Genomic DNA, 115,343 nt, shown 5'->3' with positions numbered 1-115,343 from the left:
GTGGATGAACTGACGGTGATCGCCGACTGGATGGACCGGGTCAACAGCACCCTGGAGGGCCTCATCGTCCGGCGGACGGCGCGCCGCAGCGGCTGAGCCTCCCGCCGCACCTGTTCGGAGAACGGCGCCTTCCGGCACGGCCCCGTCCCGACATCACCGCCTTCATCGGAACACTCCGTGTTTCCTCGGTTACTTTACTGTCGGGGACCAAAGCCCCTACCATCCCACGGGACCCATCCGTGGCCGGTGGACAGGCACCGGCCCGATCCCCGCCAGATCCTTCCGACGGGGCTGGGAAGGAGCCACCATCTCAACCCTGCGTACCTACATCCGAGAGCACACCAACCCGGTCGTCTTCGCGATCTCGGGAATCGTGATCATCGCGTTCATCGTCCTGGGGGTGGTCTTCACCGATCCACTGCTCGGCGCGACCGAGGCCACCCGAGTCTGGATCGGTGAGCAAGTGGGCTGGATCTACGTCCTCTCCACCCTCTTCTTCCTGGGCACCGCCATCTTCTTGGTGCTGAGTCGCCACGGCCGCGTCCGCCTGGGCCCGGACGATTCCCGGCCCGCCTACAACACCCTGGCCTGGTTCGCCATGCTCTTCACCACGGGCATGGGCATCGGTCTCGTCTTCTGGGGCGTCGCCGAACCCATCGAACACCTGCACTGGCCCAGGACTGAGGCGTTCCTACCCGGCCCCGACGGGCGAACGGATCCGGAGGCCGCCAACGAAGCCCTCGCGCTGAGTTTCTTCCACTGGGGTCTACACCCCTGGGCCATCTACATCGCTCTGGGGCTCTCACTGGGCTACTTCGCCTACCGTAAGGGGCTTCCCCTACGGCCGGCCTCCGCCCTCCACCCGCTGCTGGGTGACCGCGCCTTCGGTTGGCCGGGCAACCTCGTGGACATCCTGGCGGTGTTCGGCACGATCTTCGGCTTGGCCACCTCGCTGGGGTTGGGGACCCTCCAGATCAACGGCGGACTCAGTCAGATCTTCGGAGTGCCCAACAACGATTTCGTCCAGACCGTCATCATCACCGTTATCACCGGGGTCGCTCTGTTCAGCGTGCTCTCGGGAATCGACAAAGGACTCCGTCGCCTGTCGGTCATCAACCTGTGGCTGGCCTTCATCCTGATGGTGTTCGTCTTCTTGGTCGGCCCCAAGCTCTGGATCATCGCCGGCACCACCACCGCGGCCGGTGAGTATCTCAGCCACCTGATCTCGTGGAGCATGAGCTTTCCCAGCCCGTTGGTCGACGCTCAGGCCGCCGAGTGGACCCAGGCGTGGACCATCTTCTACTGGGGCTGGTGGATTTCTTGGGCGCCCTTCGTCGGTGTCTTCCTGGCGCGCATCTCCTACGGTCGCACCATTCGGGAATTCGTGTTGGGCGCCCTGCTCGCCCCCACCACGGTCTGCATCTTGTGGTTCGGTGTCTTCGGTGGTTCGGGAATCTTCTACGACCTCTCCGGTGCGGCGGACTTCACCACGGGAGACGAGTCCGATGCGGCCTTCACCCTCCTGGACGCGTTGCCGATCGCCGGGGCGGCCGCCATCGCCGCGGCCATCCTGCTCCTCGTGGTCGTCGCGATCTTCTTCGTCACCTCGGCGGACTCCGGTTCATTGGTCGTCGACATGCTCACCAACGGTGGTTCCCGTGCCCCGAGCAAGATCCAGCGCGGCTTCTGGGCGGTCAGCCTTGGAGCGGTGACCCTGATCCTGCTGACACTGGGCGGCAGCGACGCCCTGTCGGCGCTTCAGGCGGCCTCGGTGATCACCGGTCTTCCTTTCGCGATCATCCTGCTCTTCATGGTGGCGGGGCTGTTCAAGGGACTCAACGACGAACCTCGCCCCGGAACGCCCAAGAAGGTGCGGGCGGAGGATCGGTTCAGCAGCGGGCGTGGCGAGGGATGACCTGCTGGGACCCCGCGCTCCGAGGGAAGAACTCCAGCGAGCCTGCTCAGAACGGAGGCAACAGTGGCACCGAGGAAGTTCAACAACCCCTTTCACGGGGTGGTGGACATGATCACCGAGATGAACCGAATGTCCGACTCGCTCTCGTCGTTCGAAACCTCCCAGGCCGGTGAACGAGAGCGCGGTTTCTCTGACGCGTGGAGCCCACCCACCGACATCCTGGCCCGCGGCAACGATCTGGTGATCCGCTGCGAGATTTCCGGGGTCTTCGAGGAGGACGTGGCGGTCAACCTCAACCACGGGGTCCTCACCATCAGCGGGGAACGACGACGCGACGAGGAGGACGTGGTCTACTACTCGGCGGAACGATTCATGGGCACGTTCCGTCGGGAGATCAGCCTGCCCGACAAAGTACAGGAAGAGGACATCGAGGCCGGTTACGGCGAAGGACTGTTGGAGATCGTCGTGCACGGAGCCGCCTACCAGCGCGGCCCCGCCCAGATCTCCATCACCCGCCGCCAACGCCGCTGAACGTCCCTGAACAGTGCGACGGGCCCGCACCTCGCGTTCGGCGAGTGCGGGCCCGTCGCACAGAACCTAGAACACCCGATCGGTGTCGTAGGGACCGATCACGGCCAGGGTACGCGGCCGGGACAGCAACTCCTCGGCGACCGCGGCGACGTCCTCTTCGGTCACCGCGTCGAAGCGGGCCAGGTCCTCGTCGATGGAGAAGTGACGCGGCTGAACCAACTCGTGGGCGAGCAGGCGGCCCATACGGGCGCTGGTGCCTTCGCTACCCAGCACCATCGCGCCCTGGATCTGGCCCTTGGCCCGGGCCAGCTCCTCGGTGGTGATACCGGAGGCCGCGACCTTGGCGAGCTCCTCGCGGCACACCCCGATGACCTCGTCGGCCTTCTCCGGCAGGCAGCCCGCGTAGATCTGGAAGGTACCGGTGTCGGCGTAGGCGATGTGGTAGGCGTGCACCGCGTAGGCCAGGCCGCGCTTCTCCCGGACCTCCTGGAACAGACGGGACGACATCCCACCGCCCAGGGCGGCACTGAGCAGGCGCAGGGCGTGCCAACGCGGATCGGTGCGGGTGATCCCCTCCGAGCCCAGGAGGATGTGGGCCTGCTCGGTCTCCCTCGACTGGATGACGGTGCCCTCGTGGGTACGGACGGCCGACCCTGATCCCCGAGGACGAGAGGGGCGCGCGTCCCCGGCCACCCTCGAATGCTCGGCGAAGATGGAACGAACCTGCTCCACGACCTGCTCGTGGTCGAGACTGCCCGCGGCCGTCACGATGAGTTCGGAGGGCAGGTAAGCGTCACGGTACTGCTCGGCGATGCGTTCGCGGGGCAGGGCCTTGATGGTGTCGGTGGTACCGAGGATGGGTCGGCCCAGCGGGCTGTCACCGAAGAAGTGTTCGGCGAAGACGTCGTCCACCAGGTCGGCGGGCTCGTCCTCGTACATGGCGATCTCCTCGAGGATCACGCCACGTTCGGTTTCCACCTCGCCCTCGTCCAGCACCGAGTTCGCGACCATGTCGCCGACCACGTCCACCGCCAAGGGCAGGTCGCGGTCGAGCACCTTCGCGTAGTAGCAGGTGTGCTCTTTGGTGGTGTAGGCGTTGTGGTCGGCGCCCACACCGTCCAGCAGAGCCGAGATCTCCAGCGCCGACCGGGTCCGGGTTCCCTTGAACAGCAGGTGCTCCAGGAAGTGCGCGGAACCGGCGTGCGCCGAGTCCTCGTCACGGGAGCCGGTGGTGGCCGAGATGCCGAAGGCGGCGGAGCGTCCACCCGGGATGTTCTCGGTGACCACGCGCAGGCCACCGGGCAGCACGGTCCGACGCACCAGACCGGAACCACCATCGGGCTCCAGCAGGGTCACGGTCGTGCCGGGGTCCTGGTCGGCGGCGGTGGGGACAGAACTCATGAATCCTTCTTCTTCGCGTCGGATCGTTCAGGAGAGCATACGGGCTCCCACGACGGCGGGGCGGCCGCGTCACCGAAGACGCGACCGCCCCGTGGGCATCGAACGGGATCAGGTGTTCTCGGAACGCCCACCCGAGTTACGGCGACGACGGCGGCGCGGGGCGCCCTCGTCCTTGGCTTCATCGGAGCCGTCGTCACTCTTGGCGGCGGAGCTCTCGGACTCCCCACCCTCGTTCTTGGCGGCTTCGGCCTCCACGACCTCGACCGGGGCCAGGGACAGCTTGCCCCGGTCATCGATCTCGCGGATCTCGACCTGGATCTTCTCACCGATGCTGATCACGTCGTCGAGGTTCTCGATCCGCTGGCCACCGTGCAGCTTGCGGATCTGCGAGATGTGCAGCAGACCGTCCTTGCCGGGCAGCAGCGAGACGAACGCACCGAAGGTGGTCGTCTTGACGACGGTTCCCAGGTAGCGGTCGCCGACCTCGGGCATGGTCGGATTGGCGATCTGGTTGATCGTGTCCCGGGCGGCCTCGGCGGAAGGGCCGTCGGTGGCACCGATGTAGATGGTGCCGTCGTCCTCGATCGTGATGTCGGCGCCGGTGTCGTCCTGGATCGAGTTGATCATCTTGCCCTTGGGGCCGATGACCTCACCGATCTTCTCCACCGGGACCTTGACGGTGAGGATGCGCGGAGCGTTCGGGCTCATCTCGGCCGGGCTCTCGATGGCCTCCTGCATGACGTCCAGGATGGCCAGTCGGGCACCACGGGCCTGCTGCAGGGCCAAGGCCAGCTGCTCCGCGGGAATGCCGTCGAGCTTGGTGTCCAGCTGTAGGGCGGTGATGAGCTCACGGGTACCGGCGACCTTGAAGTCCATGTCACCGAAGGCGTCCTCGGCACCGAGGATGTCGGTCAGCGTGACGAACTCGTCGCCCTCACTGATCAGGCCCATGGCGATACCGGACACCATTTCCTTGAGGGGCACACCGGCCGCCATCAGGGACATGGTGGAGGCACAGACCGAACCCATCGAGGTGGAACCGTTGGAGCCGAGGGCCTCGGAGACCTGACGGATCGCGTACGGGAACTCCTCGCGAGAGGGCAAGACCGGCAGCAGGGCCCGCTCGGCCAAGGCACCGTGTCCGATCTCGCGCCGCTTGGGCGAGCCCACCCGACCGGTCTCGCCGGTGGAATAGGGCGGGAAGTTGTAGTTGTGCATGTAGCGCTTGGTCTTGTCCGGGTTGAGCGTGTCAACCGTCTGTTCCATGCGCAGCATGTTCAGCGTGGTGACACCCATGATCTGGGTCTCACCGCGCTCGAAGAGGGCCGAACCGTGCACACGCGGCAGAATGCCCACCTCGGCGCTCAGGCTACGGATGTCCTTGGGACCACGGCCGTCGATGCGGACCTTGTCGCGCAGCACGCGCTCGCGCATGAGCTGCTTGCTCAGGCTGCGGAAGGCGGCGCCGACCTCCTTCTCACGGCCCTCGAAGTCCTCGGCGAGCTTCTCGGCGGACTCGGCCTTGATCTTGTCGAGTTCGGCCTCGCGGTCCTGCTTGTCGGCGATGGTGAGAGCCTTGGACAGGTCCTCGCGAACGGCACCCTCGACGGCGGCGTAGACGTCGTCCTCGTAGTCGAGGAAGATCGGGAAGTCGCCCTCTTCTCGGCTGGCTTGGTCGGCCACGGCCTGCTGTGCCTTGCACAGCACCTTGATGTAGGGCTTGGCTGCTTCCAGGCCCTCGGCGACGGTCTGCTCGTTGGGACCGACGGCTCCTTCTGCGACCAGCTTGAGGGTCTGCGGGGTGGACTCGGCCTCGACCATCATGATCGCGACGTCACCGTCCTCCAGGACACGGCCGGCCACGACCATGTCGAAGGTGGCGTTCTCCAGCTCGGCGTGGGTGGGGAAACCGACCCACTGACCGTCGATCAGGGCGACCCGCACACCGCCGATCGGGCCGGAGAAGGGCAATCCGGCGATCTGGGTGGACATCGAGGCCGCGTTGATGGCGACGACGTCGTACAGGTGCTCGGGGTGCAGGGCCAGGACCGTCTCGACGATCTGGATCTCGTTGCGCAGACCCTTCTTGAAGGAAGGGCGCAGCGGACGGTCGATGAGGCGGCAGGTGAGGATGGCGTCCTCGGAGGGACGTCCCTCACGACGGAAGAACGAGCCGGGAATGCGACCGGCGGCGTACATCCGTTCCTCGACGTCCACCGTCAGGGGGAAGAAGTCGAGATTGTCCTTGGGGCGCTTCGAGGCGGTGGTGGCCGACAGCACGACGGTCTCGTCGTCGAGGTAGACCGTGGCCGAACCGGCGGCCTGGCGAGCCAGACGACCGGTCTCGAAACGGATGGTGCGGGTACCGAACTTGCCGTTGTCGATGACGGCTTCGGCAGAGTAAACGCCCTCCATGGGCGACCTCCTGTTACACGTTGGGCTGCGTCGCGCCCGGTGCGACCAGGGCGACTTCATGTTCTTCGCCCGCGTCGTGCCCCGGAGGTGTTCTGGTCGGTCATCGATCGAAGTCCACGGCACCGCCCCTGAGGGGCTGTGTCCGGAGACCACTACCGAGGACCGACCCCTATGGCCCGGGGAAACGGCACGGGTATGGCTTGGTCCGATGGCGCCCGCGTCGGGCGCCACTTCGATTACACCTTACTAACAAACGGGGAGCGGCCGAAGCCACTCCCCGTCGAGTTCGACTAGCGGCGCAGACCCAGGCGCTCGATCAGCGAGCGGTACCGGGTGATGTCCTGCTTGGCGAGGTACTTGAGCAGGCCGCGGCGGCGACCGACCATCAGGAGCAGGCCACGACGACTGTGGTGGTCGTGCTTGTGACCCTTGAGGTGTTCGGTGAGCTCGGTGATGCGGTGCGTGAGCAGCGCGATCTGAACCTCGGGGGAGCCGGTGTCGCCTTCCTTGGTGGCGTACTCGGCGATGATCTTTTCCTTGGTGGCGGTGTCGATCGACACGACGCTCCTTCTATGTGAATCGGTACGCGGGACGAACCCCGGCACGTGACAGGGGTCGGACGCGGTGACCGCGCGTACGAACAGTCACCGTCGCGTGTGCTGTGCGCGGCCCGCCGCCGAAGACGTGGGGACGCCGCGCTTCCGTCGCTTCCGCCACCTCGGGGTGGGCCGACCGCGGGCACACGTGAACGTGACCAGCCTACCGCAGTTCACAAGCGAAAAGACAAGCGTGAGCCGTGACGCGCGACTCTCCTCAGACGCTGTCGTCGACCTCTGCCGCCAACACCTCGCGGCACCGGTCCACGTCGCGACGCATCGCCACGATCAACTCGTCGACACTGTCGAAGCGCTCCTGGCCACGGATACGCGCGGTGAACTCCACCGCCATGTCCGATCCGTACAGCTCCAGGTCCTCACGGTCCAACGCGTAGGCCTCCACGGTGCGTTCGGCACCGTCGAAGGTGGGGTTGGTGCCCACCGAGATCGCGGCCGGCCAGCGCGAATCCTGTCCGAGGACCGGTTCGAGCCTACTGAGCCACCCCGCGTACACCCCGTCCCCGGGCACCGCGATGTCCGAAGCCAGATCCATGTTGGCGGTGGGGAAACCCAGCAACTCCCGGCCGCGCGCCGCGCCGTGCACGATCTTCCCGCTCACCCGATGCGGACGCCCCAAGAGTTCGGCGGCGGCGGCCACGTCACCCTCGCCCAGGAGGCCTCGAACCCGAGTAGAGGTGATGGCCTCACCTTCCGAGACCAGGCCGACCCCGTTCGCGGTGAAACCGAACTCCATGCCCGATTGGGTCAGGGCGGCGACGTCACCGGCCGCCCGGTGACCGAAACGGAAGTCCTCCCCCACCACCACGGCGGCCGCTCCGAGGGCGTCGACCAATACGCGACGGACGAACTCCTCCGGAAAGAGCCCGGACAGCTCCTTGTCGAAGGGCAGGACGCACACGGCGTCGGCGCCCAACTCCACCAGGAGTTCGACCCGACGCCCCATCGGGGTCAACACCGGCGGAGTGATGCCTCGGAGCACACGTTCGGGGTGGGGGTCGAAGGTGACCACGACGACGGGAAGTCCCAGGTCACGCCCGCGTGCGACGGCGGAGCCCAAAATGGTCCGATGTCCACGGTGCACTCCGTCGAAGACACCGATGGCCACCACGGAGCGCCCCCAGTCGGCGGGAATCTCTCCCAATCCGTCCCATCGCCGCACGTTCGGCCCCCTCGCTCCTGACGACGTGATCCGGTTCAAGCGTGCCATGTCCACGAAGCGGGTTCGGACACGCCGGTGGTGCGGAGCACCACACCACCGGTTTCTTCCGCCCCGGACAAAAACGGATTGGCATGGGGGAGAAGCTCGGTTTACCGTGCCAGAATGGCGATGATCAGTACCGATGAGACTCGACTGTCCTATGAGGAGGCTGGCGACGGCCCTCCGGTCGTGTTCGTGCACGCGGGCATCGCCGACCTGAGGATGTGGAACCACCAGTTCGCCGAACTGTCGCGCACCCATCGGGTGGTGCGTTACGACTGGCGGGGACACGGGGGTTCGGCCGACCACGAGGGCCCCATTCCCCATCATCAGGACTTGCTCGCGTTGTTGGACGCCTTGGACATCGAGGAGGCGACCCTGGTGGGAGCGTCCTTCGGGGGTGCCTACGCGGTCGACGCGGCATTGGCCGCACCCGACCGGGTGAACGCGTTGGCCCTGGTGTGTCCGGGTATGTCAGGGCACGAGTGGCCAGAGGTCTTCGTTCGGGAATCGCGGAAGATGCTGCTGTCGGCGGTACCGCACGAGCGCCTGGTCGGCTACCAGGAGGGGAACGCGGACCCGGACCCGGCGGACGTGGCGGCGATGGCCCAGAGCCAGGCCGGTTTCATGGTGCTCGGGCCGGGGCGCTCTCCCGAGGACCTGTCCCCCGAGGCATGGGACCTGACGCTGTTGATGCTGCGGGAGTCGTTCGCTCGCCGCTGGTCGAGCCCGGCCAACGAGCACCTGTGGCCCCAGCGGCCCGCCAAGGGGCGGCTGCACGAGATCGACGTGCCGACCCTGGTCGTCAAGGGGTCGTCCGAACTCCCCCAGATCCAAGAGGTCGCCGACCTGTACGCACGGGGCATTCCAGGCGCACGCCTGCTGGAGATGCCCGAGACCGGTCACCTGCCGTCGGTGGAACGTCCGGGGGAGCTGACCGCCGCTTTGGCCGAGCTCCTCTCAGAGCTCCCTCAACGCTCTTGAGTGTTTTCGGGGATTCGACACAGAGGCTCAGGTCAGGCCGGCGCGAAGACGACGACCGGTTTCATGTGATCGGGCCGGTTCTCCCCCAGGGCGACCACGGTGCCGTCCGGGGCGAACAGCCCGATGGGTCCCTTCCCCAGGGAACTGGGAGCGATGCGGTTGCCGTGCCGGATGGCGCGGGTCTCGGCCTCGTCCATGGTGCGCACTGGGAACACCGCCGCCACCGCCTGGGCGAGCGGCACCTGGACGAATTCCTTCGCCAACTGGTCCAGGGTACGGGCCTGTGACAGGTCGTAGGGACCCACGCGGGTGCGGCGCAGCGCGGTGAGGTGACCGCCCACCTCCAGGTCGGCGCCCATGTCGCGGGCCAGCGAACGGATGTAGGTCCCACTGGAACAGGTGATGACCGCGTCCACGTCCACGAAGGTGCCGCCCTCGTCCAGCACACGCCGGACATCGGTCACCTCGAACTCGGAGATGGTGACCTCCCGGGCCCTGAGGGCGACCTCCTTGCCCTCGCGCGCCGACTTATAAGCCCGTTCTCCGTCCACCTTGATCGCGCTGACCTGCGGAGGCACCTGCTGGATGGGGCCGGTGAGCCTGGTGATCGCCGCATGAACCTCTTCGTCGGTGACCGCCGCAGCGTCGGTACGGACACCGGGTTCACCCTCGGCGTCGTCGGTGTTGGTCACCAGCCCGAGCCGGATGGTGGCCTCGTAGGTCTTCTCCGTCAGGGTCAGGTGACCGAGCAACTTGGTGCCCTTCTCGATCCCCAGTACCAGAACACCCGTGGCCATCGGATCCAGCGTGCCCGCGTGCCCCACGCGTCGGGTGCGCGCCAGACCACGGGTCTTGGCGACCACGTCGTGCGAGGTCCAGTCGGCGGGTTTGTCCACGACCACGACGCCGCTCTCGGCCATGATGCTCCTTCGGGGCGGAAGGGGCGGCGGCCCACGCCACCGCCCCGGGAATGACTACTCGTCCTCGTCCACACGAGGGGCCTTGTAGGGGTCGGCCTCACCCGCGGGCTTGGCACCGGTGGCCCGCTGGGCCACTTCCTCATCGGACTTGCGTGCCTGAACCAGCAGTTGCTCGATGTGCTGGGCGTTCTCCTGCACCTCGTCGATGACGAAGGTCAGGCTCGGTGTGTGCCGGATTCCGGTCTGGCGACCCACCTCGCTGCGGATCACGCCCTTGGCGCTCTCCAGGGCGGCCGAGCTCGCCACCTTCTCCTCGTCGGAGCCGAACACCGTGTAGTACACCGTGGCGTCCCGAAGGTCGGCGGTGATACGAGCATCGGTCACCGTGACGAATCCCAGGCGCGGGTCCTTGATACGCCGTTCCAGCATCTCGGCGACGATGCGCTGGATGCGGTCGGCGATCTTCCGTGCGCGTGCGGCGTCAACCATCGTCAGTCTTCCTCTTCGTTGAAGAGCCGCTGTCTGGCGGACAGCAACTCCAGTTCGGGACGGCCCGCGACGAAACGCTCGCAGGTGTCCATCTGGTCCCTGGCGTGTGCGGCCGTGGGAGCGACCACCGCTACACCGATCTTCGCCCGACGGTAGAGGTCGTGTTCGCCCACCTCCGATACCGACACCGAGAACTTTCGGCGCAGTTCCGAGATGACGGGTCGGACCATCGAACGTTTCTGTTTGAGCGAGTGGACGTCTCCGAGGAGCACGTCCAGGGTCAACGCCCCAACGTACAAGTGATCACCTGTGGTGTTGTGAGAGCCGGCAAAGGCGGGGCCCCGGACGCACTGGTCCGGGGCCCCTGATGGATCAGTCCACACGACTAGTCGCGGGGCTTCTCCTGCATCTCGTAGGTCTCGATGACGTCCTCGACCCGGATGTCGCTGTACCCGACACCGATACCGCACTCGAAGCCCTCACGGACCTCGGTCGCGTCGTCCTTGAAGCGCCGCAGCGACTCGACGTTGAGGTTGTCGGAGATGACCACCCCGTCGCGAATGAGCCGTGCCTTGGCGTTACGGCGGATGAGGCCGTCGCGGACGATGGAACCGGCGATGTTGCCGATCTTGGGCACCTTGAAGACCTCACGGATCTCGGCGCTGCCGAGACGGACCTCCTCGTAGACGGGCTTGAGGAGACCCTTGACCGCGGCTTCGACCTCGTCGATGGCCTGGTAGATGACCGAGTAGTACCGGATGTCGACGCCCATGCGGTCCGCCAGCTGGCTGTTCTTGCCCTCGGGCCGAACGTTGAAGCCGACGATGATCGCATCCGCGGACGACGCCAGGTTGATGTCGTTCTGCGTGATCGCGCCGACGCCGCGACCGATGATCCGGATGGCCACCTCGTCACCACCGGCGTCGATCTTGAGCAGCGATTCCTCGAGCGCCTCGACCGAACCGGACATGTCACCCTTGATGAGGAGGAGCAGCTCAGAGCGCTCACCCTCCTTCAGGTGGTCCTTCCAGGTGTCGAGGGTGACCCGACGGGCCGACTTCGCCTGCTGGGCGAAACGCTCTCGCGCCTCACGCTGCTGGGCGATCTGACGGGCGACCCGGTCGTCCTTGACCACCAGGAAGCTGTCACCGGCGCTGGGAACGTTGGTCAGACCCAGCACCTGCACCGGACGGGACGGTTCAGCCGACTGCACGTTCTCACCGTGCTCGTCGAGCATGGCTCGAACGCGACCGTAGGCGTCGCCACAGACGATGGAGTCACCGACGTTGAGCGTGCCCCGCTGGACCAACACCGTGGCCATGGAACCACGACCGCGGTCCAGGTAGGCCTCGATGGCCAGGCCCTGGGCGTCCATGTCCGGGTTGGCCTGCAGGTCGAGCTCGGCGTCCGAGGTCAGGATGATCGACTCCAGCAGGGCGTCGATGTTCTCACCCTTGAGCGCGGAGATGTCCACGAACTGGACGTCGCCACCGTACTCCTCGGCCACCAGGCCGTACTCGGTCATCTGGGCGCGCACCCGCTGTGGATCGGCGCCTTCGACGTCGATCTTGTTGACCGCGACCACGATCGGCACCTCGGCCGCCTTGGCGTGGTCGATGGCCTCTGCCGTCTGCGGCTTGACACCGTCATCGGCCGCCACCACCAGCACGGCGACGTCGGTGACCTTCGCACCACGGGCACGCATGGCGGTGAACGCCTCGTGACCGGGGGTGTCGATGAAGGTGAGCTTGCGCTCTTCGCCGTCCACCTCGGTCGAGACCTGGTAGGCACCGATGTGCTGGGTGATTCCGCCGGCCTCGCCACTGGAGACGTTGGTCTTGCGGATGGTGTCCAGCAGTCGGGTCTTACCGTGGTCGACGTGACCCATGACGGTGACCACCGGCGGACGCGGACGCAGGTCGGCGTCGCCGCCCTCGTTCTCACCGAACTCGATGGAGAAGGACTCCAAGAGTTCGCGGTCCTCGTCCTCGGGACTGACGACCTCGACCTTGTAGCTGAGTTCCTCACCGAGCAACTGCAAGGTCTCGTCGGGCAGCGACTGGGTCGCGGTGACCATCTCGCCCAGGTGCATCATGACCTGGACGAGCGACGCCGGGTTGACGTCGATCTTGTCACCGAAGTCCGACAGCGAGGCGCCACGGGACAGGCGGATGGCCTGGTTGTTGCCGCTCGGGATCTTGACGCCGCCGAAGGACGGAGCCTGGAGGTCGTTGAACTCCTGACGCCGCTGCTTCTTGGACTTGCGGGCACGACCGGGACGACCGCCCGGACGACCGAACGCACCGGCCGTTCCGCCACCGCGGCCGCGACCGCCACCACCGGGACGACCACCGAAACCACCCGGACGCGGACCGCCGCCACCAGGACGCGGACCGGCACCGGCCGGGGCTCCGCCTCGACCGCGGCCACCGCCGCCGGGACGGCCGCCGCCACCACGACCGCCACCCGCGGGTGCGGCCGGACGGGACGAGGGCATGTTCATCGGGCTGGGGCGTGGACCGCCCGGACGCGGGGCACCGCCACCAGGACGCGGGGCACCCGCCCCACCGCCGGGACGGGGAGCCGCCTGGCCACCGGGGCGCGGCGCGCGGTCGCCACCCTGCGGGCCGGGACGCGGTCCCGGACGAGGACCGCCCGGACGCGGAGCGCCGCCACCGGGGCGCGGCGCGCGGTCGCCACCCTGCGGGCCGGGACGCGGTCCCGGACGCGGGGCACCGCCACCGGGGCGCGGCGCGGTCGGCTTGGCGCCCATGCCGGAGGCATTGGACGCGAACGGGTTGTTACCCGGACGCGGGCCCGGACGAGGACCGCCCGGACGCGGGGCACGGCCGCCTTCACGGCCACCGGAACGCTCGCCGCGCTGCTGACCTCCACGCTGCTGGCCGCCGGGAGCGGCCGGCTTGGGGCCGGGCTTGGGAGCCTCGGCACGAGGGCTCTTCGGAGCGGGCTTGGGGCCCGGCTTCGGAGCGGCCTCGAACGTCGGTGCGGCGGGCTTGTCGACCGGAGCGGCCGGCTTGCCGGCCTGCGGTGCGGCGGGCTTGGGAGCCGGACCCGGCTTGGGTCCCGGCTTGGGAGCGGGCCCCGGCTTGGGAGCCGCGGGGCGCGCGGAGGTGCCGGCGGTCGGCTTGGGTCCCGGCTTGGGAGCCGATCCACCCTTCTTGCCACCGTCGGAACCGTCGTTGAAGGCTTCCTGCAGGCGTCGAACGACGGGGGCCTCTATCGTGGAGGACGCCGAACGGACGAATTCGCCCATCTCATTGAGCTTGGCCAGGACGGCCTTGCTCTCTACTCCGAACTCCTTGGCGAGTTCGTATACCCGGACCTTCGCCACTACTCTCCTTCAGCTTCGGTCCGGGACATGGGCTTGTGCCGGACCGTCGTTAGCTCGTACTCATCGCTGCGTACTCATCAGGCGCTCATCGCAATCTCGACCTGCTTCCTCATCGCTACACAACAATGGGCCGGTTCATGGGTGCCGACACAGCACTGCACGCCGACCTCGGTCACTACAACCTCGAGGCCGGCCCGGACATTCCAACCCTATCCGGATTCGTGACACGCTCAGCCATGCGGGTCGTCGTCGAACAACGACGCCACACGTGAGACGTCCCACCCGGCGGGGTTCGTGCCCTTGCGACTCCGGAAGGCGCGTGACCACGCCTTCCGGCGCTCCGCGAGTTCGAAGCATCGGCGATCGTGGTGCAGATAGGCTCCGCGCCCCGGACGTCGACCCCGGGTGTCGGGCGTGATGGCCGTGCCCTCGGCCACCAGCCGCACGAGGTCGGACTGGACTGTCCGTGACCGGCAACCCACGCACGTTCGTACGGGACGGCCAGAGCCGTCTTCCGCCACCATATCGTGTCGGGACATGAACGCGACCCGTTCAGCCGGCCGAAGTGGCGTCGTCTGCGTCCCTGGCATCGGTTTCGGGAGCGTCCTCGCCGGTCTCCACCGGTTCGGCGTCGGAGCGGATGTCGATGCGCCAGCCGGTGAGACGCGCGGCCAGACGCGCGTTCTGACCTTCCTTGCCGATGGCCAGCGACTGCTGGTAGTCCGGAACGATGACACGGGCCACGCGAGCGGCCATGTCGAGGATCTCCACCGAATTGACCCGAGCCGGCGACAACGCGTTGGCGACGAACACGGCGGGGTCCTCGGAATAGTCGACGATGTCGATCTTCTCTCCGTGGAGCTCGGCCATGACGTTGCGCACTCGGCCACCCAGCGGACCGATGCAGGCACCCTTGGCGTTGACACCACCACGGTTGGAACGGACCGCCATCTTGGTACGGTGACCGGCCTCACGGGCGATGGCCGCGATGTCGACCGTGCCGTCGGCGATCTCGGGAACCTCGAGCTCGAAGAGCTTGCGCACCAGGTTCGGATGGGTGCGGGACAGGGTCACCGAAGGGCCGCGGTGCCCCTTGCGAACCTGAACCACGTAGGCGCGCAGACGCTCACCGTGGGTGTAGGTCTCGGTGGGGACCTGTTCCTGCGGAGGCAGGACGGCCTCGATCTTGCCGAGGTCGACCAGCACGTTGCGGGGGTCCTTGCCCTGCTGGATGATCCCGGAGACGATGTCGTGCTCACGACCCGCGAACTCACCCAGGGTCAGTTCGTCCTCCGCGTCACGCAGACGCTGCAGGATGACCTGCTTGGCGGTGGAGGTGGCGATACGGCCGAAACCGCTCGGGGTACCGTCGAACTCGCCGACGACCTCACCCTCCTCGTTGGTCTCCTCGACCCACACCGTCACGTGGCCGGTGGAGCGGTTCAACTCCACACGTGCCTTCCTTTCGGAGCCCTCCTCGCGGTGGTAGGCGATCAGGAGGGCGTCCTCGATCGCCTTGGCGACCAGTTCAACGGCGATGTCCTTCTCGCGCTCCAGGCTGCGCAGGACACTCATGTCAATATCCACGGGGCTCCCCCTCTAGTCCGCCGCGTCGGTGTCGGCTTCGCGACGGAATTCCACCTGGACCTTGGCCTTGGCGATCTGCTCGTAGGCCAGGGTTCGGGGCCGGCCCTTGGCGTCCAGGGTCACGCCCTGATCGTCGGACTCGGTCACACGTCCGGTGAGGTCCCCACCTTCGACGAGGTTCACCTTCACCAGGCGGCCGCGGGAGCGGCGCCAGTGGCGGGGCAGGGTCAGCGGACGGTCCACCCCGGGCGAGGTGACCTCCAGGACGTAGGCCTGTTCACCCATGACGTCGGAGGCGTCCAAGACCTCGTTGACGTCCTGACTGACCTCCCCGACCGTGTCCAGGTCGACCCCCTGGTCGGAGTCCACGACCACGCGGAGCACGCGGCGTTTACCGGCCGGTGTCAGCTCGATCGCCTCCAGGTCCAGTCCTGCCTTGACCAGAACCGGTTCCAGCAGCTCGGCGATGCGCTCGTTGCGCGCCTGCGCTCCCATGCGTGTTAGCCCCTCAAAACGGCGAAATCCCGCCCGCTCATCCTCAAACCGTTGAACGGGGCGGTCCAGCTCTCTACGTAGTCTGCGGTACATCGGCTTCGCGTCCCTTGCCGGAACGGAAAAGGCACCGCACGTCGTGCGCGACGACGGTTGTGCTGCAAGGGTATCCACATCCGGACGCCTTCCAGGTCGCCGCACGGGGTGGGGCGCGTCGCAGCGAACGTGTCGGGGACCGCGAGCCGGGTCCCGGGAGGCGGTAGCGCCCGGGCCGGGGCCCCGGCCCATCGTGGAAAGATGGTCGCGGACCGCCTCCGACGGCGGGAGCCGTCGACGCCGCCCCGGCTCGGGGCGAGGGAGGAGACCCCCGTGGGCCAGTGGAACGTCAGCCGTCGCACGGTGTTGGGTGTCGCGGTGTCCGCCCTCGCGGCCGGTTCCACCCTGACCTCCAGCGGGTGCGGTAGGACCGACTGGTACCCCTATGACGTGACTCCGGACGTGTACGTCCTGCGCTCCCTGATCGCGGAGAAGAAGCGGATGGTGGCACGGTACGAGCGGGCCCTCAGCGATGCCGTGGAGCCCAACGGACTCTTGGAGGGGTTCTTGGAACACCACCTGGCCCACCTCGACTCGCTCCTGTCGGCCCTACCCGAAGGGATCGGCCCCCAGGCCCTTGAGGAGGAGACCGAGAACGCCGAGGAGGGATCCACCTCGTTGGAGGACGAACCCACCGGTCCGAGTGTCCCCGTGGGCCCGGCGGGGCTACGGGTGCTGGAGGCCGCGGCGGCCTCGGCCCGCCTGGACCAGGCGGCGGCCGTGAGGGACCCGGCTCTGGCCCAATTGGTGAGCGGGATCGGCGCCTGCGAAGCAGGGCACGCCCATTTGTTCGACGAGCTTTGAACGATCGGCACCGAGAAGGACGAGGTAGTCAGGTGAGCGAAAGCCCCACCCCGGCCGAGGGCGAGGAGGCACCGGAGAGATCGGACCGGGGCTTGGATCCCACCTCCGAGGCCTTGGCCGAAGCTCTGAGGGCCGAACACGCCGCGGTGCACGGGTTCGAGTTCATCGGTGGCGCCGCCGGTGACGAGGATCGGCGTGAGCGTGCTTCGGCGGCCATCTACCAGCACAAGGCGTTGCGCGATGTGTTGCGCGAAGCCGCCGTGGAACGCGGCCTGGAGGCCCCGCCCGCGCTCGCTTCGTACCCGATCCCCCAGGGCCGTGAGGGCGCCGACATGGACGCCTTCGCGGCCGGCCTGGAGGGAGCCGCGATGGAGGCCTACCTGTGGTTGGCCTCCTCCCCCGACACCGATCTGCGTGTCACCGCCGTCCGGGCCCTCCAGGAGGCGACGGTGCGATCCCTGCGCTGGGGCGCCGAGCTCGACGTCCTGCCCGGTTTCGGGAGCCCCTAGAAGCCGGGCGCGCCTCGTACACGAAGGAGCTCGCACGTGTGCGTGCGAGCTCCCTTCCGTCATCCGTGCCCTGCTCGGTCCTACTCGGTACAGACAGCGACGGTGCGGTCGATGATCTCCTCGATCGGCACCTCGGAACGTTCACCGGTGGCCCGGTCCCGCAGCTCGACGAGGCCGTTCTTGAGCCCTCGGCCGACGATCACCGTGGTGGGAACGCCCAAGAGTTCGGCGTCGGTGAACTTCACACCGGGGGCGGCCTTGCGATCGTCGACGAGCACTCGAAGGCCTCGGGCCTCCAGTTCACCACCGATGCGCAGCGCCTCTTGGACCTCATCACCCTTTCCGGTGCCGACCACGTGCACGTCGGCTGGGGCGATCTCCCGCGGCCACACGATGCCCTTGTCGTCGTGGGACTGTTCGACGATGGAAGCCACGGCTCGGGAGACTCCGATGCCGTAGGAACCCATGGTGACGCGCTTGGGCTTGCCATCGGGGCCCAGGGCGTCCAGCTGAAAGGCGTCGGCGTACTTGCGACCCAACTGGAAGATGTGACCGATCTCGATGCCACGGGCGGTGTACAGGGTGCCCTGGCCGTCCGGGGAGGGGTCTCCGTCACGCACCTCGGCGACGTCGATGACCCCGTCCGGGGTGAAGTCGCGTCCGGCCACCAGGTCGATGACGTGGTGGTCGGCCTTGTCGGCGCCGGTCACCCAGGCGGTACCGGTGACCACGCGCGGGTCGACGAGGTAGCGGACCTTGTTGTCGATCAGGGCCTTGGGCCCGATGTAGCCCTTGACCAGGAACGGGTTGGCGGCGAAGTCGGATTCGTCGAGGATGGCGACCTCGGCCGGCTCCAGGGCGGCCTCCAAGCGTTTGAAGTCCACCTCCCGGTCACCGGGGACACCGATGGCCAACAGCTCCCACTCGTCCGAGCCGGGTGTACGGGTCTTGACCAGGACGTTCTTCAGGGTGTCGGCTTCTGAGAAGTCACGGCCCAGATCGGCGCCGTTCAGGAAGTCCACCAGGGTCTGGATCGTGGAGGTGTCCGGAGTGTGGTGGACCCGTGCCTCGGGCAGCCCTTCCAAGGGCAAGGGCTCGGGCGCCGGAATCTTCACGGCCTCGACGTTGGCGGCGTAGTCGGATCCGGTGCTGCGGACGAAGGTGTCCTCACCGGTGGGTGCGACCGCCAAGAACTCCTCGGAGGCCGAACCACCCATGGCGCCGGAGGTGGCGGCCACGATGACGTATTCCAGGCCGAGCCGGTCGAAGATCCGGATGTAGGCGTCGCGGTGCTTGTCGTAGGAGACCTGCAGACCCTCGTCGTCGATGTCGAAGGAGTAGGCGTCCTTCATGTGGAACTCACGGCCGCGCAGGATGCCGGCGCGGGGACGGGCCTCGTCGCGGAACTTCTCCTGGATCTGGTAAAGAATGACCGGGAAGTCCTTGTAGGAGGAGTACTCACCCTTGACCAGGAGGGTGAAGAGTTCCTCGTGGGTGGGACCGAGCAGGTAGTCGGAGCCCTTGCGGTCCTTGAGCCGGAAGAGGGTGTCTCCGTACTCCTCCCAGCGTCCGGTGGCCTCGTAGTACTCCTTGGGGAGCAGGGCGGGCAGCAGGACCTCCTGCCCACCCATGGCGTTCATCTCCTCACGAACCACGCGGGAGACGTTCTCCAGGACGATCTTGCCCAGGGGCAGCCAGCTGTAGACACCGGGAGCCGCGCGGCGCACGTACCCGGCGCGCACGAGCAGCTTGTGGCTCGGCACCTCGGCGTCCGCCGGGTCCTCACGCAGGGTGCGCAGGAACAGGTTCGACATCCGCAGTAGCACGGCCACTCCTCGGTGAACGTGCCCGGTGACCACCGGGCACGGGATCGGAAAAGTCTGGGGAGACCCAGGCTAACGCCACGAGCGAGGGGTTCGTGCGTCGGTTCCGAAGGGCTCGCCAGAGCGCCTAACGTTGGGTGGATCTTCGGCGGAGGGGACAAAGGGCATGGGCCGACGGGCACGCGACAGGGTCGAGAACGAAACCGAGGTCTCGACCGTTCCGGGGGTGGACCTGCTCGCCGACGCGGACCGGACGAACTCGTGGTTCCTGCTGGTGGAAGGCACCCCACAGTCACACGTGGACCTGTCCGACCCTACCTACCTGGACTTCTCGTACGTGCGGCGGATCGCACACGCCGCGGACCTGGTGGCTCCGGAAGGTGAGGCGATCGACGCACTACACCTGGGCGCGGGGGCGCTCACGGTGGCCCGGTACGTGGCGCACACCCGTCCCGGTTCGAACCAGCGGGCGGTGGACGTGGACGCCGCGCTGGTGGAACTGGTGCGTCGGCGACTGCCCTGGGACCGCCGCGCACGGTTGCGGGTGGGCATCGGCGACGCCCGTGAGTGGATCGCCGCCCGGCACGACTCCAGCGCCGACCTCGTGGTGGCGGACGTGTTCTCGGGTGCCCGCACCCCTGCCCGTCTGACGTCGGCGGAGTTCCACGCCGAGGCGGCCCGGGTACTACGGCCGGACGGTTTCCTGGTGGTCAACGTCGGTGACGGCTACGCGCTCAAGCACACCCGCGCGCAGGTGGCCACGGTGCGTTCGGTGTTACCGCACGTGGTGCTGTCGGCCGAACCGGGGGTGCTGCGCGGGCGCAGGTTCGGCAATCTGGTGCTGGTGGCGGGGCACCGGCCACCACCGAAGGAGGAACTGGGTCGTCTGGCGCACCGTGACCCCGAGATGGCGCGGTTGATGGCGGATGAGGACCTGGACCGCTTCGCCTCCGGGTACGTCCCGGTGCACGACGCCGACGCGGTGGACTCTCCGGAGCCTCCCCTGGACCTGTTCTGAACATCATGACCAAATGCGAACATATGCCTCGTTGAGGGGCGGCGGTCTTCCTTACACGGTGTGAGGCTTCAGTTCCAGAAAATGACCGGAAGCGGACATCCTTCCCCTTCCAGTGCTCGAACCCCCTAGCTTTGACCTGAGCGCGTCTTCCCCCAGCGCCCTCCGGGCCGTGGAACGTCCCCCCGTTTCCCTTCCGGAGGTACTTCGGCCGCCCGACTCCTGGCACGTTCAGGGCTCGGGCGGCCGGCACGTGTTCGGGGCACCACCTCGTGACGAGCGGAGCAGAGGACCTCCGGGCACACGCGCGGTGTACTCCCCGGCTCTGTTGGTGGCTTCGTCCACGGATCCGCCTTTGACGCAACCGCCCGGCGTGACCGAGGCGTTCGTGTGGTCGATGCTGCTTCCCATGGTTCCGGTCGTGCTCCTGGGACAGGTTTGGCTCTACCGAATGACACGCCGGCCGGCCGCCGAAACCACTTTCTTCGCGTGATGGTGGATCAGCGACACCGGCGATGACCCAGCTCACGAAGGCGTGGGAAGGATCGCGGACCCTCGGCGCCTCCGGCCATGAACGGGTCCGTTCCCGGCTTGGGGTTGGCAAAGGCCGGCGACGGGAAGTTCATTGTTCGGGAAAGGCACCGTGCCGCTGTGGCCAGACCTCGGCGCGATCCCACACGGATGCCGCATCGAGCCCGAAGGAGAGACCGTGATCCACCCCCTGACCACGCCACCGCATCAGGCCGGGTGCAATTGTGGCTCCGGTTGCAACTGCGGTTGTCAAAACGGCGGCGCCTGCAACTGCGGGGGCAGCTGCGGCTGACCTCGGCCGGGCCCACCTCGTCGGAGGGCCCGCCCCTTCACGGGCTGCCCTTCCCCTTGGGGGCAGCCCGTTTCAGCCCGTGTACACCCCCTGTCCGTAGGGGCCATCCCAGGTCCCGTCGAGCGGCAGAACCACCCCTCACATCGCGACATTGCGCAATTATTTGTGTACGCTGGGTCACATCGTTTTCCCGCAGGGGCGAGACGAGGCGTACCCACCCGTTGGGGGAGATCTGCGATGCCGCCGTTCACCAGTCCAGCGAGCCGGAGGGGGCGACCCTCCGAACACACGCGCCTGCTCCAGTGTGTGCAGGGCATTCTGGAGCGCTCGGACCGCGCCACGCCCTGGGAGCCGGATACCGTCGGGCTCCCCGATGCCCGCTCCGAAAGCGCTCTGGCCCGCATCAACGACGTGGCCTTCTACGCGAACGCGCGCAACGAGGTCTCCGCACTCGCCCGAATCTGTGTGGACCTGCTCCTCCTGCACACCCCCGAGGAAACCACCGGGAAACACTGCCGGGGCTGCTGTCTTGCATGGCCCTGCCCGACCTTCGAAGAGATCTCCCGCCTCCTGGGATGACCCCTCCCGCGGAAACGGACGTCGCCCGCCGAAGCCGGGGCGCGATCCGACTTCGACGGGCGACGATTCTTTCGAGTGCCCGCCGCCGATGGCACCCCACGACCGAACTGTCGGGCGCCCCCACCGGGCAGGGCATACAGCAGAGACTAATACTGAAACCCGTTCTACCGCAAGACCAGAACCAGACTCGAAACAGGTAAAAAACCCAGGGGAAGAGGGACCCTGGGTTTTTTGTAACAGGATCTATTCCAAGCTCTATGGGTCAGGCGCCACCCATGGTGGGGAGCTCGAACCGAACCGCCGCGCGCTCGGCGAGCAACGGCCGGATGAAGGCCAAGGCCGCCTGGTGGGCGGGGTGGTCCCGGTAGGCGACGAAGGAGGCTTCGTCGGCGACGTCGGCCACCACGGCGAAATCGAACTGGTCCGCATCGATACCTGTGTCCGGGCCGAAGGCGTAGGCGGCGAGTTCGGGGATCGATCCGGGCAAGGCGCCCAGCAACTCCTCGACCTCGGCGACCTGATCGGGGGTGGTGCCGTCCCGCCAGCGGAAAAGTGCGATGTGTCGAAGTGCCATACGGCAGAACCTATCCCGACGGCCCTTCGGCCGAGCGCGGGGGTGGTCAGGCCCAGGGGCGGGGGACAGCCCCTGGGACCGACCTTGGTCGGCAGGCGCGGCGACCCGTGCCCTTCGAACCAGGAAGGAGCCTTCCCACGACTGCTCGGGGCGCGCCGTGCATCTTCGACGTTAACCAAGCGTCGATAACGCGACCAGCCCCTGCGGGTAACCGGAATGTCTCGATTCTCCACGTGAGGAGAGCGACCGACACGCCTTGACCTGCGGTGACAGGTGACTCACCGTCACCATGGAGCGTGCGCGTGGAGCGCACACGCGCCCCCACGGCGCACCCCGAAAAACAGGGAAAAACGAAAGAACCCTCGCTGGAAACCGCAAATGAACACCCTCTGCAACGATCGGGGGAAAGGTTGCACAGGGTTGCGAATCCAACGAGGATTTCAAACGAGGAAGCCAGTGGCCTACCTCCGGAATCAGCTGATCCTGGTCGCCAACAGATATGCACCAGGAGAATCGGCTTCGGCTATTTCCGTGACCCGCCAAACCTGACCACCGACGCTGAACACGTCGCCCACGCGAACGTCGATCATGGGTGTGGGTCGCCACTCCTTGGGGCCACCGATCTTGGCCACCGGTCGACCGTCATCGTCGATCCAAAAACTTCCACCACCGACGGGGCCGCCGGTGAAGCGGTCGTTACGACCGTAACTGATCTTCTCCTGCGCACCGATCTCGTGAACCACCGTGGATTCAATCCCAACCGTCTCGGGTTCCATTGAAAACGCGTCTATATTAACCCTCGAAGCACCTTTGCACGGAGCACAAGGGCCTGATTCAACGCCTCGAGAAGAATAGCCGACAAAAGTAATGTGCGGGCCAGGACCTTGGTCCTGACCCGCACATGCGACTGCTTTCGGTGACGACTACTCCTTGGAACCGCGATCGCCCTTGAGGCGGCCCACCAAGGTCTCCAACGCGGAACTGAACGGGTGGTCATGCACCATGTAGGTCCACGTCATGGACGGACGCTTCACCCCGACCGCGCTCACATCGAGCTCACCGTCGACCACCTCGAGTTCGGCGAAACTCTCGGCGGCGCGGGCGCGGGCGTCGTCCAAGAAACCCTTGAAGACCGGAACGGCCTCACGGTTGAACTCGTCCAATGGGTCGCGACGGCCCAGGTAACGCAGGTGGATCCCCTCACGCAGTTCGGACAGGAACGCGTTGTGATCGGTCCATCCCCGGTCCAGGTGGTACAGGGTGATCAGCCGAGCCGCGTCGGCGACACGTTCGGCGTCCAACTCCTCCACCAGTTCGAAGTGGCGTTCCTTCTGGTCCTTGGCGATGTGCCGGTCACCCTCGTTCCCGGCCAGGACCAGCTCACGGTGTTCCAGGACCACCTCGCGCTGCACGTCGATGAGCTTGTTGTACCGCCAGGTGTTGCGGTGCACCTCCAGCAGTTGTCCTTCGGAGACACGCTGTGCGTGGTCGACCATGGACAGCCAGGCCTCGTCGGTGATCTCGCCTTCGGCGGTGGTCTTGTAACCGGTGGTCTCGGAAGCGTGGTTGACGAGCAGGTCGTCGTCCATGCTGACGAAGAAGATGGAGTCACCCGGGTCGCCCTGACGCCCGGCGCGTCCACGCAGTTGGCCGTCCAGGCGGCTGCTGGGGTACCGGCCGAAGCCCATGACGAACAGGCCGCCGGTCTCCACGACCCGGTCACGGTCGGACATGTCACTGCCACCGAGCCGGATGTCGGTGCCTCGTCCGGCCATCTGGGTGGAGACGGTGATGGCCCCGTAGGTGCCCGCCTCAGCGATGATGGAGGCCTCGTCCGCGTCGTTCTTGGCGTTGAGGACTACGCACTCCAGCCCGGCCTCGCGCAGCCTCCCGGCGAGAAGTTCGGATTCTGCGACGTCCTGGGTGCCGATGAGGATGGGGCGGCCGGTCTTGTGGATCTCCTCCACCCGTGCGACGAGGGCGTCCTCCTTCTCCTCCCGGGTGGCGTACAGGCGGGTGCCCTGGTCCTCGCGGATGTTCGGTTTGTTGGAAGGAATGACCGCGACCTCGAGTTCGTAGAACTCGCGCAACTGTTCGGCGACGGCCATCGCGGTGCCGGTCATACCGGCGAGAGTGGGGTAACGCATGACCAGGGCTTGGACGGTGATGGAGTCCAAGACCTCCCCGGTCTGGCTGATCGCCACCTTCTCCTTGGCCTCGACCGCGGCCTGGAGACCGTCCGGCCAGCGCTGCAACAGAGCGATCCGGCCGCGGGACTCGTTGATGATCCGCACTTCGCCGTCGCGCACCACGTAGTGGACGTCCCGTTGGAGCAGCACGTGCGCGTGCAGGGCCAGATTGACCTGTGGCAGGAGTGAGGAGTCCTCCTCCGAGTACAGTTCGACCCCGTCCAAGGCCTTTTCGACGGCGTCGATGCCGGCGTCGGTGAGCTGGACGTTGCGCCCCTCACCGTCGACCTCGTAGTGCAGGCGTGGTTTGAGGTCGCGCACCACGTCGGCCATCTCGATCTCGGCGGGCACCGCTTCGGCCGCGCCGGCAAGGACCAAGGGCACGCGAGCCTCGTCGACGAGTACGGAGTCGGCCTCGTCGATGATGGCCACGTGGGGCTCGGGGACCACCCGGTCGTCGATGTCGGTGACCATGCGGTCACGCAGGACGTCGAAACCGAGCTCGCTGACGGACGCGTAGGTGACGTCGCGGCCGTAGGCCTCCTTGCGGGCCTCCACGGTGGAGTCCTCGTTGATCCAGCCGACGGTGACGCCGAGCATCCCATAGAGGGGGCGCATCCATTCGGCGTCGCGCCGGGCCAGGTAGTCGTTGACGCTCAGCACGTGGACGCGCTTACCACGTAGCGCGAACCCGGCGGCGGCCAACGCACCGGCCAGTGTCTTGCCCTCACCGGTGGCCATCTCGGACACGTGACCGTCGAGCAATGCCATGACCCCGAGGAGCTGCACGTCGAACGGCCGCTCACCCAGGGTACGGCGTGCGGCCTCACGGCCCACGGCGCACAGGTTCACGAGATCGGTCTGGGAATAAGGGAGCTCGGCGTAACCGAGTTCGATCGCCTTCTCCCTCAGCTCGTCGTCGCTGAGTTCACGCAGGCCCTCCTCTTCGACCTCGATCGCCGGCAGGAGCTTGGTATAGGGCCGCAGATCCACCGCACCGGGCTTGCCCAGTAGGCGGCGGACGCTTTCCGCCATTCGTCCGAACACCACGCCAGGGTAACGCCGGACACACTGGTTTGGTTCCCCTCAGGTGATCGCTTGTTCACAACAAAAGGACGAAAACACTCAAGGGGAACCCCGGTTCGAACGCGAAGGGCCCCGGAAGCAAGCCCGGGCCCCTACGCGAGCTGACGCCGATCTCGCCCGCGGGCCTCCATCGCCATACCGTGCTTGACCAGGGTGACCAGAACCTTGATCACGGAGTTGCGGTCACGCGCGTCACAGTGGACGACGGGGACATCGGGTGTCAGGTCGAGGGCGTCGCGTAGTTCCTCGACGCCGTAGGCCATCTCGGGGTCGAACTCGTTGACGGCCACGACGAAGGGCAACCGGTACTGGCGTTCGAAGTAGTCCAAGGCCTGGAAGGTGTCCTCCAGGCGCCGGGTGTCGGCGAGGATGACCGCCCCGAGCGCACCGCGCACCAGGTCGTCCCACATGAACCAGAAGCGCTGCTGGCCCGGGGTACCGAACAGGAAGAGGGTGAGGTCGGTATCCAGGGAGATACGACCGAAGTCCATGGCCACGGTGGTGCTGGTCTTGTCCGGAGTGTGCGAGAGGTCGTCCACACCGACGCTGGCCGCGGTGACCGCCGCCTCGGTGCGGACCGGAGGAATCTCAGAGACGGCCCCGACGAACGTGGTCTTTCCGACCCCGAAGCCCCCGGCGACGATGATCTTGGTGGACAGTCCGGTGGGAGCGTGGACATTGCTCGTGCTGTTAGCTGGGTGGATCACAGTTTGTCCTAGCGAGAGTGCCGGGTCCGCGCGGACGGTCGGCTCACACGACCCGGTCTGGAGGGGTGCGGATCCGCTCGGGTCCGACACGGGCCGTAAAGGATCCACAACAGGAACCTAACACCGGACGACTCCGGAAACCGGGGTTTGAAAAGAGTGGAGCTTCACATCTCGAACCCTGAACACGGCGGGCTTTCCGAACGATGTGCGGCCCGATGGGCCTGAAGACGCGAACCCACGCCGTGGCCTGGAGTCCGCACTCGAGGACGGAACGTGATCACCCAAGCATATCCGTGTACCCCGACAGGACGACTTTATGACATTGTGAGCGGCCGTTTTCGGCCGCGCCGATCCCTGTCCGAGGCCGCCCCCCGCATCTACGGTGGAGGTAGGGCACCGAAAGAAGCACCGGTCGTCGTCGACTCCTGGCACGAGTACGCGACCGAGGGGCCCGGCGGCGCCTTGGGGCGCACGACCATCACCGACGTCTCGCTCTTCGACGTCGGACAGGCCGTACCACCCCGTCCAAGCGCTCCTTCGCACCACCGGCCCACAACCGTCCACGTGGGCCGGTGGTCGTCTTGGACCGGGCACCCACCATCGCGACGCTCTTCCCCTCCCATCCCCGTGCGTAGGATGGGTGACACACCCCCTCCCACGAGCGGCGCGTTCGCGTCCACCACGCCTTCACGCGGGCCGTTCGACGGAGGAAGGCGTGGTGAGAACAGCCGAACACTCCCGAGGGAGCCGAGAACCCCACATGTCCGATCAGCGCGTCGTCCGCCCCACTCCCATCAGCGGTTTTCCCGAGTGGACCCCTCAGGTCCGGGCCGTGGAGCAGCGTTGGCTGGACCATATCCGTGCCGGGTTCGAATCCTTCGGCTTCGCGTCCGTGGAGACCCCGTCCGTGGAGAACCTGGACGTGCTGATGGCCAAGGGCGAGACCTCCCAGGAGGTCTACACCTTGCACCGTCTCCAAGCCGACGCCAAGGACGACTCCGACGCCAGGCTCGGTCTGCACTTCGACCTGACCGTGCCCTTCGCCCGATACGTCGCCCAACACTTCAACGACCTGACCTTCCCGTTCAAGCGCTACCAGATGCAGCGCGTCTGGCGTGGCGAGCGTCCGCAGGAGGGCCGTTTCCGCGAGTTCACCCAGTGCGACATCGACGTCATCAACGTGGATTCGGTCCCGCTGCACTTCGACGCCGAACTCCCCCGCATCGTGCACGGGGTCCTCAGCGGCCTGGACATCCCCGCTTGGACGCTCAACGTCAACAACCGCAAGGTCCTCCAGGGTTTCTATGAGGGTCTGGGTGTCAAGGACCCGATCGCGGTCATCCGCGCCGTGGACAAACTCCACAAGATCGGGGACGACGGTGTACGTCGAATCCTGATCGACGAGGGACTGTCCACCGAACAGATCGACCCCTGCCTGGCCCTGGCCCGAGTCAAGGGCGATGGTGCCCACGTGGTGGCCCGGGTCCGTGAACTCGGCGTGTCCTCGGAACTGCTCGACGAGGGTCTGGAGGAGCTGGCGTTCGTCATGAACGACCTGGCCGACCTGCCCGAGGGCGACGTGGTCGCGGACCTGTCCATCGCGCGTGGCCTGGACTACTACACCGGCACCGTCTACGAGGCCTCCTTCGACGACGACCCGGGCTACGGCAGCATCTGCGCGGGCGGCCGCTACGAGAACCTCGCCGGGCAGTTCATCCGCCGCCGGCTTCCCGGGGTGGGCATCTCCATCGGCCTGACCCGCATCTTCGCCAAGCTCGTCGCCGAGGGCCGGATCGAAGGCGGCCGGACGTGCCCCACCGACGTCATGGTGGTGGTTCCGAGCGCCGAACGTCGTGCCGAGGCGCTGCGCACCGGTGAACTGCTACGCGAACGCGGTTTCAACACCGAAGTGTTCCACTCCACCTCCAAGGTCGGCAAACAGATCCAGTACGCGTCCAAGAAGGGCATCCCCTTCGTGTGGTTCCCGCCCTTCGAGGAGGGCGGCGAGCACGAGGTCAAGGACATGGAACAGGGCGGGCAGGCCGTGGCCGACCCCGCCATCTGGGATCCTCGGGGCTGACCGGACACCGATCCTCCCAGGTCGGATGGGTCTCGTTTCCCGCTCCTATCAGGTCACGAGCCGGCATGGGTGGTTTCCGACCCCTCATGCCGGAACCGGCCATCGTGAAGACAGCTTCGGTGACCGGATGCCAGACTGGGCCAAGCCGCATCCGAACCCATACCGCGGTACGGGGCGGCAGACTTCGGTGTCCTAGTAATCGAGGCCATGTCTCCTCCTCGTCACAACCTGCCCCTGTCCGCCGGTGAGTTCATTCGTTTCGTCGGCCGTGAGCGCGACATCGTCGACCTGGTGCGCCTGCTGGAGGGCTCCAGGATGATCACTCTGACCGGCACCGGCGGAATCGGTAAGACCAGGCTCGCCCTCCACCTGGCCGAGCGTGTGCTGCGCCGGTTTCCCGACGGGGTGCGCTTCATCGACCTGAGCGAGGCATCCACCCACGAACAGGCCTTGCGAGCCGTCGCCGCGGGCCTGAACGCAGCGCAGGACGACTCCACCAGTCTGATGGACGGCATCATCACCGCCCTGCGCACCCAACACCTGCTATTGCTCCTGGACACCTGTGAACACGCGGTGGGGCCGATGTCCGCACTGTGCCAGGCCGTCCTGCGTGACTGCCCCCGCGTGCGCGTCCTGACGACCAGTCGACAGCCCTTGCACGTTCCGCAGGAGAGCATCTGGCGGGTACCCCCGCTATCCCTACCTTCTCGGCCCACTCCCACCGACCCCTACGCCGCCACACCGGTGCCCATCCCCCGGCGTGACGCCCAACGCTACGAATCGGTACGCCTGTTCCTGACCCGCGCGCACGCGGCCCGTGCGGACTTCGAGATGACCCGGGAGAACTCCGGCTACATCGCGGAGATCTGCCGGATGCTCGACGGGATGCCCTTGGCCATCGAACTGGCCGCCGCCCGCGTCCGCGTGCTGTCCGTCCAGCAGATCCTGCGCAGGCTGGACGATCGTTTCCGGTTACTGACCAGCGATGGCACCGGAAACCTGCCGGTACGCCAGCGCACCCTGCGCGCCGTCCTGGAATGGAGCCATGACCTGCTCAGCGACGCTGAGCGAGCGCTCCTGCACCGACTGTCGGTCTTTTCCACCTGGTACCTGGAGTTGGCCGAGAACGTCTGTTCCGGCGGGGTCGTGGATCCCTCCGACATCTTGCCGCTGCACTTCTCTTTGCTCGACAAGTCGCTGATCGTGGTGGACACCGAGATCGATGGCACCGCCCATTATCGACTGACCGAGACCGTGCGCGCTTACGCCGCCGAACGACTCTTGGAGGACGGGGACGGTGAGGAACGGTGGGAGCGGTACCTGAAGTTCGGTGTGGACCGGTTGGAGGCGGCCGCGGAACGAGGCGACACCCCCAACGCCTGGCCCGAACGTTTGACTCGGTTGCGTATGTACGACCATCACCGGGAGAACCATTCCCGCGTGGTGGCGTGGGCCCTGTCCAAGGGCCGGGTCGATGAGGCACTGCGCGTGTGCGTGGCGTTGCGCCCCTATTGGTTGATGCGGGACCTGACCGCCGAGGGCGGACGTCTCCTGGAACGGGTACTGGCCCACTCCCCCGATGTCCAATCCCCCCACCTGCGTGCCCGCGCACTGGCCCTGCGCGCGGAGTTGCGCTTGGACGTCGACCCGGCCCCGCAGGTGTCCACCCTGGCGACGATCGCTCTGGAGGCGTCCCGTGCCTGTCGCGAACCCACCGCGGCGGCCTCGGCCCTGACCACCCTGGCCACCCTCTCGTTGCGCACCGATGCCCCGGAGGAGGGCCATCGCCAGTCCCGCAATGCCTTGGAGTGGGCGGTGAAGGCCGGTGATCCGGTGACCGAGAGCGCGGCTCGCGACGGACTGGCACGGGCCGCCCGACGCCGGGGCGCGGTGAAGGAGGCCATCACCCATCTGGAGGTGAACCTGAGGGTCGCGCGTGGCCTGGGGGATCGCTGGTCCCAGGCCCGGTGTCTGCACGGCCTGGGAACGATCGCGGCCGAGGCCGGGGAACATGAGCGCGCCCTCGAACTGCTGTCGGAGGCCCTGGAGGTCTTCGGCGAATTGCCTTCCGATTCGGCGGTCACCCGGTGCGCCTTGGACCTGGGCCGCCTCCACCTGGCTCGGCAGGACCCCCTGGCGGCCCGTGAACCCCTGGCCCGCGGTCTACGGGTGAGCTTCACCTCCGGCCGCAGGATCGCGGTGGCCCGTGCCCTGGAGGCACTGGCCGAGCTGGCCTTGGCCGAGGGAGAAGCCGGCCGCGCCGCGGCACTGGCCGGGGTGGCGGGGGACCTGCGCACCGCCCTTGGCCGGCCGTCCGCCGAGACCGTGCGCCTGCGTTCGGCGGTGGAACGGAAGATGAGCGCGGATCAGGTGGGCCAGGCGTGGAGCGCGTGGCGGTCACTACCCTTGGAACAGGTGCGCGATCGCGCCCTGGCCTTTCCCCGACCAAAGGAAACGCGAACGAACCGCTCCTGCTCACTGACCCCCCGCGAGAGCGAGATCGCGGCCTTGGCCGCGCGGGGATTGTCCAACCGGGAAATCGCGGAGAAGTTGACCATCAGTCAGGCCACCGCCGCACGCCATATCGCGAACATCTTCAGAAAACTTTCGATTTCCTCCCGAACACAGTTGACCGGCTGGACCTTTGCCCACGAACCTGACTGAACACCCCACGAACGTGCGACGGCACTTGCACAGTGCGCGTGCACCCGCTAAACCAGAAAGTCCGACCAGCGTCCGCCTGGAGTACCTCCACCCCTACCCCCGACGACCCCCGTCCCCGGCGGTGACCACACCCCGACCAGTCCCTACTTGTGAAGGCCATGGCACCATTGACCGCGCCCGCGCGGCACAACCTTCCCCGGCCTGGCACCGCTTTCGTGGGCCGAGAGCCGGATCTGAGTGATCTGCTCCGTCTGCTCGGTTCCACCAGGTCGGTCACCATCCGCGGCGCCGATGGGATCGGTAAGACACGACTCGCCCTGCGTGTGGCCGAACAGTCCACCGTGTCCTTCCCGGACGGAGTGTGGTTCGCCGACCTCACCGACGTACGCACGGTCCTGGAAGTGTACGCTCGCGTCGCCGACGCGGTCGGGATCGTCGAGGAGCCCGGGGCTCCCCTGGCCACCACCGTCGTCGAGGCCCTGCGCGATCGACGGTTGCTCCTGGTACTGGACTCCTGTGAACACGTGGTCGACGAGGTCACCGAGGTCGGGGAGACACTGCTGGCCGCTTGCGCCTCGGTCTCGCTCCTGCTGACCAGTGAGCAGGTCGTGCGACTGTCCGGCGGAACGGTGTGGATGGTCCCGCCCATGTCCCAGCCGGCGGTCGCCCGTAACGCGCCCCTCCCCGACCCCGCCACCACCGAACCGGTCCGACTGTTTTTGGATCGCGCCCGTGCCCGTGACCCCCACTTCGAGGCCTCTCCCCAAGAGTTGGAGGCGGTGACGGCCCTGTGCGACCTGGCCGGTGGAATGCCGCTCGGCATCGAGGTGCTCGGCGCCCAGGCTCCGGAGACCGGTGTGGAGGCGTTGCTCCAAGGGCTGCGGACGCACCTGGCCTCCCCCGAGTTGAGTCCCGGCCCAGGACAGGCGGTCTCGCGCAACCAGGTGTTACCACTGATCTTGGACCACGTGTACCGGAACCTCCCCGAGGCCGAGCGGGTACTGCTGCGTCGGCTCGCGGTCTTTCGAGGGTGGGACCTGGAGCTGGCCGAACAGGTGTGCGCGGATGAGAGCCTGCCCGAGTCCGAGGTCTTGGACCTGATCACCTCCCTGCTGAACCGGTCCTTGGCCACGGTGACGGGTGAATTCCAAGGACGGGTGCGTTACCGACTACCCGAGGCCGTGCGTGTCTTCGCCGAGGAGCGCTTGATCGCCGAGGGCGAGGCGGAGACCTTCCAGGATCGGCTCTTGGAACGCATGTTGGCCCTGGTGGAGGATCTGAGCCGCAAGCTCGAGTCGAGTCGGGCGATGCCCTGGTCGGAACGGGACGCGGGGCGCCAACGCGTGATCGCCGAATACGACACGCTCCGCTGTCTGCTGCGCCGGTCCCACATGCGTGGGGCGGCCGAACCCGGGCTCCGGTTGTGCGTGAGCCTGGTGTCGCACTGGGTGAGTCTGCACACCCCCTCCGAGGGCGCCCACTGGATGGATCGACTGCTCGCCCTGGAGGAGTCCGACAAGGCCCCTTCCAGGGCCCGAGCCCTGGTCGGACGTGCCCAGTTGGCACGGATCACCCGCGATCACGAGCTGGCCCTGTCGCTGGGCGAGGAAGGGCTGCGGCTGTGTCGAAAGGCCGGGGACGAGGTGTTCGTACGCGCCGCGTTGAACCTGCTGGCACTGACCGAGGTGCGTATGCACCGAGGCGAACACGCCTCGGTTCGGGTGGAGGAGGCCCTGCGGCTGTGCCGGGAGGCCGCAGATGTTTGGAACGAGGCGATCGCCCTGGGGACCCGGGCCGCCCTGGTGGCCCGACAGGGCGACTACTCGAGCGCCGACCAGCACTACACCACGGCATTGACGCTGCTACGCGGCATCGACCACCGCTGGGGTATGGGGGTCGTCTTGATCGGCCAGGCCCGTGCCGCCGAGGTCAACGGCGATCTGATGACCGCGGACCGGTGTTACCGGGAGGCCCTGGACACTCAGCGGTTGATCGGCGCGGCCGCGGAGGAGGCGCGTTGTCTGGCCGGCATCGGACGGGTGGCCCACGCCCAGGGCTCGCCGAGTCAGGCCTATGACTACCTGAGCGAGGGGCTGCGGCTGAGCAACCAGGGCGGGCAACGCGCCGACGTGGCCCGGGCCCTGGTGTCGATCGCCAAGGCCGTGTTCGAGGAGGGTCTACGCGAGCCCGCCTGCCGATTGGCCGGGGCCGCCACCGCTTTGCGCGACCGGGCCGGTCTGCCCACCCAGGACGCTCCGTGGCCGTTCCTGAACGTGGAAAAGGTGCGTCGACGCCGCCGCCACCTGGTGAACTGGTGGGAGCAGGGGTATCTGCTGGGGCAGACCGAGGCGGTCTCGGAGGCCGAGTGGGTGGTGACGGAGGCACGTCGCCCTCCGGACCGACGTTCTCGGGAGCGTTCTGGCACCCCTCGCAAGGGTGGGGAGCGCGAGACGACGAGCCAAAGCACTCGTTCCGCTTCGGGGCGCGGGCGCACGGGCGCTCTTGCCGTCTCCCCTGGGACCACCGCCCCGCAGGACGTGCTCACCAAACGAGAACTGGAGATCGCCCTTTTGGTGAGCACCGGTAAGAGCAACCCGGAGATCGCCCGGAAACTGTTCATCACCCCGTCGACGGCCGCACGGCACGTCGCCAACATCAATCGGAAGATGGGGTTCCGCTCCCGCGAACAGATCACCGCCTGGGTGATAGAACATGGGACGGGGCCACGCTCCGGGTGAGACCACATCGGCCCTGGGGGCCGCCCCGGGCGGTGGAGAGCCCCGGTCCGGATCGTGCAGGCCCGCGCACCCAGAATCTACATATGCATATGCATGGCAATGTGCATGTGCATTCGGCTGTGAACACGCTAGGCTTCAAGCCATGGGACGTCAGGCTCGAAGCGACGTGACAGCGACCCGCTCACGTCCCAGAAACGGCCGCCGGGCACCGGGTCGAGCCCCGGTTTCCGGACGCGCCGTCGATTCCGAGAGGGTTCTCGGGATCGGTGGGGGACCGTGCCGGTGCGAGGATGGACCTGGGGAGGACCCTCGCGACGAATCACCGACACGGCGCCATCGGGCTCGTCACGTGGAGGGGGCGTGACGAGCCCGAATGGTGGACCCGACAAGACTCCGGACGGCTGGAGAAACGTATGGGGGCAGGACTGACTTCTGGAATCGGACGACCGGGTAGGCACCTTCCGCGTAGGGAGGACCCGATCGGCTCTCTCACCGGTGGACTGTGCGGGCGGTTACGGCTACGCGCCGGTCGTGGCGGATCCATCAGGAGTAGGACCGGTCGCACCGACGCACTCGACTTCGCCGCGACCATCGAGCGGGCCGCCACCGGGCTGAGTCACCGAGGACTGTGCCTGGGGGACGTGGTGGGCGTCCTCGCCCCCGTCCACCCGGACCGTTTCCTGGCCTCCTACACCGTGATGGCGGTCGGTGGCAGGGCCCTGACCGTCCTGTCCGAGTCCGACTTCCACACCCAGTGCGCGGCGCTCACCGAGACCGATGCCCGTCTCCTCTTCGTCAGCGAAGACCTCGTCGAACGTGCGCTCGAACTGGCCGAACATTCCCGGGTCAGGCAGATCATCACCTTCGGCTCCGCCTTGGGCACCACGCCCTTCAGCGAACTCTTCCTGCCCAGTCCCGACGGTAACGGCTACAGCCCGACCCGCGGCCTCTTCGACAACGGGTTGCTGGACTACGAGGACACCGGTGACGGCATCCTCACCACTTTGCACACCCACCACGACCTACTGGCCCGGTTCGCCGAACTGCGCCAGAACCTGAACCTGCGCCCGGACGACGTCGTCGCCGTCGACGACCGTGGCGACGAGGCCACCAGGCTCGCCCTGGTCGCGCTCGCCCTGTGGATCGGAGCCTGTGTGGTCACCGGGCGGGACTGTCCGCCACCGGAGGGGCGTGAGGTCACGGTGGAGTGCCTTCCCGAACCCACCCGAGTCGCTCATCCCCGAGCCGGGTGAGGAAGGGGCCGATCGAGAACGGCCGGGCCGGGAGGGGCCCACGACCCTTCAAGGACGGATACGGGGGGAGGCGGCGGGCCCGGGTCACACGGATCAGGGACGAGGGGAGGCCGCCTGATCGTCGATCTCGAACCACGCCACGTGGGTGGCCTCGGTCCAGTAGTCACCGCTGCGCGTGGCGCAGTTCTCGACGATGAACTTCCCACGGCCGAAGTCGTCACCGTCCTCACGGCCGTGCTCGTCCAGAGCACCGTCCGCTTCCCGGTCTCCCTGGTCGGCGACGGCCACCCGCAGACGGTTCTCCTCGGAACGAATGAACAGGGTCATCACGCCACCGCTCTGCCCCGAACGCGAATGCAGCAGGGCGTTGGTGGCCAACTCGCTGACGGCCAGCTCGGCGTCGTCCAGCGCTCCTTCCGAATGCCCCGCCCGGGACAGGAACTCCCGGACCCTGGCACGGATGGACCGCACCGCGGTCAGGTTCCCCGCACAGCTCCAGACCGTGTGATCGGTGACCCCACTCGTCGGCTCACCGACGTCGATCGTCGGAGCAATGTCCGGGGCCTCCGCGAGCACGTAGCCCCGGAGTTGCCTCGCCTCAGCCATCCGGTCACTCCAATCACCCGCGTCGGGCGCGCGGGTCGCGCCGTCCGCACTCACCTTAGACAAGGGCGTACCGCCTCCAGCACAGCACACCCAGGTTCGTGAAGCCGGGGATCGGCCACAAAACCCCCTTCCGTGTCCTCCCCCATGTGGACAAAGGAAACGGCCTGGACCCCAGAGACCTCCATGTGAGGTGTAACACGTTGGCAATACGCTGCTGGAACACGCCCTGATGGATCCCCCATGGCGGCCCGCGAAAAAGCATCGGCCCCCGCCCGACGCACCGCTCCAAGCCTCACGCACAGTCACCGCTCACCTGGCAGAACAAGAAAAGTCTCGCTTAAACACCACGTTTTCGACTCTCGGTGACAACGATGGGGACACAACCCCGCAAGCGGAAACGAGGATCTCGTGCGCTATCACGAGTCGAGGAGCACTCGAACACACATGGGCGAGCGGTACTCGAACTCACCCGCAAAACCCCAGTCCACAGCGGATTTTGGGCATTTTATCCCGCCCCAGGCAGAGAGCCGGCCACGAACCCGTCCTCCACCACGACCTCGCCATCACCTCGTTTGACGCCCCATGTAGGGCGAACAAGGATCATTAGGGCCGACAACACCACACCACCCGGGACAACCCCTGGTCACCGCGTGCCACCCCCTGTCGGTCGAAAGCCGTCCCCGTCCCACCCGAGGTATCACGTGCCGAGCCTGCCCGAAGAGCGCACTCCCTTCCTGAAGCACCTCACCAGCCGCCGCGGCCTGCTCAAGGCCTCCCCCGCCGGTGCCGCCGTCGCCCCCGTCCTGGCCGCCTGCGGCGGTGGCGACTCCTCCTCCGGCGGTGGTGACGCCGGAGAGCCCCAGTACGGAGGCCGGCTCCGGGTCGGTGTGGCCGGTGGCGGCGCCAGTGACACCCTCGACGCGCACGACCCCACCGACAACGTCGACATCGCGCGCAACTACGCCCTCTACGCGGCGCTGATGCGCTTCGCCAACGACGGCACCATCGAGCCGTACCTGGCCGAGTCCCTGGAACCCAACGAGGACGGCACCGAGTGGACCCTGGTCCTCAAGGAGGGGCTGACCTTCCATGATGACTCCCCCGTCACCTCCGAGGCCGTCGTGTACTCGCTCAAGCGCATCCTGGACCCCGAGAACCCCATGCGCGGTGCGGGCGACATGCCGGGGGTGGACCCCGAGAAGCTGGAGATCGTCGACGATCGGACGGTCATCATCCACATCGACGAGCCGCTGGTCACCTTGCCCGAGGCACTCGCCGAGTACTACAACTGCATCGTCCCGGTCGACTATGACCCGGACTCCCCGATCGGCGCCGGCCCCTTCAAGTACTCCGAGTTCGTCGTCGGTGAATACAGCCTCTTCAAGCGACACGAGGGCTTCCACATGGAAGGCCTGCCCTACGTCGACGAACTGGAGATCATCGACTTCCCCGAGGACGACGCCCGTGTCAACGCGCTCAACAGCGGCAACGTCGACGTCATCAGCCAGGTGCCACAGGCGCAGGTCACCATCGTCGAGGGCGACCCGAACCTGAGCATCATGGAGTCCGAGACCGGCATGTGGTTGCCGTTCACGATGAACGTCGAGGAGGAGCCCTTCGACGACGTACGCGTCCGTCAGGCCTTCCGGCTCATCGTGGACCGCCAGGAGATGATCGACCAGGCGCTGGCCGGTTACGGCCAGGTCGGCAACGACATGTACGCGCGGATGGACCCGTCCTACCCCGAGGACTTCCCACAGCGCGAGCAGGACATCGAAGAGGCCAAGCGTCTGCTGTCCGAGGCCGGGTACGAGGACGGCTTGGACGTCGAACTGGTCACCTCCGACATCAGCGCCGGCGTCGTGGCCGCCGCCGAGGTCTTCCAGGAACAGGCCCGCGAGGCCGGGGTGAACGTGACCCTGCGCCGTGTCAACCCCAGCGACTACTGGAATCCGGAGGAAGGGTTCCCCTACCCCTTCGGTCAGGACTTTTGGAGCGCGCGCAACTACATCACCCAGACCGCGCAGGGGTCGGTCGTGGGCGCCCCTTACAACGAGACCATGTGGGGCGAGCACGAGGAGTGGCTCGAATACCTGAAGGAGGCGCGCACCACCGCCGATGAGGACGCGCGCAACGAACTCATCCGCAAGGCACAGGAGATCGAGTACGAGGAAGGCGGCTACATCGTGTGGGGCTTCGTGAACCTACTCGACGCCCACTCGACGCGGGTCCACGGCCTGGAGCCGTCCGTCTCGGGCCACCCGCTGGGTTCCTACGCCTTCCACACCATGTGGATGGAGCAGGACTAGCACCTCCGAGCCCTCACGTCAGCTACTGAAAGCTCACCATGACTCGACTCATCGTCGTCCGCCTCTTCTTCGGCGCACTGACGCTCTGGGCGGTGTCCCTCGTGGTCTTCGCCGCCACGCAGGCACTACCCGGTGACGCGGCCCAGCTCATCCTGGGCCGCGACGCCACCCCGGAGCGGTTGGCGGCTCTGCGCGACCAGCTCAACCTGCACGAACCGGTGGCCGTGCAGTACATGCAGTGGCTCCAGGGAGTCGTCCAAGGTGACCTGGGTACGTCCTTCTCCAATCGAATGCCGGTCGGCGAATACCTGGCCTCCCCCATCCGAAGTTCACTGACCCTGATGGGGCTGGCCGCGCTGGTGGCGACACCGCTCGCCCTGTTCATCGGTGCGTTCAGCGCCCTGCGCCGGGACCGCGGCTTCGACCACGGCGCCTCCATGGGGACCCTGGTCCTGGCCTCCATCCCGGAGTTCGTGGTCGGCATCCTGTTGATCCTGCTCCTTGGTCCGGGCGGGCTCGGCCTGTTCCCCTCGGTCTACGCGCGTGAGGGCGGCCCGGAGCAGTGGACACTGCCGGTGTTGACGTTGGCGCTGGCCGTCGCACCACCGATCATCCGCATGATGCGGGCGACGATGATCGAGGTCCTGGAGAGCGAGTACGTGCAGCAGGCACGGCTCAAGGGCTTGTCCGAACGCACCGTGCTGTGGCGTCACGCCGCGCCCAACGCCATCGGGCCGGTGGCCCAGGTGGTCGCCCTCCAGTTGGCCTGGCTGGCCGGTGGTGTGGTGGCCATCGAGTTCCTGTTCAACTTCCCCGGTGTGGGCAAGGTCCTCATGGACGCCATCGAGAACCGTGACGTGCCGTTGATCCAGGCCGTGGTTCTGCTCATCGCGGGGATCTACATCCTGGTCAACCTGCTCGCGGACGCGATCGGGCTGGCGGCCAACCCGAAGGTGAGGGTCGCGAACCGATGAGTGGAGCTTCGACGAACACCTCCCCCAAGACACCCGTCCGGCGCCGTCCGGGGCTGTTGCGGACCGCGTGGCGGTTCGGTCGGACCAAGGTCGGTGTGGCCCTGACCGGCCTGATCGTCCTGATCGCCGTGGTGGGCCCGTTCGTGGCCCCCTACACGCCGACCGAGTTCGTGACCAAACCCTTCGAGGCCGACGCGGACGGCGCCCTGTTCGGTGGTGACAACCGCGGACGTGACGTGTTCACTCGCTTCCTGTGGGGCGGATGGACACTGCTGTTGCTGGCGGGCGCGTCGGCGGGTATCGGTGTGGCCGCCGGAACGGTGGTCGGCATCATCGCCGGTTACCGTCGTGGCTGGGTGGACGACGTCCTCATGCGGGTCAACGACGTGCTGCTGGCCTTCCCACAGCTCATCGCCGCTCTGCTGGTGATGTCGATCATCGGCCCGAAGGTGTGGCTGATCGTGGCGGTGATCGCGGTGTCGCACATGCCGCGTGTGGCCCGGGTGATCCGTGAGGCCACCCGCAAGGTGATCGAACAGGACTACGTGAAGGCCGCTGAAGCCATCGGACTGCCGCGCTGGAAGATCATGGCGGTGGAGATCCTGCCGAACGTGACCAGTCCACTGTTGGTGGAGTTGGGTCTACGGCTGACCTACTCGATCGGTGTGGTGGCCGTTCTGGGCTTCCTCGGTATGGGCCTGCAACCGCCCACCGCCGATTGGGGCCTGATGATCAACGAGAACCGGCAGGGAATCGCGGTGCAGCCGTGGGCGGTGGCCCTTCCCGTGGCTGCGATCGCGGTGCTGACCGTGGGCGCCAACCTCATCACCGACGGACTGTCCCGTGCGGCGATCGGTATCGATCGGGGGGTCGAGAAGTGACCGGGTATTCGCGACAGAACGAGTCGACCGGAACCGGATGGACCGAGAACGTGCTGAGGGTCGAAGGGCTCACCGTGATCGGACGTCCGTCGGACGTCGAGATCATCAGCGACGTGTCATTGACCGTGAACCGGGGAGAGATCCTCGGTCTGGTGGGCGAGTCCGGCTCGGGCAAGACCACTCTGGGGTTGTCATTGCTCCGACACCTCAAGCGCGCCACACAGATCACCGAGGGTCGGGTGTGGGTCGGTGAGCGGGAACTGGCGTCCCTGAACGAACAGCAGGTGCGGAACCTGCGCGGCCGTGCGGTGGCCTACATCCCGCAGTCCCCCGCGTCGGCGCTCAACCCGGCGTTGCGTCTGGGCACCCAACTGACCGAGGCCCTGCACGACGACACATCGACCTCGGATCAGGTAGCCGAACGGGTGCGGGAGGTACTGCGCGAGGTGGCGCTACCCGACGATCCCGCGTTCCTACGCCGTTACCCGCACCAGTTGTCCGGTGGACAGCAACAGCGAGTGGCGATCGCGATGGCGTTCGTGGGTCGTCCCGACCTCATCGTGCTGGACGAACCGACCACCGGCCTGGACGTGACCACTCAGGCGCACGTGTTGGAGACCATCAAGGCGATGACCCGCGAGTACGGGACCGCGGGGGTCTACATCAGCCACGACATGGCGGTGGTCGCCGACTTGGCCGACGACATCGCGGTGATGTACCAGGGTGAACTCGTCGAACACGGACGCACCGAGCAGGTGCTGTCCGCCCCTCGGCACGAGTACACACGACGACTGCTGATGGCGGTGCCCCTGCTTCGCACCTCCGGGCACACCGAACCCGCGACACGGACCGAGGAGCCGCTGCTACGGATCTTCGAACTGTCCGCCGGTTACGGGCGTACCCGGGTGCTGGAGGGCATCGACCTATCGGTCTCTCGCGGCGAGTGCGTGGCCCTGCTGGGCGAGTCCGGATCGGGTAAGACGACCCTGTCACGTTCGGTGGCCGGTCTGCACCACCAGTTCGAGGGTGGGCTGGTCTTCGATGGTCAGGCTCTGGCCGGCACCAGCTACCGGCGCACCGCCGAACAGCGACGACGTATCCAGTACGTGTTCCAGAACCCCTATGAGGCACTGAACCCGCGCAAGCGCGTGCGCGACCAGATCCTGGGCCCCTATCGCCACCTGGTGGGCCGCCCCGACGACCCGGACCTGGTCGTGGCCCAGGCGTTGGAACGTGCCGCGCTTCCGGCCTCCTACGGGGAGCGCTTCCCCGAACAGCTCAGCGGTGGTGAGCGTCAGCGCGTGTGCATCGCGCGCGCGGTGGCGACCCGGCCGGACCTGCTGGTGTGCGACGAGATCACGTCGGCGCTGGACGTGTCGGTGCAAGCGGAGATCGTGAAGCTGCTGAGGTCGTTGCAGGACGACGGGATGGCGCTGTTGTTCGTCACGCACAACATCGCGCTGGTGTCCAACATCGCCGACCGGGTGGCGGTCCTGAACAAGGGCCGGATCGTGGAGTACGGACCGGTGGGCCAGGTGATGTCAGCGCCCGAGCACGAGTACACCCGGGCACTGATCGCCGACACACCCGACTTCGAGTTGTCCTTCCCAGGCGCTCCCGAGCGCCTGAGCATGGACTCCGAGGGTCGGGTCACCGACGGCTGACCGGAACGGATGAGTGGCCGGGCACGCACGAGGCGTGCCCGGCCACTCGGTTCTCAGGGTCGGGGGGCGAGGGCTCCGGGATGAGCGGCCTCCACGAACCAGCGGGTCAGGGTGGTCGGGTGGGTGATCGCCGTACCGACGACCACGGCGAAGGCCCCCCGCCCCAACGCCTCGGTGACGTGTTCCGGGCGGTGGATACGCCCTTCGGCCAGCACCGGTACGTCCAGATCACCGGCGAGGTCCTCCACCAGGTCCAGGTCGGGCCCCTCCCGCCGAGGGGAGTGCGGGGTGTAGCCCGACAGGGTCGTGCCCACCAGGTCGATCCCCGCCTCCCGTGCCGCACGCCCCTCTTCACGGGTGGAGACATCGGCCATGACCAGTCGCCCGGTCTCCTCGTGAACGGCTCGAACGATCTCGGCCGTGGTACTGCCGTCCGGACGTGGCCGCCCGGTGGCGTCGATGGCCACGACGTCGGCGCCGGCGCGTGCCACCTCCAGGGCCAAGGCCAAGGTGGGGGTGATCACGACGCCCTCGGTGCCCTCCTTGACCAATCCGATCAGGGGCAGGTCCACCATGGAGCCGATCCGGGCGATGTCCGTCAGGCCCTGGGCCCGAATCCCCACCGCTCCACCATCGCGCGAGGCCATCGCCATCCGGGCCATGGTGGCGGGGTCGCGCATGGGTTCGCCGGGATAGGCCTGACAGGAGACCACCACCCCACCGCGCAGCGTCTCCAGGATTTCCGTTCCCCTGCTCATCCGTGTTCCCTCCACGCCATGTGTCCGGCGCCCAGCAACGCCGCGTCCGCCCCAAGGTCCGAAGGCACCGGTGTCAGTCCCCTCAGGGCCGGCACCAGTCCTCGTTCGGTCCCTTCCCGTAGCGCCGACCACCAGCGTTCACCGGACTCGGCCACCCCTCCGCCGACCACGACGACCTCCGGAGCGACCACGTTGGCCACTCCCGCCAGTGCCTCTCCCAGGGCCCTTCCCCCTTCGGCCAGGACCGCCTCGGCCACCGGGTCCCCCCGTTCGGACGCCTCGACGAACTCCGCCAGGCCCAGGTCCCACGCACCGCTGCGTTCGCGGTACTCCTCCAGCAGGGCCGGCCCCGACGCCACCGCTTCCACGTGTCCCTCGGCCCCGCAGGGGCAAAGGCGCCCCGCGGCGGCCGGTACGGGGACGTGTCCGGCGTGCCCGGCCACCGCGCGGAACCCGTGGTGGACCCGCCCCTCCAAGAGCAGGGACGCCCCCACCCCCGTGCCCACGGCGACGAACAGGACCGTGGACCGGCCCCGGGCCGCGCCCCGTCGGTACTCGCCCAGCGCGTGCGTGTGCACGTCGTTGGTCACGGTGACAGGTCGGCCCAGGAGCCGGCCCAGGCCGCCCCGAAGGTCGGTCCCGGCCCATCCGGTCAGGGCGTCGGTGGCCGAGACCACCGAGCCGGTGTCGGGGTCGATGACACCGGCGCTGCCGACACCGACCCCGACCACGTCCCGCTCCCGGGCCACCTCATCGACCAGCTCGGCGGCCACCGCCAGGATCGCCTCGGGGCCGGCCCCGGCCGGTGTGGGGCACCGTTTCCGGACCCCGAGCACGCCGTCGGCCGTGACCGTCGCGGCCGCGATCTTGGTGCCACCGATGTCCAGCGCCACCGCGACCGGGTTCACAGCAGACCGACCTCCTCCAGGACCGCGCGCACACGAGCCGTCTCCTCCTTGGTGAAGGAGCGCATCGGCGAGGCCGGGGTGGCGTCGTCGATCACCCCGAGCAGGGCGAGGGCGCACTTGAAGGCACCGAGTCCGGCGGTGGATCCACCCGCGGTGGCCGGGTCGGCGGCGCGCACGATGCGGAACAGACGGTTGAGCCGCTCCTGCTCTCGTCCGGCCTCATCCCAGTCACGGCTCTGGCAGGCCCGCAGCAAACGGACGTACCCGTGCGGGTCGACGTTGGCCAGTCCCGGAACGGCGCCGTCCGCTCCGATGAGCATCATGGCGTCGACCACGGCCTCGTGACCGGTCAGCACGGAGAAGCCGGGGACGTCCCGAACGCCGACGATCACCTCGCGCAGGCCAGGGTCGTCTCCACTTGAGTCCTTGAGTCCGTCGATGATTCCTTCCGAGGCCAGTGCGATGACCTGGTCGGAGGACAACTTGCTGTGCACCGAGACCGGGACGTCGTAGGCCAGGATCGGCAGTTCCGCCCTGGAGCGGACGAGACGGAAGTGGCGGTCGATCTCGGTGGGGTGGACACGCGTGTAGAAGGGCGCGGTGACCACCAGGGCGTCGGCGCCCCGTTCGGCCGCGGACTCGGCGCGTTCCACGACGCGGGCGGTCGTGGTCTCGATGCAGCCGGCCATGACGGGGACCTGTCCGGCGACCGCTCCGACGATGGTCTCCAGGGCCGTGTCGCGCCGGGCATCGGTCAGGTACGCGGATTCGCCTGAGCTGCCCAGGGCGAAGAGTCCGCTGACCCCCGCTTCGAGGAGGTGGGCGACCACGCGCTCCAGTGATGCGGTGTCGACCTCGCCGTTCGTGTCCAAGGGGGTCACGATCGGCGGGACCACACCCGTGTACTTCGGACTGCGCTGACTCATGCGGGACTCCTCGCGATGGTTTCGGGATGGAAGCAACTCCAGGTGTGACCGTTGTCGAAGTCGCTCTCGGGGAACGCCTCGGCACAGGCGTCGGTCGCCTTCCAACAACGGGTGCGGAACGGACAACCGGAGGGTGGTGCGGTGGCGGAGGGGACCGGACCGTGCAGGATGATCCGCTCCGAAGCGTGCAACAGGCTCGGGGTGGCGGAGAACAGGGCCCGGGTGTAGGGGTGACGAGGTTCGCTCACCACCTGCTCGGTCGGTCCCTCCTCCACGATCCGCCCCAGGTACATCACGGCGATCCGATCGGCGAGGTGGCGCACGGTCTGGATGTCGTGGGAAACGAACACCATGCCCAGCCCCAGACGAGCCTTCAGGTCGACCAAGAGGTTGAGCACCTGAGCACGAACGGACACGTCCAGGGCACTGGTCGGTTCGTCCGCGACCACCACGTCCGGTTCCAGTGCCAGGGCACGGGCCACGGCCACGCGTTGGCGCTGTCCACCGGACAACTGTGCGGGAACCGCGCCTCCCACGTGCCCGGGCAACCCGACCAGGGAGATCAGTTCGTCCACGCGTCGCTCCCGGGTGGCCCGGTCTCCCCGGCCGTGGACGTCGAGTGGATCACGCAGGATCCGCCGGACCGACAGTCTGGGGTTGAGAGCGGTCGAGGGGTCCTGGAAGACCACTCCCATGGCCGCGCCGAACTCCCTCCTCCGTCGCGCGGTCGACATCGCCCACAGGTCCTCACCTCGGAAGCGGACCGTGCCGTGTGTGGGGCGCTGGAGGCCGGTCGCCACCTTGGCCAGGGTCGACTTGCCGCAGCCGGACTCACCGACGATGCCCAGGACCTCTCCCTTGTTCACCGTCGCCGTGGCTTCGGTCAGGGCGTGGACGCGGTCGCGGCTGAAGAGCTTCCCGGTCCGCGCGGTGTGCACCACGTGGACACCATCGAGTTCAACGATCGGCTCGGTCACAGCAGGGCCTCCTTCGTCACCGGCGCGGGGTGCAGGCAGGCGTACTCGTGGCCGGGTCCGTCGAGAGCCAGGGCGGGCGGTGCCACCAGACAGTCGGGGCGAGCGGCCGCGCAGCGGTCGGCGAAACGGCAGCCCGCACCGAAGTCACTCGCCGAGGGGACCACTCCGGGAACCTGGTGCAGCCGTTCGGCCCCGGCCTCCAGGGACAGGACCGAACCGAGCATCCCCCGAGAGTAGTGATGACGCGGCCGAGTGAGCAGGTCGCGCACCGGGGCGACCTCCGCGAGCTGTCCGGCGTACATGACGGCGACACGATGGGACATCTCGCCGACCAACGCGAGGTCGTGCGAGACCAGCACCATCGCGAAACCCAGTTCCTCCCGCAGACGGCCGAGCAACTCCACGACCTGGGCCTGCACGGTGACGTCCAGGGCGGTGGTGGGTTCGTCGGCGATGAGCAATCGCGGCTTACGGGAGAGCGCCATGGCGATGAGCACGCGCTGACGTTGGCCTCCGGAGAGTTCGTGCGGGTAGCTGCGCATGACCCGATCGGGGGTGAGCCCGACCAGTTCCAGGAGTTCGGCCGGGCTCTGGTCGCCGCCCCGGCTGGTGAGCTGGCGCAGCTGGGTGCCGATCAGCACCGACGGGTTCAGGGAGGACATGGCGTCCTGGTAGACCATGGCCAGTTCCGGGCCGGAGTGGGCACGCCGTTCCTTGGCCGACAGGGAGAGCAGGTCCCGCCCTTGGTAGAGGATCCGCCCCTTGACCCGTGCTTGCCGGGGCAGCAGTCCCATCAGCGCGAGACTGGTGAGGCTCTTGCCGCAGCCCGACTCGCCGACCAGCCCGAGGGTCTCCCCGGCGCGGACGTCGAAGGACACACCCTCGACCACGGACACGTCCCCGTGGCTGGCCGGGAAACCGATGGTCAGGTCGCGTACGGACAACAGGGTGCGGGCGTCCTCGGCGACGGGAGGCAGGAACTCTCCGCGCTCGTGGACGACCGCGGACAGGTGGGCCAACGACTCGGTCCGGGTCTCGTCCTCGGCGGCGACCTCCTCGGCCTCCTTCGTGGCCTCGCCCTCGGACCGCACCGCGGCCTTGGGCGCGGCCCAGGCGTCGGTGAGCCCTTCGGCGAGGATGTTCAGGGCGAGCACGGTGAGCAGGATGGCCAGGCCGGGGAAGAAGGTGGCCCACCAGCCACCGGACAGCAGGAGCTGACGTCCGTAGGAGATCACGTTGCCCCAGCTGGGCAGCGGGTCCTGGATACCGGCCCCGATGAAGGCCAGGCTTGCCTCGTAGACGATGGCGTCGGCGACCAGGATGGTCGTGAACACCATGACCGGTGCCGCGCAGTTGATCGCCACGTGCTTGAGCAGGATGTAGTGGCGACGCGCCCCGATCAGGCGTTCGGCGGCGACGTAGTCCTCCTCGTATTGGGCCAGGACGTTGGCTCGCACGACCCTGGTCAGTGAGGGCACGTAGACGATCGCGATGGCGATGATCAGGACGGGGACGCCACTGCCGAAGACGGCGACCAGCACGGCGGCCAAGGCGATACCGGGGAAGGCCATGACCACGTCGAGCACCCGCATGATCGACTCGTTGACCACTCGATGGGAGGTGGCGGCGATACCTCCCAGGACACCACCGACCACGAGCGCGACCAAGGTGGCGCCCAGACCGATCAGCAGGGAGTAACGGGCTCCGTACACCAACCGGGAGAAGATGTCACGGCCCGCCCTGTCGGTCCCGAACCAGTGGTCGGGTCCGGGTGGTTGGGCCGGTACGCCGGTGGTCAGCGGGTTTTGGGCGAACAAGGGTGCTGTGATCGCCAGGACGCAGATCACCAACATGATCGCCAGGGAGATCTTCGCCGAGAGGGAGAGACGGCGTTTTCGTGAGGGCTTCGAGAGCCCGATCAGGCGGGACGCGAGCTGTGGGCGCACGTGATCACACCTCTCGGATCCGTGGGTTGACGACGACGTAGAGCAGGTCGATCACGAGGTTGACGACCAACAGGGCGACGGAGACCGTGAGCACGGCTCCCTGGACGAGGGCGACGTCTCCGTTGGTCACCCCGGTGAGCAGCAGCTGGCCCATACCGGGGAGATCGAAGATGGTCTCGATGACCACCGCGCCGCCCAACGCGTATCCGAACCGCCACCCCAGCACCGTCAACGGTGTGATCAGTGCGTTGCGCAGGGCGCCGCGCAAGACCAACCACCGGGGCAGGCCGTTTCCGGTCGCGGTGCGCACGTAGTCACGGTCGAGTTCCTCGACCATCGACGTACGTACCAGACGGGAGAGCTGGGCTCCGATGGGGACGGCCACCGCGATGGCGGGCAGCGTCATGGACGCGGCCCAGTCGGCGATGGACTCACCAGGGGCGACGTAGCCGCCGGGAGGTAGCAGTCCCAGCCCGAGGGAGAACTGTTGGATGAGCAGGATCGCCAGCCAGAAGGGGGGAAGCGCGACACAGGTGATGGAGACGATGCGGGTCACCTGGTCCGGCCAACGATCTCGCCACAGAGCCCCGGTCAACCCCATGAACAGGGCGAACACGATGGCTCCGGCCATGCCCAGCATGGTGAGTTCGAGGGTGAGCGGAAAGGAGTCCACGATCCGGTCCGCGACCGGTACCGCCGGAGGAGCCGTCATCCCGAGGTCGCCTTGGAGCAACTGCCCCAAGAAGAGGACGTAGCGCACCAGCAGGGGTTGGTCGAGTCCGTGTTCGGCCGCGTAGGCGGCTCGGGCCTCTTCGCTGGCACCGACGCCCAGAGCGTTGTAGGCCGGGTCGTTCGGTGAGAACTGCAGGACTACGAAGACCAGCAAAGAGACGCCCATGAGCATCACCGGCAGGACCAGTGCTCTGCGCAGGGCCAGGCGCACGAAGACGCGCATCGAAGTGATTCTCCTCGTGGGGAGGGGCGGAATGGGGCCGGGTGTCGAGAGGACACCCGGCCACGGGTGATCAGGCGGGGCCGGCGTCCAGGAAGGACAGACCTGTGGTGGGGACGGGGGCGAAGCCCTCCAATTCCTCCTCGTTCCAGGCCGTGGTGAGCTTGCGGTGCAGGATCGGGTAGAGGGGCACTTCCTCGGAGATCAGGTCGAAGACCTCGCCCCACAGTTCCGCCCGCTCGGCCTCGTCCGACCTTTGGGCCGCCTCGTCGAGGAGTTCGAGGACGCGTTCGGCCTCCTCGGTGTCGTCCCAGTAGTAGTAGTTCGACGGCCACTGGCCGTCGTAGAACCAGCGCAGGAGGAGGTCGGGGTCGTTGCCGAAGACCGAAGGGTCACCAGGCGCGACCATGACCCGGAACTTCCCGGTCTCGACCTTGTTGGCGTACTGCCCACCGGACTCACCGATGTCGAGGGTGGTGGCCACCCCGATGGCGTCCCAGCTCTCCTTGATGAGGGGGACCACGTCCCTGACCCATCCGGTGTTGGTCGTGACCAGGGTGACCTCCAAGTCCTCGACCTCGGCCTCCTCCAGCAGTTCCTTGGCGCGGTCGGGGTCGTGCCGGTAGACCGTCCCGGACTCCTGGTAGTCCGGATGCGTCTGAGGAAGGTAGCCGCTGGCGGCCGTGGCCCCGCCCATCATGGCGGTCTCGATGATCTTGTCGTGGTCGATGGCGTAGTGCAGGGCCTGGCGGACCCGCTTGTCGTCGAAGGGCGCCTCGGAACAGTTGAACATCAGGAACAACAGGCCGAACGACTGTTCCTGTTCGACCGTCGCGGTCTGGGCCAACCCTTCTGCGTCGAGGTAGGGCACGTCCTCGATCACCGAGACCCGACCGGACTGCAGTGCGGTGACCCGGGCGCTGGGGTCGTCCAACAGCAGCCAGACCATCTCCTCGGCCTTGGCCTCGCGCGGTCCGTTGTAGGCCTCCCACTTGGCGAAGGTGATGTTGTCCGCGGCGGTGGCCGACACCAGCCGGTAGGGGCCGGAGCCGACCGGAGCCGAGTCGAAGGCCTGGGCGTCTTCCTCGACCAGCGCCTTGGGCACGATCTTGACGACACCGAGGCGTTCGTTGGCGAGGGCGAAGGGGTGCTTGAGGGTGATCTCGACGGTGTTCTCGTCGACCTCGGTCACACCCTCGATGAACGAGATGAACTGGGCCATGAGCGAGTTGTTCTCAGGGTCCAGCACCCGTTCGAAGCTATAGACCACGTCCTCGGTCGTCACGGGGTCACCGTTGTGGAAGACCGCTTCCTCGCGGAGTGTCACGCGCAGGGTCGTGTCATCGACCTGCTCGGGCATCTCGGCGGCCAAGGCCGTGTACGGCTCTCGGGTGACCGGGTCCAGGTCCACCAAGGCCTCGAAGACGTGCAGGTTGGCGGCCTGGGGAAGAGCCCCGGTGGCGATCATGGGGTCGAACCCGGTGGAGAGCGTGTAGGACATACCGGCTTCGATCCGTGTGGTCGAGGCACCTCCCCCGCCCGAGGATCCACCGCAGGCGCTGAGTACGCCCGCCATAGCCGCTGCGGTACCGGCCGCACCGGCGAACTGCAGGAAACGTCGACGCTCCATGACGCCGAGTTGGAAGTGGGACACGATCACTCCTCGTGGGGGATTGCAGGCCTCAGGACGAATAGGCATATGACGTCTGATGTCTGATGCCTGTAGGGTGTGACTCTAAGCACTAGACCGGAAAGGGGTCAATACGTGACCGAGAATTTGCTCAAGCCGACACCCAAGAACACGTTGCGCGGCCATGAGGTCACCGAACAGATCAAGAACTTCATCCTGCGCAATGGCCTGACCTCGGGTGATCCCCTGCCCACGGAATCCGAGCTGTGCTCAGAGCTGGGCGCCAGCCGCTCCAGTGTTCGCGAGGCCATCAAGCGGCTCAGCGCCTTGGACATCGTCGAGGTCCGCCATGGACACGGGACCTATGTGGGCCGGCTGTCACTCAACGCGCTGGTCGAGAGCCTGACCTTTCGGGGACGGCTGAGCAGCGGGGACGATCTGGCGACCCTGTCCGAACTGGTCACCGTACGCAAGGTCCTCGAACAGGGCATGGGGGAGGCCATCATCCAGGCCTACGACGACGAGCAGCACTCGGCCCTGGAAGCACTCGTCCTACGGATGGAGGAGGCCGCCGAGCGGGGCGAGAGCTTCATAGAGGAGGACCGTAGCTTCCACCTGATGTTGCTGGCGCCCATGAACAACCACCTGGTCACCCAGCTCACCGGCGCCTTTTGGGACGTCCAGGCCGTCGTCGCCCCGCTCCTGCTCACCACCGAGGCGGAGGCCCGAGAGACGGCCGCCGCCCACCGGGCGATCATCGAGTCCGCACGTCACGGTGACCTTCCGGCCTTCGTGGCCGCCGTGGCCGAACACTACGCACCGATCCTCAACCACCTACAGGAGCCGGAGGGGAACAGGGGTTGACGCCGTGCGAACATCCACTTAACGTCACAGACGTCTGATGTCTGATGCCTCCGCCCCCGATGGAGGTATCACTTGAGAAAATACGCGATCCCGCTCATCGTGTCCCTCGGCCTGTCCATGGCCGCTCCCCTACCCCTACCCGCCCTGGCCGAGGACCGCCCCCAGACCGACACCGCCCCCCTCTTCGAAACGACCGACCTCGCCAGCGCCGGGGAGGGTGCGCACACCTGGCGCATCCCCGCCCTGGAGGTGTTGGAGGACGGCACCCTGATCGCCGCCTACGACCGCCGCAACGACAACGCCTCCGACCTGCCAGGAAACCTCGACCTCGTGGTCCGTCGCAGTCATGACAAGGGGCGGACCTGGACCGAGCCCCAGATCGTCGTCGACTACGACGGCGGGGTCGGCGCCGGAGACCCCAGCCTGCTCGTGGACCGTGAGACCGGCCGGATCTTCCTGTTCCACGCCCACGGCCCGGCCGGGGTCGGGTTCTTCAACTCCTCCGACGGCAACGCCAACGACAGCGACGACATCCTGCACGCCGACTACTCCTACTCCGACGACGGTGGACTGACCTGGAACACCAGAAGGATCACCGAGGACATCAAGGACCCGTCCTGGTTCGGGATCTTCGCCTCCTCCGGTACCGGCATCCAAACGTCCCAGGGGCGCCTGATCCAGCAGTACGCCTACGACTCCGGTGACGGCGTCTACGCGGTGAGCGTCTACTCCGACGACAACGGCCAGACCTGGCAGGCCGGCGAGCCCGTGGGGCCGGGCATGGACGAGAACAAGACGGTCGAACTCGCCGACGGCCGCATCATGCTCAACAGTCGCACCGCCCAGGGCCCCTACCGCCTTGTCGCCTACTCCGAGGACGGCGGTCGGACCTATAGCGACCCGGTCCCCGACCACGACCTGGTCGACCCCACCAACAACGGCGCCGTGGTCCGGTACGACCCCAAGGCCCCCATGGGGTGGCCGGAGGCCCACAAACTCCTGTTCACCAACACGAACCACGCTTCTTCGCGACAGAACCTGACCGTGCGCATGTCCTGCGACGACGGCCAGAGCTGGCCCGTGTCCAAGGTCCTGGACCCCGGCGCGGCCGCCTATTCGACCATCGTTCCCCTGGGCTCCGATGAATTCGGGGTCCTCTACGAGCGCGGAAACGTCGAGCACATCACCTTCGCGCGGTTCAACGCCGGCTGGTTGGGCGGCGACTGCACCTGACCGACGACCCGCGACGCCCTCGGGTGATCGCACCGAGTTCCCAGGCCTTGGGGGGTGAAGAGCGCCCTCAGGGCCTGGGGTCCGGGGCGACGGTGCGGGCGGAGGGGTGGGTCATGGTGGCCATGGCCAGCAGCCCCAAGGCCGACGTGCCGAACAGCAAGACGCCCATCGGCACGGCGGTGCTCTCGTCCAACCCCACCATCGGGGCCACGACCGCGCCGATGAGCATGGGCAGCGCCCCCAGCAGGGAACCGGCACTGCCCGCCCGGTTCTCCTGACCCTCCATCGCCAACGCGAAGGAGCCCGTGAGGACCACTCCCATGCAGGTCATGTAGACGAAGATGGGAACCACCAGGAGCACCAGCGGTCCCTGCAGGAGCGCGGTGGTCATCACCACCGTCGTGGCCACCAGGGCCGTGACCACCGCGACGAACAACAAAGGGCGCTCCCCGACGTGTTCACCGAGTCGCCCCACGGCGGCGCTGCCCAGGATGATCGCGACGCCGTTGACCCCGAACAGCACCCCGAACACCTGGGGTGACACCCCGTACAGATCCTGATAGACGAACGGGGTGCCGGCCACGTACGCGAAACTGCCACCGTGCAACAGACCGACCACCAGGGTGTACCCCAGGTAGCGGCGGTCCCTCAGCAGCGCACCCATCGTGCGCATCGCTCCGCCCACGGTGCCGGGGATGCGGCGCTCGGCCGGCAGGGTCTCGGGCAGGCGCAGGGCGACCACGACGATGATGGCGGCCCCCAGCAGCGCCAAGGCCCAGAAGATGGAGCGCCAATCGGTGAAGGAGGGCCACAGCACGGCGCCGCCCACGATCGGCGCGGCCATCGGGGCCACCGCGACAACGACCATGATCAGGGCGAAGAAACGGGTGAGCGCCGGACCATCGAAGACGTCGCGCACCACCGCCCTGGACAGCACCACCCCGGCACTGGCGGTGAAGCCTTGGAGGAAACGGCCCAGCACCAGCACCCCCGTACCGGGTGCCAACGCGCACAGGACCGAGGCCAAGACGAACAGGAAGACACAGACCAGCAGCGGCCCGCGTCTTCCCCGTGCGTCGCTGATGGGCCCGATCACCACCTGGCCCACGGCCAACCCGATCAGGCAACTGGTGAGGCTCAACTGCACCTGGGAGGCGTTCGCGCCCAGCTCCGCGGAGATCTCCGGAAAGGCCGGGAGGTACATGTCGATGTTGAGCGGGCCGAGCACCGTGAGCAGGGCGAGCAGCAGGGCGAGCCCCAGGCGTGCGCGTCCAGTGGGGTTGTGGAGCATCGGACCTCTTCCGAGCACGAGGAGAGTCGGGGCGGGGTGGTGGGAGGGCCCGTCCACGTTATCGACCCCGTGCCCCCATGGCCCGGGGTCGATGATCAACCTGACGAGGATCCGTCAGGTGTTCAGAAGAGGACCGACATGACCTCTCCGACCTGTCGGAAGCCGACCCGCCGGTAGGCGGCGCGGGCCGGGGTGTTGAAGTCGTTGACGTACAGGGTCACCCGAGGCGCGATCTCGGCCAAGGCGTACCGGACCACGGCGGCCATACCCGCGGCGGAGTGCCCCTGACCGCGTAGGTCGGGGTGCACCCACACGCCCTGCACCTGACAGGCGTGCCGAGTGACCGCACCGATCTCGGCCTTGAAGACGACCCGACCATCCTCGATCCGGGCGAAGGCACGGCCGGAACGGACGAGTTCGGCCACACGTGCCCGGTAGAGCGCTCCGCCGTCACCGGAGTCCGGGGGAACCCCGACCTCCTCGGTGAACATGGCGACACAGGCGGGCACCAGGGTGTTGAGTTCCTCCACGCGAACACGCCGCACCAGCGGGTCGGCGGGCACGGCCGGCGGTCCGTCGATCTCCAGAACGGGCTGACTGGCTCGGATGACGCGGGCCGGTCCCCAGGCCGGCGTGACCTGTTCCCAAAAGTCGCTGACCGCTTCCACCGGGCCGACGATCGAGGAACAACGCCTTCCTCGCCAGCGGGCGTGGTCGGCGAAACTACGGATGGCGGCGGGTCCGGCGTTGACCGGGACGAGGTTGGCACCCGAGTAGCACAGGGCGGTGAGGCGGCCCCGCTGGACGTGTCCCCACACCTCGGAGCCCCCACCGGCGGAGATGGTGGTGGTCATCAGGCGTGAGGCGACGAAGACGTTGCCCACGGGATCGGTGTCCAGGATCTTTCGGACGGCCTCCCGGTCGCGTTCGCCTAGAATCCGAACCGGTGAGGTCCGCAGCATCGCATCTCCCCCATCTCCCCCATCGACCGGGAACGGTCCTCGGGCCAAAGACGAATTCGCGCCGGTTACAGCCTATTCGACCGGTGCTTCGTACGCGGCAGGGTATTCCAGACCGATCGGTCCGAGACGGTCCACGGGTGTGGGGGACGTGCTCTGAGCCGTGCGTGGTTCGGGTTCGGCTCGCGCGTCACAGGTCAGGTCCGCTCCCCCGGCACCGCGTTCGGGCAGGGCACCCTCGCGTAGGTAGGCGACGACGACCTCGTCCACACAGGTGTTGCCGGTGAGCGCGACACCATGGGTGAGGCCGCCGTCCTCGATGACCAGGGACGAACCCGGCAGGCGCTCGCGCAGGGCGTAAGAACCCTCCACCGCGGTGGCGCCGTCATCGGTGGCGTGCACGATGAGTGCGTCGCCATCGTAGGCGGGGTGTTCGTCGACATCCTCACCGACCTGGAACCAGGGGGCCGATTCCCCGGGCCAGGTGGCACAGGGCGCATTGTACCAAATATTGTGCCAACCCATGAAGGGGGCGTCCTGATGGACCCCCCGCGCGTCGGCGTGCCAGCTCGCCCAGTCCCTGGGCCACTCGGCGTCGGTGCACTGGACCGCGAGGTAACCGCCGTAGCCGGGGTCGCTATCGGCGTCGTCGCCATAGTCCTGGTGCAGGGCCAGCAGCGGAGCGGCGTCACCACCGTTGATCCACGCGGCCAAGGCGGCGGCGACATCGGGCCAGGTGCGGCCACTGTAGGCGACGACGATGACGGCGCCCTCCAACTCGGTGGGACCGATCGTGTTCGCCACGGGACTTCGACGCAGTTCGACGCGCAGGTCGTAGTAGGCCTCGGTGACCTCGTCTCCCTCGGCGCCCAGGCCGTAGGTGGCGTCGTGACGGGCGACCCAATCGAAGAAGTTGCCGGCGGCGCGGTCCAACGCGCGGCTCTGGAGGAGATTGCTCTCGTACCAGGGACGGTTCGGGTCGACGACGCTGTCCAGGACCAGGGCGCGCACCCGGTCGGGGTAGAGGGAGCCGTAGACGGTGCCGAGGTAGCTGCCATAGGAATAACCCAGGTAGTCGACCCGGTCGAGGCCGAGGGCGACCCGGATGGCGTCCAGGTCGTGGGCGGTGTCCTCGGTGCGCATGTGATCCAGGATCGGCCCGGCGTTCTGCCCGCAGGCTTGAGCGTAGGCCTCGGCGTCGGCGCGCAGGGCCTCCTCCTCGGCGGCGTCGGCGGGGACGGTGTCCTTGCGGACGGGAGTGAAGAAGCCGGGGTCACAGGTGATGGCCGGTGTGGAGGCTCCCATTCCACGTGGGTCGAAGGCGACCACGTCGTAGATCTCACGGAGTTCGGCGGGCATCCGCAAGTGGGTGTGGGAGGCCCACTGACGGCCAGGACTCCCGGGCCCGCCCGGGTTGACCAGGATGGTGTGCTCGGCGGTGCCGGTGGCGGGCACTCGGGAGAGCGCGATCCGGACGGTCTGGTCGAGGTCACGGGGATCATCGGCGTCGGTGCCCCGGACCATGGGGACGGTGAGGGTGGCGCATTCGAGGTTTTCGCCCTGGACCGGTTCGAGGTCCGCGCAGGGACTCCAGTCCAAGGCTCTCTGATCGATGCGAGTGGTGGGTGCGGCCGGTGACCCCGCCGGCGTGGCCTGGGCGGGTGGCGGCGCCATCAGGGAGGCCAGAAGGATCCCGCCACCGCAGAAGGCGACCCATCGTGTGCCCATACGTGCCCGCACTCATCCACCCCTCGCTCACCGACCCGACCTTCCATGCATTCTGGTCGTTACCCTGCGTGACGCAAGGAAGCGACACGGGCCTCGTCCAGGCACTCCAGCGGTAGCATGTGGCCTGGCCGGAACATACATAGACGAAGGGGAACAATGCGTCTGGATCGCGTCGATGAGCGGATCATCGCGATACTCGGCGCGGACGCGCGGACGAGTTTCGCCGAGATCGGCGGCGAGGTCGGGCTCAGCCCTTCGGCGGTCAAACGCCGTGTCGACCGACTGATCGAATCGGGGGCGGTGCGCGGTTTCACCGTGGTCGTCGAACCCCAGGCGATCGGCTGGACCACCGAGGCGTTCATCGAGCTGTATTGTCGCGCGCGCACCTCCCCCACCGAGATCCGCAAGGGCCTGGCCGGCTACCCGGAGGTCACCTCGGCGTGTACCGTCACCGGCGACGCCGACGCCATCGTGCAGGTACGCGCCCGCGACACCCGCCACCTGGAAGAGGTCATCGAGCGCATCGGCGCCGAACACTTCGTGGTGCGCACCAAGAGCACCCTGGTGCTGTCCCGGCTGGTCGACCAGCCCATCCTCGCCGGCGCCGCCGACGTGTCCTAGGAACACGGAAGCGGGCCCAAGAGCACGGACTCCCGGGCCCCACCAAGGTCAGAACAGGTCTCTACGTCCGGCCAGGGAGTCGATCCACTGGTGCAGGTGACCCGTCCAGTCGTATCCGGCGCCATCGTGGTGACTCACGCTGAAGCGGTGGTAGGTGTCGCGCCCCTCGGAGAAGAGCAGGCCCGGCTTCTTGTCGAGCTCCAGCACCACGTCCAGGCCGTGCTCGTCGGTGACCATGGACAACTCCAACTCGTTCAGGCCCCGATAGCGTCCCGGCGAGCGGAACTCGATCTCCTGGTAGAAGGGCAGCCGCTGCCGGGTCCTCGCGAGGCGGCCCCGTTCCAAGTCGGCGTGCTCGAAGGTGAACCCCAGACCAAGCAGTGAGTCCAGGACGGCGACCTGCGCGGGAAGGGGTTCGATGCCCACCGGGTCCAAGTCACCGGGGTCGACCGCGTTCGCCACGTGCAAACGGGTGTTCACACCGAGGTTCATGCCACGCAGCCGACGACCACGGTGAGCGGTGATGGGGGTCTCCCAAGGCACGAAGAGTTCGAAGGGCACCTGGAAGCGCTGTCCGGGCACGAGGGTCACGCCCTCGCCCAGGCGTACCCGATGGAACTCCACGTCGTTTTCGACCTCATGGTCCCCCACCTCGGTCTCGACCCGGCCCTGGAGGCCGACCGTGAGCTGTTCGACCCGCTGCTCCACGTCACCGCCCTCGATGACGACGGTGCCCCGCAGGAAACCACCGGGAACGGCCACGGAGGAGGTCAGGGAGGTTTCCACCGAGGCTCCACCGATTCCGATGCCGGCGAGCAGGCGTTTGATGACCATGATGTTTTCTCTTCCCGGTGATACCTGGCTGAGGATGGCGGGCTCAGCGGCGCCTCGGGGAGGGTTTTCAGGAGACGTCGGCAGTGGCGAGCGACCGCTCAGGGAATCTACCGCAAGGCGATGGGCGAAGTTCCTCCCGATGCCGTTTCGCCGGACCGCCGCTACACGAAGAGGGCCCTGGAGCGCGTCGTGGAAGAACCCGCACCGGGGCCTCTTCGTCGGATGGCTTGGCGGGTCAGTCCTCGGGCAGGGCGACCGGGGCCAGTTCGTCGAAACGGTCGCCCGGGCCCGGGTTGGTCGGGTCGGTCGCGCCACCGAAGTGGTGCATGACGCCCCACACCGCGTTGAGGGCGGTCTGGACCGCACCCTCGGCCCAGCCGGCCGTCCAGGAGATGTCGTCGCCGGCCAGGAACAGACCGCGGTGTCGCTCGGCCAGGTCATCTTGGCGGAAGTGGGTGAACAGCCGCCGCTGGTACCGATAGTGGCCGGGCAGGTTGGCCTTGAAGGCGCCCATGAAGTAGGGCTCGTCCTCCCACGAGATCGTGACCGGGTCACCGGTGATGTGCGAACGGATGTCCACACCCGGGTAGATCTTGCCCAGGGAGGCCAGCATGACCTCCATGCGCTCGTTGGCGGACAACGGCAACCACTTGAGCGAGTCGTCGCACCAGGTGTACGACATGCAGATCGCGGCGGGTCCGTCCGGGTCCTGACCCTCCAGCAGGTAGGTGCCCCGGGTCATGCGGTCGGTGAGCGTCATGCTCATCAGGTCCCGGCCGGTCTCGGGGTCCTTGTCCCGCCAAAAGGCACGATCCACCGGCACGAACAGCTTCGAGGACTCCATGTAGTGGGTGCGTTCGAGGGCGTTCCAGTGCTCGATGGGCAACAGGTCCTCGTCGCAATCGATCTTGGACAACAGCGCCCAGGACTGCGCGGTGAACACCGCCGTCGGGTAGGTGCGCGTGGAGCCGGAGGCGTCGGTGACGGTGATGTTGCCCCCTGGACGCCCCTTGGCGGCCGTGCGACGCAGCGCCGTCACCGCCGGAAGGGGCCCCTCCTCGTGCAGCGAGGCCAGGGAGGTGCCCTGTGCCCAGTGCACGAGCTTGTCCGGGGCGTCCTCCCACAGGCGCCGAGGCAGTTGGTCCACTCCGCCGACGATGCCCATGTGGTCGTCGTCCGCGCCGGTGTAGGTGACCCTCAAGATCTCCAGGATGGAGTTGGGGAAGTCGGTGTCCCAACCACCGGTGCCAAAGCCCACCTGGCCGAAGATCTCCCGCTTGCGGAAGGAGGAGAAGCCCGGTGACTCGCACAGGAAGCCGTAGAAGGTCTGGTCGTCCAGGCTCTCCACCAACCGGTTCCAGATCTCCTTCTGGGTGGCGACGTCGCGTTCACGAATCGCCTTTTGCATACGGGTGTGCTCGACGCTCTCCAGGGTCTGGTCCCAGGCCCGGGCGACCTCCCGGTAGATCTCGGGCAGGTCGTCCAGTTCGGTGGCGTAGTGCGTCCGGCCCTTGAGGTCGACGACGGTGCTCGGAGTCGCCGGGGAGAGCGGATTGGGAAAGGCGCTGGTGCGTAGACCCACCCGGTCCACGTAATGCCAGAAGGCGGTGGAGGACGGGGGGAAACGCATGGCGCCCATCTCGGCGACCACGTCGTCGGGACCGCCGCCCATGCGTTCGGTACGCAACCGACCGCCGATCCGGTCGGCCTCGTACACCACCGGCTTCAGCCCCATCTTCATGAGCTCGTAGGCGGTGACGACACCGGAGAGGCCACCACCGATCACCGCGACCTCGGTGCCGTGGTATCGGGCGGGCACCTGGCCCAACCCGGCCGGGTGGGCCAGGTAGGCGTCATAGGCGAACGGAAAGTCGGGCCCGCACATGTTCAGGGGCCGATCTCCCTGATCGGTGGTACCGGCGGACGTGGGCACGGCGGACGTCATGAAGGCCCTCCTTCGCTAGGACTGGAACGTGAGGTGGGAGGCGGTTTCAGTGGCCGTAGAGGTCGGCTCGACGATCGTCCAGGTAGGACAGTTCGGCCCGGACGGCCTCGGTGGCACTCGGATCGACCTCGCCGATCAGCAGCTCCTCGGTGGGACCGGCCCGGAGCAGCTCGGTACCGTCCGGACCGACCAGGGTGCTCAGCCCGACGTAATCGAGGTCGCCCTCGCCGTCACAGCGGTTCACGTAGGCCAGGTGGATCTGGTTCTCCATGGCCCGGGCCGGGACCAGGAGCGTCGAGATCGAGGTGTTGGGCGCCATGAGGCCGGTGGGCACGAGCAGGAACGTGGTCCCGGCCAGGGCGTGCGCCCGCACCGTCTCAGGGAACTCCACGTCATAGCAGATCAGGAAGCCGAGTCGGTGGCCCTCGAAATCGACCTGGACGGGCAGGTCGGCGCCTGGGGCGAAGAGGCCTCGGTCCAGGTCTTTGAACAGGTGGGTCTTGCGGTAGAGCGCGCGGGAGGACCCCGTGGTGTCCACGAGTCGGATCGCGTTGTAGATCCGCCCGTCGGCGAGTTCGGGGAAGCCGTAGACCACGGCCACACCGGTGTCGACGGCGATCCGGGCCACCGCTTCATAGAGAGGCCCGTCCTCGGGTTCGGCGAGTTCTCGAACCCGCTCCCCGATGTTGTATCCGGTCAGGGACATCTCCGGGCCCACGAGGAGGGTGGCGCCGGCGGCTGCGGCCGCCCGAGCCCTGTCCCGAAGCCGGGTGAGGGCGGAGGCGGTGTCGCCACTGCGTCCCGTGCCCTGGTCGAGGGCCACTCTCAGTGGTGCGGGCATCGCTCCTCCTCCCTGGCGGATCGCCATCTATCCGCGTCCACTCTAGGGGGACGAAGGCGTCGAAAACATGCGAAAAAGAAGCGTTCTGTTGCGAGTTTGTCGGGGACCAGAGCCGATCGTTGCGTCTACGCGCACTCGCGCGGCCGCCCCCACTCCTCCCCTGCGGGAGCACGCGGGCGGGCCCGGGACGCCCGGTCCGCCCGCGTTCGGATCACCGCCCTCGGAACGTCCGACCCACGGCACGTACACGAATCAGGCTCGTGCTTCGACCATGGGTTCGGTCTCCAGCACGGAACGGCGCATGCCGTAGCCGAAGTAGACGGCCAAGCCCAACACCGACCAGAGACCGAAGCTTATCCACACGCTCAACGACATGCTGAACATGAGGTAGGCACAGGCCAGGACGCCCAGGAGCGGGGTCATCGGGGCACCGGGCATCCGGAAGGCCCTGGGGAGTTCGGGACGGGAGCGGCGCAACACCAGGACGGCGACGTTGACCAGGGCGAAGGCGAACAGTGTGCCGATCGCGGTGGCGTCGGCGAGCGGACCGAGAGGGATGAAGGCGGCCGGCAAGGCGATGAACACCGAGGTGATGACGGTGTTGGCGCGGGGGGTGCCCTTGGCGTCGACCCTGGAGAAGACCTTGGGGATGAGACCGTCGCGCGACATCGCGTAGAGGATGCGGGTCTGGCTGTAGAGGACCACCAGCACCACACTGGCCAGGGCCAGGACCGCCCCGGCGGCGAAGACGATGGCCCAGATCGGGGTACCGGTGACCACGGTCAGGATCCCGGCCAACGAGGTCCGACCCTCGGCGAACTCGGTCCACTCCAGGGCACCCACGGCGCTGAAGGCCACCAGGCAGTAGATCGCGGTGACCACGATCATGGAGAACATGATGGCGCGTGGCAGGTCGCGCTGCGGATTCTTGGCCTCCTCACTGGCCGTGGACGCGGAGTCGAAGCCGATGTAGGAGAAGAACAGGGTGGCGCCCGCGGCGGAGACGCCGGCCATGCCCATCGGCATGAAGGGGGCGAAGTTGCCGTCCTGGACGGCGGTGAAGGCGATGACCACGAACATGAGCAGGACCGCGACCTTGATGACCACCATGACGGCGTTGGCACGGGTACTCTCGCGGACGCCGGCGAGCAGGGCGAACATCGACAGCAGGACCACGGTGGCGGCGGGCAGGTTGACCAGACCGCCCTCCAAGGGTCCGACCAGGAACGTGGCGGGCAACGACAACCCGGTGGTCAGGTGTAGCAGTTCATTGATGTACTGCCCCCAGCCGACGCCCACCGCGGCCACGGAGACCCCGTAGGTGAGCATCAGGCACCAGCCGCACACCCAGGCCATGAACTCGCCCATGGTGGCGTAGGAGTACGAGTAAGCGGATCCGGAGGCGGGGATCATTCCCGCCATCTCCGCGTAGGCCAGCGCGGAGAACAGTGCGGTGACACCGGCCAGGACGAACGCGAGGACGACGGCGGGGCCGGCGACGGGGACCGCCTCACCGAGGACGACGAAGATGCCGGTGCCCAGGGTCGCGCCGATGCCGATCATGGACAGCTGCCAAAAACCCATGGTACGGCGCAATCCGTGCCCGTTTTCGGTCTCCGCCATCAGTTTCTCGACCGGCTTGCGCCGGGACAGGCGCTGACCGAGTGTGGGAACGCCCGCGCTCACCTGCGCGGGCGTCTTCTGCTCCAGCACGAATCGACTCCTCGACGTTCTACGAATGAGCACGGCGAAGGGCACTCCTCGACGGAGGAGCGCCCGTGATATTCCCCAGGCAACGTTAATGGTGTTGCCTGAGTAACATGACCCACATTCATTGCGTTTGTCTGGTTTATCAGCAGGAGTCGCGCAGACCGACGCAAGAAACACACGGAAGGTCACGCCGTGTGGTGTGGCCTTCCGTGGTCCTCCTCGCCTGGCCCGCGACGTGGCTTCGGGACCCGTCCCTCCCGTGGAATCCGCGGAGCGCCCAAAGGTCCACTCCCACCTCACCGGAGCCCGGCCACAGGAGGGTTCCCGACACGGGAAGACCCGGACACACGCAAGGGGGAGCCCGGTACGTGGCCGGACTCCCCCTGCCGAAGGACTCCTTCCCCGAACCCCTTGGGGCGGGGTGGCGAGAAAAGGCGTCAGCCGGTGATGGACACGCTGGGCTCGCCCTCGACCCCGGCCTCGCCCATCTCCTCGGCGATGCGCATGGCCTCCTCGATGAGGGTCTCCACGATCTTGGCCTCGGGGACGGTCTTGATGACCTCTCCCTTGACGAAGATCTGGCCCTTGCCGTTGCCCGAGGCCACACCCAGGTCTGCGTCGCGCGCCTCACCCGGACCGTTGACGACGCAGCCCATGACGGCCACGCGCAGCGGCACCTCCATGCCCTCCAGACCGGCCGTGACCTCGTCCGCCAGCTTGTAGACGTCCACCTGGGCGCGTCCACAGCTCGGGCAGGACACGATCTCCAGGCCACGCTCCCGCAGGCCCAGCGACTCCAGGATCTGGTTGCCGACCTTGACCTCCTCGGCCGGCGGGGCCGACAGTGAGACCCGGATGGTGTCACCGATGCCCTCCGCCAGCAGCGCTCCGAAGGCCACCGAGGACTTGATGGTGCCCTGGAAGGCCGGTCCGGCCTCGGTCACGCCCAGGTGCAGCGGGTAGTCGCAGGACTCGGCCAGCAACCGGTAGGCGTTGACCATGACGACGGGGTCGTTGTGCTTGACGGAGATCTTGATGTCGCGGAAACCGTGCTCCTCGAACAAAGAGCACTCCCACAGCGCCGACTCCACCAAGGCTTCGGGGGTGGCCTTGCCGTACTTGGCGAGCAGACGTTTGTCCAGCGAGCCGGCGTTGACGCCGATACGGATCGGGGTGCCCACTTCACCCGCGGCCTTGGCGATCTCGGCGACCTTGTCGTCGAACTTCTTGATGTTGCCCGGGTTGACGCGCACCGCGGCGCAGCCGGCGTCGATGGCCTGGAAGACGTACTTGGGCTGGAAGTGGATGTCCGCGATCACCGGGATCTGCGACTTCTTGGCGATGACCGCCAATGCGTCGGCGTCGTCGTTGGTGGGCACGGCCACCCGAACGATCTGGCAGCCCGAGGCGGTGAGTTCGGCGATCTGCTGCAGGGTGGCGTTGATGTCGGAGGTGCGGGTGGTCGTCATCGACTGCACGGACACCGGGGCGTCCCCGCCCACGGGGACGTCGCCGACCATGATCTGCCGCGTCTTGCGCCGGGTCGCCAGTGGGCGCGGCGGGGTGGCGGGGATACCGAGATCGACGGTCACGCTTGATTCACCTCGTCTGCCGCCGGCAGGGGGCGGCACTTGATGTCACGGTTCGTGAGGAAGAGCGCCGCAGCGGCGGCGGATCCGCGTTCGGGCGCTCCGTTCGCTCGGTCAAGGCCGGGCCGCGGTCCCCGCAACGCGTGCTCAAGGTTACCCGCCCCCGAGCCGCCACTCGGCCGTTCGTGGCCCCACTCACAGCGGTTCGTCCCTCCAGGCCCGCTGATCGCCGTGCACCGCGCCCCGCGCACCCGGCCCCGCGAGGGGCGGGCCGGGCGCGCGGGGCGGCCGGTCAGCCGAACAGCAGGACCGGGTTGACCAGATCGGCCACGAGCAGGATGACGCTGAACACCAGGAAACAGGCCACCACGACATAGGCCACCGGGGTCAGGAGCGCGATGTCCACCGGTCCCGGGTCGGGCCGCCGGAACAACCGCGCGGTCCACCTCTTGATCGACTCCCAAATGGCTCCGGCGATGTGTCCACCGTCCAGCGGCAGGATCGGCACCATGTTGAAGGCGAACAGGAAGAAGTTGACCCCCGCCAGGATGCTGATCATCAGCGCCGCCGTGTCCACCACCGGCAGGCCTTGCGACATGATCTCACCGCCGATCCGGGAGATACCGACGATGCCCACGGGCGAGTCCTCGGTGCGCTGCTCGCCCAGGAAGGCGGCACCGAACACCTCGGGAACCCGGCCTGGCAGGTTGATGATCGCTCGACCGACGTTGACCAACATCTCGCCCACCTCGCCGGTGGTCTCCGCCACGGTGAGGGTCTCCCGCTCCTGAGCGAAGTAGATACCCAGGAAGCCCACCGTCTCGACCTCGGGGACGCGGCGCCCCCTGTCGTCGTAGACGTTGTCGCCGCGCTCGTCGGTGGCGTAGACGAGCGCGCCGGACTCGTCGCGCGCCGGCAATTCGTTCTGGATGACGTCGACCGTGGTGGTGAAGCGCTCCCCGTCGCGTTCGACACCGAACTCGGTGGGGCCGTCCGNGGGGGCCCGCCCGCCACTCGGATCTCGCGGCTGGCATCGGCCCACTCCGGGGTGGGGGTGCCGGCCACGGAGACGATGACGTCACCGGGGAGCAGGCCCGCCTCCAGGGCGGGGGTGGGCGGCAGGTCGTCGGTGCACTCGGTGATGGAGGTGCCCTCGGGTGCCACGCACTCGCTGACCGCCCCGATCTCGGTGGTGTCCTGGTAGACACCGATGCCCATGAAGAGCACCGCGAGCAGGATGATGCCCAGGATCAGGTTCATGCCCGGGCCGGCGAACATGACGATCAGGCGCTTCCAGGGAGAACGCTGGTAGAACTGGCGGTCCTGGTCCTGGGGCCCCAGCTCCACGTAGGAGGCCTCGCGGGCGTCCTCGGCCATGGCCCGCCACCGGGACATCTTGCGGGAACCGTCGTCCTCGGTGCGTTTGGCCGGAGGCAACATCCCCACCATGCGCACGAAACCACCCAGTGGCACCGCCTTGATCCCGTACTCGGTCTCACCTCGGCGCGTCGACCACAGGGTCTTACCGAACCCGACCATGAACTCGGTGCACTTGATGCCGAACATCTTGGCCGTGGCCATGTGACCGAGTTCGTGCCAGGCGATCGAGAACAGCAAACCCAGGACGAGCAGGATGATCCCGACCACGGTCAGCAACACGACCATGTATCTCTCCTCAAGCCAGAGTTGTCCTCAGCCGTGGGCGAGCAGCTCGCGCGCGCGGATGCGGGCCCAGGTGTCGGCGGCGTACACGTCGTCCAGGGTCAGGGGTGCGGAACCCGAACCGTCCGTCCGCCGGTGTTCAGAGACTACCTGGGAGACGGTGTCCATGATCGCCGTAAAGGCGAGGTTTCCCCGGAGGAACGCGTCGACCGCCTCCTCGTTGGCCGCGTTGTAGACGGCCGGGGCGGTGCCCCCCACCGCGCCGACCTCGGCGGCCACGCGCACCGCCGGGAAGGCCTCGTGATCCAGTGGTTCGAAGGTCCAACTCTGGGCCCGGGTCCAATCCATGCCGGGAGCGGCGTCGGGGACCCGGTCGGGTGCGCTCATGCCGTAGGCGATGGGGATCATCATGCTGGGCGGGCTGGCCTTGGCCAGGGTGGTGCCGTCCACGTACTCGACCATGGAGTGCACGATCGACTGTGGGTGGACGACCACCTCGATGCGGTCGAAGGGGATGTCGAACAGCAGGTTCGCCTCGATCACCTCCAGCCCTTTGTTGACCAGGGTGGCGGAGTTGACCGTGATGACCGGGCCCATGCTCCAGGTGGGATGGTCGAGCGCCTGTTCCGGGGTGACCGCGGTCAGATCCTCGGCACGGCGCCCCCGGAAGGGGCCACCACTCGCGGTGACGACCAGCCGGCGCACCTGGGACGTTCGTGCGTGCACCAGCCCTTGGGCGAGACCGGTGAGTTCCCCTTGCGGTCGGTGTGGGAAGCACTGAGCGATGGCGTAGTGCTCGGAATCGACCGGGACGATCTGACCGGGTTCGGCCAACTCCCGTACCAATGGACCACCGATGATGAGCGATTCCTTGTTGGCCAGGGCCAAGGTGGCTCCGGAGCGTAGCGCGGCGAGGGTGGACTCCAGCCCCAGAGCGCCGGTGATGCCGTTGAGCACGACATCGCAGGAGGTTCCGGCGAGCGCCGCCACGCCCTCGGCCCCGGGAAGCACCTCGGGTGTGGCGCCCTGTTCGGCCAGCAGGCGGCCGAGCTCGGCGGCGCGCGCGGGGTCGGCCACGGCCACGCGTTCGACACCGAGCTGGACGGCCTGCTTGGCCAGCAGGTCCGTGCGGCCACCGCCCGCGGCCAGACCCACCACGCGGAAACGCTCCGGGTTGCGTTGGACCAGGTCGATGGCCTGGGTCCCGATGGACCCGGTGGACCCGAGGATCACCACTGTTCGTTGCTGTTCTTCTCGCACCGTCCCATTGTCACCCAACCCGACGACCGCTGCCGAAGGCCTGTGGAGGACCCCTGCGCCAGGTCGGGTTCGATGGCCCGAATCCCCGAGTCGAAAGGGGTTCGGGAACGCCCAGGTCTTTACAGGGTCTTGGAGATCGTCTAACTTTACCGGCAAGTAAGTTACGCCACAGTAGGAAGAGAGACCACTCACCGTCGGGCGAACCGCCCCCCGACGACCACCGATGGTGACGGCGCGAACCCATCGGGACCTCCCCGCCCCTTTTCTTCGAGGTTTCGCAATGACCCCCACCCCCGCACGCGCCCCCTTCGGCGTGCTCCCCCGCATTCTGTCCGTTCTCGTGGCGTCCGTTCTCTCCGCCGCCCTGTTGTCTCCCGCCCCCGCGTCCGCCCAGAGCATCGGCTCGACCATCGGCTACGAGACCATCGTCAGCCATGACGGAACCGAACTGAAGGCCAAGGTCATCACCCCCACCGGGGTCGAGGGCCCGCACCCGCTGTTGGTCATGCCGGCCGCCTGGGGCACCCCCCACCTCCTCTACGTCGGCGCCGCCAAGAAGATGGCGGAAACCTCCGGTTACCAGGTCGTGGCCTATTCCTCACGCGGCTTTTGGGATTCCGGCGGCGGTATCGAGGTAGCCGGCCCCGAGGACCTGGCCGACGCCAGTGCCGTCATCGACTGGGCCTTGGACAACACCGACGCCGATCCCGATCGCATCGGCATGGCCGGCATCTCCTACGGAGCGGGCATCAGCCTCCTCACCGCCGCCCAGGACGACCGGGTCAAGGCCGTCGGTGCCATGAGCGGCTGGGCCGACCTGGAGGCCTCGCTCTACCCCAACGAGACCATCGACGTGCAGTCCGCCGAACTGCTGCTCCTGGCCGGCAACCTGGTCGGACGGCCCGGCGAGAAGCTCCGGGAGATCGAGCGCGAGTACCGCAAGGGCAACGTCGAGCCCATCCTGGAACTCTCCCCGGAACGCTCCGCCGCCACCAAGGTGGACCAACTCAACGCCAACGGGACCGCCATCATGATGGCGCACGGCTGGAACGACGGCATGTTCCCGGTCGGACACATCGCCGACTTCTACGAGGAACTCGATGGTCCCAAGCGCTTGATGTTCGCTCCCGGCGACCACGCCACATCCGAGGCCTTCGGCGCACTCGGCCTGCCCAACGAGGTCTGGGAGGACCTGGCACGCTGGTTCGATCACCACCTCAAGGATGAGGACAACGGAATCGACGCCGAGGCCCCCGTGCACCTCAAGCCCAACAACGGACGTGGCGCGTGGACCTCGCACGCCGACTGGCCGTCGGTGACCACGGGCACCGACGAGTACTTCCTCGCCGAGCCCAGCAAGAACTGGCTGCGTTGGCAGAGCTCCGGAGCGATGGAGACCGAACCCGCGACCGGCTGGGACTATGACTTCCGCACCGGAATCAACACCCCCGCCGACAGTGGCACCGTCATGCTCACCGGTGCGCTCCAACAATTCTTCGACGTGCCCACGGGCGTGCTACTGCCCACCGTGGACCGACACCGCGCGGCCGTGTGGACCAGCCCCGCCTACCCCGAGGGCGTCCGTGTGGCGGGCACCCCGGAGGTGACGTTCACGGTCACCCCGTCCGCCACCGACCAGTCGGTGTTCGTGTACCTGTACGCGATCAATTCCCGGGGCACCGGTTCCCTGGTGAGCCACGCCCCCTACACCCTGCGCGGCACCACCCCGGGCGAACCCGTGACGGTGGAGACCGAACTGTCGTCGGTGGTGTGGGACGTCCCCGCAGGCCACCGGCTGGCCGTGGTGGTGGACAGTCGCGACGCGCGCTACTCGGGTGAGAGCCGCATCGGCGACCGTGTCGAGGTGGCCTCTCCCGAGGACGCCCCCGCCCGGGTGACCATCCCGCTCGGCTGATCCTTCCCTCGGGCTCCGGTCCGGGTCGCACGGCACCGGAGCCTTCAAAAACCGGTGGCCGGTCGACTTCTCTCCGGCGAAGTCGACCGGCCACCTCACAAGGGTTGTGCCGTGGGCGTGGACATCGGCCCTCCTCGAAGGCACCGAACCACCCTCCCGAACGGGCTTGGTTCCCGAAAGTTCAGCGACACAAACTAAAAGTAGTCAAATAATTACCGCCAGTGTGCAAAGATCGGGCCATGACCTCGCCCACCGCATACAAGGTCCTCACCCCGCTGGCCGCCCTCATGGTCGCCTTCGCGGGGGCGGCGATCATCGACAAGCTCCCGGCACCCACAGCCGCGCTCACCCAGGCCGTCCACACCACCGACTCCGAGGCCACGGCTCCGGACCAGACGCCGGTCCGATCGTCCCAGGCCTCCCTCACCCGAGTGGACGGGGCCGTCCACCAGGTGGGGGCGATCACCCAGGCCCAGAACGCCGAGGTCCTCGCCTACTGGACCGACGAACGGATGGCCACCGCGCGCCCCATCTCCGACCTTATCGATTCCACCCTCGATCTCACCGGTTCCTCCCTCTTCCCCGCCCCTGAGGACCAGGAGGTGGAATGGCAGGTCTCCCGACCCGACAGCGCCGGCGAGCGTTGGACCGGTGGCGGGCTGGTCGCCCGCACCACCGGCAAGGTGTACCTGACCCTGGACGGGCGCGACTTCACGTGTTCGGCGTCGGTGGTGGACTCGGCCAACAGGAGCACCCTGGTCACCGCCGGCCACTGCGCCAAGGATGGTCGAGGTTCCTGGGCGCGCAACTGGACCTTCGTGCCGGGGCACTCGGCGGGGGGAAGCCCGCACGGTAAGTTCACCGCACGCGACCTGCTGGTCGCCCCGCAGTGGGCCGACCAGGCCGACGACAGCTACGACTTCGCGATGGTCGTACTGAACAAGGACGGCTCCGAGACCGCTCAGGACCGGGTCGGGTCCCAGCCGATCTCCTTCGATTCCTGGTCCCAGGCCCAGGTGGAACGAGGCGTGCAGGTGTACTCGTTCGGCTACCCGGCCTCCTCCCCTTACGACGGTGAGGACCTGCACTACTGCTCGGGCCGGACCACCCCCGACACCGGCGGCACCACCGCCAACGGGATGCGCTGCGCGATGACACAAGGGTCCAGTGGCGGGCCATGGTTCACCGACTTCGACTCCACCACCGGCCAGGGCACCATCTCCTCGGTGGTGAGCTTCAAGTACGCCGACGACCGCAACACCCAGTACGGTCCCCGATTCGGGGTAGAGGCCCAACGGCTCTTCGAGCGCGCCGAACGCCTGTAGCACCGATCGCTGAAGAGGATTCCCTCCTCACCGGGGGCGTGATCGTCCCCGACCACGGCCGGTGACCACCCTTCCCCTTGGGGTGGCCACCGGCCGTCCCCGTGCGGGCGTCTACAGATCGATACCGGTGAGGACCATGACGCGCTCCTCGCTCAGGTCGGTCATCGCGGCGCGCACGCCCTCCTTGCCCACACCGGAACCCTTGACTCCGCCGTAGGGCATTTGATCGGCGCGGAAGGTGGGAACGTCGCCGATGATCACACCACCGACCTCCAACTCCCGGTGGGCGCGGAAGGCGGTGGGCAGGTCCCGGGTGAACACGCCCGCCTGCAAGCCATAGTCGCTGTCGTTGACCGCGGCGAAGGCGGCGTCGGTGTCGGCGACCCGTTGAACCACCAGGACCGGGCCGAACACCTCCTGACGCACCACCCTGGCTTCGGAGGGAACGTCGACCAAGACGGTGGGCGCCATTGTCACACCGTCACGAGTGCCTCCGGTGAGCACACGAGCCCCGGCCTCGACCGCCTCGCCCACCCAGGAGAGCACCCGCTCGGCAGCCGCCTCGTCGATCATCGGACCCACGTCGGTCCCGGGGTCGGCGGGGTCACCGGTGCCGAGCGCCTCGACCTGCGCGACCAGGCGCGGCACGAAGGCGTCGTGCACGGTCTCGGTGACCACGACGCGCTGCACACCGATACACACCTGACCGGCCTGGCTGTTACCGAACAGCGCCACCCGTCGGGCGGCCCGGTCCAGATCGGCGTCGTCCAGCACCACGGCGGCGGCGTTACCGCCCAATTCCAAGATGAGGTGCTTGTGAGGGACCCGTCGCTGGATCTCCCAACCGAAGGCGCCACCGGTGAAGGACACCACGGGCAGACGATCGTCGGTGATCAACGCCGCGGCCGAGTCGTTGGGCATGGGCAACACCGACACCATGCCGCGGGGCAGGTCGGTCTCGGCGATGATCTCGCCCAGTAGCAGTGCCGTCATGGGGGTGGCCGGGGCGGGTTTGAGGATGATGGGCGCACCCACGGCGATCGCGGGTCCGATCTTGTGCGCGACCAGGTTGAGCGGGAAGTTGAACGGAGGGATGCCCAGGACCGGACCCTTGGGGACGCGACGGATCAGGGCCATGCGACCGACACCACCCGCATCGGTGTCCAAGCGCTGAAGCTCTCCACTGTCCCGACGGCTCTCTTCGGCCGCCCAGCGAAAGACCGAGACGGCGCGTCCGACCTCGGCCCGGGCCCACTTGATGGCCTTGCCGCTCTCGGCGGTGATCACCTGGGCGATCTCCTCGGCGCGCTCGGCCATCCGCCCGCAGACGTGGTCCAGAGCGGAGGCACGCACATGGGCGGGCAGGGCGGCGGCCTCGGCGGCGGCCGCGTGCGCGGCGGCCACGGCCTCCTCCACCTGCTCGGGGGTGGGAACGGAAACGGTGCCCACCGCCTCGCCGGTGTAGGGGTTGAGGATGGTCATCTCGGTGTCGCCGGTCGCGGCGGTGCCGGCCGACCAGAACGGGTGTGCGGTCATGTTCGCGACGCTAGACCCCCAGGGCTCGGCTCCGCCTTGTCCACCATCGCCAAAGCCCGGCACCACCTTGGCCACAATGGAGTATCGCGAGCCGTTGCGGACGCACGTCGACGACATGGACGTTCCGTGGGCCGACAAGCGGTACCTCCAGGAAGACGTCGACTGAACAACGCGGGAACGGTTCTTCGCCCAACCGGCTGGCGTTGAAGCAATCCTTGATACACAGTGGTGAGGGAGGGCTCTGTCGGCACGTTCGGTCAGGCCCTCGGGTCCACCGCCGTCGACGGGAACCCGGGAGTGCCCTTTGCCGCTCGTCTACCGCACGCTCGTCGCCGTTCCGGACAACGAAGGGGACCTCGCCGCCGAAGCCTCCGGCATCCTCTCCCGGTGGCTGAGCAAACGCGGGAACTCCGGAGCGCGGGTGGACTTCGGCGCCTCCGGTCGTTACGACCTCAGTAACAGGTCTCGGGCCTTGGTCGTGCGACACGACAACACCGACGAGGGACTGACCTTCCTGCGCCTGACCACCGAGTCCGACAAACCCGACGGAGTGTGGCGCACCGTGGTCACCGTGGTACTCGACCCCGAACTGTCACCTTGGCACTACCTGTGGCTGGACATGACCGTCGACCCGGCCCCCGGCGCCCTCACCGAAGCCTCCCGGTTGGAGGTGATGCCTCCCGAGGCCGCGCGCATGCTGTTGGACTCCCTGAACGCCCACGACGGGGCCCACCGGCTGTCGTCCGCGCCCAGGATCGTGCGCGGCCGCAATGAAGAGGACGTGGCCGCCCTGTACTCCGCCATCCGCGACCCGCTCCGGCGACTGGCCATCATCGCCACCGGCTCCCCCGACGACGTGACCGTGGCCGACTGGCGCGGTTCCATGGCCGGGGCCCTGTCCCGCTGCACCGGCATGTGCGCCGGATACGTGCTCGACAACGCCGCCTTGGACAAGACGAAGCGACTTCTTCCCCGCGAATTGGACATCCCGCCGGGCGGGGTCCGCACTTTCCTACCGGGGGCGGACCCACGTGAGATCACCGACGCGACCCGCCATCCACGGATGGGCGCCACCACCTTGGGTACCGCCCGCAATGGGCACCGGGTCCGCAACTGGGTGGGTGCCGCCCTCTCCCGTGGGGTCCGCGAGAACGCGCTCTCCCTGGCCCTGCCCGAACCCCTCAGGGCGATCGACGCCTTGCTCACCGAGGAGACCGACGACCTGCGCTCCGGACCCGACCGGGTCGCCTTCGCCTCCAGCCCTCTGAGAACGAGTGGATCGGAACACCCTGGTCCCCCTCCTTGCGACCGACACGAGCAGCCCGAGCCCACTGGCCGGTTCGACCAGGAATCGGCCACCAACGCCGAACTCGCCGCCGTCCAGGCCCAGGAACAACAGGCGCAGCGACTCCGAGAAGAGGTGCGTCGTCTCAACGCACGGATCACGGAACTGTCCGAGGAACGTCAGGAACTACTCGCCGAATCCGCGGACCTGACCGAGGAACTGGACACCACACGGGAGGTGGCGCGCTCGGCGCGGTACGAGGTGCGGTGGTTACGTGACCGAATCCGGGAGGAGGGCCTGTTCCGATTGGCTGCCACACCTCCTCCGGTCGACCCCGAACGGCGCCCGCCCACGAGCGTGGCCGAGCTGTTGGAACGCGTCACCGACGGCACCGCGCTCCCGCACCTGTTCTTCACCATCGAGGATCAGACGGTGTACGAACTGGCGGACAGCCGCAAGGAGAGCCTGTGGGTCACCCGGGCCTGGGAGGCGCTCCTGGCCCTCAACGACTACGCCCGTTACCAGTTCGACAACCCCGGCAGCGGTCTGGGTTTCCACTCCTACCTGCGGGACCCGCCCGACGGCTACCGGGTGATCCCGGTCAAGCGGTTGGCCTCCCAGGAATCGGACTACGTGCGTAACCGGGGCAAACTCAACGAGAAACGGTTCTTTCGGGTACCGGTCGAGGTCGATCCGACCGGGCGCGTGCCGATGTACGCGCACATCAAACTGGACATCGAGTACGGCATCTGCCCACGGTTGTACTTCTTCCCCGACCTGGGCCCCGACACCACCAACCGTGTGTACGTGGGTTACCTGGGCCGGCACCTTCCGGTCCAACAGTCCAACTGAGGCCTCGACTCAGAGGATCCGGTGGCCGAAGACACGGGAGAGCGCCTCCAGATCGGGCTCTCCGTAGCGCTCCACCAAACCCTTGAAACGGACCTCCTTGTCGGCTCCCAGGCGCCGCACCTTCGCCGAATAGCCTTCCACGGAGCGGAATACCGGGGGTTCGGTCTTGCTGTGGAACTTGTCGGCGTACATCACCAACTCCTCCTCCGGGGTCTGGGCGAGGTAGTCGGCGACCGGGATCGGCAAACCCTGGGTCCGGACGTCATCGGCGGTCACGCCCACACCGGTGTGGTGGGAGCAGAAGCGGCACAGGAATTCGGGGAACCCTTCCTCGGCGAGCAGTTCGTGCCCGAGGACGCCGTGGCTGACGTAACGGGCGTGGTCGATGCGCCCGGAGTCGTCGATGAGTCGGTAGACACCGATGTCGTGCAGCAGGCAGCCCGCCCGCACCAGGTCGACGTTCACGTTCGCGGGAACCTGGTCGAGTAGCTGTTCGGCGATCGCGCACACCACCCGGCAGTGCGTGAAGACGCGGTCGAACGCCTCCTGGGTGGGCGCGTGGCGCTCGTGGAGGGCACGGATCTGTTCGTCGGTGGGGATCAGCACACAGGAACCGTAGCGCCGAGGCCCCGCACACGCGACTCGTCATTCCCCCATTCGACGCGATCCCGACCTTGAATCGTCGGACCGTCCCTATCTCCGCCGGGGGCCACTTCCCCCTCCTCCGGACGGCCCTCGTGGGGGTCGGGTCGCCACCACCAGGGCCGCTGTGGACGACGCATACCCTGGTGGCCGTGAAGGCAACGATGACGAGCGAGATCACCGAAGCCGCCGAGGCCGTACTGGGCGAAGATCGGTGGCGTGAGCGCGCCGCGCGGCACGCCGAGCGGGTGGACGCGCTGACCGCCGACCACCTGCGCCGCCGTCGCGCGGGTGAACGCCACCCGGTAGAGGACTTCCTGTTCACCTACTACAACCTCAAGCCCGCGCAGCTTCGGCGTTGGCACCCGGGGGTGGGCACGTTCCTGACCGGTGAGGGTGCCCGAGAAAGGTCCTCGGAGCGCTTCTACACCGAACACGACGACGGCCGGGTGGGGCTGGACGTGCCCGCTTTCCTGGCGGCCCGCCCCGTGCTGGACTTCGTGGAGCGTCTGCTGTCGTCGGTGGCCTCGCGCCCAGCCCACCTGGGCTGTTTCGGGTTGCACGAGTGGGCGATGGTGTACCGCACCTCGAAGGTGCGCCACGGACAGGTGCCGTTGCGGTTGGGTCACCAGGGCACCGACCGGGTGGTGGAGTCGCACCGGATCCAGTGCTCGCACTTCGACGCGTTCCGTTTCTTCACCGAACCCGCGCGCCCGCACAACACCCTTCAGCCCACGCGCGAGGCCCAGGTGGAGCTGGACCAGCCGGGGTGCCTGCACGTGAACATGGACCTGTACAAGTGGGCGTACAAGCTCACCCCGGCGGTGCCGTCCGAACTGGTGGTGGACTGCTTCGAGCTTTCTCGGGAGATCCGCACCCTGGACATGCGGGCCTCCCCCTACGACCTGCGAGAGTGGGGTTATGAGCCGGTGCGGATCGAGACCGCCCAGGGCAAGGCCGCTTACATGGAGTACCAGCGTGACTTCGCCGAACGTGGGGCGGTGTTGCGCGAGAGGTTGCTGAAGGTGTGCGGGGAGCTGCGGACGCACGCTCCTGCCTGATGCTCGATCAAGGCGGGTCGGCGCGGCCTTCTTCGCGGGCCAAGCGTCGCCGGGCCACACGGTGCGCCCGCCAGGAGCCCACCAACAGCAACCCCGTACCCACGGTCGCCGGGATCAGGATCGCTGCGACCTGCCCCTTCGGGTCGGAGATCAGTGGCGTGAGGATCGCCGCGGGCAGGAAGGCGATCCCGGCCAGGATCGACCAGCGGGCGGAGGCCTCGTGCACCGCGTACCAGGCGGCGTCACCGGACCGGGTGAACCTCGTGCGGATCCCGAAGAAGTCGTTGGGCGGGACCCTTCGCTTCGCCCCGTGGACTCCCATCAGCACCAGCGCCACCGCGGCGCCCGCCATACTCAGTACCGTCAGCAGGAGCGGGGCGAGGGGGATGGTCGAATCGACGCCTTGGGCCGAGGGGATCATCGCGGCTCGTCTTTCGTGCTTCGATGGCTTCGTGTTCAACTGTTCCGCGTGGGCAGGACGCGGGCGGCGACGCCGCCGGGGATGCGGTGCCGGTTCGCCGCCACGACCCGGTAGGCGACCCGGTTGAGGGAACGCAGGCCGGGCAGCCCCAAGAGACGACCCAGCACCCGGAACGGAAACCGTCCGTGCCGGAGCACCTCGGCGACCGCGTCACCTCCCGCGAGCAGGTCACCATCGGAGCGTGCCAGCCATGCCTGCTCCCTGGTCTGTTCGGGGGTGAGCCCGAAGACCTTCAAGTCGACGGCCTGCCAAGCGGCGAAGACCACCTGGGAACGCACCCGCTCCCGCGCGAACGAGACAGACCGCCGGCAGAAGCCGCAATCACGGTCGTAGAGGAACAGACCTGGCGTCGGCGTCTCGTTCACATTCGGCTCGTTGCTCATCCTCATCCGTCCTTTCCCGGAGACACCGGAGAGAACCGACTTCCTTACCCGCTGGAGGTGTCTTCGCTCTGGGGGCTCCAGGTGGCACCGGCCCCTTCCTCACGCACCGCACGCGAAGCGCGCACGGTCCCCACGATGAGCAACGTCATCAATGCCGACAGACCGATCACGAGCAAGGTGAGCTGTGTCGGCCCGTGAGAGAGCGAATAGAGGCCGACCGTGAGGACGGGCATCACCAGACCGGAAGCCATCAACCAGCCCCCGGCCCTTTCGTGCACGTCATACCAGGCGGCTTCGTTCTCCAAGGTCAGAGGCGTCCGGATCCCTATGAAGGCGTTGGGCCTCAAGGTCCTCCTGTTTCCGGCGTATCCGGCGTGGAAGACCAGCCCCCCGGAGGCCAACAGCACGAATGCGATCCAGTGCAGGGCTCCCCCCTCCAGTGGTTCCAAGGCGGCCGGTGCGGCACCACCGGACGCCACCACCAGGGCCCATTCCTTCATGCTTCCATCCTTTCTCGGTTCATCTCTTCAGTGCGCCCTTCGATGCCGATATCAGGTTTGTTTCCGGATGACCAGGCCCTACCCCTCTGATCGACGTAGCGGGATGGGGCCACCCGGGAAGTGGATCCCCGGGGCGCACGGCATAGCGGACCAGCGCCCCGAACATGATGGTGGAGGACCCGGGCGACCCGAGCAACAGGGCGCTGGAACCGTGAAGCGCGGCTCCCACCACAAGTGCGAGGTCATGCCCTCGAGTTCTTCGCGGCCGGCGACCTCGGGAAACGGTCACGGGTGTCATGCCCGTGTCACGTTCTCGACGGGTGACCGTTGTCATGGGCATTCCTCGGGCCCCGCGCGAGACCCGAGGAACCCCCCTCGCACACGTCCCTACAGGTGGACGGCGAGCAGCCCGTAGCCCATGTAGGTGAGCAGGGCCAGGGAGAACAGCACCGAGAACACGAACACGGTGACGTGCGACCACCGGAAACGGCCGGCCTCCACCGGGACATGACGCCAGTGCCACACGCCCACGGCGAGGGCCGTGGCCACCACACCCGCCGCGACCGTGAACAGCTCGGAGGGCAGATCGGTCCAGACCCCGCCCCGCTGGACGTAGATCAGCCAGGCCAGGGAGCCGAGCCCGAGCGAGACGATCCGCATCCGGTCCAGGGGCCGCTGGGTGATGAGGGTGCGGCGCCGGATCATCAGGGCCAAGAGCAGGAACGGCGGGACGAGGAGGGGCACCAGGGTCAAGACGATGAACGGCGCCGTGGTGGACGGTGCGGTCAGTGGCTCACCGGGTTCGTCACCGAGCAGGCCCAGCGCCAACTCGGTCTCTTGGAGCGTCGAGGTGTTGCCCATGAGGACCACGGCGCGTTCGTCGTTGAAGGCCACCGTGGTGGAAGCCCCGTAGACCTGTCCGTTGTGGAAGGTGACCATTCCGTGCTCGGGGGTGTCCAGATGGTGCCAGGCCAGCCCCAACGAGAGGCTCGCGCCGTCGTCGGTCTCTCCGGCCGGTTCGTCGTCCGAGGGCGCACCGGGCGATTCGACGTCCTCCAACACGACATCGGTCGAGGACGCACCCGGTGCGGTCCCGTCGGCCACGGCCGCGACCAGGGTGACCAGGTCGGAGGTGGTGCTCCAGGTGGAGACCCCGGCCGGGGCGTAGTCGGTGGCCGTCCACGGCGCGACACGCACCCCCGGTTCGAAGTACGGCAGGGCCCCGTCCTCGGGAGGCTGCGCGGTGACCTGGGTGTCGTCCATGCCCAGCGGGTCCAGGACACGCTCGCGCACCAGTTCGGGGTAGGTGGTGTCGCCGGCTTCGGCGGCCAAGGCGTGCCCCAGGACCGCGAAGGCGTGGTTGGAGTACACGTACTGGTCCTTGGGGCCGGCCTGAGTGTGGACCAGGCCCTCCACGGGTGGCGTCGCGTTCTCATAGGGACCGATGAGAATCATGGAGCGGAAGAGGATGCCGAGGTCGTCGCCATCGGGCGCGGCGCGCAGACCGGAGTGGTGGGTGGCCAACTCCTGGAGGGTGATGGAGGCGACCTCGGGGTCGTCGAAGTCCATCTCGGGGAACACCTCGGCCAGGGTGCGATCCAGAAAGGTCTGATCGCTCTCGACCATGTCGGCGAGCAACATGCCGGTGATCACCTTCATGACCGAGCCGGTCTCGAAGAGGGTGTCCGGACTGACCGGAGTGCGACCATCGGTGGTTCCGGCCACGGCCCACTCCACCGCGTCGGGCGCGACGGAGGAGAGGGGGTCGGTGGGAAGGGAGGACGTCTCCACGGGGGCCGCGGAGGCGTCGGTGTCGATGAAGGCGGCCGAATCCGCGGCAGATTCGGGATCGGTGGCGTCCAAATCGAACCTGGCCACGGAGAGCCCCTGCACCTCGACGATGCGCTCGCCCAGGATGTGTTCGACGTCGGAGGCCAAGGGATCGTCCCCTGCCACCCCGGTCGCGGGGGTCGACCGCACGGGGGCGAACAGGTGCGCCAGAACGGCGACGACGGCGCCCACGACCAGAGCGAGGAGCCAGATCCGTCCGGGCGCGGCCGGGGGGCGTGGAGTTCGCCGGGAAGACGCACCCGGCGGTGTGGAGGACGGGGTGGGGACGCTTGAAGCCATCCCCCCACGATGGCGGAGATTCCCGGATTGTTGTAGTCGCCTCTGTCATCGCGGGTCGAGGAGGTCCTCCCCATCCGGCGATGACAACTGTCACGTGGGTAGGTGGCAGCACAGGGCCGTCCCTCGTATGCTCGGCCCGGCTTCGTCGGGTGTGGACGGAGCGAAGAAGGGGTGGCGGGCAAGACCGGCTTTTCAGCCCTTCCCGAAACAGACGAAGAGACAACCAAAGAGCCACTGTTCGGACACACCCCTCGTACTTCCCCGACATCAACGCGCGGGCGCCCCGTCCGTGTTGACGAGGCGCCCGCGCGTGGAGGCGAATCAGCCGGTGCCGTGGAGGATGCGCTCGGCCCGCTCCTCACTGGGCTGGATCTCACCGGACAGGATCTGCTCGACGTAGTGGCAGGCCACTCGATGGGTTCCACTCTTCAGCGTGCGCAGCTCGGGGCGCTCGGTATCGCAGAGCTCCTCTTGCCGCCAGGGGCAACGCGTGTGGAAACGGCAACCCGCCGGCGGATTCGCGGGTGAGGGCAGGTCACCTGCGAGCAGGATACGTTCCCGGGAGTCCTCCACCGTCGGGTCCGGAACCGGTACCGCCGACATCAACGACCGGGTGTAGGGGTGCATCGGGGTCTCGTACAGTTCGTCACTGGTGGCCTCCTCCACCAATGATCCCAGGTACATGACGCCCACCACGTCGCTGACGTGGCGCACCACGGCGAGGTCGTGCGCGATCACCAGGTAGGTCAGCCCCATCTCCTCCTGGAGCTCCTCCAAGAGGTTGAGCACCTGCGCCTGAATGGAGACGTCCAGCGCCGATACCGGTTCGTCACAGATGATCAGGTCCGGCTGGAGCACCAGTGCACGAGCGATCCCGATCCGCTGACGTTGACCACCCGAGAACTCGTGCGGGTAGCGCTTGAGAGCCTTGGCCGATAGCCCCACTCGTTCGAGGGCGTCCACGACCCGCTTCTTGCGGTCCTCCTCCACCGCACGGTGACGCTCCTTGGCGCTGGTGCCCTCGGGAAACTCCTCCGGGCCCCCGATGCCGTGGGTCTGCAACCCCTCCATGAGGATCGCGCCGACGTTCTGTCGCGGGTTGAGGCTGCCCAGCGGGTCCTGGAAGACCATCTGGAGGTTGGCTCGTTCCCGGCGCATGGACTCGGAGTCGAGCCCGGCCAGGTCACGACCGCCGAACCAGACCTCGCCCTCGGTGATCTCGTTCAGGCGCAGGACCGCCCGCCCCAAGGTGGTCTTGCCACAGCCGGATTCACCCACCAGTCCGTAGGTCTGGCCCTTGGTGATGCTCAGCGACACCCCGTCGACGGCCCGAACGTGCCCGATGGTGCGGTCGATCAGCACCCCGCGCCTGATCGGGAAGTGGACCTTCAGGTCCTTGATCTCCAACAGGCTCATTCCCGCTCCTCCTCGTCCTCGCCCACCACGGCCGGGCTCTCCAGAACGGTCTGGTCCACCACGTCCGCGTGATCGATGGGATTCACACAACGGTGGATGTGGGTACCGTCCCCCGTGCGCACGAGCGGGGGCGGACCTTGGAGGCACTCCATGGTGTAGTGATCGCATCGGGGGGCGAACGCGCACCCGTCCGTCCAAGCGATGTTGTCGTTGACCGAACCACGTACCGGGGTGAGCGGTTCACCCCTGGGCGCGTCCAGCCGGGGGACCGAACCGAGCAGTCCCACCGTGTACGGGTGGGTGGGATCGGCGAACAGTGGCCGACGTGGCGCGGTCTCCACCGCCCGACCCGCGTACAGAACGTTGATGTCGTCGCACAGGCCCGCCACCACGCCCAGGTCGTGGGTGATCATGAGCAGGGCGGTGCCCTCCTCGGTGACCAGGTCCTTGAGCAGCTCCAGGATCTGGGCCTGGATGGTGACGTCCAGGGCGGTGGTGGGCTCGTCCGCGATCATCAGGCGGGGTTTGCAGGCCACCGCCATCGCGATGAGCGCCCGCTGACGCATACCGCCGGAAAGCTGGTGCGGGTACTCGTTGAGCCGGCGCGTGGGGTCGGGGATGCCCACCCGGTAGAGCAGGTCGGCGGCCTCCTTGCGGGCGGCGGATCCGCGCATCCCTCGGTGACGTTTGAGGATCTCGGTGACCTGACGGCCGATGGGGACCACCGGGTTGAGCGAGCTGAGCGGGTCCTGGAAGATCATCGCGAGCTGCGATCCGCGCAGGTCGCGCAACCTTCGTCGGGAAAGCCGAAGCAGATCCACTTCGCCCTCGGGCAACCGCATGACGGCACTGCCGCCGACCTCGACCCCCCGGTCCGGGAGCAACCCCATCAGGGCCAGGGAGGTGACGCTCTTACCGCAACCGGATTCACCGACCAGGCCGGTGACGCGGCCCTCCTCCAAGGTGAAGGAGACCCCGTCGACGGCGCGTGTCTCACCGGCCCCGCGCCGGTGGAACGCCACGGACAGCTCGTCCACCGCCAATAGCGGCGTGCTGGAACTCATGGTCACTTCCTCAACTTCGGGTCGAGCGCCTCACGCAGGGACTCGCCCAGCAGGGTGAACCCGAGCGCGGTGATGATGATCCCCAGGGCCGGGTAGACGGCCAGGGAGGGGGCGCTGGACAGGAACCGCTGGGCCTCGGAGAGCATCGTGCCCCACTCCGGGAAGTTCGCGTCGGGGTTGCCCAGACCGAGATAGGACAGAGCGGCCGCGTCGATGATGGCGGTCGCCAGGGTGAGCGTGGACTGCACGATCACCGGCCCCATGGAGTTGGGCAGGATGTGGGTGAGGGCGATCTTGCGTTTGCGCACACCCATGGCCTGCGCGGCCAGCACGTATTCACGGTTGCCCTGGGAGATCATCGCGCCGCGCAACAGACGGGCGAAGATCGGGATCTGGGCGATACCGACCGCGAGCATGACGGTGGTCAGGCTGGGTCCCACGAGCGCGGCCACGGTGACGGCGAGCAGCAGGGTGGGCAGGGCCAGCATCATGTCGATGACACGCATGACGACGTTGTCCACCTGACGTCCCCACCGCCCTCCGAGGACGGAGCAGGCACCGGCGGTGCCGCCCAGCAGCGCCCCGAAGAGGAATCCGACCAGGGTGGCGACCACGCCGACCATGAGGGTCTGACGGGCGCCGATCACCATGCGGGAGAACATGTCCCGACCCAGGTGGTCCAGGCCCAGCCAATTCTCCCCGCGCGGTCCGACGAACTCGTTGCGGTTGGGGAAGACCTCGTTGCCCCAGGCCTGGGAGGTGGGGCTGTAGGGCGCGATGAGCGGAGAGAACAACGCCACCACGATGAAGACGGCGACGATGACGGCACCGGTGATCGCCATGGGACTGCGCCGCATCCGGGCGAAGGCCTCGCGCCAGATTCCGGCGCCGTGGCCGTCGTCCCCGCGGTCGCCCATGAGTTCGGCGAGTCGGTCGACCTTGGCGGCCTTGCGCTGGTGGAACGGGATTTTCTCGTCGCTCTGGGAGCTCGGTGTCGTAGGCATCACTGGGCCCGCACTCTCGGGTCGAGGAGGCTGTACGAGATGTCGACCAAGAGGTTGATGAACACGTACATGGTGGCGATGAGCAGGATGAACCCGGTGAGGACCGGATAGTCGCGTTCCTGGGTGGCCACGTACACGAACGAGCCGATCCCGGGGAAGGCGAAGACGCTCTCGGTGAGGACCGCCCCGGCGAAGAGACTGCCCGCCAGCAGACCCATGGCCGTGACCACCGGAAGCAGGGCGTTGCGCAGGACGTGGCGGGTGCGCACCGTGGTCCGGTGCAGTCCCTTGGCGTTGGCGGTGCGCACGTAGTCCTCACCCATGACCTCCAAGACGCTGGCGCGGGTCATCCGGGTGATGACGGCCAGCGGGATGGACGCCAGGGCCAGGCCGGGCAGGATCAGGTGTGCGAGCGCGTCCCAGACCACGTCCCACTCACGGGTCATGACGCCGTCCAGGACGAAGAACCCGGTGATGTCGGTGCGGCCGAGGCCGGGGGAGAGCCGGAAGGCCGAGGGGAACAGGCCCAGGCCCTCGGCGAAGACCACCTTGAGGATGAACGCCAGGAAGAAGACCGGGGTGCAGATGCCCAGGAGGGAGCCGCCCACGGCCGCGAAGTCCAAGACGCCGCCGCGTTTGCGCGCGGCCAGGTAGCCCAAGGGGAGACCGATGGTGACGGCGATGATCATCGCCGTCACGCCCAGCTCGAACGTGGCGGGGAATCGGAGGAAGAACTCGTCCATGACCGGACGGCTGGTCTGGAGGGAGGTCCCCAGGTCTCCCTGGAGGATGCGACGCAGGAAGGACAGGTACTGAACCATGAGCGGTTCGTCCAAACCCAGTGACCGGCGCAGCGCTTGGCGCTGTTCGTCGGTCGCGTCGTCAGGGAGGAGGGCGTACTCCGGGCCGCCCGGCAAACGTTGGAGCCAGACGAACAGCAGGATCGACAATCCACCCAGTGTCGGGATCAGCTGTAGGAGTCGCCTGACGATGAATCGCAGCACCTTCGCCGCCTTTCGCCAGTGGTGAGAACGTTGGACGCGAAGCGTCCCCGCCGGGGTGTGGCGGGATGGACGGTTGTGGAGTGGGTCGCCCTCTCAGGGGTGCGGCGACGAGGGGGACACCGCCGTGGAGGGGCCCACCGGAGGGGCCCGGACCCGTGCGCTCCGGGAGGACCTCCGTGATGGGGCCCGACCGGTGACGTCACCGGTCGGGCCCGCGATCGTTCACCTCGGGGCAGGGAGGAGGGGGCCTACTTCCAGGAGCCCTCGGCGAAGACCTCCTGCGTCAGCGGACTGACGTTGGGGGGCTCCACGTCCGCGGAGAAAGCGATGGAGGGCGGGGAGCTGGAGATCGGCAGGCCCGGCAGGACCTCCATGACCATCTCGTTCAGCTCCTGGTAGCCGGCGATGCGTTCGTCGGCGTCCGGGTTGGTGCTGACCTCTTCCATACGCTCGAAGAGCTCTTCGTCATCCAGGCCCCAAGCGCCCATCGGGCCGGAGAACCAGGTACCGATGAAGTTGTAGGCGTCGTTGTAGTCACCGGTCCAGCCGAGCAGGTAGAGCGGGCAGTTGCCGCTGTCGGTCTGGTTGATGTACTCGGCCCACTCGTAGGCGGTCGGCTGAACGGTGACCCCGACCTCCTGGAGGTCTTCGCTGATGACGTCGAAGATGTCCTTGGGGGCGGGCATGTACGGGCGAGTGACCTCGGTCGGGTAGCAGAACTCGAGTTCGAGGTCCTCGTGACCGGCGTCGGCCAGCATGTCGCGGGCCTTGTCCGGGTCGTAGTCGAAGGTCCGCACGTCGGGAGACCACCCGTCGAGGGTGTCCGGGTGGAACTGCGTGGCGACCTCGCCACCTTCGGGGAGGATGGTGTCGACGATGCGCTGGCGGTTCACGGCGTGGGACAGGGCCTCACGAACCTCCAATTCGGCGAGCGCCTCGTTCTCCTGCTGGTAGGCCAGGTAGAGGACGTTGAACACGTCGCGGGTGGGCACCTGGAAACCGGCGTCCTGGAGCGGGGCGACATCGGCGGGAGCGACCAGGTCGTACCCGTGGATGTCACCGGCCTCCAAGGCCTGACGACGGGCGGTCTCGTCCGGGATGGCCCGCAGGATCATCGTTTCGAAGCCCGCCGGGTCACCCCAGTAGTCATCGAAGCGGCTGAGGGTGACCTCGGCCTGGTCCTGGTTCCACTCCTCGACGGTGAACGGGCCCGTGCCGGCGACGGTGCCCGCGACCTGCGAGTACTCGGGAAGACTGGGGTTGCCCTCCTCACCGGTGATCTCCTGGCCCTCCATGGCCTCCAGCGTGGTGGGGCTCATGATGCCGAAGGCGGCGAGGCTGAAACCGCCGGGGAAGATCGAGGAGTACTCACTGACCTCGATGACGGCTGTGAGCTCGTCCTCGGCGTCACAGCCGACGAAACGCGGCTCCGGCGGGGCGTAGTCCTCGTCGTTCTCCGCGAAACCGCCGAAGATCGTCTGCCAGTAGTAGGAGTTGTTGGAGCTCTGGTAGGCGCCGGTGAGGTTGAACCATCGGTCGAAGTTGGCGCAGACCACCTCGGCGGTGAGTTCGTCACCGTCGTGGAAGGTGACGCCCTCGCGGAGGTTGAAGGTCCAGACGGTTCCGTCCTCGGACTGCTCCCAGGTTTCGGCGAGGCCGCCGACGATCTCGGAGCCCCCCGATTCGTGGTCGAGAAGGGTTTCGAAGACCTGGCGGCTGTAACGGAAGGTTTCACCGTCACTGGCCAGGAACGGGTCGAGCGCGGTGATGTCGCCTGGCGCGCCGAAGACGAACGGCTGCTCGTCACCGCCGGCCGTGTCGCGGTCGCTTTCCGCGCAGGCCGTCGCCACCAACGTGAGCGACGCCGCGACGGCCACGAGGCCGAGCGGCTTTCGGGAAGACTTCGTGAACATGTGGGTCCACCTCAGGGGGACGTGGGTTGAAGGCCCAAGAACGATGCTGTGGACCCTAAACCGCGCCGGGACCCCCTGGGAAGATAGACGGCTGGGTATTAATACAACCGTTTCAGATCTGTGCCGTGATCCATAGATCGGATTTTGGCACACAGGTGTTCAATCTCTTGCCCCCTTGGCAGGAGTCGAGAAACACCGAATCCAGTGACCTTGGGTATTCACGCGAATACAATTCTTCTCCCTATGATCCTGTCATGGGATGTTCTTTCGCTTCGGGCTCGGTGGCTGTTGCCGCACTGATACACCCGAGCCGCTCTATGCTTTGAAAATGAACACACCCCTTGACGACGCGGCCCTCACCGCGTTCCTGGAGAGTCAGGACCGCACCTGGCTCACCGAGCAGTTGATGCTGATCGCCGACGAGGACCCCATCACCCGCATCCGCCTGAGCGGCGCGGCCGGAGCGGAGAGCGCCGTCGAGGAGGCACGCGCCGTCTTGCTGGCCCACATCGCCGACCACCTCCCCACCGAGGACGAGGAGGGCGACCTCCTGCATCGCGCATTGGATCTGCTGGACGACCTCATCGACTACGGGTTCGACGAGGAGGTCGGCGACGCGGCCGACGAGGCCCGCGAGATGTACGTCGTCCGTCACGGTGAGGACGACAGCGAACACCTGGCCAGACTGCACGTTCTGGCCGACGGCGAAGACGACCAGGACGACTAGGAAGAGCGGGGCCCGACGTATGTGAACGGGCCCCGTCTCCAAACACGAGCCGGGACTACAGGTGGCACCAACGGCGCACGCTGGTGCTCCACAGCGCCATGTTCACGATGATGGCGCCCAGGACCACCGGCATGCCCACCGCCAACAGCGGGGTGTCGGCGAGGCGGGCCGCCAGGTATAGGGCGAACAAGGCCGTGCCGAGGGCGACCAAGGCCCCGAACTGGGCCGACCGCCACAAGACGTAACCGGCGCGGCGGACCGGCAGCGCCAACGCCGCCAACCCGAGGCCGACCAGAACGGCCATGACCAGCAACAGCCACAGGTCGCCCACCATCGATGCGGGGGGACCACCGTCCAACATGCTCCAGCTCTGGTAGGCCAACAGGCCGAACAGCGCCGCGGAGACGAACATCAGGACGCAGGTCTGCCGCACGTCCAGTGGGGGCCGCACACCCGGGTGCCGCACGGCCAACAGGCTCTGTCGGGGTGCGGGGACCACACTGAAGGGCCGGGGAGCGGTGGTGGTAGGGGACGTTTGGAAGTCTTGCATGACGAACAGGGTTCCGTGCCGGGCTCCGCTACACAAGTGGAGCGATGCCGCACAACAGACAGTGTCCGTAATGTAACCAAAACGTGGGTCAGGCGGGAGATATCGGCACCGATCCGCTCTCCACTGCGACCTGTCGGTTCAGACCCCGCTCGCACGCATCCGTTCCCCTACGTACTCCAGGGCCCGCGCCGTGAGCGCGTCCAGGTCCTCGCGCAGGTCCAACTCCTGCCCCCCCTCGTCCGGATCGAGGCGCTGCAGGGTGTCCAGTTGGGAACGCAACAGCGCCGGCGGCATGAAGTGTCCATCGCGCGCGTCCATCCGCTCCCAGATCACCTCGGAGGGCCCGTGCATGTGCAGAAAGTGCACCTCGGACGCGCCGGCGCGCAGCACGTCACGGTAATCGCGTTTGAGTGCCGAGCAGGCCATGACGGTGGACTCGCCCTTGGACTCGTGCCTTCCCATCCAGTCCGCCAATTCCCGTAGCCACGGCCACCGGTCCTCGTCGGTCAGAGGTTTTCCCGACTCCATCTTCTCGATGTTGCTTCGGGGGTGGAAGTCGTCGGCCTCGGCGAAGGGCAGCCCGATGCGATCCGCCACCCGTGCGGCCACACTCGTCTTTCCACTGCCCGACACACCCATGAAGACAAAGTGCATGGTCTCTCCGTCTCGTGGCCCACCGCCGTGCGCGGCGCCGCCATCAATAGTGGTATCAATCAATCCGGTTAGGCTTCAGCCTGACCCCCGGCTCGACGCGGCCGGAGTACGACGCATTCCGACAGTCCGAGAGGCCGAAGATGGGCACGACGCACCGCACACTGCACAACCGGGTGTTGGCGGTGCTGGGCCCCGCGATCGCCGCCGGCGAATACACCACCGGTCACACCTTCACGCTCAGCGGACTGGAACAGGACTTCGGGGTCTCCCGGACGGTCGCCCGAGAGGCGGTGCGGGTCCTGGAGTCGATGGGTCTGGTGGTCAGCCGGCCACGAACCGGTATCCGGGTCAGACCCCGGCGGGACTGGAGCGTCTTCGACCCTCAGTTGATCCGCTGGCGCCTGGCCGGGGCCGGACGCATGGAACAACTGCGATCCCTGAACGAACTGCGCGCCGCCGTGGAGCCGGGCGCCGCCGCCTTGGCCGCCGAGCGCGGACCCGCTGATGAGCGGGCCCAACTGGCGATCCTGGCCGAACAGATGACGCTGACCGGCAGGGCCGGTGAACTCGACACGTTCCTGGAGTTGGACGTCACCTTCCACCGGCGCGTCCTGGAACTGTCCGGCAACGAGATGTTGTCCGGGTTGGCGGAGGTGGTGACCGAGGTCCTGGTGGGCCGCACCTCCTACGACCTGATGCCGCACAGGCCCCGTCCGGAGGCACTGCGCCTGCACACCGCCGTGGCCCAGGCCATTCGGGACGGGTTGCCGGACGTGGCCGAAGCGGCCATGCGGGCCATCGTCACCGAGGTCGCCGACGCGTTGGAACAACGGCGCCCTCCGGGGGTCTGATTCGACGCACACGCCCCGCAGCGGCCCCCGCGCGTTCGGGCGGGGGCCGCCGGTGGGCGGGCCGGTTCGAGACCACATGAGGCGCCCCTACAGGAGCAGGGAGAGGCCGAAGGCGAGACCGAACCCGATGAAGCCGATCAGCGTCTCCATGACGGTCCAGGTCTTGAGCGTGGTCTTGACGTCCATGCCCAGGAAGCGACCGACCAGCCAGAAGCCGGAGTCGTTGACGTGTGACAGGGCGGTGGCCCCGGAGGCGATGGCGATCACGATCAGGGCCAAGTCGATCGAGCTCAGCCCCGAGGTGGCCTGCACGGCCGGAGCGATCAGGCCTGCGGCGGTGGTGATGGCGACCGTGGCCGAGCCCTGGGCCACCCGCAGGGCCAAGGCGATGATGAAGGCCGCGACGATGACCGGCATGCCCGTGGACTCCAGGCTGCCGGCGAGGGCGTCGCCGATACCGCTGGTGCGCAGGACACCACCGAACATGCCACCGGCACCGGTGATGAGGATGATGGCGCAGACGGGGCCGAGCGCGCCGCCGACGATCTCCTCCACTCGGGTGCGGGTGAAACGGCCCCGACTGAGCACGAGCATCGCGTACAGGACGGTGATGAGCAGGGCTACGGGGGTCTCCCCGACCAGACGCAGGGTCTGGACCCACAAAGCGTCCTCGGGCAGCGTGCCGGTGGCGGTGGCGGTGCCCATGCCGGTGTTGGCGAAGATCAGCAGCATCGGCAGGAGGAGGATGCTGATGACCGTCGCCAGGTGCGGCGGATTCGGGTGCTGGACCTCGCCGTTGGACATGATGTCGTCCGGGACGGGGAGCTCGAGGCGCTTGCCCGTCCACAGGCCGAACAGGTAGCTGGCCAGGTACCAGGTGGGGATGGCCAGGACGGCGCCGACCAGCAATGTCAGCCCCATGTCGGCGCCGATCTCGACGGCGGCGGTGACCGGCCCGGGGTGCGGCGGCACGAAGGCGTGCATCACCGCGAAGGCACCGGCCGTGGGCAGGGCGTAGAGCAGGACGGAACCGCCTACGCGTCGGGCGACGCTGAAGACGATCGGCAGCATCACGACGAGGCCGACGTCGAAGAAGATCGGAAAGCCGAACAGCAGCGAGGCCACGCCGAGCGCCAGCGGGGCGCGCTTTTCACCGAAGAGCTTGATGAGGGCGCCCGCCAGGACGGCGGCGCCGCCGGTGACCTCCAGCATGCGACCGATCATCACGCCCAGGCCCACCAGGAGGGCGACGTTGGCGAGCGTACCGCCGAAGCCGTCCAGGAGGGTGGGTACGACACCGTCGACCGGGATCCCTGCGGCCAGGGCGGTGAGGACGCTGACCAGTACGAGCGCGATGAACGCGTGCAGTTTGAGTCGAATGATCAGGAACAGCAGGAGCGCGATGGCGCCCGCCGCGATCCCGAGGAGGGGGCCCGTACCGTAGACGGGTTCGAAGTTCTCCACGACGGAGCCTTCCAGTGGATGGGGAGGGATGAAAAACAGGTGTCACGGCATGCCGGAACACCGCCCTGACCTGCTCTCGGACCAGGTTCCGAGAATGGTAGTACCATTTGTGAGGTCCTGTGAACGCCCCGGTGAGGTTCTGTGATGGAGATGCAGGTCACAGCCTTGGAATCATCCTGAAATCCCCAGCGCGCATCCCATCGCCAGGGCCGCTTCGAAGCACCCCCTCCCGGGTAGGAACGCTCGGGCCCCCGACAGGAAAGAGCGCACGGACATGATCGACTTCACCTCGGCCGCCACCGACACCCCTGGATGTGCCGGAGACCAGGTCTTCCTGGACAGCGCGGGGTCCTCCCTGCCACCCCGCCCGGTGCTCGACACCGTCGTCGCGCATCTGCACCGGGAGGCGGAGGTCGGTGGATACCGGGCCGCCCAGGAACGGGCGGAGGAACTGGAGGACGGGTACACCGTCTTCGCCGACGTCCTGGGGTGCTCCCCCGAGGAGGTCGCGTTCAGCGACAGCGCGACCAGGTCCTGGCTCTCCGCGTTCCAGGCCATCCCGCTCACCGAAGGCGATCGCGTCCTGATCACCGAGATCGAATACGCGGGTAACGCGATCCCCATCCTGCGTAGGGCCCAGGCCGTCGGAGCGAGCGTGGAGGTGGTGCCCTCGACGGCCTCCGGCGAGGTCTCCCTGCCGGCGTTGCGCGAGCTTCTCGACGAGCGCGTCAAACTCCTCTCCCTCGTGCACGCGCCCACCAACGGTGGTCTGCTCACCTCCGTGAAGGAGGCGACCGCAGCGGCTCACGAGGTGGGCGCCCTCGTGCTCTTGGACGCCTGCCAATCCGTTGGTCAGGTGGAGTGCCGGGCCGACGAGCTGGGGGTCGACTTCATCACGGGAACCGGACGCAAATGGGTGCGTGGGCCTCGCGGGACCGGTTTCCTCTACGTCAAGCGAGCCGTTCTGGAGACCTTGGTCAAGGAAAACGTCGACCTCAGGGGCGGTTCGTGGACCGCCAGGGATCGGGTGAGGCTGCGTGAGGACGCCAAGGTCTTCGAACTGTGGGAATACGGCGTCGCGGACCGGCTCGGACTCGTAGCCGCCGGGCGGTACATGCTGAAGCTCGGGATCCCCGAGATCTATTCGGCCGTCCAGAGCATCGGCGCACGCCTCCGCGAGGGACTCGCGCGAATCGACGGGGTGCGGGTCCACGACCTGGGTGAGCGACGTTCGGGGATCGTCACGTTCAGCGTCGAAGGCACTCCCGCTACCGAAGTGGTGGAGCTTCTAGGGCGAAGGAACGTCACGACGACCGTGAGCAGCCGCCCGTCGACGCTGATCGACATGTCCCGTCGCGGTTTGGAGGAGATCGTCCGCGCCTCCCCGCACTACTTCGTCTCACCTCAGCAGGTGGACACCACTCTGGAGGTGGTCCAGGACATCCGAGGCGGGCGAACCTCCGCACGATGACCAGGCGCGTTCCGGGGAGTGCTCCGGGGCTTGGCTCACGGCCGGTTCCGGACGCTCCTCGGACCCAGAGACGGGTCGGGCACATGAGCCTTCGCGTCCAGGAAGCCTAGGGACCTTCATCGGCTTGGCCCTGGAGTCGAACGGATACCTGGATGCCTCGGACACGGTCTTCATGGTGGCCTCCGTCTTCGACTTCTTCGTGCTGCCGATCGTCCTGGAATGGCTCCAGATGGTCCCGTGGGGGCGAAGGCCCGGAAAGATGATCCTGGGACTGTGGGTGGTACGCGCCGACGGCGGTGGTAAGGTCACCGCCGGCCGTGCGCTCGTGCGCGCCTCGCTGTACGTCCCCGGGCACACCAACCTGGTCAACCTGCTCCTGCCCTGGTCGACCACCAACCTGCTCTGGCGGTTCCGCGACAAGGACTTCCGCAGGTGCCTGCACGACAAGGCCGCCGGCACCGTGCTCATCCAGCTGCACCACTGAGCTTCGTCCGGGCCCACCGAGCCTTTCCGATGCCGGAACGTTCCACCCCGAAACCCCCTGTGTTGAGGAGATCCCTCCTGTCCCCTGTCCAGATCGTCCGCACGGTGGCCATCGCCCTCATCGCGGGCGGCGCGGCCCTCGGATTGATTCCCAGCGGATCGTGCGGCGCGGGATGGTGGGAGCCTCCCTCCAGCGGTGATCTTTACGGATGGTTCGCTTTTGGGGGCCCGCCGGACATCGAGCCGGTCACTTGTTGGACTGCCATGGCGCCGGTGGGCTCGTGGGCGACGGCCCTGGTCGTGATCGGGGTGGCCCTGCTGCTGACGATGTGGTTCAACACCCACTACCGACCCAAGACCGAACGCCAACCAGAGAAGTAAGTCCCTACCACCGGCGCAAAGCCTCCTCACGCCATCCGAAGCACGTGCCCGCCGTGCACGAGAACCCGCCTGCTCGGGGAGCAGATTCAGCCCTAGACGGCACGAAGCGGACGGGGGTGAAGCACCGCCGTTATCGGGCAGAACCAGAAAAACTCGCAGTGGCTCCCGGAGCGAGTGAGGTTGTGGACGACCCCGCACACCCGGTACCACTTCGTCGGTTCGTTACGGGGCGCCGAAGACTAACCGTGAAGGTGCTGTCTCCCGCACAATTCGACGTCCTGGTAGAAATGGGACCACGACCTGTTGCTTCCCAAAGGGGAGCGATGGTATCCGCCATCGATGACCGCACGGAAGACCTCGGGTGCGTCGGATTCGGTGTACCTGCGGCCCTTGGTTCCCGACACCTCACGCATGAGGATGCGTTTGGGGTCCTGGAAACGGCCGGTGTCCTTCCCCCTGTACTTGGCGGGGACCTTCCATGCCTTCACCACGGCGGAAAGAGCGTCGGGGAAGAGGAGCATCCACGCCTCCATTTCGGCGACCGCCAAGACGTAGTGTCCGCATCCCAGCTGGCGACGGATTTCCTGTTCCACCCGTTGGCGTGTCTCCAGATAGACGTTCCCGTCGACGCCGTCGAGATCCTCATGGACGTAGAGACAGGCGACCCGGGTTCCCTCCCCCTGTTTCTCCGCGACCCCCTGAGCCTTGTTGACGATCGTTCGTACCCGCTTGCTCAGGTTCGCCCCCGTGGCCTTGTGCAAGCGGACGGGGTCACGGATCTGAACGATTCCACCGCGAAGACCCGGCTGCTGTTCCTCCAGGAGGATCTTCAGGCTTTCCCGATCATTGCGATCCTCACCAGCGATGACCACAACGGATCGGCTTCGTTCAAGTCCGCTCTTACGTCCACTCACAGACCACCGCCGAGAACTCCCGAGAACCACAGCTCGCCGAGTGGAAGGCCCTCGCTTCTCTCCACGATGGCCTCCAACTCTTCTTGCGTCACCGCCGGTATCCGGGAAGCCCCGTCGTTTCCTCTTTCGCAGACAACGAGCTCCTCCGGCCGGATCCTATCGGCGAGAGCCGGCGAATGGGTGGCGATGAGGAACTGAGTACGTTCGCTCGCTTCCCTTATCCGCTCCACCAACAATTCCAACGCTTGAGGATGCAGCCCGTGATCGATCTCCTCAATGCAGGTCAGGGACGGTGGGTTCGGGTCGTACAGGAGCGCCAGCAGTCCCAGGAGACGGATGGTTCCGTAAGAGGCGTCTGCCAATGGAGTGGGGAAACGCAGACCTGATTCATGTAGAACAACGATGACTTCACCGGCAGGCCCGGAAGGGAATGCGAAGTCGATGCTTCGTAGTTGCGGAAGCACTTCCTTGGCATCGGATTCCAACCTATCCCACGCCTCGGGATGTTCCTCACTGAATCGCAACAAGAAGGCTGCGAGGTTGGCCGCATCCTCCCAGAGCGCCTCACGATGGAACCCACTGGAATAACGTGAAGAATAGCGCGCCGCGTTCACGTTCACGTCGAAGACACGAAACGAGGCGAGCCTTTCTGCGAGAACCGCGACCTCGTTCCCACCGGCGTCATCGCTCAAGCGAGGAAGGGTCGACAGGCCACTACTGAAGCGTCGCAGGCCGATGGATCGTATTTCCTGCTCTTTGCTTTGCTGAGTGTCGACCACCTGGGCTTTCTCTCCCTGGATGGTGATGCGACGCCCACGACCCTTGGTCCTTTTGAACTGGAAACTCTCCTGCCGCGACAGGGTGTCCTTGCCCTCTCTACGCCGCCTGGTGATCTGAAGTTCGTACTCATCGGGGGCGTTGGGGCTGCTGTGCCTGGTCCAGGTCGACTTGAGGCGAATGCGAATGTTGGAGGGAGCCCGGGAACCACCACGGAAAGCCGTGCTTTCGAAACCACCACGCCCTTCCAGGGCGGGCTCGATGTCACTTTGGATGATGTCCGCGAGGAAGCGGAAGACGTCCAGCAGGTTGCTCTTGCCCACACCGTTCGGGCCGACGAGGACGTTGAGTGGGCCGAGGGGGACGCTGACCTGGCGCAAGCTCCGGAAGTTCTGGACTTCGAGTTCGAGCAAGCGCTTTTCCATGACTCCCCATGTTCGTTCTCATCGCTCCGGTCGGCCCTTCCCCCGCACGTGGGAAGCAGAACCGCCGGGGAGGCCGCGAGTACCGCACCGAGGCACCAGGGTCCATCCCCGCGTGCGCGGGGAGCAGGTGAAGGTTACAACACGGTGCCTTCATGATCCGGTCCGTCCTTGCGTGCGAGGCGGCAGCGTCAAGTATTTCTTGTCGCACTGGCGTTCGCCAAGAGGCGGGGACTTTGAGAAGGTGTGTCCTTCTTGGGTGGTGATGCAACCGTGGATGGAGCCTCCCACCCCGAAACCCCCTGTGTTGAGGAGATGCCTCGTGTCCCCTGTCCAGATCATCCGCACGGTGGCCATCGCCCTGATAGCGGGCGGCGCGGCCCTCGGGTTGGTTCCCAGCGGATCGTGCGGCGCGGGATGGTGGGAGCCCTCCCCCGGCGGCAGCGCCTCTTTCGGGTGGTTCGCCCATACGGATATCTCCAGCGGAACGATCACTACGTGTGGGACTGCCATGGAGCCGGTGGGCTCGTGGGCGACGGCCCTGGTCGTGATCGGGGTGGCCCTGCTGCTGACGATGTGGTTCAACACCCACTACCGACCCAAGACCGAAGAAGAATCGGGCAGGTAGGCCCCTACCACCGGCGCAAAGCCTCCTCACGCCCTCCGAAGCACGTGCCGCCGTGCACGAGAATCCGCCTGCTCAGGGACACGGGTCCACCCCCGCCTGCGCGGGGAGCAGTCTTTCACCTGAGGACTCGTCAGTGACAAGCAGCCGAATTTCCAACTTCCTGAAAATCAGACAAAACCGACACCACCCCCAGCATGCTCCCGGTCACTTTAGAGGCCGGAGCAACCACCACACCAGCCACTCGGCCGAAAGAGTTCCGACCCCACAGCCGCCCCTCCCACCCTCGCCCATCTGGACAAACGATCACCCTCACCACCAGACAGGTATTTTCACGGCACCAGTGAATAAAACCGGAACCGAGCCTTAGCAGCGCACCGACTCCGGTTTCCGTAAATTGACACCCCACTCCCCAGCCCGCAACCTCATCCCATGAATGCTGAGCCCCGCACCTGCCTTCACCTCGCCGTTCACGACCACATGGCCGACTGGCAGTACGGCCACGCGATCGCGCACGTTCGCTCGGGGATCGGCCCGTACCGGCTCGGGAGCCGCGAAGTCGTCACCGTGGGCCTCAGCGGATCCCCCATCACCACGGCGGGCGGCCTCACCATCCTCCCCGACCTCACGTTGCCGCAGCTCAAACCCTCGGGTAGCGCCATGCTCCTCCTCCCCGGTTCAACGGCCGGGGAGGTCTCCCCCGAGGTCATGGACCCGCTCACCTCCGCCGCGGGCATCTTTTTGGACGCCGGAGTTCCGGTCGCCGCGATCGGCTCATCCATCATGGCCTTGGCCAGGGAGGGTCTGCTCGATTACCGCGACCACACCGGAACCTCCCGGACGGACCTGGCCACCACCGAATACGCCGGCTCCCACCGCTACCTGGACCGTTTGGCCGTCACCGACGGAGACCTGATCACCGCCGCTCCCACCGCCCCGGTCGAGTTCGCCCGCGAGATCCTCGCCCTCCTGAACGGGCACACTCCGCGCTCCTTGGACGCCTGGTACCGCCACCACGCGCTGCACGATCAGGAGGCCGCGTTGACCTTGGCCGATGAGGGCTGATCCACGCCTCCCGGGGCCGCCCATCGAAGAACCCCGCAGTATCGTCATGTCGACACCCGTCTCAGCCATCCCGGGGGAGCCCCATGATCGACCTGCGCTCGGACACCTTCACCCGCCCGACGAAGGAGATGCGTCGGGCGATGGCCGAGGCCGAAGTCGGCGACGACGTGTGGGGCGAGGACCCCACCGTGCGCGAACTGGAGGAGGAGACCGCCGCGCTGCTCGGCCGGGAGGCCGCCCTCTACGTCACCTCCGGTCACATGGCCAACCAGTTGGGCCTGTGGGTGTCCACCCATAGCGGTGAAGAGGTCTGGGCGCACGAGAACCACCACCTGATCGGCGACGAACAGGGCGCCGCCACGGTGATCTCCCGTGTGCTGCCGAAGCTGTACTCGGGTGATCCCTTCCCCTCGCGGGAACTGTTGGACCGGTGGATCACCGGGTTGGGCGACGTGCACCGCGCGGATCCCGCGTTGGTGTGGCTGGAGAACACCTTTTCAGGTCAGGTCATCCCCTTGGCCGAGCAGAAGAGGGTCACGGACTTCGCGCACGCACACGGGCTCAAGGCCCACCTGGATGGAGCTCGTCTGTGGAACGCGGCGGCACACTTGGGCGTGGAACCGGCACGGGTCGCCGAGGGTTTCGACACGGTGTCCGTGTGCTTCTCCAAAGGGTTGGGCGCCCCGGTGGGATCGGCGTTGGTGGGTGACGCCGACACCGTTCGGCGGGCTCGGCGGGGTCGCAAATTGCTCGGGGGTGGTATGCGGCAAGCGGGAATCATCGCGGCGGGCGCCCTGTACGCGTTGCGCCACCACCGAGAACGGCTGCCGAAGGACCACGCGCGTGCGGCCCGGTTGGCGGACCAGGTGGACGCCCTTCCGAATCTGAGTGCGGTGGCGCGGACGAACATGGTGCTGGTGACCACGCCCGAAGGTGCGGCCGACCGATACGTCGCGGCGTTCGCGCAGGAGGGTCTGCGTGTGCTCGGTGGCGGGGATCGGATCCGGATGGTGGTGAGTCTGGAGGTCACCGAGAGCGACGTCGAGGACGCGGCGAAGGCGGTCGCCCGGGCCGTGGCCAGACTGTGAGCGCTCAAGAACGCAGGTCAACGAGGTGAGCCATCGATAGACTCGACCGAACGAACCAGACCCCTCGGGGGTCGGGGTGTCCAGCGTCACATCGCGTAGTAGCATTCGGCGTATGACATTGTCGTACTAGAGAGTGGTAGCACCGCAATGCCGGGAAGAATCCAGTCCATCGAACGCGCCGCCGCGATCCTGCGGCTCTTGGCCAGTGGCGCCCGGGGACTGAGCCTGGCTGAGATCTCCCGTTCCGTGGAGCTGCCCAAGGGCACGGTGCTCGGCATCCTGCGCACCCTCCAGCACGTCGGCTTCGTGGAGCAGGACGCCGAGTCGAGCCGCTACCGCCTGGGCGGGGGCATGTTGAGCCTGGGCACCCGCTACCTGGACGGCAACGAATTGCGCACCCGCGCCCTGAACTGGGCGGACACCCTGGCGTCGCGCAGCGGGGAGAGCGTGCGGATCGGCACGCTGCACAAACACCAGGTCCTGGTGGTACACCACGTCTTCCGCCCGGACGCCAGCCGACAGACCCTGGACGTGGGCACCCTGCTGCCGTTGCACGCCAGCGCCCTGGGCAGGGTGCTGATGGCCTTCGACCCCTTGGCGGTGCCGGAGGAGGTGGGTGAGGTGGAGACCGACGGCGCGGTCGCGCTCACCCCGTTCACCCGGCACACGGTCACGTCGATGCCGGCCCTGGAGAAGCGGCTGGACCAGATCCGGGAACAGGGGTGGGGCTGGGAGGTCGAGGAGCTCGTCGACGGTGAGGTCTCCATCGCCGCGCCGATCCGGGACCGACGCGGGGTGACCGTGGGCGCCATCGGGGTGAGGGGCGCGGTGGAGCGCCTGCGCGACGCGTCCGGCGGACCCGACATGGAACAGGTCTCCTACGTCCGCGACGCGGCGCGAGCCGTCTCCCGAGACCTCGGCGCCACCCCCTACTGAGCCCTTCCCTTCGGTAAAACGAGCACCACCTCGGGGTATCCCTCCGGAGTGGTGCTCTTCGTGTGTCTGTTTCCTCCTGGGACCGTGGGTACCAAGAACGTGTGACCCACACGACACGATTGCGTCACACCGTCTTGACATGAGAAGGAGAAACGGTCGAAACTAACGCCTGCTCATACGGCAATGCCGTACGCCGTGCGATGATCACTGCCCTATCGCACGTTTCGACCCCCGTCCCCAGACACGTCACCTGAAGGCGAGACCGATGAGTCAGCAGTACATCGCCGCGATCGACCAGGGCACCACGTCGAGCCGCTGCATCCTCTTCGACCGGGACGGGCGCATCGTCTCGGTAGACCAACGCGAGCACCGTCAGATCTTCCCCAAACCGGGCTGGGTGGAACACGACGCCCAGGAGATCTGGACCAACGTCGAGGCCGCCGTACGGGAGTCCCTGAAAAAGAGCGACATCACCCCCGAGCAGATCGCCGCCATCGGCATCACCAACCAGCGCGAGACCACCTTGCTGTGGGACAAGGAGACCGGGGAGCCGGTCCACAACGCCATCGTCTGGCAGGACACCCGCACCGCCGACCTCGCGCGCGAACTCGGTGGCGACCAGGGCCAGGACCGGTTCCGCGCCAAGTGCGGTCTGCCGTTGGCCACCTACTTCTCCGGTCCCAAGATCCGTTGGCTCCTGGACAACGTCGACGGGGTCCGCGAGCGCGCCGAGCGTGGTGAACTCCTGTTCGGGACCATGGACACCTGGATCATCTGGAAACTGACCGGCCGGCACGTCACCGACGTCACCAACGCCAGCCGAACCATGCTGATGAACCTGGAGACCCTGGAGTGGGATCCGGAGATCCTGGAGGCCATGGGGATCCCGGAGAACCTGTTGCCGAAGATCCGTTCGTCTTCGGAGATCTACGGTGAATCCACCGGCTACTTGAAGGGCACCCCCGTCGCGGCCTCCCTGGGCGACCAGCACGCCGCCTTGTTCGGTCAGACCTGTTTCGACCCGGGCGACGTCAAGGGCACCTACGGGACCGGCACGTTCCTGGTGATGAACACCGGCACCGAGCCGATCATCTCCGAGAACGGGCTGCTCACCACCCTCGGCTACAAACTCGGCGACGAACCGGCCGTGTACGCCCTGGAAGGTTCCATCGCGGTCACCGGCTCCCTGGTGCAGTGGCTGCGCGACAACCTGGGTCTGATCTCCAGCGCTCCGGAGATCGAGACACTGGCGCGCACGGTGGACGACAACGGTGGCTGTTACATCGTGCCCGCCTTCTCCGGCCTGTTCGCCCCGCGCTGGCGCAGCGACGCCCGTGGAGTGATGACCGGTCTGACCGGCTACGTCAACAAGGGCCACATCGCCCGCGCCGCGCTGGAAGCCACCGCCTGGCAGACCCGCGAGGTGGTCGACGCGATGAACGCCGACTCCGAGATCGACCTGACCACCTTGAAGGTGGACGGCGGGATGACCGCGGACAACCTGCTCATGCAGATCCTGTCCGACGCCCTGGACGCCGAGGTGGTACGTCCGATGGTCGCCGAGACCACGTGTTTGGGCGCCGCCTACGCGGCCGGTCTGGCGGTGGGCTACTGGCCCGACGTCCAGACGCTGCGCGCCAATTGGCACAAGGCCGCTGAATGGAACCCCAAGATGGATTCGGCGGTCCGCGAGCGCGAATACCACAACTGGAACAAGGCGGTCCAGCGCACCCTGGGCTGGGTCGAACACTCCGAGGACGAGTAACGCCGGGTGGGACCTCGATCCCACCCCCCACACACCCGCACCCCAGGGACGCTAGCGCCAACTGGAACCCCTGGGGTGCGGTCCGGGGACTCCTGATCGGTTCCCCTCCCCATCCATCTGTGACGGGTGTGTCCGATTATCCCGGTGGGTGATCACGACTCCGTTTCGGAGTCCCGAGCCCCGGCGGGGACCACCCGTGACCCGGCTGCCCCGCACGGGGCGGAGGTCCCATGGTCTATCTCGCGGAATTCGTCGGAACGGCGATCCTCACCCTTCTCGGCTGCGGTGTCGTCGCCGGTGTCGCCCTCGCCCGGTCCAAGGCCCTCGCCGGGGGCTGGATCGTGGTGACGTTCGGCTGGGGCATGGCGGTCACGATGGCCGTCTACGTCGCCGGTACCACCAGCGGTGCCCACATCAACCCGGCGGTGACGCTGGGTCTGGCCAGTATCGGTGAGTTCGACTGGGCCCTGGTGCCCGGTTACATCGGTGCCCAGCTCGTCGGTGCCTTCTTCGGTGCCTGCCTGGTGTACCTGGCCTACCTCTCCCACTGGAAGATCACCGAAGACCCGGACGCCAAGCTGAGCGTGTTCAGCACCATCCCGGCGGTGCGCAACCCCGTGGCCAACCTGACCACGGAGATCATCGGTACCGCGATGCTGCTGCTGGGCATCCTCGGCATCGGCGCCAACTCCGGGGCCGTATCGGCGGGCCAGGCCGACCTGGCCAACCTGTTCACCAATGGCCTGGCCCCTTTGCTCATCGGTCTGCTGGTGTTCGCGATCGGTCTGTCCCTCGGTGGCCCCACCGGGTACGCCATCAACCCGGCTCGTGACCTGGGTCCACGTGTCGCGCACGCCCTGCTGCCCATCGCGGGCAAAGGCCCCTCCGACTGGGGATATTCCTGGATCCCGATCGTGGGACCCGTCATCGGCGGTGTGCTCGGCGCCTGGATCTGGAACCTCACCGGTTTCGGTTCCTGAACGCTCTCCGGTTTCCGGGGGCGCCCGACCCTGGCCGGACGCCCCGACCGGCTGTGGGCGCCCCTCGTCGTTCGACAATGCCGCATCACTCACCCAACAAGCACCACACCCCTCCCTCTTTGCAAAAGTTGCCTCAATATTCACCGCTCCCAGCAACGCCGATGTCCACGAACAACGGACAGGGGGCGACCTAATCTTGATAGCGTACGGCATTGTCGTATGATCAATTCGAAAGCAACCTGAAACATCAAGTCCGTTCAGGTATGTGCGGCAGCCACCCCTTCCCTACGGACGGAGCACCAGCCATGACCGTTGGCACTCGCCACGACAACATCCCCGCCCTCCGCTCCCGCACCCGCGAAGAACTCGCCCGGGGCACCTTCGACCTGCTCGTCATCGGCGGCGGCATCCTGGGCACCTCCGTCGCCTGGACCGCCACCCAGGCAGGGCTGCGCGTGGCCATGGTCGACGCCGGAGACTTCGCCGGTGCCACCTCCAGCGCTTCCTCCAAGCTCGTGCACGGCGGGTTGCGCTACCTCCAGACCGGCAACGTGCGTCTGGTCGCCGAGAACCACAAGGAACGGCGCGCTCTGGCCTCCGAGGTGGCTCCACACCTGGTCAACCACCGTCCCTTCCTCGTACCGATCTACGCCGACGGTCCGCACGGAGCCGCCAAGATGGGCGCCGGGGTCTTCCTCTACTCCGCGTTGTCGGCCTTCGGTGACGGAATGGGCCGACTACTCTCCCCCAAGCAGGCCAAGCGTCTGGCGCCGGGGCTGCGCACCAACGGCCTGAAGTCGGTCGCCGCCTACGGCGACCACCAGATGAACGACAGCCGCATGGCGGTGATGACGGTGCGCGCCGCCGTGGACGCTGGTGCCGTGGTGCTCAACCACGCCGAGGTCTTGGCGTTGCGCACCACGCGGAACCGGGTCACCGGCGCCCAGGTGCGCGACCGGATCGGTGGGGGGGAGTTCGGCGTCGACGCTCGCCTGGTCCTCAACGCGACCGGCCCGTGGGTGGACCACCTGCGCCGCTTGGAGGATCCGAAGGCGGCACCCAGCGTGCGTCTGTCCAAGGGCGCCCACCTGATACTGCGCACTCCAGAGCCCTGGCGGGCCGCCTTGACCATCCCCGTGGACAAGTACCGGGTCTCGTTCGCCATCCCGTGGGAGGACCACCTGCTGCTCGGCACCACGGACCAGACCTATGAGGGCGACCCCGGCGAGGTCGGTGTGGTCTCCTCCGACGTGGACCAGATTCTCGGCGAGGCGGCCCTGGGCATCGACCCTTCCTACCTGGACCGCGAGCACATGACGTACTCCTTCGCGGGGCTGCGCGTGTTGCCGGGCGGCCCCGGTGAGACCAGTTCGGCCAAGCGGGAGACCGTTCTCAGCCAGGGCAAGGGCGGGATGCTATCGGTGGCCGGAGGCAAGTGGACCACCTACCGGCACATCGGACGAACGGTGCTGGAGGAGCTGCGCAAGGTGTCCTCTGTGCCGCTGGCGGAGGACATGGCGGTCCCGCTCAAGACCGTGCCGCTTCCGGGTCTGGCCAGCCCCGACGCGATCACCCACCGGCTCATCATCGACCGTGAACCCGGAGCTCGCCTGGACCCATTGGTCGCCCGCCACCTGGCCTCGCACTACGGAAGCCTGGCCTTGGACATCGCGGCGCTGGTGCGTGAGGAACCGGCTCTGGGCGAACGAATCCACCCCGACGGCCCGGACATCTGGGCACAAGTGGTGTTCGCCCGGGAGCGAGAGTGGGCGGTGACCGTCGATGACGCGCTGCGCCGACGCACCACGGTGACGGTCCGGGGGTTGGACGGGGCCGAGGTGCGCGAGCGCACCCGGAGGCTTTTGGAGGGCTGAACGACGAACACCCCCGGTGGGCGATGCCCACCGGGGGTGTTCCGCGTCGTTGACGCCCTCGAAAAGAGGGCGACGGCGCTACGTCTTCGCGTTCTTAGAGGGCGACGACGTTCTCGGCCTGCGGGCCGCGGGTGCCTTCGACGACCTCGAACTCCACGCGCTGGTTCTCCTCCAGGTTACGGAAGCCCGAACCCTGGATGGCGCTGTAGTGAACGAAGGCGTCGGGGCCGCCACCGTCGGGGGAGATGAAGCCGAAGCCCTTCTCGCCGTTGAACCACTTCACAGTTCCCTGAGCCATGTTCTCTCCTTCAGCTCGGTGTACCACGAGCGCATACTCACGCCCGAAAATTGCCGCGAGCCGACTCCGTGAGAAACCGCCCGCCGGTCACAAACTCCGCGGGCAAAACACCAACTGCGAAATTCAACGACTAACAATCACCTTGAAGGTATCACAGTCGGCCCGGAAGGCGAGGACTTTCGGTGTGGCAACACACACGGCCCGCCGAGGAATACCGGCGGGCCGTGGTGGGAAGGCGTGTGAATCCAGTGACGGCCACCCGAGTGTCACGACCTCTTCACGAAGAGGTCGCCAGAGCGTCGTTGACACACCTCAGGACCGGTGTGCTCGTCACCTCCTCCGGGTCCAACCCAGCTCCACCGGCGATCGTGAAGGTGTGCTCCTCCCCCGGCAAGAGGGTCACCAAAGCACTGTCGACCACGGCCCGCGGATCGATCCGATCGACGTTCAGGACCAGATCTCGCAAGAGCACGCCGGCTCGGACCTTCACCCACAAATCGGAACCAACGACCCGGGTTTCCACATCGAATTGCGGTTTTTGGTACTCGACATCCAAGTCTCTGGAGAAGAACCACCACGCGCGTTCTCCCGCCCCGTCGACGGTGAGCACCTCCCCGGTCGAGGAGGTGGCCCGAGCCACCTCCTGGGGCACCGGAAGCCGCAGCGCGCCGCGCGGGGCCACCCGTACCGGATGCGAGGAGGTGGACAGCGTGTCCCCCTGGTGGACGTCCCGACGGGCCACCGTCACCTCCGTCACCCATTCGATGTCGGTGTCGTTGCCCAGGACCACGACCAACCCATCGGAGGTCGGCTGGACCGTGGCGACCCGGTCCGCGTAGACCCGGCGCAGCGCGTACCACAGCGGTTTGCGCAGACCCGCCCCGTCCACCGCCGCCCAAGACGTGACCGGCCAACAGTCGTTGAGTTGCCACACCACGGTGCCGGTGCAGTGGGGCCAAGTGGAACGGAAGTGTTCCACCCCTAGAGCGAGTGCCCGAGCCTGGTTGACCTGGGTGAGGTAGTGCCAGTCGTCGTAGGACCAGTCCCGCTCACCGAAGTGCAGGGACAGCCCGCGGGCGAGTTTGGCGTTGCCCTCGATGGCCTTCTGGTGGTGCAGGACACCAGGTGAGGTCGAGGTGAGCGGTTCGTCGGACACCGCCGCGCGCAGGGTGGAGTGGTTGGGCGGTGCCTGGTAACCGAACTCCGCGGCGAACCGGGGCCGGTGGTCGCGATAGACGGTGTAGTCGAGCTCGTTCCATACGTCCCACAGGTGCATGGTGCCGTGCGCGGGGTCGTTGGGGTGAACGCCCTCACCCTCGGAGTAAGGGCTGCCCGGCCAGTAGGGGCGGGTGGGGTCGAGTTCGTCCACCACCCGAGGCAAGAGGTCCAGATAGTAGCCGGCCCCCCAGGGCCGCCCGGCCAGGATCTCCTTCCAGCCCCAGTCCTCGTGGCCCCAGACGTTCTCGTTGTTGCCACACCACACGGCCAGCGAGGCGTGCGAAGACAGACGGGCGACGGCCTCGCGGGCCTCCGCCTCCACCTCCGAGTAGAGGGGTTCGTCCTCGGGGTAGGCGGCGCATGCGAACAGGAAGTCCTGCCAGACCAGGAGACCGCGCTCGGAGCACAGTTCGTAGAAGTCCTCGGACTCGTAAATACCGCCGCCCCATACCCGCAGCAGGTTCATACCGGCCTCGCAGGCCTGGTCGATCCGCTCCCGGTAACGGTCACGACCGACCCGAGAGGGAAAGGCGTCGTCGGGAATCCAGTTGGCTCCCTTGACGAGGACGTCGCGGCCGTTGACCCGCACCGCGAAACCCGTCCCCTGCCGGTCCGGAGTACTGGCGATGGCCACGTTCCGGAACCCGATCCGCCGTTTCCACGTGTCCAGGAGTGTCCCGGAGCCGGACAGCTCCACCACCAGTTCGTACTGGGGCTGGGCTCCGTGGCCGCGTGGCCACCACAGTTCGGGGTCGGTGACGACCAGTTCCAAGGCCGCGCCGTCCTCATCCGCCGGAACGGTGACGGTGCCGCTCGTTCCGGCGACCGAGGCGGTCACCGTCAACTCCGTGTCCCGGCCGGGACCGGTACGTTCCACGTCCAAGCGGAGGCAGACACGCCCCTGGGAGGCGTCTCCGGTGACCGACACCAAGGGCCGGACCGAGGCCAACCGAGCGGTGGACCAGGCATGCAGGCGGATGGGCCGCCAGATGCCGGAGGTGACCACGGTGGGACCCCAGTCCCAACCGAAGTTGCAAGCCATCTTGCGGACGTACTGGTAGGGCTCGTCATAAGCGGCGGGGAAGGGGCCCGAACGTTCCCGTTCCGCTTCGGCGTGCCGGTAGGGTGCGTCGAAACGTACCTCCAGCTCGGGGCGTCCCCCCGCCTCCCCCAACGCCTCGGTGACGTCGAAACGATACGACCGGTGCATGTTGGCGGTACGGCCGACCTCACGGTCACCGACCCGGACGGTGGCGAAGGTGTCCAATCCTTCGCACACCAAGTCCACCCGTTCGGCCGGAGCACTCTCGGCCAAGGCTTCGACCTCGGCGGCCAGGGACCGGACGTACCTCCAGTCGGTACGACCGATCCAGCCCAGCCTGGTCTCGTTGTCGTCGAGGTAGGGGTCCTCGATCAGACCATGGTCGAGCAGGTCGGTGTGGACACAACCCGGCACGGTGGCGGCGATCTCCCCGATTCTGGTGGCCGGCTCCGGCAACGGGCCCTCATGAGGCACCGCGGCCAGGGACCAGCCGTCGTTCAGGTCGAACCACGCGGTCATGCGTGCTCCTCTTCCCTTGATGTGTTGCTTGCCCCGTGAGCGCGAACGGGTGCTCAGCGCTGGTCGATCCCCACGAAGTGCCCCTCTTCGGCCTCCACCAGTGGAGCGGAGTCGTCGCCCTCCTCGACCGTGGGCGGTTCGAAGTCCTCAGGCGGATTCGCGGCCAGTTCGGCGTCCACCTCGGCCCAGGTGCGGTGCAGCTGGGGCACGCACGAGAGAAGGTGTCGGCTGTAGGGGTGCAGCGGGTTCTCGAACACCCTCCTGGTGGGGCCCATCTCGGCGATGGCGCCCTTGTGCAGGATCACCGACCGGTCACTGACGTAGTTGCCAAGGGACAGGTCATGGGTGACGAACAGGATGCCCAGGCCGCGTTCCTTGAGGTCGGCCAGCAGGTTGAGCACGTCGATGCGGGTGGAGGCGTCCAACATGCTGATGATCTCGTCGGCCACCAGCAGTCGGATGTCCAGCAGCAGCGCCCGGGCGATCAGCAGCCGTTGCAGCTGACCACCACTGAGCTGGTGCGGGTACTTGTTGAGGACGTTCTCGGGGTCCAGGCGGACCGTGCCGACCACGTCCAGGACCTTCTCCCGCCAGTCGGCGTCGGAGACGCCTGGGAAATAGGAGGTACGGATCATCTCGAAGACCCGGTCCGCCTTGAAGATGGGGTTGAAGGAGCTGAAGGGGTCCTGGAAGACGCCCTGCACGCGCCCGTAGTACTCCTTCCTCGCCGCGAACCCCCGAATCCGGGTGATGTCCTCGCCCTCGAAGGTGATGGTTCCTTGAGAGGGCTTGGTCAGGCCGAGCACCATCTTGCCGATGGTGCTCTTGCCACTGCCGGACTCACCGATCAGCGACACCACCTCACCCGGCTTCACCAGCAGGTTGACGTCGCGCACCGCACGCAGTTTGGCGCCGCCGAACGCGCCCACCCGGTACACCTTGTGCACGTGGCTCAGTTCCAGCACGGCGCTACCTCCCCGTCTTCCAGCAGGCGGCCCAATGGCCGGGTTCGATCTCCACCAGGGGAGGCACTTGGGAGCACTCCTCCGAGGCGATGGGACAACGGGCCTTGAACCGGCAACCGGTGGGCGGCTTGAGCAGGCCCGGCGGAGTGCCCGGGATACCCTCCAGACGTGTTTCGACCGTGGACCCCACCTCCGGCAGAGCCCCGATGAGCATCTTGGTGTAGGGGTGCTGTGGAGAGTTGATGATGGTGCTCGCCGGCGCCTTCTCGGCGATCCGGCCCGCGTACATCACCATGACCGTGTCGGCCATCTGGTAGACGAGCGAGATGTCGTGCGTCACGAAGATCATGCTCTTGACGAAGCCCCGGTCACGGAACTCCACCATGGATTCGACCACCGACCGCTGGGTCGACACGTCCAGGGCCGACGTCGCCTCGTCCGCGATGAGCACGGAGGGGTTGAGCAGGGTGGCCATCACCATGACCACCCGCTGCTTCATCCCACCGGACAGCTCGATCGGGAAACGGTTGAGCACGTCGGGGTCCAGTCCGACCAGCTCCAGGCGACGCTTCAGTTCCTCGGCGACCTCGCTCGGCTTCACGCCACGCGACTGCAACAACTCGTTGATCATCCGCCCGATCTTGCGGGTGGGGTTGAGCGCGCTCATCGCGTACTGGGGGATGAGCGAGATCTCGTGGTAGCGGAACCGGTTCATGCCCCGGTCATCGGCGATCGGGACGTTCTCGCCGTCCAACTCGATCGTGCCGTCCACGTGGCGCATTCGAGAGTCCAGGCGGATCAGGCTCTTACCGAGGGTGCTCTTACCACAGCCCGACTCGCCGGCCAGGCCCATGATCTCGCCGTCGGCGAGCTCGAAGTTCACCCCGTCGAGGGCGTGGACGTCCCCGCGCAGGGTCTGGTAGTAGACCTTCAGGTCTTTGACGCGGAGTGTCATCACAGCTCCCGCAGCTTGGGGTTGAAGATCTCGTCCAACCCGACGTTGAGGATGTACATCGAACTGACAATGGCGGTGATACCGAAGCCCGGTGGAATGAACCACCACCACATGCCCAAATGCAGCGCGCTCCACTGGAAGGCGTTCTGCAACATCAGGCCGAGGGAGACACCGTCCGAGGGCCCCAGACCGATGAAGTCCAGGCCCGCAGCGATGAGGACGGCTCCGCCGAACAACAAGATGAACGACATCACCAGGTAGGAGCTCATGTTGGGAGCGACCTCCGTGAGGATGATCTTCCCGGTACGTCGTCCACTGAGCCGGGCCAGGTCCACGTAGTCGCGGGTGGCCAGGGACAGGGCCTGGGAACGAACCGCGCGAGCGGCCCACGGCCAAGAGGTCAACCCGATGAACAGGGCTTGAACGAACAGGCCCCGAACGTCCAGGTAGGCGACGGCCACGATCAGAACGACCAGTGCCGGCAGGACCAGCACGACGTTGGTGAGCATGTTGAGGATCTCGTCGACGACTCCGCCCTTGTAACCGGCGACGAATCCGATGGCGGTGCCGATCAGGAAGGCGATACCGCCACCGAGGAAGCCGATCAGGAAGGTGGAGCGCACTCCGTAGACGAACTGCGCCCAGATGTCCTGACCGAACGTGGTGGTGCCCAGCCAGTACTCAGCGCTGGGCGGCTGCATTTGAGGACCGATGTAGACGTTGGGCCCGTGATCGACGAAGAGCGGACCGATCATTCCGATCAGGAAGAAGAGGAGAACGACGCCCGCACCGATCAGCAGCTTCGGGTTGCGTTTGGCGAAGTAGAGGGCCTCTGATTTCTTGCGCTCCCCGATCGGCTCGGGGTCGGTGGTTCCGTCGGAACCCGGTGCGCCCGCGAGGTTGCTCAAGACGCGCCTCCCGTCATCTGGACCCGCGTCCGCGGGTCGACCAGGACGTAGATGATGTCGATGATGAAGTTGGCGATCAACACCCCGATGATCACGAACAGGAAGGTGCCCTGAAGCACGAAGTAGTCGTTGTTGTTCAGTGCCCTGAGGATCAAACTGCCCAGGCCGGGGTAGTTGAAGACGATCTCGGTGAGGAGCGCGCCGGCGATGACGGTACCGAGTTGGACGGCCAAGCCGGTGATCTGAGGCAGCATCGCGTTACGGAAGGCGTAACGGCGGATCAGACGACGCGGAGCACCGAGGGCCTGGAGGTAGTTCGAGTAGTCCGCCTCCAATTCGTAGATGATCATGTTGCGCATGCCGATGGCCCAGCCGCCCAGAGCGACGATGAACAGCGACAGGAACGGCAGCACCCAGTGTGTGAGGGCACTGAGAATGAACTCCCACGAGAACGCGGGCATCAGGGCCAGGCTGTAACCGCCAGAGGTCGGCAGGAAGCCACCGACCACACCGACGGCCCAGGCCATCAACAAGGCCAACCACATGTAGGGAGTGGCGGTCAGGATGTAACTGAACGGCAGGAGGGAGTTGTCCAAGCCCTTACTGCGGGCCGCGAAGGCCCCGAAGTGGTTCCCCAGGATCCAGCTCAGGATGATGGCGGGGAGCAGCAGTCCCAAGGTGTAGGGGACCGCACGAAGGATGATGTCCAGGACGGGCTCGGGGTACTGCATCGAGCTGATGCCCAGCTCTCCGCGGAAGAGCCCGGACCAGAAGCTGAAGTACTGTTGATGGAGCGGGGTCTCCAGACCGAAGACCTCGTTGTAGTAGTTGGTCATCCGCTCCAGGGCCTCAGGGTCTGAGACCGAAGCCCTGTTGAGCATGCTACGGACCGGGTCACCGGGCATGAAGCGCGGGATCATCCAGTTGATGGTGACCGCGATGACGAAGGTGATCGCGTAGATGCCGAGTTTGCGGCCCATGTAACGCCACACGGGTGTCCTCCAGAGGTGCAGCCGAAGTGGAGCGCTCCCACGTGGAGCGCTCCACCCGTGTTGGTTATTCGGCCAGTTCGATCTCGGCGAGGGTACGGATGGCACCCAGTTGGAACCATCCGTCCCACATGGTGGCGTAACCGGAGTAACCACTCTCGCTGGGCCAGTTGGTCCAAACATCGTTGCTCTGCTGCGACCAGAGGCCGTTGTACCAGAGCGGGATGGCGGGCAACTCGGCCAGCTGGATCTCCTGGATCCGCGAGGTGACCTCGGCGGCGCCCTCGACGTCATCGGCCGGGACGGTGGCGAGTTCCTCCACCAGCTCCCATGCCTCTTCGTTCTCGTAGCGGCCGAAGTTCACCGTCGTCTGCGAGTCACGGACCGGCAGCTGGAACAGGTAGTCGTAGTAGCTCCACGGCGTGTTGCTCAGCTGACGCTCGTTGTTGATCACGATGTCGAACTCACCGGCGTTGCGGTTGTCGACCAGCAGACCGAAGTCGGGGAAGTTCGTCTGGATGTCGATACCGACCTCTTGGGCGTTCTCGGCGATGACCCGAGCGGCCTCCTCCCAGTCACTCCAGCCACCGGGCACCTCCAGGGTCAGGGAGATGGGTTCGCCGTCAGGGGTTTCGACGTAGCCGTCCCCGTCATCGTCCATGTAACCGGCGTCCTCCAAAAGCGCCACGGACTCGTCCGGGTTGTAGGTGTGGCCTTCCTCCTCGACCAGTTCGTGATCGATGTAGGCGTCCCACTGGGGCAGCAGGCCGGTGGGGTTGGCTCCATCGACCAGGTCCGAGTACGGACCCGAGATGATCTGGTCCAGGTCGATGGCGTGCGCCAAGGCCTTGCGGAACTCCGCGTCGCCCAGCGCCGGGTGGTCGTGGTTGACCACCAGCCAGGCGGTGTTCGCCGACTGCATGTAGGGCGGACCGTCGTAGAAGCTGGTGAGCTGTCCGGCGTCGATCGACTGCTCGATGCCGGGAAGGAAGTTGTTCGAGAGGTCGACCTCGCCGTTGCTGAGCATGTTCATCGTCACCTCGTTGGAGGCGTTGACGACGTCCACGATGTAGGTCGGCTGCATCTCGAGGCCGTGGGCCTCGGCGCCCCACCAATCGTCGTTGCGCTTCCAGACCATGCGGTCGTCGGCGTGCGCCTCATAGACGTAGGGACCACTGCCGACCGGCTCGGCGTTGGGGTCGTCGGTGAGCTCCTCCTGACTCTTGTCGGCCCAGATGTGCTCCGGAACGATGGGGGTGCCGAAGGCCCAGTTCATCCACTCTTGGGGGCGGGGGTCGGAGAAGGTGACCGTGACCTCCAGGTCACCGGTGGCCTCGACACCCTCCACGTAGTCCCAGATGTTGCTGTAGGAGACGTCCATCTGGCCGAGCTCGATGGTGGTCACGACGTCCTCGGCGTCGATCGCCTCGCCATCGGTCCATGTCATCCCGTCCCGCAGAGTGATGACGTGGGTACTCTCGTCAGGCCACTCATCACTCTCGGCGAGCCAGTGAACGTAGTCGTTGGCCTCCGCGTCGTAGTGGAAGAGCGGTTCGTAGGCCAACCCGAAGGTGCCGACCGCGTACTGTCCCCGCATGATGGGGTTCCAGTTGGTCGGCGGGTCCCACGCGGTACCCGTCGTGTACAGGGTCTCGTTGCGGGGGTAACCACTACTCCCGCTGTCTCCGCCCTCGTCCGAGCAGGCGGTGGCGATGAGCGCCACCGCCGCCAGCGCGGCGGGAAGCCTCAGAGTTCTCATCTCGACTCCTCCTTTGACCCGGTCGGTCCCCTTCGGGGGGAAGCCGATTCCTGAGAGGAAGGCTGGGAGCGCTCCCAATAATGAGCGCCAAGGACCGTTACTGAACCGGGTAAGTGATGTCCACAACAACACGCCCAGACAAACCCCGTCAATCCCCGCCACTTCGGTGTTATCCGCTTGTAACAGCTACGACAGAGTAAGGACATGAAAACCGAACCGGAGCTGAACCGGTTCCGTGCACCGCGCAAGCGCGCTTCTCCGCCCGGCCCCGAGAACACACGGCTCACAGGACCAGGGGACCCGTGCTTCCTCGGGGCTGGAGTTCACCCAGGGGGGTCTCCTCGCTGGCGACGTCCTTGCCGGCCAGGACCGCGTTGAGCATCGCCGCCGCCCGGCGTCCGTGGCTCACCACGTCGCGACTGATCGCGCTGAGCGAGGGGCGCACCAATCGGCACAGCGCGGAGTCGTCCCAGGCCACGATGGACAGCTGCGAGGGCACCTCCACCCCCATCTCCGCCGCCACGCCCAGGCCGGCCACCGCCATCAGGTCGTTGTCGTAGACCACCGCCGTGGGCGGCTCCGCCGCCGCCAGCAGGCGCCGCGTGGTACGTCCGCCCGCCTCACCCGTGTAGTCGGCGTGCACCGTGCGTGCCTCCTCCAAACCCGCACGTCGCGCCGCCTGTTGGAAGGCTTCGGTGCGGTCATGCGTGTGCACGAAGTCCTCCGGCCCGGCCACCCGAACGATCCTTCGGTGGCCCAGGGCCGCGAGGTAGTGCACCACCTCGCGCACCGAGGCGCCGTCATCGGTGTACAGGCACGGCAGGCCACCGGCACCCTCGGGGCCGCCCAAGACCACCGCGGGCAGCGGCAGAACACCCATCGCCTCGGGTCGGGGGTCGGCGACCCGAAGGTCCACCATGATCACCCCGTCCACCCGACGCTCGGCCGCCCAGCGACGGTAGACCGCGAGCTCGGCTTCGACGTTCTCGGCGACCTGGAGCATCAGGTCGATCCCGGAGGAAGCCAGTTCGGTCTCGACCCCCGAGACCAGCTGCATGAAGAACGGCTCGATGCCGAGCGAACGCGCCGGTCGATCCACCACCATGCCGATGGCGCCCACCCGACCACCGGGTGCGAGTGCACGGGCCGGGTTGTTGGGCGCCCAACCCAGGTCACTGGCGATGCTCAGAATCCGCGCACGGGTGGACTCCGACACCCCTGGGCGGCCATTGAGGGCGTAGGAGACCGCCCCTTTGGAGACCCCCGCCGCTTTGGCGATGTCCATGATCGTAGGGCGCCGCATCAAAGACCCCAAGCCGCCTCCCTGTTCCCGTGTGGCTGAACCGGTTCAGCCACCGGGAGGGGAGTGTAACCGATGCTCGGAGAAACCCATCCGAAATTTTTGCGGTGGACGTCCGCGGATCCGATGTTCTCGAAGGTGGTGCGGGCGCTCAGCCCTGGCACCCGGGGCACCAGTACAAGGTGCGACCGGCCAACTCGGTGGCGGCGATCGGTGAGGCGCACACACGGCAGGGTTCACCGGTCCGGTAGCAGACGTAGAGGGTGTCGGGCCGGGGCACCGGATAGGCGTCCGGGTCGGGTCGATGTTCGGGGCGGGTGGTGATGATGTAACCGTCACGGACCCCGTCCCGTAGCAGGTCGGTCAAGTCCTCCCACAGGGGCTCCCACCGTTCCCGCCCCAGATCACGACCGGAGGTCATGGGGTCGATCCCGGCCCGGAACAAGGACTCGGCGCGGTAGATGTTGCCGATGCCGGCGATGACGTCCTGACGCATCAACAGCGCCCCGATCGTGGTGCGGGAGCGGTTGATCACATGCCAGGCGCGTTCGGGATCGGCGTCGGGACGCAGTGGGTCCGGCCCCAGCCGGGCCTGGACGGCACGTTTTTCGTCGGTGGTGATGACCTCGCAGGCCGAAGGTCCACGTAGGTCGGCCCAGCCACCGGTGTTGACCAGACGGACGCGGACCGCACCCACCGGCGTGGGTGGGACCACGAAACCGTCGCCGTCACGGTTCAACTCGACACGTTCGGTGCCCATGGCCCGGGGCGCGCCCAGGTGACGTTCTCCGTCGGCGTCCCCGAAGCTCCAGGCTCCGTAGAGGCCCAGGTGGACACGGAGCCACTCACCGGAGTCGAACCCCAAGAAGAGGTGCTTGCCATGGGCCTCGCCTTCGACCAAGACCCGCCCGTCGATGCGGGCGGCGCCGTCGGCGAACCGACCCTGAGGGCTGGTGGCGCGCACGGCACCACCCCCGAAGGTCTTGTCGAAGTGCGCCGCCAACCGGTGCAGTGTGTGGCCCTCGGGCACCCGTACCTCCCCTTCTTCGCCAACGGCATCGCCTGGCCTGTCGGGCGAACCAGGGCGTTCCGGGCGTGTGCGTTTCGCCCCTGAAGGATAGTCCGCGTGCGGACCGACCGGTTTTCCCGGCTTCGCAGGCGTCCGAACCGGTTTCAGCGGGCGGAGAGGATCTCCTCGACCAAGGCTCGGGGGTCGGCCAGGCAGCGCCAGGCGGGGACGACCACGACGAGGTCCTCGGTGGTCTGATTGAGTGCCTCGCCCCGAGCCAGGAGACGGCGCAAAGAGGCCCCGTCGGGTTCGCGGTCCAGCAGGAGCACCACCCTGCGGGCCCCGTAACGCACCAGTAGATCCGCCGGCCACCCGTGGATGCGTGGCCGGATCCTCACCTCCGCGCCGGCGGCCCGTAGGGCGTTCACCAGGGCGGCACCGGCCGCGTCGGTGACGATCCCGGCGGCCGTCCCCTGGTCGGACTCGGTGAGCAGGTCCGCGAGGGGGCCCTCACCCGCGGCCCAGTAAGCACGATCACCCACTACCACGAGTCGACGCGAGGTACGGGTGAGCACCCAGGACCACAGGTGATTCATCCGACGTATCCGCCGCTCGGCGATCGCCGGTGCCCCTTCGGTGAGCATCGGGGAGAGCACGGTGACGTCGACGGCCTCTTGGTCGGCGTCCAACAGTTCGGCACCGCCGACCCGCACGCGGTGTCGCAGGACACGTTGGCGCAGCAAGCGGCGTAGGAGCGCCACCTGGGGTTGGAGGGGAGCGACCACCGCGAGGGTGTGCCCTTCGGGGAGCGCCCGATCGAGTTCGTCCACGACCACGGCGGTCCGGTAGGCCTCGTCCCTGTTGACGTAGGAAGAGCCGGGGGCGGCGTCACACTCCCCGACCGCGTCATGCCAGTCGAAGGCGGATCCGCCGAGCGGGTCGGCGGCGGTCACCACCCCGAGCCGACCCCCGTAACAATGCCGTGCGGCCGCCGTGGCCAGTGGTTCGGGCGCACCGTGGTGTTCGTTCAACCAGAGCATGTGCGGTGCGACCTTGTGGGCGGCCCGCAGGGCCGAACCCACACCGTATCGGAGCGCGCGATCGTCGAGTTGGTCGGCGGTGAGCCCGGCCGTGGCCAGGGCTCGACGTTCCTCGTCCGGCTCTAGGACGGTGGGCGGACCGGGATGGGCCGGGTCTCCGATGACCACGGCCCGCTCGGCTCGGTAGAGGACGGGAAGGAGTTCACCGACCCGAGTCCGTTCGGCCCCCAGCACGATGACCAGATCGAACATGCCGGCCTGCGCCGGCAGGGAGCGGGCGTGGTCGGTACGGCAGACCCAGGCGGGCAGGGTGTCCAGAAGGCCGAACAGTGCCGTCCGGTTGCCGGCCCCCGGCCAGTTCAGGAGCTCCAAGCGGTGTTCGATGGCGGCACGTCCACGCCACAGGCGAGGTTCGGTGACCCCGGTCAGGCGCCGGCCTCCGGCCCGCCGCAGGTCTTCAAGGGCACGGGCGAGGTTCTCGGTGAGTTCGGTCAGGGGCGCACACCGGGTCCGGCGGTCGACCGCTTCACGCCATTCACTCTCCAGGCGAGCGATCGCGCACAGTTGGCTCAGGCCGACGGGGTCGGTGGTGACACCGAGTTCTCGGCGGATGGCGGCGCGGTGCGGCAGCCCGCTCAAACCACTCATGGCACGCTCGGCGCGATGCGACCAGTACTCGGGGCCGCCGCGTTCGGGGGTGAAGAGGGTGTCGGGGTCCCAGCCCCGAGCGATGTTGCGGCCACGTTCCTCGGCCAATTCGGCCAGGACATGGCCTCCGGAAGCCATGACGTCCATGGCTTCCCAGACGCGACGAACCCGGGTCCAGGCATCGGTGAGCTCGTCGAAGCCCTCCTCCTCGGGGGTGACGGCCGGTGGCGGGGTCCCTGCCAAACGACTCAGGAGTCGGGTGAGCACGTGAGCCTCGTCCGCGTTTCGTCCGGAGCCACCGGCCCGGACGACGGGGTGGCTCGGGTCCGTATCGGCGCGGGTCAGGACCGCGTCGACGTCGGCTTCGGTTCGGGCGCACACGAGAACGCGCCGGCCGGCGGTTACGGCGGTGCGCACCATCGCGTCCACGAGGTCGTGAGCACCGCTGCCGGGCGGTGCGGCGACCACGCTGAGCTGGTCGTGCATGGCGGCTCTCAGGGCCGCGTACCGAGGCTGGTCCAGGGGGGTGGCGGACACGGGAACGACCGCGGGGGCGGACGCCTCTTCGAGGGTGAGGCGCCGACCACCGGCGCGGCGCAGGCGGGACAGGGGCGGTTGCGACGGGGGCGGGCGGTGACCCCGACTCGCGGGACGCGCGCCCAACAACGACTCCAAGGCGGTACCGGAGATGGCCTCGGGGTCGAGGCCGTCCCGGGCCGTGGGGTCCAGGTCGGCCAGGAGTCCCTCGACACCGCCGGGTTCGGGTTCTTCGCTCTCGGGCCCTCCCCCGGGGCCGGCTCGAAAGAGCACGGCGGTGTTGTGGGCACCGGTGACCACTGGGCTAGGCAGGCCGCGGGTGCCGAGGGGGGCGATGTCGTCCACCCGCTCGATCTCCAGTCTGGTGAGCAGAGTGCGAACCTTGGCGGCGAGGTCGGCGACCGCCGCCGGGCGGTGAAGGGCGTCGGGCGCCCCGGCACGCAGCCGGGTGCGCAGCTCGAAGAGGTCCTCGGGGTCGGTGATGCCCAGTCGCGCGAGCAGGGCGGTGTTGACGTCGGGAGGACCGATCGCACGGACCGAGGGGGTTTCGCCGCCACCCGTTCGGTCGCCCACGTGGCGTTCCTCGAACTCTTCCACGATCCGTACGTCGACGGTGAGCAGGGGCAACGCCAGACGTGTGTCGCCCTCTCGGCCCCCTCGTGCACCGTCGGTCCGTGCGCCACCGGCTCGTTCCGCAAGGGCGTCCTCA

Annotated in this window: 94 protein-coding genes and 1 pseudogene (1 of these 95 running past the window's edge); 35 read left to right on the top strand and 60 right to left on the bottom strand. The window is 67.3% G+C overall.

Annotated features, from left to right (window positions below; all coding sequences use genetic code 11):
• The 3 genes from D472_RS25395 to D472_RS0112395 all read left to right on the top strand — a co-directional run.
• On the top strand, positions 1-96 hold the 3' end of the coding sequence (locus tag D472_RS25395) for a MarR family winged helix-turn-helix transcriptional regulator (RefSeq protein ID WP_017604809.1). Its footprint begins 498 nt before the window's first position; only the last 96 of its 594 coding nucleotides appear in the window; its start codon lies off the left edge, out of view; the stop codon is at positions 94-96.
• Between the two features lie 265 nt (positions 97-361).
• Positions 362-1,915, top strand: a complete 1,554-nt coding sequence (locus tag D472_RS0112400) for a BCCT family transporter (protein WP_083903449.1) — start codon at positions 362-364, stop codon at positions 1,913-1,915.
• A gap of 63 nt (positions 1,916-1,978) precedes the next feature.
• Positions 1,979-2,446, top strand: a complete 468-nt coding sequence (locus D472_RS0112395) for an Hsp20/alpha crystallin family protein (RefSeq protein ID WP_017604807.1) — start codon at positions 1,979-1,981, stop codon at positions 2,444-2,446.
• Positions 2,447-2,512: 66 nt separating this feature from the next.
• On the opposite strand, the gene D472_RS0112390 is transcribed toward D472_RS0112395, so the two are convergent.
• The 4 genes from D472_RS0112390 to D472_RS0112370 all read right to left on the bottom strand — a co-directional run bounded on the left by D472_RS0112390 (position 2,513) and on the right by D472_RS0112370 (position 8,038).
• Positions 2,513-3,847: a M16 family metallopeptidase gene (locus D472_RS0112390; RefSeq protein ID WP_017604806.1), complete on the bottom strand. Its 1,335-nt coding sequence runs from the start codon at positions 3,845-3,847 to the stop codon at positions 2,513-2,515.
• A gap of 108 nt (positions 3,848-3,955) precedes the next feature.
• The gene (locus tag D472_RS0112385; RefSeq protein WP_017604805.1) at positions 3,956-6,262 is read right to left on the bottom strand and encodes a polyribonucleotide nucleotidyltransferase; all 2,307 of its coding nucleotides are present in this window, start codon (positions 6,260-6,262) and stop codon (positions 3,956-3,958) included.
• A gap of 290 nt (positions 6,263-6,552) precedes the next feature.
• On the bottom strand, positions 6,553-6,822 hold the full coding sequence (rpsO, locus tag D472_RS0112375) for a 30S ribosomal protein S15 (protein ID WP_017604803.1): 270 nt from the start codon (positions 6,820-6,822) through the stop codon (positions 6,553-6,555).
• A 253-nt stretch (positions 6,823-7,075) separates the two neighbouring features.
• Positions 7,076-8,038 (bottom strand): bifunctional riboflavin kinase/FAD synthetase, encoded by a 963-nt coding sequence (locus tag D472_RS0112370; protein ID WP_017604802.1) that lies wholly within the window; start codon positions 8,036-8,038, stop codon positions 7,076-7,078.
• Between the two features lie 162 nt (positions 8,039-8,200).
• On the opposite strand from D472_RS0112370, the gene D472_RS0112365 reads away from it, so the two are divergent.
• Positions 8,201-9,061, top strand: a complete 861-nt coding sequence (locus tag D472_RS0112365; RefSeq protein WP_017604801.1) for an alpha/beta fold hydrolase — start codon at positions 8,201-8,203, stop codon at positions 9,059-9,061.
• 32 nt (positions 9,062-9,093) lie between these two features.
• Here D472_RS0112365 and truB read toward each other — a convergent pair whose 3' ends face one another.
• The 7 genes from truB to rimP form a co-directional block, all read right to left on the bottom strand.
• A complete protein-coding gene (gene truB, locus D472_RS0112360; RefSeq protein ID WP_017604800.1) occupies positions 9,094-9,981 on the bottom strand; it encodes a tRNA pseudouridine(55) synthase TruB in 888 nt (295 codons plus the stop codon).
• Between the two features lie 54 nt (positions 9,982-10,035).
• Positions 10,036-10,470, bottom strand: a complete 435-nt coding sequence (gene rbfA, locus D472_RS0112355; RefSeq protein WP_017604799.1) for a 30S ribosome-binding factor RbfA — start codon at positions 10,468-10,470, stop codon at positions 10,036-10,038.
• Positions 10,471-10,472: 2 nt separating this feature from the next.
• The gene (locus D472_RS0112350) at positions 10,473-10,769 is read right to left on the bottom strand and encodes a DUF503 domain-containing protein (protein ID WP_026117621.1); all 297 of its coding nucleotides are present in this window, start codon (positions 10,767-10,769) and stop codon (positions 10,473-10,475) included.
• Between the two features lie 86 nt (positions 10,770-10,855).
• Complete coding sequence (infB, locus tag D472_RS0112345) at positions 10,856-13,822, bottom strand: translation initiation factor IF-2 (RefSeq protein WP_017604797.1); 2,967 nt, start codon at positions 13,820-13,822, stop codon at positions 10,856-10,858.
• Between the two features lie 230 nt (positions 13,823-14,052).
• The gene (locus D472_RS25390; RefSeq protein WP_086003783.1) at positions 14,053-14,346 is read right to left on the bottom strand and encodes a YlxR family protein; all 294 of its coding nucleotides are present in this window, start codon (positions 14,344-14,346) and stop codon (positions 14,053-14,055) included.
• 28 nt (positions 14,347-14,374) lie between these two features.
• The gene (nusA, locus tag D472_RS0112335) at positions 14,375-15,397 is read right to left on the bottom strand and encodes a transcription termination factor NusA (RefSeq protein WP_017604795.1); all 1,023 of its coding nucleotides are present in this window, start codon (positions 15,395-15,397) and stop codon (positions 14,375-14,377) included.
• 24 nt (positions 15,398-15,421) lie between these two features.
• Entirely contained in the window at positions 15,422-15,904 is a 483-nt protein-coding gene (gene rimP / locus D472_RS0112330; RefSeq protein ID WP_017604794.1) for a ribosome maturation factor RimP, read from the bottom strand.
• 366 nt (positions 15,905-16,270) lie between these two features.
• On the opposite strand from rimP, the gene D472_RS0112325 reads away from it, so the two are divergent.
• Together D472_RS0112325 and D472_RS0112320 are read left to right on the top strand one after the other, a co-directional pair.
• The gene (locus tag D472_RS0112325; protein ID WP_017604793.1) at positions 16,271-16,801 is read left to right on the top strand and encodes a ferritin-like domain-containing protein; all 531 of its coding nucleotides are present in this window, start codon (positions 16,271-16,273) and stop codon (positions 16,799-16,801) included.
• Positions 16,802-16,833: 32 nt separating this feature from the next.
• A complete protein-coding gene (locus D472_RS0112320) occupies positions 16,834-17,310 on the top strand; it encodes a ferritin-like domain-containing protein (RefSeq protein ID WP_017604792.1) in 477 nt (158 codons plus the stop codon).
• An 80-nt stretch (positions 17,311-17,390) separates the two neighbouring features.
• On the opposite strand, the gene D472_RS0112315 is transcribed toward D472_RS0112320, so the two are convergent.
• Positions 17,391-19,124: a proline--tRNA ligase gene (locus D472_RS0112315; protein WP_026117620.1), complete on the bottom strand. Its 1,734-nt coding sequence runs from the start codon at positions 19,122-19,124 to the stop codon at positions 17,391-17,393.
• A gap of 175 nt (positions 19,125-19,299) precedes the next feature.
• Between D472_RS0112315 and D472_RS0112310 the strand changes: the two genes are divergently transcribed.
• A complete protein-coding gene (locus tag D472_RS0112310; RefSeq protein WP_017604790.1) occupies positions 19,300-20,151 on the top strand; it encodes a spermidine synthase in 852 nt (283 codons plus the stop codon).
• Between the two features lie 1,126 nt (positions 20,152-21,277).
• On the top strand, positions 21,278-21,550 hold the full coding sequence (locus D472_RS0112300; RefSeq protein ID WP_017604788.1) for a hypothetical protein: 273 nt from the start codon (positions 21,278-21,280) through the stop codon (positions 21,548-21,550).
• Between the two features lie 262 nt (positions 21,551-21,812).
• Here D472_RS0112300 and D472_RS0112295 read toward each other — a convergent pair whose 3' ends face one another.
• From D472_RS0112295 to D472_RS0112280, 4 genes are all read right to left on the bottom strand, one after another.
• On the bottom strand, positions 21,813-22,124 hold the full coding sequence (locus D472_RS0112295) for a Dabb family protein (RefSeq protein ID WP_017604787.1): 312 nt from the start codon (positions 22,122-22,124) through the stop codon (positions 21,813-21,815).
• Positions 22,125-22,597: 473 nt separating this feature from the next.
• Complete coding sequence (locus D472_RS0112290; protein ID WP_026117618.1) at positions 22,598-22,867, bottom strand: DUF6406 domain-containing protein; 270 nt, start codon at positions 22,865-22,867, stop codon at positions 22,598-22,600.
• Between the two features lie 180 nt (positions 22,868-23,047).
• Positions 23,048-25,348, bottom strand: a complete 2,301-nt coding sequence (gene secA2 / locus D472_RS0112285) for an accessory Sec system translocase SecA2 (RefSeq protein ID WP_017604785.1) — start codon at positions 25,346-25,348, stop codon at positions 23,048-23,050.
• 143 nt (positions 25,349-25,491) lie between these two features.
• The gene (locus D472_RS0112280) at positions 25,492-26,106 is read right to left on the bottom strand and encodes a GTP-binding protein (protein WP_017604784.1); all 615 of its coding nucleotides are present in this window, start codon (positions 26,104-26,106) and stop codon (positions 25,492-25,494) included.
• A 760-nt stretch (positions 26,107-26,866) separates the two neighbouring features.
• Here D472_RS0112280 and hisS point away from each other — a divergent pair.
• The 4 genes from hisS to D472_RS0112260 all read left to right on the top strand — a co-directional run bounded on the left by hisS (position 26,867) and on the right by D472_RS0112260 (position 34,841).
• Positions 26,867-28,186: a histidine--tRNA ligase gene (gene hisS, locus D472_RS0112275; protein ID WP_017604783.1), complete on the top strand. Its 1,320-nt coding sequence runs from the start codon at positions 26,867-26,869 to the stop codon at positions 28,184-28,186.
• 207 nt (positions 28,187-28,393) lie between these two features.
• The gene (locus D472_RS0112270; RefSeq protein WP_017604782.1) at positions 28,394-30,850 is read left to right on the top strand and encodes a helix-turn-helix transcriptional regulator; all 2,457 of its coding nucleotides are present in this window, start codon (positions 28,394-28,396) and stop codon (positions 30,848-30,850) included.
• Positions 30,851-31,017: 167 nt separating this feature from the next.
• Positions 31,018-33,588, top strand: a complete 2,571-nt coding sequence (locus D472_RS0112265) for a LuxR C-terminal-related transcriptional regulator (protein WP_017604781.1) — start codon at positions 31,018-31,020, stop codon at positions 33,586-33,588.
• A gap of 413 nt (positions 33,589-34,001) precedes the next feature.
• Positions 34,002-34,841 carry an acyl-CoA synthetase family protein gene (locus tag D472_RS0112260; protein ID WP_017604780.1) on the top strand — a complete coding sequence of 280 codons (840 nt, stop codon included), beginning with the start codon at positions 34,002-34,004 and terminating at the stop codon, positions 34,839-34,841.
• A gap of 93 nt (positions 34,842-34,934) precedes the next feature.
• Here the strand turns inward: D472_RS0112260 and D472_RS0112255 are convergent, their stop codons facing one another.
• On the bottom strand, positions 34,935-35,447 hold the full coding sequence (locus D472_RS0112255) for an ATP-binding protein (protein ID WP_017604779.1): 513 nt from the start codon (positions 35,445-35,447) through the stop codon (positions 34,935-34,937).
• A 701-nt stretch (positions 35,448-36,148) separates the two neighbouring features.
• On the opposite strand from D472_RS0112255, the gene D472_RS0112250 reads away from it, so the two are divergent.
• The 4 genes from D472_RS0112250 to D472_RS0112235 are packed head-to-tail and all read left to right on the top strand — an operon-like array spanning position 36,149 to position 41,275.
• Positions 36,149-37,756: an ABC transporter substrate-binding protein gene (locus D472_RS0112250; RefSeq protein WP_017604778.1), complete on the top strand. Its 1,608-nt coding sequence runs from the start codon at positions 36,149-36,151 to the stop codon at positions 37,754-37,756.
• Between the two features lie 38 nt (positions 37,757-37,794).
• The gene (locus D472_RS0112245; RefSeq protein WP_017604777.1) at positions 37,795-38,730 is read left to right on the top strand and encodes an ABC transporter permease; all 936 of its coding nucleotides are present in this window, start codon (positions 37,795-37,797) and stop codon (positions 38,728-38,730) included.
• The gene (locus tag D472_RS0112240) at positions 38,727-39,611 is read left to right on the top strand and encodes an ABC transporter permease (RefSeq protein ID WP_017604776.1); all 885 of its coding nucleotides are present in this window, start codon (positions 38,727-38,729) and stop codon (positions 39,609-39,611) included. The genes D472_RS0112245 and D472_RS0112240 overlap by 4 nt, the downstream gene beginning before the upstream one ends.
• Before the next feature lie 50 nt (positions 39,612-39,661).
• On the top strand, positions 39,662-41,275 hold the full coding sequence (locus tag D472_RS0112235) for an ABC transporter ATP-binding protein (protein ID WP_152447943.1): 1,614 nt from the start codon (positions 39,662-39,664) through the stop codon (positions 41,273-41,275).
• Positions 41,276-41,328: 53 nt separating this feature from the next.
• Here the strand turns inward: D472_RS0112235 and D472_RS0112230 are convergent, their stop codons facing one another.
• The 7 genes from D472_RS0112230 to D472_RS0112200 all read right to left on the bottom strand — a co-directional run bounded on the left by D472_RS0112230 (position 41,329) and on the right by D472_RS0112200 (position 49,396).
• Positions 41,329-42,033, bottom strand: a complete 705-nt coding sequence (locus tag D472_RS0112230; protein ID WP_017604774.1) for an N-acetylmannosamine-6-phosphate 2-epimerase — start codon at positions 42,031-42,033, stop codon at positions 41,329-41,331.
• Entirely contained in the window at positions 42,030-42,941 is a 912-nt protein-coding gene (locus tag D472_RS0112225; protein WP_017604773.1) for an ROK family protein, read from the bottom strand. The genes D472_RS0112230 and D472_RS0112225 overlap by 4 nt, the downstream gene beginning before the upstream one ends.
• Positions 42,938-43,867, bottom strand: a complete 930-nt coding sequence (locus tag D472_RS0112220) for a dihydrodipicolinate synthase family protein (protein WP_017604772.1) — start codon at positions 43,865-43,867, stop codon at positions 42,938-42,940. Before D472_RS0112220 ends, D472_RS0112225 begins: the two co-directional genes overlap by 4 nt.
• Positions 43,864-44,844, bottom strand: coding sequence for an oligopeptide/dipeptide ABC transporter ATP-binding protein (locus D472_RS0112215; RefSeq protein WP_017604771.1), 981 nt, complete (start codon positions 44,842-44,844; stop codon positions 43,864-43,866). The genes D472_RS0112220 and D472_RS0112215 overlap by 4 nt, the downstream gene beginning before the upstream one ends.
• On the bottom strand, positions 44,841-46,790 hold the full coding sequence (locus D472_RS0112210; protein ID WP_017604770.1) for a dipeptide/oligopeptide/nickel ABC transporter permease/ATP-binding protein: 1,950 nt from the start codon (positions 46,788-46,790) through the stop codon (positions 44,841-44,843). Before D472_RS0112210 ends, D472_RS0112215 begins: the two co-directional genes overlap by 4 nt.
• Before the next feature lie 4 nt (positions 46,791-46,794).
• Positions 46,795-47,745: an ABC transporter permease gene (locus tag D472_RS0112205; protein WP_017604769.1), complete on the bottom strand. Its 951-nt coding sequence runs from the start codon at positions 47,743-47,745 to the stop codon at positions 46,795-46,797.
• A gap of 70 nt (positions 47,746-47,815) precedes the next feature.
• The gene (locus tag D472_RS0112200) at positions 47,816-49,396 is read right to left on the bottom strand and encodes an ABC transporter substrate-binding protein (RefSeq protein ID WP_239642960.1); all 1,581 of its coding nucleotides are present in this window, start codon (positions 49,394-49,396) and stop codon (positions 47,816-47,818) included.
• Positions 49,397-49,507: 111 nt separating this feature from the next.
• On the opposite strand from D472_RS0112200, the gene D472_RS0112195 reads away from it, so the two are divergent.
• Together D472_RS0112195 and D472_RS0112190 are read left to right on the top strand one after the other, a co-directional pair.
• Positions 49,508-50,236, top strand: a complete 729-nt coding sequence (locus D472_RS0112195; protein ID WP_017604767.1) for a FadR/GntR family transcriptional regulator — start codon at positions 49,508-49,510, stop codon at positions 50,234-50,236.
• 72 nt (positions 50,237-50,308) lie between these two features.
• On the top strand, positions 50,309-51,469 hold the full coding sequence (locus D472_RS0112190; protein ID WP_026117615.1) for a sialidase family protein: 1,161 nt from the start codon (positions 50,309-50,311) through the stop codon (positions 51,467-51,469).
• Between the two features lie 67 nt (positions 51,470-51,536).
• On the opposite strand, the gene D472_RS0112185 is transcribed toward D472_RS0112190, so the two are convergent.
• From D472_RS0112185 to D472_RS0112175, 3 genes are all read right to left on the bottom strand, one after another.
• Positions 51,537-52,760 carry a multidrug effflux MFS transporter gene (locus D472_RS0112185; protein ID WP_017604765.1) on the bottom strand — a complete coding sequence of 408 codons (1,224 nt, stop codon included), beginning with the start codon at positions 52,758-52,760 and terminating at the stop codon, positions 51,537-51,539.
• Positions 52,761-52,882: 122 nt separating this feature from the next.
• Positions 52,883-53,722: a GNAT family N-acetyltransferase gene (locus D472_RS0112180; protein WP_017604764.1), complete on the bottom strand. Its 840-nt coding sequence runs from the start codon at positions 53,720-53,722 to the stop codon at positions 52,883-52,885.
• A gap of 72 nt (positions 53,723-53,794) precedes the next feature.
• Positions 53,795-55,447: an alpha/beta fold hydrolase gene (locus D472_RS0112175; RefSeq protein ID WP_017604763.1), complete on the bottom strand. Its 1,653-nt coding sequence runs from the start codon at positions 55,445-55,447 to the stop codon at positions 53,795-53,797.
• A 156-nt stretch (positions 55,448-55,603) separates the two neighbouring features.
• Between D472_RS0112175 and D472_RS0112170 the strand changes: the two genes are divergently transcribed.
• Entirely contained in the window at positions 55,604-56,068 is a 465-nt protein-coding gene (locus tag D472_RS0112170) for an Lrp/AsnC family transcriptional regulator (RefSeq protein WP_017604762.1), read from the top strand.
• 48 nt (positions 56,069-56,116) lie between these two features.
• Here D472_RS0112170 and D472_RS0112165 read toward each other — a convergent pair whose 3' ends face one another.
• From D472_RS0112165 to dxr, 7 genes and pseudogenes are all read right to left on the bottom strand, one after another.
• The gene (locus tag D472_RS0112165) at positions 56,117-56,902 is read right to left on the bottom strand and encodes a sporulation protein (protein ID WP_017604761.1); all 786 of its coding nucleotides are present in this window, start codon (positions 56,900-56,902) and stop codon (positions 56,117-56,119) included.
• 235 nt (positions 56,903-57,137) lie between these two features.
• Positions 57,138-58,847 carry a flavin monoamine oxidase family protein gene (locus tag D472_RS0112160; RefSeq protein ID WP_017604760.1) on the bottom strand — a complete coding sequence of 570 codons (1,710 nt, stop codon included), beginning with the start codon at positions 58,845-58,847 and terminating at the stop codon, positions 57,138-57,140.
• Positions 58,848-58,893: 46 nt separating this feature from the next.
• Positions 58,894-59,688 carry a carbon-nitrogen hydrolase family protein gene (locus D472_RS0112155; protein WP_017604759.1) on the bottom strand — a complete coding sequence of 265 codons (795 nt, stop codon included), beginning with the start codon at positions 59,686-59,688 and terminating at the stop codon, positions 58,894-58,896.
• 252 nt (positions 59,689-59,940) lie between these two features.
• The gene (locus D472_RS0112150; RefSeq protein ID WP_017604758.1) at positions 59,941-61,401 is read right to left on the bottom strand and encodes an amino acid permease; all 1,461 of its coding nucleotides are present in this window, start codon (positions 61,399-61,401) and stop codon (positions 59,941-59,943) included.
• 434 nt (positions 61,402-61,835) lie between these two features.
• Positions 61,836-62,990: a flavodoxin-dependent (E)-4-hydroxy-3-methylbut-2-enyl-diphosphate synthase gene (gene ispG, locus D472_RS0112145; RefSeq protein WP_017604757.1), complete on the bottom strand. Its 1,155-nt coding sequence runs from the start codon at positions 62,988-62,990 to the stop codon at positions 61,836-61,838.
• A gap of 289 nt (positions 62,991-63,279) precedes the next feature.
• Positions 63,280-64,652, bottom strand: a pseudogene (locus D472_RS26740) (M50 family metallopeptidase).
• Positions 64,653-64,679: 27 nt separating this feature from the next.
• Positions 64,680-65,882, bottom strand: coding sequence for a 1-deoxy-D-xylulose-5-phosphate reductoisomerase (gene dxr, locus D472_RS0112135; RefSeq protein ID WP_026117613.1), 1,203 nt, complete (start codon positions 65,880-65,882; stop codon positions 64,680-64,682).
• A gap of 307 nt (positions 65,883-66,189) precedes the next feature.
• On the opposite strand from dxr, the gene D472_RS0112130 reads away from it, so the two are divergent.
• Entirely contained in the window at positions 66,190-67,824 is a 1,635-nt protein-coding gene (locus D472_RS0112130; protein ID WP_017604753.1) for a CocE/NonD family hydrolase, read from the top strand.
• A gap of 239 nt (positions 67,825-68,063) precedes the next feature.
• Positions 68,064-69,149 carry a trypsin-like serine peptidase gene (locus tag D472_RS0112125; protein ID WP_017604752.1) on the top strand — a complete coding sequence of 362 codons (1,086 nt, stop codon included), beginning with the start codon at positions 68,064-68,066 and terminating at the stop codon, positions 69,147-69,149.
• A 111-nt stretch (positions 69,150-69,260) separates the two neighbouring features.
• On the opposite strand, the gene D472_RS0112120 is transcribed toward D472_RS0112125, so the two are convergent.
• Positions 69,261-70,685, bottom strand: coding sequence for an aldehyde dehydrogenase family protein (locus tag D472_RS0112120; RefSeq protein WP_017604751.1), 1,425 nt, complete (start codon positions 70,683-70,685; stop codon positions 69,261-69,263).
• Between the two features lie 304 nt (positions 70,686-70,989).
• On the opposite strand from D472_RS0112120, the gene D472_RS0112110 reads away from it, so the two are divergent.
• A complete protein-coding gene (locus D472_RS0112110) occupies positions 70,990-72,822 on the top strand; it encodes a coiled-coil domain-containing protein (RefSeq protein ID WP_017604749.1) in 1,833 nt (610 codons plus the stop codon).
• A gap of 9 nt (positions 72,823-72,831) precedes the next feature.
• On the opposite strand, the gene D472_RS0112105 is transcribed toward D472_RS0112110, so the two are convergent.
• Positions 72,832-73,428, bottom strand: a complete 597-nt coding sequence (locus D472_RS0112105) for an HD domain-containing protein (RefSeq protein WP_017604748.1) — start codon at positions 73,426-73,428, stop codon at positions 72,832-72,834.
• Positions 73,429-73,628: 200 nt separating this feature from the next.
• Between D472_RS0112105 and D472_RS0112100 the strand changes: the two genes are divergently transcribed.
• On the top strand, positions 73,629-74,525 hold the full coding sequence (locus tag D472_RS0112100; protein ID WP_017604747.1) for a hypothetical protein: 897 nt from the start codon (positions 73,629-73,631) through the stop codon (positions 74,523-74,525).
• A gap of 7 nt (positions 74,526-74,532) precedes the next feature.
• On the opposite strand, the gene D472_RS0112095 is transcribed toward D472_RS0112100, so the two are convergent.
• From D472_RS0112095 to D472_RS0112055, 9 genes are all read right to left on the bottom strand, one after another.
• Positions 74,533-74,946 carry an SdpI family protein gene (locus D472_RS0112095; RefSeq protein ID WP_017604746.1) on the bottom strand — a complete coding sequence of 138 codons (414 nt, stop codon included), beginning with the start codon at positions 74,944-74,946 and terminating at the stop codon, positions 74,533-74,535.
• A 35-nt stretch (positions 74,947-74,981) separates the two neighbouring features.
• Entirely contained in the window at positions 74,982-75,389 is a 408-nt protein-coding gene (locus D472_RS0112090; protein ID WP_017604745.1) for a thiol-disulfide oxidoreductase DCC family protein, read from the bottom strand.
• A gap of 44 nt (positions 75,390-75,433) precedes the next feature.
• Positions 75,434-75,889 carry an SdpI family protein gene (locus D472_RS27140; RefSeq protein ID WP_017604744.1) on the bottom strand — a complete coding sequence of 152 codons (456 nt, stop codon included), beginning with the start codon at positions 75,887-75,889 and terminating at the stop codon, positions 75,434-75,436.
• A gap of 387 nt (positions 75,890-76,276) precedes the next feature.
• Positions 76,277-78,019, bottom strand: coding sequence for a serine hydrolase domain-containing protein (locus D472_RS0112080; RefSeq protein WP_026117611.1), 1,743 nt, complete (start codon positions 78,017-78,019; stop codon positions 76,277-76,279).
• Between the two features lie 321 nt (positions 78,020-78,340).
• The gene (locus D472_RS0112075) at positions 78,341-79,435 is read right to left on the bottom strand and encodes an ABC transporter ATP-binding protein (protein ID WP_017604742.1); all 1,095 of its coding nucleotides are present in this window, start codon (positions 79,433-79,435) and stop codon (positions 78,341-78,343) included.
• Positions 79,432-80,499, bottom strand: a complete 1,068-nt coding sequence (locus tag D472_RS0112070) for an ABC transporter ATP-binding protein (protein WP_026117610.1) — start codon at positions 80,497-80,499, stop codon at positions 79,432-79,434. The genes D472_RS0112075 and D472_RS0112070 overlap by 4 nt, the downstream gene beginning before the upstream one ends.
• A 2-nt stretch (positions 80,500-80,501) precedes the next feature.
• The gene (locus D472_RS0112065; protein ID WP_017604740.1) at positions 80,502-81,503 is read right to left on the bottom strand and encodes an ABC transporter permease; all 1,002 of its coding nucleotides are present in this window, start codon (positions 81,501-81,503) and stop codon (positions 80,502-80,504) included.
• The gene (locus D472_RS0112060; protein WP_017604739.1) at positions 81,503-82,507 is read right to left on the bottom strand and encodes an ABC transporter permease; all 1,005 of its coding nucleotides are present in this window, start codon (positions 82,505-82,507) and stop codon (positions 81,503-81,505) included. The genes D472_RS0112065 and D472_RS0112060 overlap by 1 nt, the downstream gene beginning before the upstream one ends.
• Positions 82,508-82,755: 248 nt before the next feature.
• Positions 82,756-84,420: an ABC transporter substrate-binding protein gene (locus D472_RS0112055; RefSeq protein WP_017604738.1), complete on the bottom strand. Its 1,665-nt coding sequence runs from the start codon at positions 84,418-84,420 to the stop codon at positions 82,756-82,758.
• Between the two features lie 328 nt (positions 84,421-84,748).
• Between D472_RS0112055 and D472_RS0112050 the strand changes: the two genes are divergently transcribed.
• Complete coding sequence (locus D472_RS0112050; protein ID WP_017604737.1) at positions 84,749-85,147, top strand: hypothetical protein; 399 nt, start codon at positions 84,749-84,751, stop codon at positions 85,145-85,147.
• A gap of 55 nt (positions 85,148-85,202) precedes the next feature.
• Here D472_RS0112050 and D472_RS0112045 read toward each other — a convergent pair whose 3' ends face one another.
• Both D472_RS0112045 and D472_RS0112040 read right to left on the bottom strand, forming a co-directional pair.
• Positions 85,203-85,697, bottom strand: a complete 495-nt coding sequence (locus tag D472_RS0112045) for a hypothetical protein (RefSeq protein WP_338036516.1) — start codon at positions 85,695-85,697, stop codon at positions 85,203-85,205.
• Positions 85,698-85,835: 138 nt separating this feature from the next.
• The gene (locus tag D472_RS0112040; protein ID WP_026117608.1) at positions 85,836-86,351 is read right to left on the bottom strand and encodes a gluconokinase; all 516 of its coding nucleotides are present in this window, start codon (positions 86,349-86,351) and stop codon (positions 85,836-85,838) included.
• A gap of 140 nt (positions 86,352-86,491) precedes the next feature.
• Between D472_RS0112040 and D472_RS0112035 the strand changes: the two genes are divergently transcribed.
• Positions 86,492-87,202, top strand: a complete 711-nt coding sequence (locus tag D472_RS0112035) for a FadR/GntR family transcriptional regulator (RefSeq protein WP_017604734.1) — start codon at positions 86,492-86,494, stop codon at positions 87,200-87,202.
• An 87-nt stretch (positions 87,203-87,289) separates the two neighbouring features.
• Here D472_RS0112035 and D472_RS0112030 read toward each other — a convergent pair whose 3' ends face one another.
• Positions 87,290-88,666, bottom strand: coding sequence for a GntP family permease (locus D472_RS0112030; protein WP_017604733.1), 1,377 nt, complete (start codon positions 88,664-88,666; stop codon positions 87,290-87,292).
• A 274-nt stretch (positions 88,667-88,940) separates the two neighbouring features.
• On the opposite strand from D472_RS0112030, the gene D472_RS0112025 reads away from it, so the two are divergent.
• The 3 genes from D472_RS0112025 (at position 88,941) to D472_RS25370 (ending at position 91,001) form a co-directional block, all read left to right on the top strand.
• Positions 88,941-90,137 carry an aminotransferase class V-fold PLP-dependent enzyme gene (locus D472_RS0112025; protein WP_017604732.1) on the top strand — a complete coding sequence of 399 codons (1,197 nt, stop codon included), beginning with the start codon at positions 88,941-88,943 and terminating at the stop codon, positions 90,135-90,137.
• Between the two features lie 124 nt (positions 90,138-90,261).
• Positions 90,262-90,621 (top strand): RDD family protein, encoded by a 360-nt coding sequence (locus D472_RS25375; RefSeq protein ID WP_017604731.1) that lies wholly within the window; start codon positions 90,262-90,264, stop codon positions 90,619-90,621.
• A 62-nt stretch (positions 90,622-90,683) separates the two neighbouring features.
• Complete coding sequence (locus tag D472_RS25370; protein WP_338036515.1) at positions 90,684-91,001, top strand: hypothetical protein; 318 nt, start codon at positions 90,684-90,686, stop codon at positions 90,999-91,001.
• Between the two features lie 239 nt (positions 91,002-91,240).
• Here D472_RS25370 and D472_RS0112010 read toward each other — a convergent pair whose 3' ends face one another.
• Together D472_RS0112010 and D472_RS0112005 are read right to left on the bottom strand one after the other, a co-directional pair.
• Positions 91,241-91,873, bottom strand: a complete 633-nt coding sequence (locus D472_RS0112010; RefSeq protein WP_017604729.1) for a hypothetical protein — start codon at positions 91,871-91,873, stop codon at positions 91,241-91,243.
• A 38-nt stretch (positions 91,874-91,911) separates the two neighbouring features.
• A complete protein-coding gene (locus D472_RS0112005; RefSeq protein WP_017604728.1) occupies positions 91,912-93,117 on the bottom strand; it encodes an AAA family ATPase in 1,206 nt (401 codons plus the stop codon).
• Between the two features lie 319 nt (positions 93,118-93,436).
• On the opposite strand from D472_RS0112005, the gene D472_RS28640 reads away from it, so the two are divergent.
• The 7 genes from D472_RS28640 to D472_RS0111970 all read left to right on the top strand — a co-directional run bounded on the left by D472_RS28640 (position 93,437) and on the right by D472_RS0111970 (position 101,447).
• Positions 93,437-93,742 (top strand): hypothetical protein, encoded by a 306-nt coding sequence (locus D472_RS28640; protein WP_017604727.1) that lies wholly within the window; start codon positions 93,437-93,439, stop codon positions 93,740-93,742.
• A gap of 429 nt (positions 93,743-94,171) precedes the next feature.
• The gene (locus D472_RS0111995) at positions 94,172-94,804 is read left to right on the top strand and encodes a DJ-1/PfpI family protein (protein WP_026117607.1); all 633 of its coding nucleotides are present in this window, start codon (positions 94,172-94,174) and stop codon (positions 94,802-94,804) included.
• Positions 94,805-94,887: 83 nt separating this feature from the next.
• Positions 94,888-95,892, top strand: a complete 1,005-nt coding sequence (locus D472_RS0111990; protein ID WP_017604725.1) for a threonine aldolase family protein — start codon at positions 94,888-94,890, stop codon at positions 95,890-95,892.
• Positions 95,893-96,039: 147 nt separating this feature from the next.
• Positions 96,040-96,828 (top strand): IclR family transcriptional regulator, encoded by a 789-nt coding sequence (locus tag D472_RS0111985; RefSeq protein WP_017604724.1) that lies wholly within the window; start codon positions 96,040-96,042, stop codon positions 96,826-96,828.
• A gap of 265 nt (positions 96,829-97,093) precedes the next feature.
• Positions 97,094-98,593, top strand: coding sequence for a glycerol kinase GlpK (gene glpK / locus D472_RS0111980; RefSeq protein ID WP_017604723.1), 1,500 nt, complete (start codon positions 97,094-97,096; stop codon positions 98,591-98,593).
• Between the two features lie 230 nt (positions 98,594-98,823).
• Entirely contained in the window at positions 98,824-99,573 is a 750-nt protein-coding gene (locus tag D472_RS0111975; protein ID WP_017604722.1) for an MIP/aquaporin family protein, read from the top strand.
• 305 nt (positions 99,574-99,878) lie between these two features.
• Positions 99,879-101,447: a glycerol-3-phosphate dehydrogenase/oxidase gene (locus D472_RS0111970; RefSeq protein WP_017604721.1), complete on the top strand. Its 1,569-nt coding sequence runs from the start codon at positions 99,879-99,881 to the stop codon at positions 101,445-101,447.
• A gap of 94 nt (positions 101,448-101,541) precedes the next feature.
• Here the strand turns inward: D472_RS0111970 and D472_RS0111965 are convergent, their stop codons facing one another.
• The 10 genes from D472_RS0111965 to D472_RS25365 all read right to left on the bottom strand — a co-directional run.
• Positions 101,542-101,745 carry a cold-shock protein gene (locus D472_RS0111965; protein ID WP_017604720.1) on the bottom strand — a complete coding sequence of 68 codons (204 nt, stop codon included), beginning with the start codon at positions 101,743-101,745 and terminating at the stop codon, positions 101,542-101,544.
• A gap of 277 nt (positions 101,746-102,022) precedes the next feature.
• On the bottom strand, positions 102,023-104,524 hold the full coding sequence (locus D472_RS0111960) for a glycoside hydrolase family 2 protein (protein ID WP_017604719.1): 2,502 nt from the start codon (positions 104,522-104,524) through the stop codon (positions 102,023-102,025).
• 53 nt (positions 104,525-104,577) lie between these two features.
• Positions 104,578-105,489, bottom strand: a complete 912-nt coding sequence (locus D472_RS0111955) for an ATP-binding cassette domain-containing protein (protein WP_017604718.1) — start codon at positions 105,487-105,489, stop codon at positions 104,578-104,580.
• Between the two features lie 4 nt (positions 105,490-105,493).
• Positions 105,494-106,444, bottom strand: coding sequence for an ABC transporter ATP-binding protein (locus tag D472_RS0111950; RefSeq protein WP_017604717.1), 951 nt, complete (start codon positions 106,442-106,444; stop codon positions 105,494-105,496).
• Positions 106,444-107,352, bottom strand: coding sequence for an ABC transporter permease (locus D472_RS0111945; RefSeq protein WP_017604716.1), 909 nt, complete (start codon positions 107,350-107,352; stop codon positions 106,444-106,446). The genes D472_RS0111950 and D472_RS0111945 overlap by 1 nt, the downstream gene beginning before the upstream one ends.
• Positions 107,349-108,344, bottom strand: coding sequence for an ABC transporter permease (locus tag D472_RS0111940; protein ID WP_017604715.1), 996 nt, complete (start codon positions 108,342-108,344; stop codon positions 107,349-107,351). Before D472_RS0111940 ends, D472_RS0111945 begins: the two co-directional genes overlap by 4 nt.
• Before the next feature lie 64 nt (positions 108,345-108,408).
• On the bottom strand, positions 108,409-110,100 hold the full coding sequence (locus tag D472_RS0111935; RefSeq protein ID WP_017604714.1) for an ABC transporter substrate-binding protein: 1,692 nt from the start codon (positions 110,098-110,100) through the stop codon (positions 108,409-108,411).
• 283 nt (positions 110,101-110,383) lie between these two features.
• Complete coding sequence (locus D472_RS0111930) at positions 110,384-111,403, bottom strand: LacI family DNA-binding transcriptional regulator (RefSeq protein WP_026117606.1); 1,020 nt, start codon at positions 111,401-111,403, stop codon at positions 110,384-110,386.
• Between the two features lie 148 nt (positions 111,404-111,551).
• Positions 111,552-112,430: an Fpg/Nei family DNA glycosylase gene (locus tag D472_RS0111925; protein WP_017604712.1), complete on the bottom strand. Its 879-nt coding sequence runs from the start codon at positions 112,428-112,430 to the stop codon at positions 111,552-111,554.
• Positions 112,431-112,573: 143 nt separating this feature from the next.
• Positions 112,574-115,343, bottom strand: a 2,770-nt coding sequence (locus tag D472_RS25365; RefSeq protein WP_017604711.1) for a DEAD/DEAH box helicase family protein, incomplete at its 5' end; no start/stop codon positions are given.

Source organism: Nocardiopsis alkaliphila YIM 80379 (assembly GCF_000341005.1).
Taxonomy (GTDB): domain Bacteria; phylum Actinomycetota; class Actinomycetes; order Streptosporangiales; family Streptosporangiaceae; genus Nocardiopsis; species Nocardiopsis alkaliphila.
The sequence above is the reverse complement of the archived record's forward strand: the minus strand, read 5'-3'. Positions and strand labels throughout refer to the sequence as shown.

Bases quoted from the DNA above. Each gene is read 5' to 3' on its own strand.
- D472_RS0112245 (WP_017604777.1), top strand. From the start codon at position 37,795: ATGACTCGACTCATCGTCGTCCGCCTCTTCTTCGGCGCACTGACGCTC.
- D472_RS0112120 (WP_017604751.1), bottom strand. From the start codon at position 70,685: ATGACCGCACACCCGTTCTGGTCGGCCGGCACCGCCGCGACCGGCGAC.
- D472_RS0111970 (WP_017604721.1), top strand. From the start codon at position 99,879: ATGACCGTTGGCACTCGCCACGACAACATCCCCGCCCTCCGCTCCCGC.
- D472_RS0111975 (WP_017604722.1), top strand. From the start codon at position 98,824: ATGGTCTATCTCGCGGAATTCGTCGGAACGGCGATCCTCACCCTTCTC.
- D472_RS0111965 (WP_017604720.1), bottom strand. From the start codon at position 101,745: ATGGCTCAGGGAACTGTGAAGTGGTTCAACGGCGAGAAGGGCTTCGGC.
- D472_RS0111990 (WP_017604725.1), top strand. From the start codon at position 94,888: ATGATCGACCTGCGCTCGGACACCTTCACCCGCCCGACGAAGGAGATG.
- D472_RS0112095 (WP_017604746.1), bottom strand. From the start codon at position 74,946: ATGATCCCCTCGGCCCAAGGCGTCGATTCGACCATCCCCCTCGCCCCG.
- D472_RS0112100 (WP_017604747.1), top strand. From the start codon at position 73,629: ATGACGAGCGAGATCACCGAAGCCGCCGAGGCCGTACTGGGCGAAGAT.
- D472_RS0112365 (WP_017604801.1), top strand. From the start codon at position 8,201: ATGGCGATGATCAGTACCGATGAGACTCGACTGTCCTATGAGGAGGCT.
- D472_RS0112230 (WP_017604774.1), bottom strand. From the start codon at position 42,033: ATGAGCAGGGGAACGGAAATCCTGGAGACGCTGCGCGGTGGGGTGGTG.
- D472_RS0112165 (WP_017604761.1), bottom strand. From the start codon at position 56,902: ATGGTCATCAAACGCCTGCTCGCCGGCATCGGAATCGGTGGAGCCTCG.
- D472_RS0112045 (WP_338036516.1), bottom strand. From the start codon at position 85,697: ATGCAAGACTTCCAAACGTCCCCTACCACCACCGCTCCCCGGCCCTTC.
- truB (WP_017604800.1), bottom strand. From the start codon at position 9,981: ATGGCCGAGAGCGGCGTCGTGGTCGTGGACAAACCCGCCGACTGGACC.
- D472_RS0112170 (WP_017604762.1), top strand. From the start codon at position 55,604: ATGCGTCTGGATCGCGTCGATGAGCGGATCATCGCGATACTCGGCGCG.
- D472_RS0111950 (WP_017604717.1), bottom strand. From the start codon at position 106,444: ATGACACTCCGCGTCAAAGACCTGAAGGTCTACTACCAGACCCTGCGC.
- rbfA (WP_017604799.1), bottom strand. From the start codon at position 10,470: ATGGTTGACGCCGCACGCGCACGGAAGATCGCCGACCGCATCCAGCGC.
- D472_RS0112390 (WP_017604806.1), bottom strand. From the start codon at position 3,847: ATGAGTTCTGTCCCCACCGCCGCCGACCAGGACCCCGGCACGACCGTG.
- D472_RS0112040 (WP_026117608.1), bottom strand. From the start codon at position 86,351: ATGCACTTTGTCTTCATGGGTGTGTCGGGCAGTGGAAAGACGAGTGTG.
- D472_RS0111960 (WP_017604719.1), bottom strand. From the start codon at position 104,524: ATGACCGCGTGGTTCGACCTGAACGACGGCTGGTCCCTGGCCGCGGTG.
- D472_RS0112160 (WP_017604760.1), bottom strand. From the start codon at position 58,847: ATGACGTCCGCCGTGCCCACGTCCGCCGGTACCACCGATCAGGGAGAT.
- D472_RS0112025 (WP_017604732.1), top strand. From the start codon at position 88,941: ATGATCGACTTCACCTCGGCCGCCACCGACACCCCTGGATGTGCCGGA.
- D472_RS0112035 (WP_017604734.1), top strand. From the start codon at position 86,492: ATGGGCACGACGCACCGCACACTGCACAACCGGGTGTTGGCGGTGCTG.
- D472_RS0112155 (WP_017604759.1), bottom strand. From the start codon at position 59,688: ATGCCCGCACCACTGAGAGTGGCCCTCGACCAGGGCACGGGACGCAGT.
- D472_RS0112080 (WP_026117611.1), bottom strand. From the start codon at position 78,019: ATGGCTTCAAGCGTCCCCACCCCGTCCTCCACACCGCCGGGTGCGTCT.
- D472_RS0112075 (WP_017604742.1), bottom strand. From the start codon at position 79,435: ATGAGCCTGTTGGAGATCAAGGACCTGAAGGTCCACTTCCCGATCAGG.
- D472_RS0112070 (WP_026117610.1), bottom strand. From the start codon at position 80,499: ATGAGTTCCAGCACGCCGCTATTGGCGGTGGACGAGCTGTCCGTGGCG.
- D472_RS0112295 (WP_017604787.1), bottom strand. From the start codon at position 22,124: ATGGCACTTCGACACATCGCACTTTTCCGCTGGCGGGACGGCACCACC.
- D472_RS0112255 (WP_017604779.1), bottom strand. From the start codon at position 35,447: ATGGCTGAGGCGAGGCAACTCCGGGGCTACGTGCTCGCGGAGGCCCCG.
- D472_RS0112385 (WP_017604805.1), bottom strand. From the start codon at position 6,262: ATGGAGGGCGTTTACTCTGCCGAAGCCGTCATCGACAACGGCAAGTTC.
- D472_RS0111985 (WP_017604724.1), top strand. From the start codon at position 96,040: ATGCCGGGAAGAATCCAGTCCATCGAACGCGCCGCCGCGATCCTGCGG.
- D472_RS0112005 (WP_017604728.1), bottom strand. From the start codon at position 93,117: ATGGAAAAGCGCTTGCTCGAACTCGAAGTCCAGAACTTCCGGAGCTTG.
- hisS (WP_017604783.1), top strand. From the start codon at position 26,867: ATGTCCGATCAGCGCGTCGTCCGCCCCACTCCCATCAGCGGTTTTCCC.
- D472_RS0112240 (WP_017604776.1), top strand. From the start codon at position 38,727: ATGAGTGGAGCTTCGACGAACACCTCCCCCAAGACACCCGTCCGGCGC.
- D472_RS27140 (WP_017604744.1), bottom strand. From the start codon at position 75,889: ATGAAGGAATGGGCCCTGGTGGTGGCGTCCGGTGGTGCCGCACCGGCC.
- secA2 (WP_017604785.1), bottom strand. From the start codon at position 25,348: ATGGCGGAAAGCGTCCGCCGCCTACTGGGCAAGCCCGGTGCGGTGGAT.
- D472_RS0111935 (WP_017604714.1), bottom strand. From the start codon at position 110,100: ATGAGAACTCTGAGGCTTCCCGCCGCGCTGGCGGCGGTGGCGCTCATC.
- rimP (WP_017604794.1), bottom strand. From the start codon at position 15,904: ATGGGAGCGCAGGCGCGCAACGAGCGCATCGCCGAGCTGCTGGAACCG.
- D472_RS0112125 (WP_017604752.1), top strand. From the start codon at position 68,064: ATGACCTCGCCCACCGCATACAAGGTCCTCACCCCGCTGGCCGCCCTC.
- D472_RS0112205 (WP_017604769.1), bottom strand. From the start codon at position 47,745: ATGCGCGTCTTCGTGCGCCTGGCCCTGCGCAGAGCACTGGTCCTGCCG.
- D472_RS0112175 (WP_017604763.1), bottom strand. From the start codon at position 55,447: ATGGGCACACGATGGGTCGCCTTCTGCGGTGGCGGGATCCTTCTGGCC.
- D472_RS0112055 (WP_017604738.1), bottom strand. From the start codon at position 84,420: ATGTTCACGAAGTCTTCCCGAAAGCCGCTCGGCCTCGTGGCCGTCGCG.
- D472_RS0112050 (WP_017604737.1), top strand. From the start codon at position 84,749: ATGAACACACCCCTTGACGACGCGGCCCTCACCGCGTTCCTGGAGAGT.
- D472_RS0112180 (WP_017604764.1), bottom strand. From the start codon at position 53,722: ATGCTGCGGACCTCACCGGTTCGGATTCTAGGCGAACGCGACCGGGAG.
- D472_RS0112310 (WP_017604790.1), top strand. From the start codon at position 19,300: ATGGGCCGACGGGCACGCGACAGGGTCGAGAACGAAACCGAGGTCTCG.
- D472_RS0112130 (WP_017604753.1), top strand. From the start codon at position 66,190: ATGACCCCCACCCCCGCACGCGCCCCCTTCGGCGTGCTCCCCCGCATT.
- D472_RS0111995 (WP_026117607.1), top strand. From the start codon at position 94,172: ATGAATGCTGAGCCCCGCACCTGCCTTCACCTCGCCGTTCACGACCAC.
- D472_RS0112185 (WP_017604765.1), bottom strand. From the start codon at position 52,760: ATGCTCCACAACCCCACTGGACGCGCACGCCTGGGGCTCGCCCTGCTG.
- D472_RS0112065 (WP_017604740.1), bottom strand. From the start codon at position 81,503: ATGCCTACGACACCGAGCTCCCAGAGCGACGAGAAAATCCCGTTCCAC.
- D472_RS0112315 (WP_026117620.1), bottom strand. From the start codon at position 19,124: ATGTCGAACCTGTTCCTGCGCACCCTGCGTGAGGACCCGGCGGACGCC.
- D472_RS25390 (WP_086003783.1), bottom strand. From the start codon at position 14,346: ATGGTGGCGGAAGACGGCTCTGGCCGTCCCGTACGAACGTGCGTGGGT.
- nusA (WP_017604795.1), bottom strand. From the start codon at position 15,397: ATGAGTGTCCTGCGCAGCCTGGAGCGCGAGAAGGACATCGCCGTTGAA.
- glpK (WP_017604723.1), top strand. From the start codon at position 97,094: ATGAGTCAGCAGTACATCGCCGCGATCGACCAGGGCACCACGTCGAGC.
- D472_RS0112260 (WP_017604780.1), top strand. From the start codon at position 34,002: ATGGGGGCAGGACTGACTTCTGGAATCGGACGACCGGGTAGGCACCTT.
- D472_RS0112270 (WP_017604782.1), top strand. From the start codon at position 28,394: ATGTCTCCTCCTCGTCACAACCTGCCCCTGTCCGCCGGTGAGTTCATT.
- D472_RS0111930 (WP_026117606.1), bottom strand. From the start codon at position 111,403: ATGCGGCGCCCTACGATCATGGACATCGCCAAAGCGGCGGGGGTCTCC.
- D472_RS0112090 (WP_017604745.1), bottom strand. From the start codon at position 75,389: ATGAGCAACGAGCCGAATGTGAACGAGACGCCGACGCCAGGTCTGTTC.
- D472_RS0112220 (WP_017604772.1), bottom strand. From the start codon at position 43,867: ATGAGTCAGCGCAGTCCGAAGTACACGGGTGTGGTCCCGCCGATCGTG.